The sequence below is a fragment of the Streptomyces sp. NPDC045956 genome (assembly GCF_056430705.1).
The window spans coordinates 504,696-619,001 of the sequence record NZ_JBWKKZ010000001.1 but is presented as its reverse complement, the minus strand read 5'-3'; the positions used below and the strand labels follow the sequence as shown (position 1 = coordinate 619,001).

Below are 114,306 nucleotides of genomic sequence, written 5' to 3'. Positions count from 1 at the left end.
TGACGAGCCGGTACGTACGCTCCTCGGCCGGCGCGCCGTCGACGTAGGCGGCCGAGGACGGCCCCTGGTCGACCAGCTCGCCGTCCAGGTACACCGAGGTGGTCTGCGTCATCCCGCTGCCCTCGCTCCACACGTCGCCGAAGCCGGTGTGGTCGGGGCCGGAGTCGCCCCAGCCGGGGGCGTTGAACTGGAGCCGGTCGCCCGCGCGCTGCTGACCCCAGCCCAGCCCGGTGCCCAGGTAGGGGTGCCAGACGGGCTTGAACCAGTTCAGCTCCTCGCGCGAGCCGCCCTCGTACCGGACGGTCCCGGACCGCTGCTCCAGCGCGTCGCCGCCGGCCGTCACGGACTCGTGCCACAGCTGGCCGGGCCCGGCCGACACGTACTCGGTGCGCTCGGCCGGGTAGTCGATCCGCTCCCGGAAGCCCAGCCCGACGGGGAAGGCGTCGGTGATCGAGTAACGGAACTCACCGCCGCTCGCCGGCTCGGCCGCGTGGTACCGGGTCCGCAGCTCGGCGAGGTCCCGGCGGCCGGGCTCGTAGGTGAGGTCCCGGTCGGGCACGGCGCCGCGGTGCCCCTCGGAGAGGTCGTACGTGTAGGGCGTGTTGCGCGTGCCGGTCATGTCGACGCGCCCGGCGTCCCGCAGCCGCTCCGCGTCGGCCGCGCCGACGGTGGCGATCTGGAGCGGCCGGTCGGCGTTGTCGTCCGTGCCCCACCACTGCATCAGCCGGCCGGGCGCGTCGTCGGTCACGAAGAGCGCCTTGACGCCCGCGTCCTGGGCGGCCCGGGCGAGTTCGGCCGGTGCGGTGCCCTCGCCGAGCCGGGCGAGGACCGCCTTGCCCCGGACACCGGCGGGGAAGGGACCGTCCCCGACGTCGACCAGCGGCAGCCGGCTGCGGCCCTCGATCAGGGTGCCGCCCGACTGGACGGTGGCCTCGCCGACGCCCTTCACCTCCAGCAGCGGCTTGCCCAGCCGCCACACGGTCCGGTACTCGAAGTCGCCCTCGGTCACCTTCCGGCCGGTGGGCGCCGCGAAGACGCTGTCGTACGTCAGGGGCACCTGGACCGCGCCGAACAGGTCGGAGCCGCCGCCGCTGCGGTCGTACTCCATGAGGAGCTGCCGCGTCTCGGTGCGCCGGTCGACGTCGGCACGGACCTCGCGCAGCTTCCGGCCGTCCAGGGTGACCTCGCGGTCCCGGTCGACGACGACCTCGGGCGCCGCGAGGAAGCCGAGCCCGAGCGAGTCGGCGCCGCGGCTGCCGCGCACGTCCAGGAAGGAGGTGAGGCTGTACGTCCCCGGTGTCAGCCGCAGCTCCAGGGTGCCCGAGTCGCCGACGTACGCGGGCACGGCGTCGACGCCCTCGGCGAGCTTCTGGACCACCAGGTCGGCCGGCGTGGCCGCACCGGCACGGTCCTTGACGTGCACGGTGAGCGTGTACCGCTCCTCCTCCTTGACCATGCCGAACGCGGTGTGCGCGACGACCGTGCCGTCCGCGCCGGTCGCGACGATCCGGCCGCTGGTCGTCCCGACCGGGGCCTTGGCGCCGTCCCCGGTGACGGTCGTGGAAGCGGTGCCGTGCGCGGGCACGGTGAGGGCGGTGTCGGCGAGGGTGGCGACGCCCTCGGGCGCGCCCTGCACGGACAGCGCCAACTCGACCGCGGTGTCGGAGTCGTTGGTGTAGGTGACGGTCCGCGTGACCGGCTCGTTGCCCTCGTACGGCCAGGCGAAGAAGCCGAGGTCCGCACTGCCGGTGGCGGTGAGGCCGGCGCCGATCGCGTCCGGCACGCTGACCCGGCCCGCGCCCAGCTGATAGGCGGAGGCGTCGAGCCGCTTCGACGTGGACATCAGCGCGTCCTTGAGCCGCGCGCCGGACCAGTCGGGGTGCTCCTCGGCGAGCAGGGCGGCGACCCCGGCGACGTGCGGCGTCGCCATCGACGTACCGCTCATCGAGGTGTAGTCGCCGCTGCCCTCGCTGAGCCGGGAGCGGGCGGCGAGGATGTCGACGCCGGGGGCGGACAGGTCGGGCTTGAGGGCGTTGTCGCCGTGTCGGGGGCCGGCGCTGGTGAAGTAGGCCGCCTCGTCGGCGGAGTCGACGGCGCCCACGGTCAGCGCGGCGTCCGCGGCGCCGGGCGAGCCGATGGAGGACGGGGCGCCGGTGTTCCCGGCCGCGATGACGAACAGGGCGCCGGTCTCGCGGGACAGGGTGTTCACGGCCTCGGCCATCGGGTCGGTGCCGTCGCTGGCCTCGGTCGAGCCGAGGCTCATGGAGACGATGTCCGCGTCCACGTCCCGGGCGGCCCACTCCATACCGGCGATGATCTCGGACTCGCTGCCCGAGCCGGAGTCGTCGAGGACCTTGCCGACCGCGAGCGTGGCGCCCGGGGCGACGCCCCGCTCCGCGCCGTCGGAGGCCGCGCCGCTGCCGCCGACGGTGGAGGCGACGTGCGTGCCGTGGCCGTGCCGGTCGGCGACCTCCTCCCCGGCTATGAAGCTCCGGCTCTGCGCCACCCGCCCGGCGAGGTCGGGGTGTTCCGCGTCGACGCCGCTGTCCAGCACGGCCACGGTGACGCCCTTGCCGGTCAGCCCGGCCTCCCAGGCCTCGGGGGTGCCGATCTGCGCGTTGGACTCGGCCATCGCGGCGGTGACCCGTCCGTCGAGCCACACGCCGTCGATACCGGCGCCCCGACGGGTGAATTCCCGCCAGAAGTTCCGCCCCTTGTCGGCCTCGACGGCCGCCCCCCGCACGCTGGGCAGCGCCCGGGTCAGCTCGGTGCCGCGCGGGGTGGCCGCCCGGGTGCCCTTGTCGTAGGTCACGATCAGCGGCAGCTCACCGGTCGCCGAGTCGCCGAGCCCCTGCTCGATCAGCTCACCGACGTCGAAGAGCCGCTCGTCGAGGCTGCCGTCGCGCAGGTACGGCAGCGCCTCGTCGGGGACGACCGTGGTCCGGCCGCCGGAACTGCGGGTCTGCACCGCCCCGGTGGCGCCCTCGGGCCGCTCCACCGTGACGGCCTTCCGGCCGCCGCCCAGCTCGGTCACGGTCACCCGGTCGCCGGTGACGAGGGTGACGGTGTCGGCGGCGGCGGTGGCCGGGGTGCGTGCCGTACCCGTGGGCGGGTCCTGCGCCGCCGCCGTCCCGGCCGGCAGCAGCGCGATCACGAGCCCCGCCGACAGGAGGGTCGCCCCGCGTCTGACTGGTCCTCTGCTCATCCACGTCTCTCTTCGTGTCGTCGTAGAGTGCTGCGAGCAGTCTCAGGGGGCCCGCGGAGCAGGCGAGTTGATCAGAGCTGGCGGATTGGCGCCCTGGCGGGTTTCCGCCAGTCCGGGTCCGGACCGGCCGGGGAACGCGGGACACGCCCAAGTACCGTCCGTCACAATGGCATTCCGCACGGGTACGACGGACACGGGGAGCGAACGGCGCCATGGACGGGTTGGTCGAGTTCAGGACCGAGGACGGCGTGCACGTGGTCGTCGAGGGCGTCGAGGACGAGGACGGCGCACGCCTGGTCTCCCGCGGCGACGGACCGGCTCGGGCGGCGCGGACCTTCGAGGGTGCCCTGGAGGGCGTGCGGTCGGCGGCCGGGTCGGCGCTGCGGGTCTTCCGGGACGGGTCGCTCGGTCCCGACTCGGTGGAGCTGGAGTTCGGGGTGAAGCTGACCGCGGAGACCGGCGCCGTCATCGCGAAAGGCTCGGCCGAGGGCCACCTGATCGTGAAACTGAGCTGGTCGTCCCGGCCCGGGGAGCGCCCGCAGGGCCCGGCCGCCGAGGACCCGGACGCCGCCGGCCGGTCATGACGAGCGCGGCCTGGCACGCCCGCGTCGAGTGCGGGGGCCGGATCGCCGGAGCGGGCTTCCTGGTCACCCCCGACAAGGTGCTGACCTGCGCCCACGTCGTACAGGACGGTGACCGGGCCCCGCTGACGGTGACGTTCACCGAGCGTCCCTCGCTGCCGGCCGTGCCCGCGCGGATCGTCGCCCACGGCGGCTGGGGCGGCAACGTCACCGACCTGGGCGACCTGGCCGTACTGGAGCTGGACCGCGAGGTCGCCATCACGCCCGCGGCGCTGGCCCCCGCCGAGGCCGCGCACGGGGAGCCGCCGCGACGACTGGTCGTGTACGGCTTCCCGACCGGCTTCGACGAGGGCACGCTGGCCGAGTACCGCACCACCGGACCGCAGTTGATCAAGGGCGAGTGGAACCAGCTGGAGGCCTGGCAGACCGACGGGCAGCCACTGGCCCGCGGTTACAGCGGCGCCGCGGTCGCGCTGGCCGACACCGGCGAGGTGGTCGGGATGGTCACGGCGGCGGCCGGCGCCAAGGGGGTGCGCAACGGACGGATGATGCCGACCCAGGTCATGGCCCGCTACTGGCCGGACCTGGCCGGTCTGGTTCCCGTCACCGCGTACGCGGCGGCCCAGCGGGCCCGGCTGCGCGACCTGGTGGAGAAGGCGGTGCGCGCCGGCGTGGACTGCGACCCGGTACGGCTGTACACGGCCGCGATGGACCCGTTCGATCCGCTGCCGCCGCCGGACGGTTTCGACTCGCTCCGGTCGGCCGCCCTGTTCGTCCTGTGCGAACTCGACGGTGCGCGGGCCGCGGCCACCGTCGCCCGGTTCGCCGACCGTCTGGAGGCCCTGCTGCGCCTTCCCGACGAGACCCCGGCGCCCGACTGGTCCCCGGTCCTGGTGGAACTGGCGCCCAGCGGCGCGGGGCAGGGCTTGGTCCGGGTGGAGGTGTCGGCGTACAGCGGCGGCCGGCGCCACCCGGTCGACTCCGACACGGTGCCCGAGGCGCGTCTGCGCGCCCACGTCCAGGACCGGATCGAGGCCGCCTTCCGTCACCTGACCCCCGGCACCGATGAGCTGATCGCCTTCTCGCTGCCCCGCGACTGGCTCGACTGGCCCGTGGCCGGCTGGCCGGTCTCCGCCGACGACGACACCCCGCTCGGCTGTGTCCACCCGGTGGTGGTGACCGACCACGCCCGGCGCAGGGCCACCACCCGGCACCTGCTGGCCCGGGCCTGGAACCGGCTCGACGCCCGCGGGGACGTCCGGCTGCACCGGGTGGAGTGCGGGTGCCCCCAGGACCCGCGCAAGCTGCGACTCGCCCTGCGGCGTACCGATGCCTGTCTCGCCGGATTCGCCGCCACCCCGCACGCGGCACCCACCCGGGCGCACTTCGAGATGTCGCTCACCGCCCCCGCCCCGGCGATCGTCTGGCCTCGCGGCGGCTGCGCCGACGGACACCGCCGCCCCGACGCGCCCGGCACACCCGGCCTGCGCGACCTGACCGACGCCGACGGCTGTCCGGGGACGGCGTTCCTGGACGCGGTCGACACCCACGTACGCCACGTGCCGCCCGCCGAACTGCCGCGCGCCGTGCTGGCCCTGCGGGAGGAGGCCGACGTGGAGGACGGCCACTGGGCGCGCGACATCCAGTTGCTGTGGGACGACCCGCGCTGCTTCACCGATCCGCACGGCGCGGGCGTCCATCTCCGATGCCCCGTGGCCTGACCGCCGACCGACCGACCGCCCGACCCGAGACCCGGAGACCGCAGATGCCCCACTGGTCCGTCTACACCGGTGACAGTGAACCGCACGACGGCATCGACCGGTTGCCGGCGCCGCCGCCGTGGCGGGCGTTCGACGGCGGGCCGCCGCTGGAGGTACCCCGCGAGACCGATGACGAGTCGGCCGTCTCCCCGGACCGGGTGCACCGCGCCCGGACCTACGTGGCCACCCCGGAGAGTGTCCAGCTCGTCAACGCCGCGCTGTGCTTGCGCCGGCCGCTGCTGGTGACCGGCCCGCCCGGCACGGGCAAGTCCTCGCTGGCGTACGCGGTGGCCCGCGAACTGCGGCTGGGACCGGTGCTGCGCTGGAACATCACCAGCCGCAGCAGCCTCGCGGACGGCCTGTACCAGTACGACCCGCTCTCCCGGCTGTACGCCGCCAAGCAGGCGGCACGGTACGGGGACGGGCGGCCCCTGCCCGGGCCCGGTCCGGACGGGCCGCCCGCGGGCGGGAGGGGTGCGGACGGCCCGGAGCCGGGCGGGGACGTCGCCGACCATCTGCGGCTCGGACCGCTCGGCACCGCGCTGCTGCCGTACGCCCGGCCCCGGGTGCTGCTGGTCGACGAGATCGACAAGAGCGACCTCGACCTGCCCAACGACCTGCTGAACGTTCTGGAGGAGGGTCAGTACGAGATCCCGGAACTGGCCCGCTCGGCCCGGTACTCGGCGGCGGAGCACGCCGCGGTACCGACGGACGGTGACGACCGGCCCGTCACCGTCCGGCGCGGGCGGGTGCGCTGTCGTGCCTTCCCGTTCGTCGTACTGACCAGCAACGGCGAGCGCGAGTTCCCGCCCGCGTTCCTGCGCCGCTGCGTCCGCCTGCGGCTGCGCCGGCCCGACCGCGCCCAGCTCACCGACATCGTCCGCGCCCACCTCGGCGAGCCGGACACGGAGGCCACCTCCCTGATCGACGGGTTCCTCGACCGGGCGAGCAGCGGCGAACTCGCCACCGACCAGTTGCTGAACGCCATCTACCTCACCGGCGTGGCCGGCCTGGACGCGGACTCCCGCGACGCCCTGGCCGAGCAGCTGATGCCCTACCTCAGCGCGACGGCCGACGGCGATGGCTTCTGACCCGGACGGCCCGCCGCGCCGTCACGGGGACGGGGACGAGGGGGCCAGGCACGACCCACCGCCTCGGGACGCGAACACGGAGGTGCCCCCGGAGTCCCGGCACGGCACACCGCCCCCGGACGCGACCGGAGCCGTGGACGCTTCGGGCGGGGGGCTGCGCGGGGGCGCGGACGACATGTCCCCCGGCGGCCCCTCCTCCGCTCTCGGCCGGCTGCGTGCCGTGCTCGCCGCCGCGACGGGGCCGGACGGCGAAGCCGACGTGACCCCGCGTGAGCTGGCGGAACTGCTGTGGCTCGCGACGCGTCTGGGGCCCGGAACCACCGCCGGGGAGCCGACGGCCCCGGCGAGCGAGCGCGCGCCCGCGAGGGCGCCGGACACCGGCGCCCCGCACTCCGCGGACCTCGCCCCCGCCGGCGAACCACCACCGTCTCCGTCCGCCCCACCCCCGCGCGAGCCACGCCCCCCGGCCGCCCGGGTGCCGCTGCATCTGCCGGAGCCGTCCCCTCCGCGCAGCGGGGCCGACCACGCGCTCCTGCTCGCCCCCGCGCCCCCGATGCTGCACCGCACGCTCGCCCTGCAACGGGCGCTGCGCCCCCTCCGGCGGAAGGTGCCCGACACCCGCGCCCGCGTCCTGGACGAGCGGGCCACCGCCGACCGCATCGCCCGCCTCGGCGCCCACCCCGACGTGTGGCTGCCCGTCCTGCGCCCCGCCCCCGACCGCTGGCTGCGCCTGAACCTGGTGTACGACGTGGGCCCCACCATGCCCGTCTGGCGGCCCCTGATGCGCGAACTGCACGCCGTGCTGGCCCAGTCGGGCGTCTTCCGGACGGTCACCGCACGGCAGGTCACGCCGGACGGACACGCCCGCGGCATCCCCGTACCGGCCGACGGCCGCACCGTGACCCTGGTCGTGACCGACTGCATGGGCCCGCAGTGGCGGCCCGGCCCGGCGGGCGACCGCTGGTACCGGCTGCTGCACCGCTGGGCCGGTCGCATGCCCGTGGCCGTCGTCCAACCGCTGCCGGAACACCTGTGGGACACCACGGCCCTGCCCGCCGAGGCCGGTCTGCTCACGCCTCCTTCGGCCGCGGCACCCTCGGCCGCGCTCGCGTTCCGGCCGTACGCCCCGGACGCCGCGCCGCACCCCCCGTCCGCCGTCCCCCTGCCGATACTGGAACCGGGCCCCGTCTGGTTCGCCAACTGGGCGGCGCTGCTCGCCGACCCGGGTGCCGGGCGGGTCCCCGGGGCGGTGGCCTGGCTGCCGCCCGTACCGGTGCGACCGGCCGAGCCCTCCCCCGACGTCGCCGCGCTCCGCGCCGAGGAACTGGTGCTGCGGTTCCGGTCGACCGCGTCCGAGGAGGCGTACCGGCTGGCCGGGCACCTGTCCCTGGCCGTCCGCCCCTCGCTGCCGGTGATGCGCCTGGTGCAGCGCACGCTGGGCCGCGGGCCGCGCCCCCAGCACCTCGCCGAGATCGTGCTCAGCGGCCTGCTCACGGCGGCCCCCGGGCCACCCGGCTCCTACGACTTCCGGCCGGGTGTACGCGACCTGCTCCAGCGCTCCCTGCCGCGCACGGCGCGCGGACGCACCCGCGAACTCCTGGACCGGGTCGGTGCGCTGATCGACGACCGCGCGGGTTACGCGGCCGGCGACTTCCGGGTGGAGGTCCGCGGGGACGGGGACGACACGTCCGGCACGGCGTTCGCACGGGTCGCCGGTGAGACGGTGCGGCGACTCGGCGGGAACCGGTCGGCGGGCCGGCTGGTCGGCGGTCGGTACCGGCTCGTCGAACGGCGGTCCCCGGGGCGCCGGGTATGGCAGGCCGTGGACGAGCGGACCGGTGACCGGGTGGTCGTCCAGCTCTGCCCCGGCCAGTCCGACCGCGAGCGGTTCGACCGGCAGGCCCGCGCCCTCGCGGAACTCGACGAACCGCACGTGGTCCGCGTCCTCGACCACGGCTGGGAGGGCGAGGAGCCCTATCTCGTCGTCGCGTTCGAGGACGGCGTGACGTTGCGCGAACTGGAGGACGGCAGCGGGCCCGGCGTGTCCTTCGGGGTGTTCGCCCGCCTGGCGGCACAGACGACGGCGGCGCTCCAGGCCCTGCACGCCGCGGGCCTGGTACGGGGGCAGCGCGACGCCGACGGGCTGCTGCTGCGGCCGGACGGCACCGTGGTGATCAGCAGGGTCGTCCTGGGCTGGGACTCGGCCGGCAGGGACCCCGCCCAGGACTTCACCGAACTCGGCCGTCTGGTGCAGCGGCTGGCCCGGCACGTCACCGCCCCCGACAGGTACGAGGAGCTGGTCCGGGAGATAGAGCACAGCCCGGCGTCCGGGGTCTCCCGGTCGGCGGTGGCGGAGCTGGCCCGGGTCTCCTGGCCTCGCCGGATGCGCTTCCAGTTGCTCGGCCGCCCCAGAGTGCACCGCGCCGACGGCTCCGAGGTGCGGCCGACCCCCGAGGCGCAGGCCCTCCTCTGCATGCTGCTGCTGCGCCAGGGGCGGCGAGTCTCCTTCGGCGAACTGGCGTCGGGCCTGTGGGACACCCGGCCCGACGGGCACCCGGACGGCGCGGTCCGCGCGCTGGCCGAGGAGCTGCGCACCCACCTCGGCCCGGGCTCCCTCGCCGCCCTCCCCGAGGGCTACGCCCTGCACACACCGGACGACTACGTCGACGTGTCGCACTGCGAGGAGCTGCTCGCCCGGTGCACGGCCGAACCCGGGCCGCACGCACGGCGTCGGACAGCGCAGGACGCGCTGAACCTCTGGTACGGCGAGCCCCTGGACCGCGTGCCCGGCCCGGCCGCGCGGGCGGCCCGCGACCGGCTGCTCGACCTGCGCCTGACCCTGTGCGCCACGCGGGCGGAACTCGACCTGGAACTCGACGACCCCGGCCGGGCCGCCGCCGACCTGGCGATCCTGGTCCGTGCGCATCCGGACCGGGCGGACCTGCGGCGCCTGCACACCCTGGCCGAGCGGGAGGCGGGTGGGACGGCGGCGACCGTCGAGTCACCCGCGGTCCCCGCCGAGCGGCCCCGCCCGACGATCGTCTTCGAAGCCGCCTCCCTGCTGGACGGGGAGGCCCGCGGCGTCCTGGGACGGACGGTGACCGGCCTGCTGTCCCGCACCCTGGACTCCCGCGCGTACGAGGTACTGGCCCGCGGCAACGGTTACATCGTCCTCACCGAAGCCGACGCGGACGTCCTGCCCGTGCTGGCCGGCGTGATCGGTGAGCTGCCGGACGCGCTCGCCGGGCTGCGGCACCCGCCACGGCTGCGGGTGACGTTCTGGCACACCGCCTGGTTCACCGAGGAGGACGGTCCGGTCGAGCCGCCGGACGTGCGGGACGCCCTCGACCGGGTCGAGGGGGACCTGCTGGTCCTGGTCTCGCCCACGCTGTACGAGGAGTTCGACGCCGGCCCGTGGGCCCGGGAGGCGGACGGCTTCCGGCCCCTGCTGCGCGACGTGCCGGACGACCCGCCCGTCGCCTGGTACCGCCCCCTGTCCGCGCCGGAACCGGCACCGCCGCCCGCGGAGCGGGACCTGGTGCGCGGCCCGGTCACCGTCTCGGACCCCGCCCTGCTCCCCTCGGGGCGACCGGGCCCCACGGCCGTCGTCCTGGCCCCGTCGAACGGAACGCTGGAGCTACTCGGCCCCGACGGGTGGCGCACCATGCCTTCGGGCCGGACGCGGACCTACTACGAGGTCGATCTCACCACCCATCGGGCGTTGCACGAGGTGTCGCTGCCCGCGGCCCGGGGCGGAGCCTTCACGGCAACGGTCGACCTGTCCTGGTACGTCGACGACCCGGTGGCCTTCGTCGCCGCCGAGACGCACCAGGTGGTGGACCGTCTGCTCCAGCACACGGTCGCCGAAGCTTCCCGTCTCACCCGCCGCTATCCACTCGGCCGCGCAAGTGCCGCCCAGCGAGCGGTGACCGCCGGCCTGCGCACCTGGCCGGTGCCGGGGCTCTCCGTGGCGTGCTCCGTTCGCCTGGCCGCACGGGCCACACCTGCGCCCCTCATGACGGCCCGCCCCGACAGCACTCTGACCGAGTGGCTGCGCGCCACCGACATGGTGCTGCTCGGCTTCGATGGACCGTTCACCCGTCCGTTCCCCCCGAGGGCGGCCCGCGAGGCGGCTCTGGAACTCCTGCGCATCGTCGCCGAGTACCGCCACCCCGACGAGGCGCTGGACGGCAGTCCACTCCTCGACGAGGACGAGGCACCGGCCCCGCGGCAGGGCGACCTGATCCATCCACTGGACGTGCTCCGCGCCTTCGCCGACCGCGATGTCGGTCGTCTGCTGGCAAAGCACCTCGACAAGCTGGAGCTCCGGGCGGTGGCCGACGCCCGGCCGACGCCGCACGCCACTGCGTTCGTCCACGCCCTCTACTCCTCCGGCCGCCGGGTCCGTGTGATCACGGACTACTGTCCGCAGGCCGCCTACCGCTACCTCGATCCCCGGGCCCTGCCCATCTCGGGCATTTATGGCCGCGAGCCGGACCCCGGGCGGCTGATGCCCGACCCGGACTGCCTGCTGCGCGCCCTGCGCTCCCCCGGTGTCCCCGCCCGCACCGCCGTGGTGATCGGCTCCTCCGCCGCCGAACACGACGCCGCCCGGCAACTCGGCCTGCGCTTCATCGGCCTCGCCGACACCCCCGCCGCCCTCCGCGCGCTGCGCGACGCCGGGTGCGAGGCCACCGTGCCCTCCTTGCGGCCCCTCCTCGACGCCGCCCGCGCCTTCTAGGCCACCCGCTCCCCCGTTCAGCGGCCCCCCGCCCGGCCCCCTCCGGAAGGCGCCCGCCCCGGGCCCCGCGGACGATGCCTAGGAGGCCGGCCGCCGGGCGGCCCGCCGGTCCGCGCTCTCGGGAGGATCTGCCATGACCGCCAGTACCGCCAGTCTGGAGCAGCTGCGCCGCTGCCACTTCGCCGTCGACCTGGGCGCGGCGCGGACCCGCGTGTACGTGAAGGGTGTGGGGCTGGTCGTGGACCAGCCGTCCGCCGCCGCGGTCAACACCCGCACCGGCGCGCTCATCGCGGTCGGCGAGTTCGCGGAGAAGATGACCGGACGCACTCCCGGCTACATCCGCGTGGTGCGGCCGGTGTCCGGGGGCACGGTCGTCGACATCGAGATGGCCCAGCGCATGCTGCGGCATTTGCTCGGTGACAAGATCCGCCGCGCCCTGCGCCGCAAGCCCCGGCTGCGCGCCGCCGCCTGCACCCCGCACGACGCGGATCCGCTGGCCCAGCGGGCGGCGATCGAGACCCTGGTGGGGCTCGGGGCCCGCCGGGTGGAACTCGTCGACACGCTGATCGCCGCGGCGGTCGGCTGCGGACTGCCGGTGGAGCAGCCCGAGGCGACCATGATCATGGTGTGCGGGGCGCACGCCACGCAGGTCGCGGTGCTCTCCCTCGGCTCGATCGTGACCGCCGCGCGCATCCCGGTCGGCGGTGAGGCCGTCGACCACGCGATCGTGCAGCTCCTGCGCCACCAGCACGAGCTGGTGCTGCCCAGTCAGTCCGTACGCCCGCTCCAGCTCGCCCTGTCCGGCAACGGGCTGACCCCGCAGGGGCCGGCGTCCACCGAGATCCACGGACGGGACGTGGCGACCGGGCTGGCGCGCAGTGTGCTGGTGGACACCGCCACCGTGCGCAACGCCATCCAGACGCCGCTGACGGGCGTGCTCGACGGGATCGGCAAGGTGCTGCGGGACTGCCCGCCGGACCTGGTCGCGGACCTCGCCGACCGCGGGATCATGATGGTCGGCGGCAGCGCCCTGCTCCCCGGCTTCGACCAGATGCTCCGACAGGCCACGGGCATGCCGGTGCACATCGCGGAGCGGCCGGACGTGTGCGCGGTGCAGGGCCTCGGCACCATGCTGGAGGGCCGCGTCGAGCCGCTGTCGCTGACCCCCGTGTCGACCGACTGACCCCCCCGTCGAATGGGCCGCGGCAGCCGGTGGTACCGGCGGGTCCGCGGCGGTCCGCGAGAGCGAGGAAGCCGGACGGCATGAACGCCCAGTCCGCGCCCCGGTCGATCCGCCTCCTGGAGGCGGTCCTGGGGATCGGCGCCGACCTCGATCTGCGCGGCACCCTCCAGCACCTCGTGGACGGCGCCGCCGAGCTGACCGGCACCTCCGCGACGCTGGTCACCACCGATCCGGGCCGGGACGGCCTCACCGCGACAAGCGCCCCGGGCCGGGACGCCGCACCGGAGCCGGCGCCGCCGCTGCGGGTCCCGATCCACGTGGGGGACGAGGAGTTCGGCGAGCTGCGCCTGGCCGGACGGGCCGGCGGCGAACCGTTCACCGCCGAGGACGAGCAGGTGCTGCGGGTCCTGGCCGCACAGGCCGGCATCGCGATCGGCAACGCCCGGCTGTACGAGACGGCCCGGCAGCGCGAGCGCTGGATCGAGGGCGCGGCGGCCGTCACCACCGCGCTGCTCACCGAGGAGAGCGCCGACGACGCGCTGACGACGGTCGCCGAACGGGCCCGGATGCTGGCCGGCGCCAGTGCGGGCGTGATCCTCCATCCGACCGCCGAGGGCGGCATGGAGATCGTGACGGCCTCCACGTCCGACGACCCGGACGGCATCGTCGGCGCGACCATCGCGCCGGGCAGTCCCGTCCTGGAGCAGCTGCTGGGCGGCGAACCGGTGTTCGTCACGGACTCGGCGACCGATCCCCGGATGACGACGCACGTACGGCACCGCTTCGGGCCGAGCATGATGCTGCCCCTGCGGGCGAGCGGCCGGCTGATCGGCACCCTCGCCCTGCCCCGCCGTCGCGGCGCGCGGCCGTACACGGCCGTCGAGCGGCTGCTCGCGACCCAGTTCGCCTCCCAGGCCGCGCTCGCCCTCGTCCTCGCCGACGCCCGGCGCGGCCGGGAGCGCCTCGCGGTGTACGAGGACCGGGACAGGATCGCCCGGGACCTGCACGACCTGGTGGTGCAGCGGCTGTTCGCCACCGGGATGATGCTGGAGTCCACCCGGCGGCGCCCCGGCGCCGAGGAGGTCGGCGACGTCCTCGACCGGGCGGTGGACGAGCTGCGGTCCACGGTCCAGGAAGTGCGTACGACGATCTTCGCGTTGCAGCAGCCCCCGGCCGACCCGCCGACCGGCCTGCGCGGCCGGGTCCTGCGCGAGACCGGGTACGCCGCCGCAGTCCTCGGTTTCCCGCCGTCCACGCACTTCGCGGGCGCCGTCGACACCCGCGTGCCGGACCCGGTCGCGGACCGCCTGCTCACGGCGCTGCGCCAGGCCCTGGCCGACGCGGCCGGCCGGCCGGGCGTCTCCCGGATCGAGGTCACCGTCGAGGCGACCGCCACCGGCGGGGACGGCCGGGGCGAAGTACGGCTGACCGTCTCGGGCGACGGCCGGGCCGGCGGCCACGGCGTGGAGGGGACGACGTTCCGGTGGGGGGCCTCGCTGTGAGCGCGGCGGGTGCCGGGCGCGTTCCGCGGTGGTGCCTTTGCCCGTCGCCCGGCCGCTCACGCCCCGGCGGGGGGGTGTAGCGCGCCGGACGGCGGGCAGGCGCACCGACAGCGCCGTCGGAACGGACGGCCCACGGGGGCTGCGTGACGTTGCGACGTCTGTCAGGAGATCGACGAGGACGGACAAGGCGGTGACATGACCCCAGCGGCACCACCACGTCTGGCGGGGCAGCCGGCCACCCTGGTCATCGACGGCCGGGTGGAGACCGGCCGGGCGGTGCTCCTGCCGAGGGGAGAACTCGTCCACGGGTGCGCGGACATCCTGGCCGAGGCCCTGGCGACCCTGCCGGCGGACATCGAGCGGGTCGAAGTGGACATGGCCGGCGTGGTGTTCATGGACACGGCGGGCCTGGAGTTCCTGGACGTCCTCGGCGGCCACGGCAGCCGGCAGGCGGTGCCGGTGACGACCGCGAACTGGCGCGGTCAGCCGCTGCGCATCCTGGAGCTGGCCGGACTCGACCCCGCCGACCCCCTGCGCCCGGCTCCCCGCCCGCCCGGGCCGACGGCCGAGCCGCCGCCCGGACCCGAGCCGCACCCGGCGCCCTCGGCGGTGGCGGCGGAGCGTGCGGAGCGGCTGCGCGTCCTCCAGGAGGAGGTGGCGCAACTGCGCCGGGCGATCGCCTCCCGCCCGGTCATCGACCAGGCACGGGGCGTGCTGATGGCGCTGCACGCCTGTACGTCGGACGAGGCGTGGCACATCCTGCGGGAGGCCTCCCAGCTCTCCAACACCAAGCTGCGCACGGTGGCCGCGGCGGTCACCGCCAGCGCCGAGAGCGACGGCCCGCCCCCGCCGGCGGAGGTGCGCTCGGCCCTGCGGACGGCCCTCGGCCGGCTCGGGCGCTGAGACCGCGCCCACGGGGGTACCCGGGGCCCGGCCGGACAGCCCGGCCCCGTACGGCACCAGGAGGCCCGTGATGAGCGAGGAGACCCCGTCCCAGGCGGAGGGCGAGCGCGACGACGAGCGGGACGCCCCGAACCCGCCGCACACCACTCCCTCCCAGGCGGAGGGCGAGCGCGACGACGAGAACGCCGAGGACGTCCAAGGCGACGACACCGTCGGCCCGGGCGAGGCGAAAGGCCGGTGAACCGGCGGCGCCACCGGCCGGAAGGTTTCAGCGGAGGTGGCGCGAAGTGGGGCGGGTGGGACTCGAACCCACGGCCGACGGATTATGAGTCCGCTGCTCTAACCGGCTGAGCTACCGCCCCATAACGGCGTGTCGCGTACAGGTGTGCGCGCCGTCTGCCGCAGCATAGCCGCTCATACGATCTCCTGCCTCGGATGGTCGGCTACCGCGACGCCTTCATGACCTTGAGGACTCCGCAGCGTGCCGCGCGGTTCCCGGACATGAAAAAGGACCCCGGAAGGGGTCCTCGTTCATCTGCTCCCCCGACTGGACTCGAACCAGTAACCTGCCGGTTAACAGCCGGCTGCTCTGCCAATTGAGCTACGGAGGACCGAGCTCCCCGGACTGGACTCGAACCAGTAACCTGCCGGTTAACAGCCGGCTGCTCTGCCAATTGAGCTACCGAGGAAGGTCTCGTATCGCATCGAACGCGTCTGTCTGGGTAGTCGCCAGAGGGCGCGCGCTCGCTGCGACACATACATTAGCGCAAGCAGGGGGGTGCTCCGCCAATCGGTACTCCCCGGCGCCTCGGAGCCAGTCAAAGGAAGGGTGGCCGCCATGCGTTACCGGCTCACGTTCGTCGTCGGACTCGCGGTGGGATACGTGCTGGGCACCAAGGCCGGACGGGAGCGTTACGAGCAGTTGCGCAAGTCCGCCCGCCAGGTCGCGCAGAACCCCGCCGTGCGCAACACCGCCGAGACCGCCGCCCAGCAGGGCAGGCACTTCGCCGACAAGGCGTACCACGTGGTCAGCGACAAGGTCGGGGACCGGATGCCCGACTCGGTGGCCCAGCGGGTCCGCTCGCTGCGGGACCGTAACTCCAACGGCAGCACCGCGGACGACTGGGGCACCAGCAACACCTGAGGCGGGTGCTCCCGGCGGGTCCCGTGCCCCCACCGGGTACGGGCGGCTCTCCCGGTGCGGCAGAATTTCGCACATGGGGATAGTCGCCGGGTTGGACAGTTCGCCCGATTTCACTCGTATCGTCGTCTGCGATTCGGACACGGGGGCCGTGCTGCGGCAGGGCTACGCCCCTCATCCGGTGGAGAGCCCCGAGGGCGGTGGCCGTCCCGCGGACGTCGATCCGCAGGCCTGGCTGTTGTCCCTCGGGGAGGCCGCCGGCGGCGGGCTGCTGGAGGGCGTGCAGGCCATCGGCGTCTCCGCGCAGGCGAACTCGGTCGTGCCGCTCGACTCGCAGGGCAACACCGTGCGCCCCGCCATGGTGGGCGGCGACAAGCGCTCCCAGGTGGCGGCGGCCGACCTGATCGACGCCCTCGGCGGGCGCGAGGCCTGGGCCCAGTCCGTGGGCTCCGTGCCGCAGGCCGCGCAGCCGGTGACCAAGCTGCGCTGGCTGGCCCGAACCGAGCCCGAGGCCGCCGCCCGCACCGCCGTACTGATGCAGGCCCACGACTGGCTCGTGTGGCAGCTGCTCGGCCGGCCGGCCCGCCGGACCACCGACCGGGGCGGGGCCTCCGGCACCGGGTACTGGTCGGCGGCGACCGGCGGGTACCGGCCGGACCTGGTCGAGCTGGCCCTCGGGCACCAGGCGATGCTGCCGGAGGTGATCGGCCCGGCCGACGCGGCCGGTACGACACCGGAGGGGCTGCTGATCTCCGCCGGGACCGGCGAGACGCAGGCCGCCGCCTTCGGGCTCGGGATCGGCCTCGGTGACGCGGTGGTGTCGCTGGGCGCGTCCGGGTCCGTGATGGCCGTGCACACCGAGCCGCTCGTCGACCAGTCCGGGATGATCACCGCCCTGGCCGACGCCACGGGCATGCACCTGCCGGTCGTCACCACCCTGAACGCCGTACGGACCCTGCGGGGCGCCGCCGAGCTGCTCGGCGTGCCGGACCTGGAGAGCCTGTCCGAGCTGGCGATGAAGTCGACACCGGGCGCGCACGGGCTGGTGCTGCTGCCCTACCTGGAGGGCGAGCGGACGCCGAACCTGCCGCACACCGCCGGCACGCTGGCCGGGCTCAGGCGCGAGTCGATGCGGCCGGAGCACCTGGCGCGGGCCGCGTTCGAGGGGATGCTGTGCGGTCTCGCCGACGCCCTCGACGTACTGCGCGGCCGGGGCGTGGACGTGCGCCGGGTCTTCCTGCTGGGCGCGGCGGCCGAGCTGCCGGCCGTGCAGGCGGCGGCGCCGGCGCTGTTCGGGACGCAGGTCGTGGTGCCGCAGCCGGCGGACTACGCGGCGATCGGCTCGGCCCGGCAGGCGGCGTGGGCCCTGGGCGTGTCCCGGGGCACGCTGGACCCGCGTACTCCGCCGGTCTGGCAGGGCGCGGTCGCGCAGGTGCTGGAGCCGGGCGAGGAGCTGGCGGTGGGACAGGCGGTGCGCCAGCAGTTCGTGTCCGTGCGCGAGCAGACGCATCCCGGCGCGCTGCGCGGCTGAGGCGCGGGGCGCGCACCGCCCGTAGGCCGGAACTTGGCGCGCTCTTGGGTTAATCGGTTGAGGTAACGCGGGTGGGGTGCCCGACGATAGGGGCCAGGGGCAACCACCGTCCCCGTCGCCGACCCCGAGAGACCCAGCGTGCTCATACGACTCCTGCGGACCTGTCTCAGGCCCTACCGGAAACCCATCGCCCTGCTGGTGGCGCTGCAGTTCCTGCAGACGTGCGCCTCCCTGTACCTGCCGACCCTGAACGCGGACATCATCGACGACGGCGTCGTCAAGGGTGACTCCGGCTACATCCTCAGCTACGGCGCCCTGATGATCGGCATCTCGCTGGCCCAGGTGGTGTGCAACGTCGGGGCGGTCTACTACGGCGCCCGCACCGCCGCCGCGCTCGGCCGGGACGTACGCGGCGCGGTCTTCGACCGGGTGCAGTCCTTCTCGGCCCGCGAGCTGGGCGACTTCGGCGCGCCCTCGCTGATCACCCGGACGACCAACGACGTGCAGCAGGTCCAGATGCTGGCCCTGATGACGTTCACGCTGATGGTGTCGGCGCCCATCATGTGCGTCGGCGGCATCGTGATGGCGCTCGGTCTGGACGTGCCGCTGTCCGGGGTGCTGGTGGCGGTCGTGCCGGTGCTGGCGGTCTGCGTCACGCTGATCGTGCGGCGGCTGCGGCCGCTGTTCCGTGCCATGCAGGAGCGGCTGGACACGGTGAACCGGGTGCTGCGCGAGCAGATCACCGGCAACCGCGTCATCCGCGCCTTCGTGCGGGACGAGTACGAGCAGCGGCGCTTCCGCAAGGCCAACACGGACCTCACGGACGTGGCGCTGGGCACCGGCAACCTGCTGGCGCTGATGTTCCCGGTGGTCATGACGGTGGTGAACCTGTCGTCCGTCGCGGTGGTGTGGTTCGGCGCCCACCGGATCGAGAGCGGCGGGATGCAGATCGGCGATCTGACCGCGTTCCTCGCCTACCTGATGCAGATCGTCATGTCCGTGATGATGGCCACCTTCATGTTCATGATGGTGCCGCGCGCGGAGGTGTGCGCCGAGCGCATCCAGGAGGTCCTGGAGACCGAGAGCAGCGTGGTCCCGCCGGTGGCGCCGGTCACCGAGCTGCGCCGGCACGGCCACCTGGAGCTGCGGGGCGCCGGCTTCCGCTACCCGGGGGCCGAGGAGCCGGTGCTCAGGAACATCGACCTGGTGGCCCGGCCGGGCGAGACGACCGCCGTCATCGGCTCGACCGGCAGCGGCAAGTCCACGCTGCTGGGGCTGGTCCCCCGGCTCTTCGACGCCACCGAGGGCGAGGTGCTGGTCGACGGGGTGGACGTGCGGACCGTCGACCCGAAGGTGCTGGCCGGGGTGGTGGGGCTGGTCCCGCAGAAGCCGTACCTCTTCGCGGGCACGGTCGCGAGCAATCTGCGCTACGGCAATCCGGACGCCACGGACGAGGAGCTGTGGCACGCGCTGGAGGTGGCGCAGGCCCGGGAGTTCGTCTCCGGTCTGGAGAGCGGGCTCGAGGCGCCGATCGCGCAGGGCGGCACGAACGTGTCGGGTGGCCAGCGGCAGCGGCTCGCCATCGCGCGGACCCTCGTGCAGCGTCCGGAGATCTACCTCTTCGACGACTCCTTCTCCGCCCTCGACTACGCCACGGACGCGGCGCTCCGTGCCGGGCTGGGCCGGGAGACGGCCGGGGCGACGGTGGTGATCGTGGCGCAGCGGGTGGCGACCATCCGGGATGCGGACCGGATCATCGTGCTGGACGAGGGACGGGTGGTCGGCACGGGCCGGCACCACGAGCTGATGGCGGACAACGAGACCTACCGGGAGATCGTGCTCTCCCAGCTGACGGAAGCGGAGGCTGCCTGATGGCGGGGCCTGCGGGGCGCATGATGGCTGGGGGCGGCCCGGACCAGCGGTCGATGGACTTCAAGGGATCCGGCAGACGGCTCGTCGCCCGGTTCCGGCCGGAGCGGGCGACGCTCTGGGCGCTGCTGGCCTGCCTGGTGGTGAGCGTCGGCCTCAGCGTGGCCGGGCCGAAGATCCTCGGCCGCGCCACCGACCTGGTCTTCGCGGGCGTCGTGGGGCGGGACATGCCGTCCGGGGCCACGAAGGAGCAGGTCCTGGCGTCGATGCGGGAGCGCGGGGACGGCAATGTCGCGGACATGCTCCGCAGCACGGACTTCCACCCGGGCCGGGGCATCGACTTCACCGCCGTGGGCGAGGTGCTGCTGCTGGCCCTCGCGGTGTTCGGCGTGGCGGGGCTGCTGATGGCGGTGGCCACCCGGCTGGTGAACCGGGCGGTCAACCGCACGGTGTTCCGGCTGCGCGAGGACGTGCAGACGAAGCTGTCCCGGCTGCCGCTGTCGTACTTCGACGAGCGGCAGCGCGGCGAGGTGCTCTCCCGCGCCACCAACGACATCGACAACGTCGGGCAGACGCTCCAGCAGTCGATGGGTCAGCTGATCAACTCGCTGCTGACCATCATCGGCGTGCTGGCGATGATGTTCTGGGTCTCCTGGATCCTGGCGCTGGTGGCGCTGGTGACCGTGCCGCTGTCCTTCGTGGTGGCCACCCGGGTGGGCAAGCGGTCGCAGCCGCAGTTCGTGCAGCAGTGGCGTACGACGGGGCAGCTCAACGCGCACATCGAGGAGATGTACACCGGGCACGCGCTGGTGAAGGTGTTCGGGCGCCAGGAGGAGTCGGCGCGGCAGTTCGCCGAGCAGAACGAGGCGCTGTACGAGGCCGGGTTCAAGGCGCAGTTCAACAGCGGGATCATGCAGCCCCTGATGGTGTTCCTGTCCAACCTGAACTACGTGCTCGTCGCGGTGGTCGGCGGTCTGCGGGTCGCCTCCGGCTCGCTGTCCATCGGTGACGTGCAGGCCTTCATCCAGTACTCCCGGCAGTTCTCCATGCCGCTGACGCAGGTCGCCTCGATGGCGAACCTGGTGCAGTCGGGCGTGGCGTCGGCGGAGCGGATCTTCGAGCTGCTGGACGCCGAGGAGCAGTCGGCGGACCCGGTCGCGGGCGCCCGGCCCGGGGAGCTGCGCGGGCGGGTGGAGCTGGAGCGGGTGTCGTTCCGCTACGACCCCGCGAAGCCGCTGATCGAGGACCTGTCGCTGAAGGTGGAGCCGGGGCGGACGGTGGCCATCGTCGGTCCCACGGGCGCCGGGAAGACGACCCTGGTGAACCTGCTGATGCGGTTCTACGAGGTGTCCGGCGGGCGGATCACCCTGGACGGGGTGGACATCGCGGCGATGTCCCGGGACGAGCTGCGGTCCGGGATCGGCATGGTGCTCCAGGACACCTGGCTGTTCGGCGGCACGATCGCCGAGAACATCGCCTACGGGGCGTCCCGGGAGGTCACCCGCGGGGAGATCGAGGAGGCGGCGCGGGCCGCGCACGCCGACCGGTTCGTACGGACGCTGCCCGACGGCTACGACACCGTCCTCGACGACGAGGGGACGGGGGTGAGCGCCGGCGAGAAGCAGCTGATCACCATCGCCCGGGCCTTCCTGTCCGACCCGGTGATCCTGGTCCTGGACGAGGCGACGTCGTCCGTGGACACCCGGACCGAGGTGCTGATCCAGAAGGCGATGGCCAAGCTGGCGCACGGGCGGACCTCGTTCGTGATCGCGCACCGGCTGTCGACCATCCGGGACGCGGACACGATCCTGGTGATGGAGGGCGGGGCGATCGTGGAGCAGGGGGCGCACGCCGACCTGCTGGCGACGGACGGGGCGTACGCGCGGCTGTACCGGGCGCAGTTCGCGCAGGCGGTGGCCGAGGTGGAGTAGTCCTCGGCCGTGCCTCCGGTGTCCGTGGGCGTCGTCCGGGATGTGATCTGCCGCCGACCGGCTCATATTGGTGGGGGCGGGGCGAGTCCCTCGTCCCGCCGACGCCCGGACACCGGAGCGAGGGGCCATGGCCACCACCACCGAGGGAGACGCCGGCCGCCCGGCCGGCCTCAAGGCCGACGCGATCGGATTCGTGGACGCGCTGGTCATCGGACTGAACGCGACCTCCCCGGCGTACTCGCTGGCGGCGGTCATCGGCCCGGTCGTGGCGCTCGTCGGGATCTACGCGCCCGGTGTGATGTTCGCGTCCTTCGTGCCCATGCTTCTGATCGCCTCGGCGTTCTACTACCTCAACCGCGTCGACCAGGACTGCGGGACGACCTTCTCCTGGGTCACCCGGGCGATGGGGCCGTGGGCCGGCTGGCTCGGTGGCTGGGCCATCGCCATGACCGGCGTCCTGGTCGTCGGGTCGCTCGCGGACGTCGCCGTCACCTTCGGTCTGCTCACCGTGGGGCTGGACGGCTGGGCGGAGAACGAGTTCGTGCGCCAGCTGCTGACCGTGCTGCTGATCCTCGTGATGACGGGACTGTGCGTGATCGGCACCGAGCTGTCGGCGCGGGTGCAGAACGTGCTGATCCTGGCGCAGGTCGCCTGTCTGCTCGCCTTCGCGGTGGTCGCCCTGTACCGCGTCTACGCCGACACCGGCACCCTCGCCTCCCTCCGCCCGTCGGCCGACTGGCTCAACCCCTTCGGGTCCGGCGGTGCGCCGCTGACCGCGGCCCTGCTGCTGGGGGTGTTCATCTACTGGGGCTGGGAGTCGGCGGTCAACCTCACCGAGGAGACCAGGGACTCGGCCTCCGCGCCCGGCCGGGCCGCCGTCTGGTCGACGATCGTGCTGCTGGTGACCTATGTGGCGGTCGGCTTCGCGGTGGTGGCCTACGCGGGGCCGCTGTTCCTCGCCGAGAACGCGGGCGAGGAGGAGTTCATCTTCGCCCTGCTGGCCGGGGAGGCGATGGGCGGCTGGGACTGGGTGGTGCTGCTGGCGGTGTCCACGTCCGCGCTGGCCTCCACCCAGACGACGATCATCCCCGCCTCGCGCACCGCGCTGTCCATGGCCCGGCGGCAGGCGCTGCCCGCCCGCTTCGGCCGGGTCCATCCCCGCTACCGGACGCCCGACGTCAGCACCTGGTGGGTGGCCGGCATCGCCGTCGTCTGGTACCTGGTCGTCCGGCAGATCAGCGAGAACGCCCTCTTCGACTCCCTCACGGCGCTGTCGCTGCTGATCGCGTTCTACTACGCCCTGACGGGCATCGCCTGCGCGGTGTACTACCGGCGCCGGCTCACCGAGAGCGTGCGCAACCTGCTGCTGATCGGGCTCGGGCCGCTGGTCGGGGCGGGGCTGCTGATCTGGCTGCTGGTGGAGTCCGTGATCGACATGGCCGACCCCGCCAACTCCTACAGCGGGGTGTCCTGGCTGGGGCTCGGTCCCCCGCTGGTCATCGGCATCGGCATCGCCCTGGTCGGAGTGGTCGTGATGGTCGTGTGGCGGTTCGTGTCACCGGCGTTCTGGTCGGAGCGCCCCGGGGTGGCGGGTCCGGAGCCCCTGAAGGACAGGGAGGCCTGAGATGTCGGTCGTCCTCGGGTACGACGAGTCCGCCGGCGCCGTCCGCGCCCTGCGCGTCGCGGTGGAGGTGTCGGCCGCCTTCGGCGAGCCGCTGGTGCTCGTCTACGGTGCCGCCGCGCCCGGCGCCATGGGTGAGGAGTACGGCTCCCACCACGACGCCCTCGTGGAGGCGGGCCGTACCGCGCTCCGGCACGCCGTGGAGGTGGCCGACGAGGCGGGGGTGCCGACCACCGTCGAGATCATCGACGAGAAGCCCGCGCAGGCCCTGATCAGCGCGGCCGCCCGGCACGCGGCCCGGGTCATCGTGGTGGGCAGCTGGGGCGAGAGCCCGATGCGCGGGGCGCTGCTGGGCTCCACCCCGCACAAGCTGCTGCACCTGTCCCCCGTGCCGGTGCTGTGCGTGCCGACCGAGGGCTGAGGCGTCCGCCGGCCGCCCGGCCGTTGCGGGGAGCGGCCGGTCAGGGCGGCGGTCAGTCCAGGTAGCCGCGCAGCTGGTCCGCGTAGGCGTGGTCGCGGAGCTTGTTGAGGGTCTTGGACTCGATCTGGCGTATCCGCTCCCGGGTGACGCCGAAGAGCCGGCCGATCTCCTCGAGGGTGCGGGGGCGGCCGTCGGCCAGGCCGTAGCGGAGCTGGACGACCTTGCGTTCGCGTTCGCCGAGGGTGGAGAGCACCGCGTCCAGGTGCTGGCGCAGCAGCAGGAACGCGGCCGACTCGACGGGGCTGGCGGCGTCGCCGTCCTCGATGAGGTCACCGAGGGCTACGTCGTCCTCCTCGCCGACGGGGGCGTGCAGGGAGACCGGTTCCTGGGCGAGGCGCAGCACCTCGCCGACCCGCTCGGGTGCCAGGTCCAGGTGGGCGGCGACCTCCTGCGGGGTCGGCTCGCAGCCGCGTTCCTGGAGCATGCGGCGTTGGACGCGCACGACCCGGTTGATGAGTTCCACGACGTGGACGGGGACGCGGATGGTGCGGGCCTGGTCGGCGAGGGCCCTGGACATGGCCTGGCGGATCCACCAGGTGGCGTAGGTGGAGAACTTGTAGCCGCGCGCGTAGTCGAACTTCTCCACGGCCCGGATCAGGCCCAGGTTCCCTTCCTGGACGAGGTCGAGCATGGTCAGGCCGCGACCGACGTACCGCTTGGCCACCGACACCACGAGCCGCAGGTTCGCCTCGATCAGGCGGCGTTTGGCGACGCGGCCCCGCACGACGAGCCGGTCGAGGTCCAGGGCGAGCCGGTTGTCGAGGTCGGTGGCGAGCCGCAGCTTCTCCTCGGCGAACAGCCCGGCCTCCACGCGCCGCGCGAGGTCGACCTCCTCGGCAGCGGTGAGCAGGGGAATCCGGCCGATCTCCCGCAGGTACTGGCGGAACAGGTCCGAGGAGGGCCCACCGGTCTCGGTGCGGGTCGGCGGGGGCGGCTCGGGGGCGTCGGCGGCCTCGGGGGTGTCGGCCGGCTCGCCGGGGTGCTCGGACGCCGTGGGGGCGTCCGCCGGGAGCGGGTCGTCGGACCCGTCGCCGGGGTCGTGCACGGCGCGGTGCAGCGGGGGCGTCGCGACGAGGACGCCGCTCTCCGCGTCCGGCTCCGCGCCGTCGGTACCGGTGTCGGTCTGGGTGAGCGTCTGGGTCTGCACGGGGGCGACCTCCAGGATGGACGCGGTCGGCGGGGGCCGGCAGCGGTACTTCGGGGGCGGAGCCGGCTCGCTCGCCGCGGTCCGCCCCGTACACGCTCGAAACGCGGGGATCGGGGACCGCCGGGACGGATCGGCCGCGCTCCGGGGACTCGGGCACCGCCCCCAGTGTGGGGTACGACACATCACCGCCACGAGGGGCGTGCGGTGACTTTTTGCTTCCGGTCGGTGACCGCGCGGTCACCCGGGGGTCGCCCTAGAGGGCTGCGGCGCCGTGTTCGCGCAGGCTCTGGTCGTACTGCTGGAGGACCCACAGCTCGTTCTGCACGGCGGCGACTTCGGCGGGGTCGCCGTGGCCGGTGAGCCGGGTGAGGCGGCCCGTGATGTCGCGGATGCGGCGCTCGACGGCGCGGCGGCGGACGGTGACCAGCTGGGCGCCCGCGTAGACCTCGTCGGCCCCCTTCACGCCCCGGTGCAGCATGATCGCCTCGACCGCCAGCTCGGTGACCATGGCGCGGACGGCGTCGTCCGGGGCGGCCTCGCGGACCCGGACCAGGTAGTCCTGGGGGTCGTGGACGCCCGGCTCGGCGCCGCCCGCCTCCATGATCGCCATGCGTACGGCGGCGTAGGGCGGGGCGGTGAACTCGTCGGCGCCGTACGCGTCGAAGGCCGGGGAGACCAGCTCGGGGCGCTGGAGGGCGAGCTTGAGCAGCTCGCGTTCGGTGGCGAAGACGGGGTTGCGCAGGTTCAGCGCGGGCCCGCGGGGGCCCGGACGGGCGGTCCCGGCGTACTGCTGCGGGTCGCCACCGCCGCCGCGCTGCTGCCGGTCGGGGGCGGGGCCCTTGCCGCCCCGGTCGCGGGCCCAGCGGGCGAGCTGGGCGATGCGCTTGACGACGAACTGGGTGTCGAGGATGCCGAGCATGCCCGCGAGCTGCACCGCGACCTCGTGCTGGGCGCCGCTGTTCTTGATGCGGGCGACCACCGGCGCGGCCTCGTCCAGCGCGGACGCGCGGCCGGCCGGGGTGTCCAGGTCGTAGCGGCTCACGATCTGGCGGAGCGCGAACTCGAAGAGCGGGGTGCGGGGCTCGACCAGGTCGGCGACCGCTTCGTCGCCCTTGGCGAGGCGCAGGTCGCAGGGGTCCATGCCGTCGGGGGCGATGGCGATGTAGGTCTCGGCGGCGAACTTCTGGTCGTCCTCGAAGGCGCGCAGGGCCGCCTTCTGGCCGGCCGCGTCGCCGTCGAAGGTGAAGATCACGCGGGCCGAGCCGTTGTCCATCAGGAGGCGGCGCAGGATCTTGATGTGGTCGCCGCCGAAGGCCGTGCCGCAGGTCGCGATGGCGGTCGTGACACCGGCCAGGTGGCAGGCCATGACGTCGGTGTAGCCCTCGACGACCACCGCGCGGGACGCCTTCGCGATGTCCTTCTTCGCGAGGTCGATGCCGTACAGCACCTGGGACTTCTTGTAGATCGCGGTGTCGGGGGTGTTCAGGTACTTCGGGCCGTTGTCCGCCTCGTAGAGCTTGCGGGCGCCGAAGCCGACGACATCGCCGCCGATGTCGCGGATGGGCCACATGAGCCGGCCCCGGAAGCGGTCGATGGGGCCGCGGCGGCCCTCCTGGGCGAGGCCGGAGAGGATCAGCTCCTTGTCGCTGAACCCCTTGCCGCGCAGGAAGCGGGTGAGGTGGTCCCAGCCCTGGGGGCTGTAGCCGACGCCGAAGTGCTCGGCGGCGGCCTGGTCGAAACCGCGGTCGGCGAGGAAGGCGCGGCCGGTGTCGGCCTCGGGGCCGGTCGCGAGCTGCTCCGCGTACCACTGCGCGGCGATCTTGTGGGCCTCGACCAGGCGGATGCGCTCGCCGCGCTGGTGGGAGGGGTTGTACCCGCCCTCCTCGTAGCGCAGGGTGATGCCGGCCTGGCCTGCCAGGCGCTCGACCGCCTCCGAGAAGGTGAGGTGGTCGATCTTCATCACGAACGTGATGGTGTCGCCGCCCTCCTGGCAGCCGAAGCAGTGGAAGAACCCCTTGCTCGGGCTGACCTGGAAGGACGGGGACTTCTCGTCGTGGAAGGGGCAGAGCCCCTTCAGGTTGCCGCCGCCCGCGTTCCTCAGCTGGAGGTACTCCGAGACGACGGCGTCGATCGGGACCGCGTCCCGTACCGCCTTCACGTCCTCGTCGTTGATCCGTCCTGCCACGCGTGAAGTCTACGGGGCGGCACCGACATGCTCCGGCACGGTGACCGGCTCCGGCCGAGGCCACGGCTCCCCGCGGAGCGGCTGTCGCGCACGAGGCCGGTGGGGCCCGGCCGGGGGCCCGGGGTCGTCCCCCGGGAATCGCGGCCGGCGGCGGTACGACGGCTATGCGACGAGGCCTTCCAGGGGGACGTGCGGGTTCGCCAGCGCCTCGGTGTCCACCGGGGTCCCGGAGCGGATCAGCCGCTGGATCGGCTCCGTGACGTCCCACACGTTCACGTTCATCCCGGCCAGGACCCGGCCCTCCTTCAGCCAGAAGGCGATGAACTCGCGCTTGGCGGCGTCCCCGCGGACGACCACCTGGTCGTAGGACCCGTGCGGTGCCCAGCCGGAGTACTCCATGCCCAGGTCGTACTGGTCGGTGAAGAAGTACGGCACGCGGTCGTGGGCGAGCCCCTTGCCGAGCATCGCGCGGGCCGCGGCCGGGCCGCCGTTCAGGGCGTTGGCCCAGTGCTCCACGCGCAGGTCGGTGTCGAAGAGGGCGTGGTGGAAGGAGGCCACGTCCCCGGCCGCGTAGATGTCCGGGTCGGAGGTGCGCAGCTGCGCGTCGACGACGATGCCGCCGCCGTGGGCGGGGTCGGCGATCTCCAGGCCCGCGGCCTGGGCGAGCGCGGTGCGCGGGGCGGCGCCGATCGCGGCGAGCACGTCGTGGGCGGGGTGCTCCTCGCCGTCGTCGGTGCGGGCGGCCAGCACCATGCCGTCCTGGCCGATGATCTCGGTGAGCCGCACGCCGAAGCGGAAGCGGACGCCGTGCGCCTCGTGCAGCTCGGCGAAGACGGCGCCCAGTTCGGGGCCGAGGACCCCGTGCAGCGGCGTCGGGCCGGGCTCGACGACGGTGACCTCCGCCCCGTACTCGCGGGCCGCCGCCGCGACCTCCAGGCCGATCCAGCCGGCGCCGGCGATCACGAGGTGGCCGTTGTCCCGGCCGAGGGAGGCGAGGACGCCCTTGAGGCGCTCGGCGTGGGCGAGGCGGCGCAGGTGGTGGACGCCCGCCAGGCCGGTGCCGGGGACGTCGAGGCGGCGGGGCTCGGCGCCGGTGGCGAGGAGCAGCTTGTCGTACCCGACGCGGGTGCCGTCGTCGCCGTAGTGGACGGTCCTGGCGGCGGGGTCGATCGCGACGACGGTCTGGCCGAGGTGCAGCTCGATGTCGTGCCGCGCGTACCAGGCGGGCTCGTGGACGAAGACGCTGTCGCGCTCCTCCTTGCCGAGGAGGTAGCCCTTGGACAGCGGCGGACGCTCGTAGGGGTGGTCGCGTTCGTCACAGACGAGGATCACCCGGCCGGTGAAGCCCTCCGCGCGGAGCGTCTCGGCCGCCTTCGCTCCGGCCAGGCCGCCTCCGACGATGACGAATGTCTGATCCGCGTCGACCACTTGTTTGCCTCCTCGTCAGGGTGCCGCCACATGCGAGCGTCCCGCACACGGCGTGGTGCGGGAAGGGGGAGCGGCCCGATCAGGCCACCCGGCGCCCCGTCCGGGCGCTCTCGGGCCCGTCGGGACACCGTCCGTCCCGCCAGTCTCATGGATGCCCCGTCAGGCGGGCGTGAAGCGATCGGGCCGAGGCGTCGGTGAGGGACGCGATCTGGTCGACGATCACCCGTTTGCGGGCCCGGTCGTCGCCGGCCCGGTCGAACAGGGCGCGGAACTGGGGGTCGAGGCCGTCCGGGGCGCGGGCGGTGAGCGCCTCGGCCAGCTCCGCGACGACGACGCGCTGGTCGGCGCGGAGCCGCTCCTGCTCGGTGCGCTGCATGACGTAGCGGACGGCGACCGCCTTGAGGACGGCGCACTCCAGGCGGGTCTCGCGCGGGACGACCAGTTCGGCCGTGTACCGGGTGAGCCGGCCGCTCCCGTACGCGGCCCGGGTGGCGGTCTCGGCGGCGAGGCAGAAGCGGCCGATGAGCTGGCTGGTGGCGTCCTTCAGCCGGGCCTGGGCGACGGCCGAGCCGTCGTAGCCGTGCGGCCACCAGTCCTGGGCGAGGAGGCGGTCGAGGGCGGCGGCCAGCTCGGCGTGGTCGGTGCCGTCGGGGACGTAGCGGCCGACCGCGACCTCGAAGACCGCCTCGCGCTCGGGGTCGGCGAGCAGGCAGTTGGGGTCGATGTGGCCGGCGTGCAGGCCGTCCTCGACGTCGTGCACGGAGTACGCCACGTCGTCGGCCCAGTCCATGACCTGGGCCTCGAAGCAGGTGCGGGCGCCGGGCGCGTCCTTGCGGAGCCATTCGAAGACGGGCCGGTCGTCGTCGTACACGCCGAACTTGGGCGAGCCGGGGTCGCTGGGGTGGGCGCCGCGGGGCCAGGGGTACTTGGTGGCGGCGTCCAGGGCGGCCCGGGTGAGGTTGAGGCCGACGGAGCCGTCCTCGGTGAACCGCTTGGGTTCGAGGCGGGTGAGCAGCCGCAGGGACTGGGCGTTGCCCTCGAAGCCGCCGCAGTCCTCCGCGAACGCGTTCAGCGCCTGTTCGCCGTTGTGCCCGAAGGGCGGGTGGCCCAGGTCGTGGGAGAGGCAGGCCGCCTCCACGAGGTCGGGGTCGCAGCCGAGGGCGGCGCCCAGCTCGCGGCCGACCTGGGCGCACTCCAGGGAGTGCGTGAGGCGGGTGCGGGGGCTGGCGTCCCACACCGGGCTGCCCTCCCCCGGCGTGACGACCTGCGTCTTGCCGGCGAGGCGGCGCAGGGCGCCGGAGTGCAGGATGCGGGCGCGGTCGCGTTGGAAGGCGGTGCGGCCGGGGCGTTTGTCCGGCTCCGGGGCATAACGGGCGACGGACGTCGGATCGTACGGGGGTGGGGGTGCGATGCCTTCCATGTCATGAACAGTAAGCGGAAGGTGTGACAGCCGGAGGCCCCCGCCCCCACCCCGTCAGGCGTGCGCCGGTGAGGTGGCCCCGTGCGCCCTCGTCGCGGACGTCCGCGCCTCGTCGTAGCGGTGCAGGAGCAGACGGGCCAGCGCCGGGTGGGTGCCCAGGGGGGCCGAGGCGATCCACGGGGCCGCCGCCGCGCACTCCGTCGCGAAGCGGCCCGGGGCCGTGAAGCAGGAGGCGACGGCCACCCGGGAGTGGCCGCGGGCGGTCAGGGCGCGGACGGCGTCCGGCACCGTCGGGGAGGCCGCCGAGGCGTACGCGGGGCGTACCGGGACGCCGAGGCGGGCGGCGAGGAGGGCCGCGATGCGGTCGGTGTCGGCCCGCGAGTCGGGGGCGCGGGAGCCCGCGGAGGCGAGGACGACGGCGTGGCCGGGTCCCGCGGCGGCGGGCCAGCCGGCCTCCGTGAGGCGGTCGTGCAGGGCGTCCACGAGGAGGGTGTGCGGGCCCAGCGGGGCGGCCACCCGGGTGCGGGCCGGGGAGGCGGCGGCGGACTCTGGGATGTCGCGTCCGACGTGGTGGCCGCGGCTGAACAGCAGCGGGACGAGGACCGCCGCGCCGTCGCCGAGGGCGGCCAGCGTGTCGGGGAGGAGGGGGGCGTTCAGTTCGATGTGGCCGAGGCGCACCGGCAGGCCGGGGCGCAGCGCCCGCACCCGGTCGAGGAGGGCCCGTACGGTGCTCAGCGCGCGCGGGTCGCGGCTGCCGTGGGCGACGACGACCAGGGCGGGGGTGCCGCCCCGGTCCGCCCGGGCGGGGGCGGTGCCCCGGTCCGCCGTGCTCGCCGTGCTCGCCGTGCGCATCACTGTCGTCGCCGTCATGCGCCGATGGTGGCCGCCGGACGTTGCCTTCCCGTTGCGTGGGTGTCACGGGAATTTTCCGTCGGTCCGCCCGGCGCCGGGCACCTCCTGTGAGACGCGCGGTGAACCGGACGGCGCTCCGGTACGTCCCTACGGGTCGGGAGACGACCGGGGAGGGGACCGACCGATGCGCCGCTGGAGACCCGGCAGACCGCGCCTGCCGCACACCCGCAAGGGGTGGCGGCGGCTGACCCGGGCGGTGGCCGCCGGGTGCGTGCTGGCGCTGCTGCCGGCGACGTGGCTGCACCTGACGACCGGGGACCGGTTGCGCAGCGCGGCCGACGTGCCGCCTGCCGAGGTCGCGGTCGTCTTCGGCGCCGGGCTGTGGGACGGTGAGCCGTCCCCGTACCTGGCGCACCGGCTGGACGCGGCGGCCGGGCTCCACCGCGCGGGGCGGATCGAGGTGATCCTGGTCACCGGCGACAACAGCCGCGAGGAGTACGACGAACCGGACGCCATGCGCGCCTACCTGGTGCGGCACGGGGTGCCGGACCGGCGGATCGTCAGCGACTACGCGGGCTTCGACACCTGGGACTCGTGCGTGCGCGCGAAGAAGATCTTCGGGGTCGACCGGGCCGTGCTGATCAGCCAGGGCTTCCACATCCGGCGCGCGGTGGCGCTGTGCCGGGAGGCGGGGGTGGTGTCGTACGGCGTCGGGGTCGACGAGGCGCACGACACGACCTGGTACTACGGGGCGGTCCGCGAGGTCGTCGCGGCGGGCAAGGCCGCGGTGGACGCGGTGTTCGAGCCGGACCCGCGCTTCCTCGGACCGCGGGAGCCGGGGGTGGAGCGCGCCCTGGCCGACGCGGGGTGACGCGGGGGCCGGGGCGGCGGCGGGGGCGCCTCACCGCCCGGGGCCGGCCGCGGGGAGGTCGCCGTCCCGGCGGCGTAACAAAGCGCCGCCCGGTCGCGTAACACGGGCGTCGCAGGCTGGGCGGCATGCAGAACACCGCCACGCCCACGCACTGCCCGTACTGCGCCCTGCAGTGCGGGATGAATCTGACGACCGCCGCCGACGGGACCGTCGAGGTGAGCGAGCGCGCCGACTTCCCGGTGAACCGGGGTGCGCTGTGCGGCAAGGGGCGCACGGCGCCGGCGGTGCTCGCGGCGGGCGCCCGGCTGACCTCGCCGCTGGTGCGGGACGCGGCCGGGACGCTGGCGCCGGCGAGCTGGGACGAGGCGCTGGACCGGATCGCCGGGAACCTGGCCCGCACGCGCGCGGAGCACGGCGCGGACGCGCTCGGGGTGTTCGGCGGGGGCGGGCTGACCAACGAGAAGGCGTACACGCTGGGCAAGTTCGCACGGGTGGCGCTGGGCACCTCGCAGATCGACTACAACGGCCGGTTCTGCATGTCGTCGGCCGCGGCGGCCGGCACGAAGGCCTTCGGGCTCGACCGGGGGCTGCCCTTCCCGCTGGAGGACATCCCCAGGACGGGCTGTGTGATCCTCGTCGGCTCGAACCCGGCCGAGACGATGCCGCCGTCCCTGCGGTACTTCACCGAGCTGCGCGAGAACGGCGGCACGCTGATCGTCGTCGACCCGCGCCGCACGCGGACCGCCGAGCAGGCCGACCTGCACCTGGCGCCGCGGCCCGGCACGGATCTGGCGCTGGCGCTGGGGATGCTGCACCTGGTGGTCGCCGAGGGGCGGGTGGACGAGGAGTACGTCGAGGCGCGCACGGCGGGCTGGGAGGACGCGCGGGCCGCGGCGATGGCGCACTGGCCGGAGTACGTGGAGCGGATCACGGGAGTGTCCGTTCCCGAGCTGCGGGAGGCGGTGCGGCTGTTCTGCGCGCCGGAGGCGGCCATGGTGCTGACCGCGCGGGGGCCCGAGCAGCAGGCCAAGGGCACGGACACGGTGGGGGCGTGGATCAACCTGTGCCTGGCGACCGGACGGGCCGGGCGGCCCCTGTCGGGGTACGGCTGCCTGACCGGGCAGGGCAACGGGCAGGGCGGGCGCGAACACGGGCAGAAGGCGGACCAGCTGCCGGGCTACCGCAAGCTGACGGACCCGGCGGCGCGGCGCCATGTGGCCGAGGTGTGGGGGGTGGACCCGGACTCGCTGCCGGGGCCCGGGCGCAGCGCCTACGAGCTGCTGGACGCGCTGGGGTCCGACATCAGGTCACTGCTGGTCATGGGCTCCAACCCGGTGGTGTCGGCGCCCCGCGCGGCCCATGTCGAGGAGCGGCTGCGGTCGCTGGACTTCCTGGCCGTGTGCGACGTGGTGCTCTCCGAGACGGCGGCGCTGGCGGACGTGGTCCTGCCGGTGACGCAGTGGGCGGAGGAGTCCGGGACCACGACCAGTCTGGAAGGGCGGGTGCTGCTGCGGCGGCAGGCGCTCACCCCGCCGGACGGGGTCCGCAGCGACCTGGAGGTGCTGCACGGGCTGGCCGGCCGGCTCGGCGTCGAGAAGGGCTTCCCGACCGAGCCGGAGGAGGTCTTCGAGGAGCTGCGCCGGGCGAGCGCCGGGGGCCCGGCGGACTACTCCGGGATCAGCTACCGGCGGCTGGCGGAGGAGAACGGGGTGTTCTGGCCGTGCCCGGCACCGGCCGGGGCCCCCGCACCCGAGCGGCACCCGGACCCGGACCCGCACCCCGGCACGCCCCGTCTCTTCCTGGACCGCTTCGCCACCGACGACGGCCGGGCCCGCTTCGCCCCCGTCTCGCACCGGCCGAGCGCCGAGGAGCCGGACGACGAGTACCCGGTGCTGCTGACCACGGGGCGGGTCGTGGCCCAGTACCAGTCCGGCGCGCAGACCCGGCGCGTGGCGGAGCTGAACGCCGCCGCGCCCGGCCCCTTCGTGGAGCTGCACCCGCGGCTGGCGGCGCGGCTCGGGGCGGCCGAGGGCGACCCGCTGGCCGTCGTCTCGCGGCGCGGGCGGGCGGTGGCACCGGCCCGCATCACCACCGGCATCCGTCCGGACACGGTGTTCATGCCCTTCCACTGGCCGGGCGAGGGCCGTGCCAACACCCTGACCAACCCGGCGCTGGACCCGACCTCCCGGATGCCCGAGTTCAAGGTGTGCGCGGTGCGGATCGAGGCGGTGGGGACGGCGGCGGCCACGGCTCAGGGGTGACCGTGCGAGGGCGCCACCCCCGGGGCGGTCATCGCCCGGGCGGCCAGCTGCCGCCCTCGACCGGCGTGCCCCGGGCCCGCAGGCGGGCGGCGACGGCCGGGGCGGCGACGTACACCCAGGCGCGGACGGGGGCCCCGTCCGCGTCCCGCACGACCGTCCTGGCCACGCGGTCGTACAGGTTGCGCGGGTCGCCCGGCACGTACTCCTCCAACCGGTCCAGGGCGGCCAGGAGTTCGCCGTACGCCTCCGGGCGGGCGGTGACCAGCTCCCCGCCGACGACTCCCGCCGCGTCCTCCACGGCGTACGGGTATCCGGGGCCGGCGTAGAGCAGGGCGCCGTGCAGGCGGGCCGGTTCCTCGGCGAGGGTGCGTCCGCGCAGGAAGAGGCCGTGGTTGCGGCCGCCGGGGCGCAGCGTGCCGTAGACGAAGAACGGAAGTCGCGCGGTGTCCACGGAGGGTCATTCTCTCCCCTCATGCCTCCCACGATCTCCACCTGACGGCTATGGACATGACATGTCGGCCGCCCGCAATCTTGGTCGACACCGGCGCGCCCCCACTCTCCGCGCCCCGCTCCCCGCGCCCCCACGCGCTCCCCCACGCAAGGAGTCCGATGAGCCGAATACGGCACGTCCGAGGTGCCCGCATCGCCACGGCGGGCATCGCCGCCACCACCGCCGCCCTCCTGACGGCCGCCCTCGTCCCCGCCGCGCAGGCGGCCGGCCGGCCGACCTCCGCCGAGGCGCGCGAGAACGCGGCGGCGGCCCTCGCGGACCACGCCGAGGACCTCGGTCCGACCGACACGCAGGACACGCGGGTCCGCGACGTCGTCGTCGACGACGACGGCAGCCGGCATGTGCGCTACGACCGCACCTACCGCGGACTGCCCGTTATGGGCGGCGACTTCGTCGTCCACCTCGCCCCGGACGGCGCCTGGCGCGGCGCGGACCGCGCGACGCGGGCCCCGATCGCGCTCCCCACCGTCACGCCGCGGCTGGCGGCCCCCGAGGCGGCCGACCTGGCCGCGGGCGTGCTGCGCGCCGCGAAGCCGGGCGAGCTGCTGAAGAAGCTCACCGCCCGGCCCCGGCTGGTCGTCGACGCCCTGCACGGCGCCCCGAGGCTGGCCTGGCGCACGGACGCGGCCGCGCTGGACGCCGCCGGCCACCCGGTCGCGCGCACGGTCCTGACCGACGCGGGCACGGGCGCCCGGATCGACGCCTGGGACTCCGTCGAGTCGGTGTCGGGCGACGGGAAGTCGCTGTACGGCGGCACGGTGCCGCTGGAGACGACGCGGTCGGGGTCGTCGTACCGGCTCGCGGACGTGACGCGCGGGGGCACGTACACCGGTGACGCGGCGCAGGCGACCGACCTGTGCCTGCTCACCCTCTGCCTGGTCCGGGCGCCCTCGACGGTGTTCACCGACGCCGACAACCACTGGGGCACGGGGACGGCGGAGGACCGCGCCTCCACCGCGGTGGACGCCCAGTACGGCACGGACGTCACCTGGGACTACTACGAGGACGTCCACGGGCGCAGGGGCATCGCGGGGGACGGCAGGGGCTCGTTCAACCGCGTGCACTACGGCACCCGGTACAACAACGCCTTCTGGGACGACGGCTGCTTCTGCATGACGTACGGCGACGGGGACGGGACGACCCTCGGCCCGCTGGTCTCGCTGGACGTCACCGGGCACGAGATGGCGCACGGCGTGACGTCGTCGACGGCGGCGCTGACGTACTCGGGCGAGTCGGGCGGGCTGAACGAGGCGACCTCCGACGTCTTCGGCACGCTGGTGGAGTTCCACGCGGACAACCCCGCCGACGCCGGGGACTACCTGATCGGCGAGAAGGTCGTCCGCCCCGGCCTCGGCCGGGACGCCCTGCGCTTCATGGACCGGCCGAGCAGGGACGGCAGTTCGGCCGACTGCTGGAGCAGCGGGCTGGCGGACCTCGACGTCCACTACTCCTCCGGAGTCGGCAACCACTTCGCCTACCTGCTGGCCGAGGGCAGCGGCGCGAAGACGCTGGGCGGTGTGCGCCACACCTCCGCCACCTGCGACGGCTCCACCGTCCGCGGGATCGGCAGGGACAAGCTGGGCGCCATCTGGTACCGCGCGCTGACGGTCTACATGACCTCGTCCACGGACTACGCGGGCGCCCGTACGGCCACCCTCCGCGCGGCCGGGGACCTCTACGGCGCCGACAGCGCCGAGCGGGCCGCGGTGGGCGCGGCGTGGAGCGCGGTGAACGTGGGCTGAGCCCGGCGAGCACGCGCGGCGGCCGCCCCGGACGACGGACCGGGGCGGCCGCCGCCCGTAGTCCTCCCCCGATCCGTCCGGGCTCACGCGACTCCGTAGGGCCGCTTCTCCCGCGCCTCCCGCAGCGTCCTGCCCCACCACACCAGTTGGTCGAGCATCGTCTTCGCCGCCGCGTCGGGTCCCGAGGGGTCCACGAGGGCGCCCCGGGCGTCGAAGGAGGCGCCCGCGTTGTGGAAGGAGACGGTGTCGCGGACCGTGACGGCGTGCAGTTCGGCGAAGACCTGGCGCAGGTGCTCCACGGCGCGCAGACCGCCGGCCAGACCGCCGTAGGAGACCAGGCCGACGGGCTTGGCCCGCCATTCGCCGTAGTGCCAGTCGATGAGGTTCTTCAGGCCCGCCGGGAACGAGTGGTTGTACTCGGGCGTGAGCACCACGAACGCGTCGGCGTCCGCCAGTCCCGGCGTGATCTCCGCCAGCGCGGCGGTCGCCCGCGGGGTCGGGGCGAGCGTGGTGGGAAGGTCGGTCGCGGCGACGTCCACGACCTCGGGGAGCAGGCCGTCGTGGGCCCGGAGGTGGTCCAGGAGCCAGTCGGCGACGACGGGGCCGAAGCGGCCGTGCCGGTTGCTGCCGATGATCAGGGTCACCCGGAGCGGGTCGGTCGTTGTGTTCATGGGCGACAGCCTGATACCTCGACATTGCTTGAGGTCAAGCGGGGCGGCGGACCCGTTCGGAGGCGCCGGTCACCCGTTCACACGCGCGCCCCGCGCCCTTCGGGATCTTTTCCGCCACGCCCCGGCCTCCCCCCGGTGACCTGCCCGAACGGCGTCCCGCGCGGGCCGCGTGGACGTGCGGGCGACACCCGTTCATCCCATTCCCGGCGCGCCCTCGGGGAGCGGGTCGCGTCCGGTGCCACTTTCCTCGGTAGGGCAGGGGCCACCGAGAAGCTCAAAGGAGCACCGATGCGACGTACCGCCCGCCTGCTGACCGGTACCGCGCTCGCCGTCGCGGCCCTCGGCCTCGCCGCCGAGGCGCACGCGCAGACCGGACCGGCCGCGGCGACCGGGGGACTGGAGGTGCACCCGGTCTCCGTCGTGCCGGGTGAGTGGGCCGCGGTGCGCACGGCGGCGTGCGGCGCGGACGGATCGGCGGCGGGTGACGCCGGCGCGGTGGGCGCGGGGGCGTTCCCGCTGGCTCCGGAGGCCGGGGAGGGCGCGACGACCGGTCGTTTCGAGGTGCCGCCGAGCGCGCAGCCGGGGACGTACGAGATCGTCGCCACCTGTGCGGGCAGCGACCTGCGGGTGACGGGCGACCTGGTGGTCACCCTGACCCCGGCCCGTGAGCAGGTCCACCCCAGAGGAAGCGTGAAGACGGGGGTCGGTGGCGCTCTGGGCCCCGATCCCGTGCAGACCGCGGCCGGTGTGACGGCTCTGGCCGTCGCCGCCGCGGGCGGTACCTGGCTCCTGCATCGCCGGGCGAGAGGCGACGGGATCTGACGGGCACCCTCCGCTGCCCGTCCGCCGGTACCGCACTTCCCCGCCCCCTCCGGGTCCGACGCCCCTCGCGGCCCGGAGGGGGCAGGGACCCGTGCGGACCCGAGGACCGAGGACCTGGACCAGAGGAGAAGAGGGGACGTCATGCGCCGGGTGGGCAACTCCGCGATAGCGGCCGTGACCGCGGTCGCCCTGTGCTCCGGGGCCTGGCTGCTGGCCGGCGGCGGCGGCACCGGGCTCCCGCCCCAGCCGTCGGCCGCGCAGGCCCGCACCGGCGCCGGGCAGGCCGTTCGGGCGCCCGCCGCACCGGCGCTGCCGCCCTCGCCGCCGGACCGGGTCCGCATCCCGGCGATCGGCGTGGACGCCCCCCTGACCGGCCTCGGGCTGACCCCGGCCGGCAGCCTCGACGTGCCGCCCGCCGAGCGGAAGAACCTCGCCGGCTGGTACGAGGCCGGCACCACGCCCGGCGAGCGGGGCACCGCGATCCTCGCCGGGCACGTGGACAACGCCGAGGGCCCGGCCGTCTTCTACCGCCTCGGTTCGCTCAGGAAGGGCGCCGCGATCGAGGTCGACCGGCGCGACGGCGGTGTCGCGGTGTTCACCGTGGACGCGGTGGAGGTGTACGCCGCCGAGGACTTCCCCGACGAGAAGGTGTACGGGCCGGCGCGCCGGCCCGAGCTGCGCGTCATCACCTGCGGCGGCGGCTGGTCACGCGGGACCGGATACCAGGGGAACGTGGTCGTCTTCGCGCACCTCACCGGCAGCCGCTGAGGGGTCCAGGACGTTCGCCCTCCCCCACGCGCCCAGCGGCGCCAGCGCCTCGTTGAGGGCGACGCCCCGGGCGGTCAGCGAGTACTCGACGCGCGGCGGCACCTCGCGGTACTCCTCGCGGTGCACGATGCCGTCGGCCTCCAGCTCCCGCAGATGCCCGGCGAGCACCTTCTCGGTCACGCCGGGCAGCTCACGGCGCAGGGCGCCGAACCGGAGCGCCCCCTCACCGAGGGCCCACAGGATCAGCACCTTCCACTTGCCGCCGATCACGTCCATCGCCGCGTCGACCCCGCACACGTACGCCCCCGGCCGCCGTGCCGTCCCCATGCCCGTCCCCCGTCCCTCCGCGCCCGCCTGGATGCTTTCCTGAGGGTAACCGCCCACTTCGAAGTGGGTACTTGAGCGGCCCGGTGCCCCGGCGGAGTCTTCTCCCATGACTGACTCTCCCAAGACCGACATTGCCTCCACCTCCCGTGTTCCGCTCACCGTCCTGGGCACCGGCGCCATGGGCACCGCCCTGGTCCGCGCCTGGCTCGCCGCCGGCCATCCCGTCACCGTCTGGAACCGCACCCCGGCCCGCGCCCAGGCCCTCGCCGCCGAGGGCGCCGTTGTCGCCGCGAGCGCGGCCGAGGCGGTCGCCGCGAGCCGCCTGGTGATCGTCTGCCTGCTGGACGACGCCTCGGTCGGCGAGGCCCTCGACGGGGCCGCCCTCGACGGACGGGACCTGGTGAACCTGACCACCGGGACGCCCGCCGAGGGGCGGTCCCGCGCGGCCTGGGCGACGGCGCGCGGAGCCCGCTTCCTGGACGGCGGGATCATGGCCGTACCGCCGATGATCGGGGACGCCGGCTCCGGCGGCTACGTCTTCTACAGCGGCTCCGCGGAGCTGTTCGAGGAGCACCGCGAGACGCTCGCCGTCCCGGCCGGGACGCGTTACGTCGGCGCGGACCCGGGCTTCGCCGCGCTGCACGACGTGGCGCTGCTGAGCGCGATGAGCGGCATGTTCGCCGGGGTCACGCACGCCTTCGCGCTGATCGGACGCGAGGACGTCCGGCCCACGGACTTCGCGCCCCTGCTCGCCGACTGGCTCACCGCGATGGCGCCCGCCGTGCACCTGGCCGCCGACCAGCTGGAGAGCGGCGACTACGGAAAGGGCGTCGTGTCCAATCTCGCCATGCAGGTGGCGGGCAACGCGACGCTGCTGCGCACCGCCGAGGAGCAGGAGGTGAGCGCGGAGCTGCTGACGCCGTACATGAGCGTGATGGAGCGGTGGCTGGCCGAGGGGCACGGGGAGGAGGACTCGACCGGGATGGTGGAGCTGCTGGATCTGCGGCGCGGCAGGGACACCTGAGCGGGGCTCGTCGGCGTCCGTCCGGCGCGCTGGGGCGATGGACGGGGCGGACCGGGGTAAACGGTGCTGGCAGGTGTCTTCAGGAGAAGAACCGGAAGCACGAGAGCACGAGAAAGCGGTGTCTTGCCATGACCGAATCCGGGGACGTCGTCGAACTCATCCTCCGGGACCACCGGAAGATGGAGGACCTCTTCCGTCTGATGCGCAGCGTGGAAGCCGACCGCGCGGCCGCCCTGCGCGAGTTCGCCGACCTGCTGATCGCGCACGCCGAGGCCGAGGAGGCGGAGGTCTACCCCGCCCTCAAGCGCTACAAGAACATCGACGACGAAGAGGTCGAGCACGGCGAGCACGAGCACGACGAGGGCAACGAGGCCCTCCTCGCCCTCCTGGAGGTCGAGGAGGTCGGTTCCGAGGAGTGGGACACGAAGCTGGAGGAGCTGGTGGAGGCCGTCACCCACCACGCCGACGAGGAGGAGCGGACCATCCTCAACGGAGCCCGCGAGAACGTCGCCATGGAGCGGCGCGAGGAGCTGGGCGCGGCCTTCCGCGAGGTGCGCGCGCGTCTGCTGAAGGAGGGCTGCGGCGACGTGGAGAAGGTGCGTCGCCTCGTCCGTTCCTGACCTCCCGCCCCGGTCCCCGGCCGGCCCGCCCGGCGCGGCCGGGGGTCGCGGTCAGGCCAGCCACTGCTCGTAGGCCAGGTTCGCGACCAGCGCGAAGACGACGGTGAGCAGGACGACCCGGACGAAGCCGCTGCCCTTCTTGAGGGCGGTGTGCGCGCCGAACATGCCGCCGGCGAGGTTGAAGACGGCCATCAGGGCGGCCAGCTGCCACAGGACGGCGCCCTGCCAGGCGAAGGTGGCGAGGGCGCCGGCGTTGGTGCAGCAGTTGACGATCTTGGCGGTGGCGGAGGCGGTCACCAGGTCGAGGTGGAGCAGGGCGGTGAGCGCCAGGACGAGGAAGGTGCCGGTGCCGGGGCCGATGAGCCCGTCGTAGAAGCCGATACCGAGGCCACCGAGACCGATGGCGGCGAGGATCTGGCGCCGGGTGGCCGGGCCGGTGGCGGGTGCGGTGCCGAAGGCGGGGCGCAGGATCACGAAGGCCGCCACCGCGAGCAGCACCACCATGATCACCGGCTTGAGCACCTCGGTGCTCATCCCGGCCGCGAAGAAGGCCCCGCCGGACGAGCCGGCCAGTGCCGCCAGCCCGATGCGTACGGCGGTCCGCACGTCCACCGGGGCCTTGCGCGCGTAGGTCACCGCCGCGCCCGTGGTGCCGACGATGGCGACCGCCTTGTTGGTGCCGAGGGCGTGCGCGGCCGGGGTGCCGGCGGGCAGGCCCAGCAGCAGCGCCGGCAGCAGCAGGAGCCCGCCGCCCCCGACCACGGCGTCGATCCAGCCGGCCGCGAGGGCCGCGAGACACAGGAGGACGACCGTGGTCAGCGATATGTCGGGCACGACCGCGACCCTACGGACGAGATGGATGTGCCGTCCATCGAGATGAGGGTCTTCTGAGGTTGCGCACGGCCGCCCGCCGGTGGTCGCGCCGATCCCGCCCGCGGTCGGCCGCCGGCGACGTGCCCGTCACCGGTGCCGTGCCCCTCACACCCGCCCCCGGCCCCCGCTGAGGGCAGCGTTCCCGGTGGGAAACAGACGCGATGCCACCGGGTAACACCCGCACCGCAGGCTCGGTGCCATGACCTCGAATACGCGTGTGGTGGTGATCGGCGCCGGACTGGCGGGCGTGACGCTCGCCCGGCGGCTCGGTGAGCTCGGCACGCCCGCGCTGGTCGTCGGCGACGAGGAGCACCGCCCGTACAACCGGGTACTGCTCGCGGAGGTGCTGGCCGGGCGGTACAGCCCCGAGGTGGTCGCGCTGCCCGCGCCGGCCGGACTGCTGCGCGGCCGGGTCACCGGCATCGACCGGACCGGGCGGACCGTGCGGTGCGCCGACGGCTCGGTGATCGCCTACGACACGCTGGTGCTCGCCACCGGCTCCAACGCGGTCCTGCCGCCGCTGCGCGGCCTGTTCACCCCGGACCACCAGCTGCCCGAGGGCGTGCACGCCTTCCGCACCATGGACGACTGCCTGGGCCTGTCCAAGGCGGTACGGCCGGGGGTGCGGGCCGTCGTCATCGGGGGCGGGCTGCTCGGGGTCTCGGCCGCCCGCGCGCTGGCCGTGCGGGGCGCGCAGGTCGTCCTCGCCCAGCAGTCCGAGCGGCTCATGGAACGCCAGCTGGACCCGGCCGCCTCCGCGCTCGTGCGGCGGCACCTGGAGGACCTCGGCGTCGAGGTGCACACCGAGTGCCGGGTACGGGACGTGCGCAGCGTCGGCGGGGCGGTGCGGTCGGTGGAGATGGCCGACGGGTACGCCCTCGGCGCCGACCTGGTGGTCCTCGCCTGCGGTGTCCGGCCCCGGGTGGGCCTCGCGCAGGCGGCGGGCCTGGAGGTCGGCAAGGGCGTCCTCGTCGACGACGAGCTGCGCACCTCCGACCCGTACGTCCGGGCCGTCGGCGACTGCGCCGAGCACGCGGGACGCGTGTACGGGCTGGCCGCGCCCGCACTGGAACAGGCCGGCGTGCTGGCCGGGCTGCTCGCCGGGGGCGGCACCGCCCGCTACACCGGCACCCGGTCCCTGACCCGGCTCACCCTCACCGGGCCGGACAGCCCCTTCGACCTCGCCGCGTTCGGCGAGACCGACCCCCGCCCCGGCGACGACGTCGTGCAGCTCGCCGACGCCACCCGGGGCACCTACCGCAAGGTCGTCGTGCGCGACGACCGCCTGGTCGGCGGGGTCCTGGTCGGCGAACTCGGCACCGTCGGCGCGCTGGCGCGCGCCTGGGAGGGAGCAGAGCCGCTCCCCTCCGACGGCGGCCCCCTGCTCCACCTGCTCACCACTGACGGAGGCTCCTGATGACCGCCACCCCGGGGCCCATCCCCACCATCGTGCTCGTCGGCCACGGCATGGTCGGCCAGCGCTTCCTCGAGGCACTCGCCGAGCGCGGCCTGACCGCGACCCACCGCGTGGTCGTGCTCTGCGAGGAGCCCCGCCCCGCCTACGACCGCGTCGGGCTCACCTCGTACTTCTCCGGGAAGACCCCGGAGGACCTGTCGATGACGGACATGGCCTTCCTCGCCGAGCACGGCATCGAACTGCGCGTCGGGGACGCGGCGGAGACCGTCGACCGGGACGCGCGCAGGGTGACCGCCCGCTCCGGCCTGGTCCTCGACTACGACGTCCTGGTGCTGGCCACCGGCTCCTACCCCTTCGTCCCGCCGGTCCCCGGCAAGGACGCCGAGGGCTGCTTCGTCTACCGGACGATCGAGGACCTCCTCGCGATCGAGGCGTACGCGAAGACCGCGACGACCGGCGCGGTGGTCGGCGGCGGACTGCTCGGGCTGGAGGCCGCCGGCGCCCTGAAGGGGCTCGGACTGACCTCGCACATCGTGGAGTTCGCGCCGCGCCTGATGCCGATGCAGGTCGACGAGGGCGGCGGCGCGGCGCTGCTGCGCACCATCGAGGACATGGGCCTGTCCGTCCACACGGGCGTGGGCACGCAGGAGATCCTGGTCGGCGAGGACGGCGCCGTCAGCGGCATGAAGCTGTCCGACGGCTCCGAACTCGCCACCGACCTGGTGGTGTTCAGCGCCGGTGTCCGCCCCCGCGACCAGCTGGCCCGCGACTGCGGACTCGCGGTGGGCGAGCGCGGCGGCATCAGCGTCGACGAGCAGTGCCGGACGGTGTCCGACCCGCACGTGTTCGCGATCGGCGAGTGCGCGCTCGCGGCCGACGGCCGGGTGTACGGCCTGGTGGCGCCCGGGTACGAGCAGGCCGAGACGGCCGCCGCGACCATCGCCGCCGACGAGGCGGCGTTCACCGGCGCCGACCTGTCCACCAAGCTGAAGCTGCTCGGCGTGGACGTGGCGTCCTTCGGCGACGCGCACGGCACCGCCGAGGACTGCCTGGACGTCGTCTACTCCGACTCCCGGGCCGGCCTCTACAAGAAGCTGGTCGTGGCCCGCGACGGCACGCTGCTCGGCGGCATCCTGATCGGCGACGCGGACGCGTACGGCACGCTGCGCGCCTTCACCGGCTCGGTCCCGCCGGTCTCCCCCGAGTCCCTCGTGCTGCCCGCCGGCGTCGGCGGCCCGGTCCAGCTGGGCCCCTCCGCGCTGCCCGACGAGGCGGTGATCTGCTCCTGCCACAACGTCAGCAAGGGCGCGGTCCGCGGCGCGGTGACCGACCACCAGTGCACCACCGTGCCCGAGGTGAAGAAGTGCACCAAGGCCGGCACCGGCTGCGGCTCCTGCCTCAAGGTGCTCGGCCAGCTGCTCACCGCCGAGCTGGAGGCGAGCGGCGTCGAGGTCGACAAGGGCCTGTGCGGCTGCTTCGCGCAGACCCGCGAGGAGCTGTACGAGATCGTCCTCACCCTGCGGATCACCTCCTTCCGGGAGCTGCTGGACCGGCACGGCCGTGAGGGTGCCCGGGGCGGCGACGGCTGCGAGGTCTGCAAGCCGACGGTGGGCTCGATCATCGCCTCCCTCGCCCCGGCGATCGGTGCGAGCGGCTACGTCCTCGACGGGGAGCAGGCGGCCCTCCAGGACACCAACGACCACTTCCTGGCCAACCTCCAGCGCAACGGCTCGTACTCGGTCGTGCCGCGCATCCCGGGCGGGGAGATCGCCCCGGAGAAGCTGATCGTCATCGGTGAGATCGCCCGCGACTTCGGGCTCTACACGAAGATCACCGGCGGCCAGCGCATCGACATGTTCGGCGCCCGCGTCGAGCAGCTCCCGGTGATCTGGGCCCGGCTGGTGGACGCCGGCTTCGAGTCCGGGCACGCCTACGGGAAGTCGCTGCGCACGGTGAAGTCCTGCGTGGGGCAGACCTGGTGCCGCTACGGCGTCCAGGACTCCGTGCGCTTGGCGATCGACCTGGAGCTGCGCTACCGGGGGCTCAGGTCGCCGCACAAGCTGAAGTCGGCGGTGTCGGGGTGCGCCCGCGAGTGCGCCGAGGCCCAGTCGAAGGACTTCGGCGTGATCGCCACCGCCAACGGCTGGAACCTCTACGTCGGCGGCAACGGCGGCGCCACCCCGCGCCACGCCGACCTGCTCGCGCAGGACCTCTCCGACGCCGAACTGGTCCGCCTGATCGACCGGTTCCTGATGTTCTACATCCGCACCGCCGACAAGCTGGAGCGCACCTCCACCTGGCTGGAGCGCATCCCGGGCGGCCTGGACCACGTGCGGGACGTGGTCGTGCACGACTCCCTCGGCATCTGCGACGAGCTGGAGTCCCTGATGTCCGCCCACGTCTCGCACTACCGGGACGAGTGGGCCGAGACCATCAACGACCCCGAGAAGCTGGCCCGGTTCGTGTCCTTCGTGAACGCACCCGACACCCCCGACCCGGTCGTGGGCTTCGTGCCCGAGCGCGACCAGATGAAGCCCGACCTGCCGCTGCTGGACATCGGCCTGCGGCGCACCGAGGAAGACCTCCTGGAAGGAAGCACCCGGCGATGACCCTGGCACCCGAGACGACCGACCTGAAGGTCCGGCTGCGGCTGACCGACGACTGGTTCACGGCCTGTGACCTCGGCGATCTGCTGCCGGGCCGGGGCGTCGCGGCCCTGCTGCCGGACGGCGGGCAGGTGGCCCTCTTCCGCGACCGGGGCGGCGAGCTGTACGCCATCGACAACCGGGACCCGTTCACCGGGGCGGCGGTCCTCTCCCGCGGCCTCACCGGCACCCACCAGGGCCGCCCGTTCGTCGCCTCCCCGCTGCTCAAGCAGCGCTTCGACCTGGCGACCGGGGTGTGCCTGGACGACGAGGCGGTCCGGGTGGAGACGTACGAGGTGAAGGCCGCCTGAGCGGCTTTCTTGACCGGTCGTTACAGAAAGGTCTAGGCTGCACCGCGTGGCCAGGACCAAGGAGTTCGATCCGGACGCCGCGCTGCGGGCAGCCCTGGAGCTGTTCTGGCAGCGCGGCTACGAGGCGACGTCGATGTCCGACCTCGTGGAGCACACCGGCGTCGGACGCGCCAGCCTCTACGCGACGTTCGGCCCCAAGCGCGAGCTGTACCTGAAGGCGCTGGAGCGCTACGAACAGGGGCTGCTCCCGGACCTGATGACGGACCTGGCCCGGCCCGGTCCGGCCCTGGCGGGCGTGCGGGCCCTGGTGCGGCGCTACGCGGCCGAGTCGGCCGCCGGGGGCACCCGGGAACGCGGCTGCTTCGTCACCAACACGGCCGCCGAGCTGGCCCCGCACGACCCGGCCGCCGCCCGGCGGGTCGAGCGCAACTGGGACCAGCTCGAGACGGCGCTGCACACCGCGCTCGTCCGGGCCCGCGCCCAGGGCGAACTGCCCGCCGGCCGCGACCCGCTCACCCTGGCCCGCCTGCTGCTCGTCCTGCTCCAGGGGATGCGCGTGGTCGGCAAGGCCTCGCCGGACCCGGCGCGGGTGCGGGACGCGGCGGACCAGGTCCTGGCGCTGCTCGACTGAGACGGACGCGCAGGACGCGCCCCTCCGCGGAGGGGCGTTTTTCCCGCCCTCATACTGAACCGATCGGTCAAGAAAAAGGGGAGATTCATGACCACCACCCAGCGCTTCGCCGGCAGGACCGCCCTCGTCACGGGAGCCGGCTCCGGCATCGGTCGGGCCGTCGCCCTCGCCTTCGCCCGCGAGGGCGCGCAGGTCGTCGTCGCCGGGCGCCGGCGGGAGCCGCTCGACGAGACGGTGTCCCTGATCGAGGAGGCGGGCGGCAAGGCGCTGGCCGTCACCGCCGACGTGTCCCGGGCCGCCGGCGTGCGGGACGTCGTGGACGCGACCGTGGACCGCTTCGGCTCCCTCGACGTGGCCGTCAACAACGCGGGCGTCTTCCGCGGCGGGACCCCCGTGGCCGACCTGGCCGAGGAGGACTGGCACGCACAGCTCGACATCAACGTCACCGGCGTCTTCCTCGCCCTGCGGGAGGAGGTGCGGCGGATGCGCGCCCAGCCGGCCGGCGGTGTCATCGTGAACATCGCCTCGACCTTCGGCGTGCACAAGCGCAGCCCGGGCGCCACCGCCTACGCCGCCACCAAGGCGGCCGTCTCGGTGCTCACGCGGGGCGCCGCCCTGGACCACATCGCCGACGGCGTCCGCATCAACGCCGTCAGCCCGGGCGCCACGGCGACCTCCATGTCCCTGCTGCCGGGCGAGACGGAGGCGGAGCGGACGGAGCGGATGCGGGGCGGGACACCGCTCGGCCGGGTCTCGTCGGTGGAGGAGGTCACCGCGGCCGTGCTGTACCTGGCGTCCGAGGACGCGTCCTCGGTGGTGGGCACCGACCTGGTCGTGGACGGCGGCCAGACGGCCTGAGCCCCCGGCCCGGCACGGGAGGGGGGCGACGCGCCGCCCGGCCGTCACGAGTTGTCCATGGACCGTCAACCCGGCCCGCCTAGGGTCCGTGACCGCACGCCTCCGTCGCCGGCCGGTGACGGGGGCCGGACATGACCCACGGAGGCAGCAGTGGATCGTCGTACCCTCCTGCGCACGGCCGTCGTCGGCGGCTCGGCCGTCCTCGGCGGAACCCTGTGGCGCGGTGCCGCGTACGCCGCGCCCGCCCAGCCCGGCAGCGGGCCGTACGGGGCGCTCAGCGCGCCCGACGGCAACGGCGTCCGCCTGCCCGCGGGTTTCACCAGCAGGGTGATCGCCCGCTCCGGCCAGAAGGTGTCGGGCACCTCGTACACCTGGCACAACGCACCGGACGGCGGCGCCTGTTACGCGGACGGATCCGGCTGGATCTACGTCTCCAACTCGGAGATCAACCCCTCCGGCGGCGCGAGCGCGGTGCGGTTCTCGTCCACCGGCGCGGTCACCTCCGCCTACCGGGTGCTCTCCGGCACCCGGCAGAACTGCGCGGGCGGCAGGACCCCCTGGAACACCTGGCTGTCCTGCGAGGAGGTGGACCGCGGCTACGTCTACGAGACCGACCCGTGGGGTGTGAAGGCAGCGGTGCGGCGGGACGCCATGGGCCGCTTCAAGCACGAGGCGGCGGCGGCCGACCCGGTCCGCCGGGTCGTGTACCTCACCGAGGACGTGACCGACGGCTGCTTCTACCGCTTCCGCCCGACGACCTGGGGCGACCTGTCCGCCGGCACCCTGGAGGTGCTGGTCGCGGGCTCTGCCACCAGCGGCCCGGTGACCTGGGCGCGGGTCCCCGACCCGTCCGGCGCCACGGCCACCCGGAACCAGGTGTCCGGCGCCAAGCGCTTCAACGGCGGCGAGGGCTGCTACTACGCGGACGACACCTGCTGGTTCACCACCAAGGGCGACAACCGCGTCTGGCAGTACGACGCCGCCGCGCAGACCATCGAACTGGCCTACGACGACTCCTTGGTGACGTCCGGCACGGCCCCGCTGACCGGCGTCGACAACGTCACCGGCAGCTCCTCGGGCGACCTCTTCGTCGCGGAGGACGGCGGCAACATGGAGATCTGCGTGATCACGCCCGCCGACGTGATCGCCCCGTTCCTGCGGATCGACGGGCAGTCCGGCTCGGAGATCACCGGCCCGGCGTTCTCGCCCGACGGCACGCGGCTGTACTTCTCCAGCCAGCGCGGCACGAGCGGCAGCTCCTCCGGCGGCATCACCTACGAGGTGCGCGGGCCGTTCCGCGCCTGACCGCGCACGCCGTCAGCGCTTCAACGCCTCGTAGGTGACGCCCGTCAGCCGCTCGGAGGCGGCCCACAGCCGCTCCCCCATCGCGTCGTCGGTGGTCCAGGGCGCCCGCCAGGACGGTGCGGGCGCCCCGCGCCACATCGCGAAGGACGGGCCGGTGAAGGAGTCGGAGGGCAGGTCGGGCGCGGTCGCCGCGTACAGGACGGGCAGCGCGCCGCCCTCGGGGGACTGCGCGACGACCCGGTTGGCGAGCAGCATCAGCCCTTCGGCGATCCGGCGCCCCTCGGCCCGGGGTCCGGCGGTCTGGAGGCCGGTCTCCGCGTAGCCGGGGTGGGCGGCGACCGCGCGCAGGCCGGCGGCGCCGTCCCGGGCCGCGAGCCGCCGGGCCAGCTCGTGCGTGAAGAGCAGGTTGGCGGACTTGGAGCGGGCGTAGGCGGTCCAGCGCCCGTAGCGGCGTACGTTGTTGAGGTCGCGCGGATCGACCCTGGCCAGCGCGTGCAGCATGCTGGAGACGGTCACGATCCGGGCGCCGGGCGTGGCGAGCAGGGTGGGCAGCAGCAGCCCGGTGAGGGCGAAGTGGCCCAGGTGGTTGACGCCGAACTGCGTCTCGAAGCCGTCCGCGGTCGTCCCGTAGGGCAGGGCCATCACCCCGGCGTTGTTGACGAGCAGATCGACCCGCTCGTACGGCAGTCCGTGCGCGAACTCCCGTACCGACGCCAGGTCCCCGAGGTCCAGGCGCGCCAGTTCCACCGCGGCGTCCGGCACCTCGCCGCGCAGCCGCTCGACGGCCGCGCTCCCCCGCCCCTCGTCGCGGCAGGCGAGCACCACGGACGCTCCCTTGCGGGCCAGCTCCCGGGCCACCGCGAGACCGAGGCCGCCGTTGCCCCCGGTGACGACGGCGACGCGCCCGTCCTGGCCGGGGATGTCGCCCACGTTCCAGCCGGTCATCAGCGGCTCCTTCCCAGGTCCGGACCCTGCTCACCGTACGCGCCCCACACCCGGGAGCGGAGAGTTACCGTCCGGTCACGTCACGTTCGCATCACGAGTCCTTCATATCGCCACCACACCCAGTGCCCCTCAATAGCTTCGTCACCTCATATCCACTCATCCACACCATTCCCGGGACTCCTGATGAAGCTGCTCCGCAAGCCCGCCGCCGTGGCCCTCGCCGCGCTGGCCCTGGCCGCCCTGCCGACCGCCGCCCAGGCGCACGAGGGCACCCACCCGTTCGAGAACTGCACCGAGGCGTACGAGAACGGCTACGCGAACATCGCCGAGGGCGACCCGCACTACGGCGAGCACCTGGACCGCGACCGGGACGGCGTCGGCTGCGACAAGCCGCCCGCGGACTTCGAGCCCGCGGACGACGAGAAGACGGACGAGAAGACCGACGAAGGCGCGGGCTCCGGGGCGGCCGAGGACGGCTCCGGCGGCGGCGAGGAGGCGGCCGGGCAGCAGGGTGCCGACCTGGCCGAGACCGGCGGCGACGACAGCACGCCGTACCTGGCGGCGGGCGGTGCCGTCGTCGTCCTGGCCGGCGGCGGGCTGCTGCTGGCCGTGCGCCGGCGCCGGGGCGACGGGACCGCCTGACCCGGCGGGGCCGAGCCGGCCGCCCTCGGCGTCCCGTCCGCCGCTCAGCGGCGGGGCGCCGGCGCCTTCAGGCTGAAGGCGGCGCTGCTCAGCCAGCGCTTGGCGACCCGGGCCACCGGACGCTCGACGAACCGCTGCACCACCCAGGAGAGCGCGACCAGGGCCGCGACGGTGATCCCTACCACGACCCAGGGGTCGGCGCGGTCGCCGAAGCGGTGCAGGACGTTCACGCCGATGGCGTCGTGCAGCAGGTACAGCGGGAAGGTCAGCGTGCCGGCCACGGTCAGCCCCCGCCAGCGGATCCAGCGGGTCCAGCCGAGGGCGACGGCGGCGATGAGCAGGAAGAAGACCGTGATCACCAGGACCAGCCAGCCGCGCCCCGGCGACCAGGAGTCCCAGTTGAGGCGGCCCCCGTCGGGCGTCAGCAGGTAGTGCAGCGCCACCAGCCACGACATGGCGACGATGCCCCAGAGCAGCGGCGTCGGCCGGTAGCGGTACATGAGGTAGAAGGCCATGCCGGCGATGAAGTACGGGGCCGACGGCGGATTCACCAGCAGGGTGAGCAGCCGGATGTCGGCGCTGGGCGCCAGGACCGCGGCGACCGTCCACAGTCCGCAGTAGATCACCACGCGCTGGTAGGTCAGGCCCTTCCACACCACGACCGCGAAGGTGAGGTAGAAGCACATCTCGGGCCAGAGGGTCCAGTAGACGGAGTCCAGGTGCTCCACCCCGAGCGGGGTCTGGAGCATCGTCAGATTGGCGAACAGCACGCGCGGGTGCGGATGCCCGAAGGGGTTGTCGGCGAAGAAGATCACGCACCCGCTGATCACGATCGCCGCCCAGTACATCGGGTACAGCCGGGTGACGCGGGAGATGAAGAAGTCGCGCGGGGTGCGTCCCCACGCGCTCATGCAGATGACGAAGCCGCTGATCAGGAAGAAGAGTTCGACGCCGAGCCGGCCGAACGCGAAGTAGCCGTGCGCCTGCGGGAAGACCTCGCCGACGGGCCGGCCCCAGATGGTCTGCATCGTGGAGGGCGCCTGGCCGACGAAGTGGAAGAAGACCACGGCCAGCGCCGCCAGGAACCGCAGCCCGTCGAGCGCCGCGAGCCGGTCCCTGCGGACGGGGGGACCGGCCTCGGGCACTCTCGCCTCGGCGGCGGTCCGGGGTCCCGGCACGCCGGAGGCGGTCTCGCCCCCACCGCGGTGCGAGGCGGTCGTGCCGGCCGGTTCCCTGTGATCCGTCGAGGTCATCCAACCACCGTTCCGGTGTGGGCCGCTGTCCGCTGCCGGGGATCTCAAACTTCGCTGACAGCTTGCTGCTGCTCAACCCACAGGGATTCACACCATGGAACGCGTCACAAACACCGGGTGAACGCGGAGAGGCGGCACCCCCGCACAGGGTGCCGCCTTCTCCCGTGGGCCGGAGCCGCCGCCGATCGGTGAGGGTGGTCGGGTGACAGACGACGGCTCCGGGGTCCTCGGGCCGTGAAGGCCGATGCGGTGAGTCCGTGCCCCGATGGGGGCGCGGGGAACTGCGCGACCGGCCACAGCGGTCCCGCGGCGACGCACCGGCCTCCCGGCGGAGCGATCAGCGGTGGTCGCTGCCCTTCGACCGGGACGCCGCGCGGCCGGCCTCCAGCCGGGCCACCGGAATCCGGAACGGGGAGCATGAGACGTAGTCCAGGCCCACCTCGTGGAAGAAGTGCACCGACTCCGGGTCGCCGCCGTGCTCACCGCAGACGCCCAGCTTCAGGTCGGGGCGGGTGGCGCGGCCGGCCTGCGCGGCGGCGGCGACCAGGGAGCCGACGCCGTCCTTGTCGATGGTCTCGAACGGGGAGACGCCGAAGATGCCCTTCTCCAGGTAGGCCGTGAAGAAGCTGGCCTCGACGTCGTCGCGGCTGAAGCCCCACACGGTCTGGGTCAGGTCGTTGGTGCCGAAGGAGAAGAACTCCGCGGCCTCGGCGATCTGCCCGGCGGTCAGCGCGGCGCGCGGCAGCTCGATCATCGTGCCGATGGCCAGCCTGAGCCGCGCGCCGGTGGCCGCCTCGACCTCGGCGACGACCTGGTCGGCCTCGTCGCGGACGATCTCCAGCTCCTGCACGGTGCCGACCAGCGGGATCATGATCTCGGCCCGCGGGTCGCCCTTGGCCGCCTTGCGCTCGGCCGCGGCCTCGGCGATGGCCCGTACCTGCATGGTGAACAGGCCGGGGATGACCAGGCCGAGGCGCACGCCGCGCAGGCCCAGCATCGGGTTCTGCTCGTGCAGGCGGTGCACGGCCTGGAGCAGGCGCAGCTCGTTCTCGTGCGGCTCCTGCCGGGACTCGGCGAGCGCGACGCGCACCGACAGCTCGGTGATGTCGGGCAGGAACTCGTGCAGCGGCGGGTCGAGCAGCCGGATGGTGACCGGCAGGCCGTCCATCGCCTCGAACAGCTCGACGAAGTCCTGCTTCTGGAGCGGGAGCAGCTCCTTCAGGGACTCCTCGCGCTCGGTCTCGGTGTCGGCCAGGATCAGCCGCTCCACCAGCTCGCGCCGGTCGCCGAGGAACATGTGCTCGGTGCGGCACAGGCCGATGCCCTGGGCGCCGAAGCGGCGGGCGCGCAGCGCGTCCTCGGCGTTGTCGGCGTTGGCCCGCACCCGCAGCCGGCGCTTGCGGTCGGCGAAGGCCATGATCCGGTGCACGGCCTCGACCAGCTCGTCGGCGTCCTCGGCGCCCGCGTGCATGCGGCCCTCGAAGTACTCGACGACCGGCGACGGCACGACGGGGACCTCACCGAGGTAGACCTTGCCGGACGAGCCGTCGATGGAGATGACGTCGCCCTCCTCGACGACGTGCCCGCCGGGCACGGTCATCCGGCGGCGCTTGGTGTCGACCTCCAGCTCCTCGGCGCCGCAGACACAGGTCTTGCCCATGCCGCGCGCCACGACGGCCGCGTGGGAGGTCTTGCCGCCGCGCGAGGTCAGGATGCCCTCGGCGGCGATCATGCCGTCCAGGTCGTCGGGGTTGGTCTCGCGGCGCACCAGGATGACCTTCTCGCCCGACCGGGACCACTTCACGGCGGTGTACGAGTCGAAGACCGCCTTGCCGACCGCCGCGCCGGGCGAGGCGGCGATGCCCCGGCCGACCTTCTCGACCTTCGCGTCGTCGTCGAAGCGCGGGAACATCAGCTGGGCCAGCTGGGCGCCGTTGACGCGCTGGAGCGCCTCGGCCTCGTCGATCAGGCCCTGGTCGACGAGCTGGGTGGCGATGCGGAAGGCGGCGCCCGCGGTGCGCTTGCCGACGCGGGTCTGGAGCATCCACAGCTGGCCGCGCTCGATGGTGAACTCGATGTCGCAGAGGTCCAGGTAGTGGTTCTCCAGCGTCTCCATGATCTGCATCAGCTGGTCGTACGACTTCTTGTCGATCCGCTCCAGCTCCGCCAGCGCGACGGTGTTGCGGATACCCGCGACGACGTCCTCGCCCTGGGCGTTCTGGAGGTAGTCGCCGTAGACGCCCTGGTGGCCGGAGGCGGGGTCGCGGGTGAAGGCGACGCCGGTGCCGGAGTCGGGGCCCAGGTTGCCGAAGACCATGGAGCAGACGTTGACGGCGGTGCCGAGGTCGTGCGGGATGCGCTCCTGGCGGCGGTAGAGCTTGGCGCGCTCGCCGTTCCAGGAGTCGAAGACGGCCTTGATGGCGAGGTCCATCTGCTCGCGCGGGTCCTGCGGGAAGTCCCGGCCGGCCTCGGTCTTGACGATCTTCTTGAACTTGGTGACGAGCTTCTTGAGGTCGGCCGCCTCCAGCTCGGTGTCCACCGTGACCTTCTTGGCCGCCTTCGCCGCCTCCAGCGCCTCCTCGAAGAGGTCGCCGTCGACGCCGAGGACGGTCTTGCCGAACATCTGGATCAGGCGACGGTAGGAGTCCCACGCGAAGCGGTCGTCACCGGCCTGTTGGGCGAGGCCCTGCACCGACTTGTCGGAGAGGCCGATGTTGAGGACCGTGTCCATCATGCCGGGCATGGAGAACTTGGCTCCGGAGCGCACCGACACGAGCAGCGGGTCGTCGGCCTGGCCGAGCTTCTTGCCCATCTTCGCCTCGAGGGCGTCGAGGTGCGCACTCACCTCGTCACGCAGTGCCGCCGGCTCCTCGCCGCTGTCGAGGTAGGTCTTGCAGGCCTCGGTGGTGATGGTGAAGCCCGGGGGGACCGGAAGACCCAGGTTGGTCATCTCGGCGAGGTTCGCGCCCTTGCCGCCGAGGAGGTCCTTGAGGTCCTTGTTGCCCTCGGTGAAGTCGTAAACGAACTTCGGTGCGTTCGTTACCTGGAGATCTTTGTTTTCCGACACGGGTCTCGACTCCTCGAGGACGCGGTGGCTGCCCTGACGGCGAGGAATCTACCCAGATCAAAGGCACCTGGGTACGTCCACTTGCGCGTCATACGCCTGTAACCACCCGTCCGCCAGCGGATCGAAAGTCAAGGCTTGGCAAGCGACCTGCCACCAGTGTTTTCACTTCTTGAACGAACGGCCCCTCAAAAGCGCTGCGCGACGCTCACCTGAGCGAGCTTGTCCACGTTTGAGTTCGATCGATGAACGATCAAGGTGTGGCACTCAGTGCCACACCTTCCAGAAGTGGAATCGCTCAAGATCCGCTCATCTGAGCGCTACCTCTATCAGAGGTGGCGAGAATCACGCTGCCACAGGCCGTCGGATTTCACCATGCGGACCGGTGAACGGACCGCTCGCGGCGGACGTACGAGTGGTCGGCGGACCCGGCCCCCTCGCCGGGTCCGCCGACCACCGCGTTCGCACGGAAGGACCTCCGGGTGCCTGTCTCCACACGCTTCGGCCAGTCCCCGCCCCCGGCCGACGAACCGCCCGCCCCGGACACCCGGCCGGAGAACCCGGGCGGGCCCACCGGGGCGAGGGAGGCTGACGGGACCGGGGGACCCGACCGGCCTGGGGGACCCGACGGATCTGGGGAGCCCGCCGGACCTGGGGAATCCGACCGGTCTGGGGAGCCCGCCGGATCTGGGGAACCCGACCGGCCTGGGGAGCCCGACGAATCTGGGAAGCCCTCCGGATCTGGGGAGCCCGACCGGCCTGCGGAACCCGACGCGTCAGGCGGCCCTGAGCCGGACGAGCCGGACGAGCCCGACCTCGTCGAGCCCGAGGACCCGGGAGAGCCCATCGGCGTACCGGAGAGGCCGGCACCGGAGCGCCCCCCGGTGCCGGACGAGGTCTCGGCTCCGGACGACGACGCCCCGGCACCGGTCTCCGCTCCCCCCGGCGACCGGCCGGAGCCACCCGCCCCCGCCCCGCGCACCCCGCACACCCCCCGCGCCCGCCTCACCCGTGAGCGCGTCCGGCGCGTCCGGCGCTCCCGGCACCCGCGTGTCGCACGGGCCGTCCGCCGGGGCACGACCGTCCTGGCCGCCGTCCTCGTGCTCGGCGCGCTGCTGCTGCCGAACAGCGTCGTCGCCCTGGAGCCGAACCGGTTCGCGCGGATACCGGCGGAGGCGGTCATCGGGGCGGTGCTGCTGCTCTGCCTGCCGCGCGTGCCGCGGCTGGTGCTGGCGGCGCTCTTCGGCACCGGCCTGGGCGCGCTGACCGTGCTGAACCTGCTCGACATGGGTTTCACCGAGTACCTGGGCCGGGGCTTCAACCTCGTCCTGGACTGGGGCCTGCTGGACGATGCCCGGTCGTACGTGGCGGACTCGATGGGCGGGGCGGCGGCGACCTGGGCCGCCGTGGGCGCGGTGGGGGGCGCCACGCTGCTGCCGGTACTGATGGCGCTGGCGGTGGTCCGGCTCGGCGAGCTGCTCGCCGCGCACCGGGAGCGGGCGGCCCGGGGCGCGCTGCTGGCGGCCACCGTGTGGATGACGTGCGCGGCGCTGGGCGTGCAGACCTTCGGCGTGCCGGTCGCCACCAGGAGTGCGTCCGGGGCCCTGGAGGCGCAGGCCCACCGGGTGGTCGACACACTGCGGGACGAGGCGGCGTTCGCGAAGGAGGCGCAGGCGGACCGGTTCGGCGGCACGCCCGCCGAGCAGCTGGTGCCGGACCTGCGCGGGAAGGACGTCCTCTTCACCTTCATCGAGAGCTACGGCCGCAGCGCCATCGAGGACCCGGTGACGGCACCCGGTGTCGGACGGACGCTGGACAGCGGCACGCGGGCGCTGGCCGACGCCGGTTTCCGGGCCCGCAGCGGCTGGCTGACCTCGGCGACGTACGGCGGCAGCAGCTGGCTCGGCCACTCCACCTTCCTGTCGGGCCTGTGGGTGGACAACCAGCAGCGCTACCGCACCGTGACCGCGGGCGACCACCTCACCCTCACCAAGGCGTTCGCGAAGACCGGCGACTGGGACACGGTCGGCGTCATGCCGGGCGTCCAGAAGGCCTGGCCGGAGGCCGAGTGGTACGGCCTCGACAAGGTCTACGACGCCTTCGACGTCGGCTACCGGGGCCCGAAGTTCAGCTGGTCGACCATGCCCGACCAGTACGCGCTGGAGGCCTTCCAGCGCCTGGAACACGGCAGGAAGCGCGACCGGCCGCTGATGGCGGAGATCATCCTGACCTCCAGCCACCAGCCGTGGGCGCCGGTCCCCCGGATGGTCGGCTGGGACGAGGTCGGCGACGGTTCGGTCTTCGAGGGCATCGAGGCCTCGGGCGAGAAGGCCGCGGACGTCATCGCCGACTCCACCCGCTCCAAGGAGGGGTACGGCAGGTCGGTGGAGTACTCGGTCACCAGCCTCACCCAGTGGCTGGAGCGCTACGGCACCGACGACACGGTCCTCGTCTTCCTCGGCGACCACCAGCCGCTCGCCCGCGTCAGTGGGAACGGGGCGAGCCGGGACGTCCCGGTGTCGGTCGTCGCCAGGGACCCGAAGGTGCTCGACGCGATCGACGACTGGAACTGGACGGAAGGGCTGAAGCCCGCCGCGGACGCCCCGGTGTGGCGGATGAGTTCCTTCCGCGACCGCTTCCTGACGGCGTACGGCTCCACCCCGCACCCCACCGGGGGCTGACCGGAGCCACACCCACCGGCCCGGTCAGCCGCCGGAGGTGTCCAGCTCCGCGTCCTCGCCGACGCCCGCGCAGTCGTACGGGTCCTTCAGCCAGCCGTCCGGCAGGACCACCCGGTTGTTGCCGGAGGTGCGGCCGCGCGGGCCGTCGGCGCCGGTGGGCCAGGGCTGGTCGAGGTCGAGTTCGTCCAGGCCGGCGCGGAGCGCCTCCAGCGAGGAGGTGATCGCGAGCCGCTTGCGCATCTCGGAGCCGACGGCGAACCCCTTGAGGTACCAGGCGACGTGCTTGCGGAAGTCGATGACGCCCCGCGCCTCGTCGCCGATCCACTCGCCGAGCAGCGTGGCGTGCCGGACCATCACGTCGGCGACCTCGCGCAGGGTGGGCCGCACGTAGGTGTCGGTGCGGCCCTCGAAGGCGGCGACCAGGTCGGCGAAGAGCCACGGCCGCCCGAGGCACCCGCGCCCGACCACGACCCCGTCGCAGCCGGTCTCCCGGACCATCCGCAGCGCGTCCTCGGCGGTCCAGATGTCGCCGTTGCCCAGCACGGGGATCTCCGGGACGTGCTCCTTCAGGCGGGCGATGGCGTCCCAGTCGGCGGTGCCGCCGTAGTGCTGGGCCGTGGTGCGGCCGTGCAGGGCGATGGCGGTCACGCCCTCCTCGACGGCGATGCGGCCGGCGTCGAGGAAGGTGAGGTGGTCGTCGTCGATGCCCTTGCGCATCTTCATGGTGACGGGCAGGTCGCCGGCGCCGGTCACGGCCTCGCGGACGATGGCCCGCAGCAGGTTCCGCTTGTAGGGCAGGGCGGAGCCGCCGCCCTTGCGGGTCACCTTGGGGACCGGGCAGCCGAAGTTCAGGTCGATGTGGTCGGCGAGGCCCTCCTCCGCGATCATGCGGACGGCCTTGCCGACGGTCACCGGGTCGACGCCGTAGAGCTGGATCGAGCGAGGCGTCTCGGTCGCGTCGAAGTGGATCAGCTGCATGGTCTTCTCGTTGCGCTCGACCAGCGCCCGCGTCGTGATCATCTCGCTGACGAACAGGCCCTTGCCGCCGCTGAACTCCCGGCACAGCGTGCGGAAGGGCGCGTTGGTGATCCCCGCCATCGGCGCCAGCACCACGGGCGGCGCGACGGTGTGCGGGCCGACCTGCAACGGCCGGGCGACGGTGCTGGGGGCGGGCGCGGTGGGCGTGGACATTCCTCCATTGTCACGTATGCGAGGCGGTGCTCGTCGCGCCTGTGGACAGAGACCGTGTATCGGTCATTAGTTAGCCGCACTATTGAAATGCGCGTACGATGGAGGCCATGCCCGAGCTGTCCCACCGCCGCCGCCTGCTCGTGCTCGCCATCTGCTGCATGAGCCTGCTGATCGTGAGCATCGACAACACGATCCTCAACGTGGCCCTCCCCTCCATGCAGCGCGATCTCGACGCGAGCACGTCGGGCCTCCAGTGGGCGATCGACGCGTACACGTTGGTGCTGGCGGCGCTGCTGATGCTCGCCGGTTCCACGGCCGACCGGATCGGCCGCAAGAGGGTCTTCATGACGGGTCTGGTCGTCTTCACCGTCGGCTCGGTGCTCTGCTCGCTGGCCCCGGACCTGTCCTGGCTGGTCGTCTTCCGGATGGTGCAGGCGGTGGGCGGTTCGATGCTCAACCCGGTCGCCATGTCGATCATCACCAACACCTTCACCGACCCGCGCGAGCGCGCCCGCGCCATCGGCGTCTGGGGCGCGGTCGTCGGCATCTCCATGGCCGCCGGTCCGCTGGTGGGCGGGGTGCTCGTGGAGTCGGTCGGCTGGCGCTCGATCTTCTGGGTCAACCTGCCGGTGGGCCTGGCGGCCCTGCTGCTCACCCTGCGCTTCGTCCCCGAGTCCCGCGCGCCGAAGGCCCGCCGACCGGACCCGCTGGGCCAGCTCATGGTGATCGTGCTGTTCGGCTCGCTGACGTACGCGATCATCGAGGCGCCGAACGCCGGGTTCGCGCGGGTCCTGCCCTTCGCCGCGCTGGCGACGGCCGCGCTGCTCGGCCTGCTCTGCTACGAACCCCGCCGCGCCGAGCCCCTGATCGACCTGCGCTTCTTCCGGTCGGTGCCCTTCAGCGGGGCCACCGTGACGGCGGTCACCGCCTTCGCCGCGCTGGGCGGGTTCCTGTTCCTGTCCACGCTGTACCTGCAGAACGTGCGCGGGCTGAGCGCCCTGCACGCCGGGCTGTGGATGCTGCCGATGGCCGTGCCGACCTTCCTGTGCGCCCCGCTGTCCGGACGCCTGGTCGGCAGCCGGGGGCCACGGCTGCCCCTGCTGATCGCGGGCGGTGCGCTGACCGTGAGCGGGGTGCTGTTCGCCGCCTTCGAGGCCGAGACCTCGAACGTCACCCTCTTCATCGGCTACGCGCTGTTCGGCGTGGGCTTCGGCTTCGTCAACGCGCCCATCACCAACACCGCGGTCTCCGGCATGCCGCGCGCCCAGGCCGGGGTCGCCGCCGCCGTCGCCTCCACCAGCCGCCAGCTGGGCCAGACGCTGGGCGTGGCGGTGATCGGCGCGGTGCTGGCGGCGGGCGTGGGCGCGTCGTCGTACGGCGACACCTTCGTCGCCGCGGCCCGCCCCGCCTGGTGGATCCTGGCCGCCTGCGGCCTGTCGGTCCTCATCCTCGGCGCCGTGGCGAACGGCCGCTGGGCCCGCCACACGGCGGAACGCACCGCAGAACGCCTGAAAACCCCACCCCCCAAGAAAACCCCCCACGCGACCACCCCCTAGGAGCACGGGGAACTACGCACCCAGCCCCCACCCACCCGCACCCCACACACGACCCCGACCCCCACCCCCCCAGGGGCGCGAGAAACCGCGCACCCAGCCCTCACCCACCCGCACCCCACACACGACCCCAACCACCCACCCCCCCCAGGGGCGCGAGGAACCGCGCACCCAGCCCTCACCCACCCGCACCCGACAACACCCCCACACCACCCACCCCCCAGGGGCGCGGGGAACTGCGCAAACCCCCCACCCACCCGCACCCCACACACGACCCCAACCACCGAACAAAGGGGCGCGGGGAACTGCGCAACCCCGCACCGCACAACCCCGCACAACCCCCACCACCCCGCTCACACCAAGCCCCGCACCACCCCCGGCACCCGCTCCGACACCGCGGGCCAGTACCGCCCGATCACCCCCTCCACCCGCGGCAGCACCCGCTGCCCCGCCAGCGCCAGCGCGATCGCCGCGGCCACGCCCGCCCAGGCGACGGGCCCGAGCGGCGTGCAGCCGAAGAGCTGACTGGCGCCCGGCGTCTGCACCAGGGCGACCAGCGCGGCGGCGGAGCCCAGCGACGTGACCTGGACCAGACGGCTGCCACGCCGGTCGGCCAGGGTCTGGGCGAGCTGGGTGCCGACCACGGCGCACAGGGCCATCGTCGTGGAGCGACGCCCCGTGCCCGGCGTGAACCGGCCGAGGAGCCAGGCGGCGGTCGCGCCGAGCGCCGTGGTGAGGGCCCGGTGCCGGATCTGCCGGATCAGCGGCTCGCCCAGCACCGCCGCACCGAGCGGCGCGCCCGCGTCGTCCTCCTCCTGCTCGGTGTCCCCCGTCTCCGTGACCGCCACGGCCATCGCGGGGAACAGGTCCGTGAACAGGTTGACCAGCAGCATCTGCCGGGTGGACAGCGGAGCGGCACCGCCGAGGACGGTACCGAGGATGCCGAAGCCGACCTCGCCCGCGTTGCCGCCGATGAGGATGGCGATGGCGTCGGCGACGCTGTGCCACAGGGCCCGGCCCTCCCGCACCGCCTCCACCAGGACCAGCAGGTCGTCACCGGTGACGACCAGGTCGGCGGCGTTGCGGGCGGCGGCCGAGCCGCGGGCGCTGATCCCGACGCCGATGTCGGCCGCGCGGATCGCGGCGGCGTCGTTGGCACCGTCGCCGACCATGCCGACGACCCGTCCGGCGTCCCGCAGCGATTCGACGACCTGGAGCTTCTGCTCCGGCGCCACCCTGGCCACGACGTCCGCGTCCCGCAGCATCCGGGAACGTGCCGTGCGGTCCGCGGCGGCCAGCTCGTCGCCGGTGACCACGACGGCGTCCTCGGGCCAGCCCAGTTCCACGGCGATGGCGTGGGCGGTCTGCGGATGGTCGCCGGTCAGCACCACGGGCCGTACGCCCGCCTCGCGCAGCCCGTGCACCAGCGCCGGGGACGTCTCGCGCGGGACGTCGGACAGCCCGAGCATCCCCGTGAACTCCAGCCCCTCCGGTTCCTGTTCGAGGACGTCGGCGGCCTTCTCGCCCCTGCGCAGCGGCCGGCCGGCCACCGCGATGATGCGCAGTCCGTCGCGGGCCATCCCGTGCGCCACCTCCGTGACGTGGGAGGGCAGGCCGGCGCAGGCGGGCAGCACGGTCTCCGGGGCGCCCTTGACCACGAGCACCGGCGCTCCCCTGCCGTCCCGTCCGACGGCGGCGGCGTAGCCGCGGGAGGTCTCGAAGGGCAGGCCCTCCTCCTGCGTCCAGCGCGGGTCGTCGCCGGCGGCGTCGAGGACGGCCTCGTCGGTGGCGTGCGTGGGGCGGGCGCCGTCGCCGTTCAGGCGGGGGCAGGCGCGCGCGGCGACCCGTACGGCGTCGGCGGCGTCCGGGTCGCCCGCCTTGCGGACCGTGCCGTCGGCGCCCGCGACCCGGGTCAGCCGCAGCTTGTTCTCGGTGAGCGTGCCCGTCTTGTCGAAGCAGACGGTGTCCATCCGGCCCAGCGCCTCCAGCGTGCGCGGGGTCCGCACGAGGACGCCGTGGCGGCTGAGCCGGCGGGCCGCCGCCAGCTGCGCCACCGTCGCCACCAGCGGCAGCCCCTCGGGCACCGCGGCCACCGCCACCGACACGCCACCGGCGACGGCCTGCCGGATCGGCGTGCCGCGCAGCAGCGAGAGGCCGGTCACCGCGGCGCCGCCCGCCAGGGTCAGCGGCAGCGCCTTGCGGGTCAGCTCCTGGAGCCGGGCCTGCACCCCGGCCGCCGACGGCGTGCGGGCGGCCAGCGAGACCGCCCGGGACGCCTCGGTGTGCTCCCCCGTGTCCACGACGACGGCCTGGGCGCGGCCGGCCACCACCGTCGTGCCCTCGAAGACCATGCAGTGCCGCTCGGCCACGGGGGCGTTCGTCACCGGGTCGACGCGCTTGTCGACGGGCAGGGACTCACCGGTGAGGGACGACTCGTCGATCTCCAGGCCGTCCTCCCACAGCAGCCGGGCGTCGGCGGGCACGACGTCGTCGGCCTTCAGCTCGATGATGTGTCCCGGACGGAGTTTCGCGGCGTCCACCACCCGGGGCTCGGCCGCCGGGTCGTGGGTCTCCTCCTCGGCGACGCGGGCCTTCTGCTTCTGCTGCGCGAGCAGTCCGGACAGCGCCCGCTCGGCGCGCAGCCGCTGGAAGCCGCCGACCAGCGCGTTCAGGTCCAGCGCGCCGACGACCAGCAGGGCGTCCATCACGGAGCCGAGGATCGCCTCGGCCGCCGAGCCGACCGCGAGCACCGGGGTGAGCGGGTCGTCCAGCTCGCCCCTTACGGCCTGGCCCAGTTGCCACGTCCACTTCACCGGCGCGAGGACCGGGACACGGCCGGCCCGGTCGGCCGCCGTGTGCATCCGGGCCGTCAGCTGTTCGGCCAGGGACGCCGGCGGCTCCTTCTCCCGGTCCAGGCGTTCCCGTACGGCCGCGGGGTCCAGCGTGTGCCACGCGACCCGCGCACGGGGGTGCGGGGCGCGGGCCGTGGCCACACCGAGCGCGGAGCGGGTGCCGGACAGCAGGGCCACCGCCGCGCTCACGTCGACCGGAGCGTGCCGCAGTCCGGGCAGCAGCGAGCCGGTGAGTCCCTGCTTGCCCCTGCGCGCCTCGCCGACCGCCACCAGCAGTCCGGACAGCGCGGCCCCGGACCGGGCCAGCGTCTGCGACCGGCGCCCGATCGCCCGGGCCGCCGGCACCGCCCGCAGCAGCCGCCAGACGTCGGCGAGGCCCTGCGGGGCGATCACGTCCGCGCCCCAGGCCACCGGCGCGTCCGCGTCGGCCAGCGCGACGGCCACGTCACCGGCGAGCAGCCCGGCCACCGCCTCGTCGTCGTCGGACCGGGGCCGTACGACGGTGACGACGCCGCCCTCGGCGCGCAGTTCGCCCACGACGTCCCGGAGCGGGCGGCCGGCGCCGACGACCTGGTCCGCGAGGCCGGTGAAGTCGGCCAGCGCCGGGTCCTCGACCATCACGACGCGCAGGCCCGCGCGCCGGGCGGCGTCCAGCACGTCCTCGGTCCACGGGTCCGCGCTCGCCCCCGGCGCCCGCAGCGCGCTGGGGTGCAGGACGACCGTGGCGGCCATCTCCAGCTGCCGCAGCCGTTCCGGGTCGCGCACGAGCACGCCGTCGCGGGACAGCGCGGTGCTCAGTACGGCGTGGAAGGCGGCGGGTCCGTAGCGCGCGGCCTTGGGCGAACCGGCCAGCACCGCCTCGGCGGCCTCGGCCACGTCGTGCTTGACCAGCAGGGTCGCCAGCGCGCCGACCACGCTGCCGGTGGAGGCGTGGGCCGCGTACTCCTGGGCGGGGGACGTCCGCAGCGGGGGGCGCACGGCGGGGTCGGCGGGCAGACTCCCCCGGCCCGGCGCGCACAGGCCGTCGTGCACCGCCTCGAAGGTCGCCGTCCGGGTCACCGCCTCCGCCAGCTGGCAGGCGCGCAGGGCGCCGTCCAGTACCAGCGAGGCGGGGCTCTGTCCGGCGCCGTGCACGGCCGCGTTGGCGGCGGCCAGCGCCACGTCCATGCCGTGGGCGCCGAGCCGTTCACGGAGCCAGGCGCGGAAGGCCGGGTTCTCGCGCAGCAGCGTCCCCACGGCCGTCACCAGGCGGGGCGAGGGCGGCAACCGCAGGCGCGCCCCGGTCAGGGCGGCGGCGATGCCCAGGAGGTCGGCGCCGAGGGCGGTGGCGGCGACGCGCACCGAGGCGGGGTCGCCGGGGTGGGTCAGCTCCTCCACCGGATCGTCCGGCCCCTGTTGCTCCGCCCGGGTCAGTCCGTGCTGTTCGGCGAGTTCGGTGGCCCGGTCGACCACGCGGTCGGTGAGCGCCTCCTCGGTCGCGGTCACCACCAGCCGGGCGAGGCCGGTGTCCCAGTAGGCGAGCGCCACGTCCGGGTGCTCGGCCAGGGCCGCCGCCACCCGACGCGCCACGCGCTGCGTGCCGCCCGCCCGGCGCACCTCCTCCGCCGCGGCCGGCCGCAGCGCCAGGTGCGCCCGGGGCCCGGCACGCCAGTCCCGGGTGGAGCCGCCGCCCGGCAGCGCGGCGCGCGCGACCCGTGCCGCCCGCGCGGCGAAGTCGGCGCCGCGCACGGAGGCCCGGGCGGTGCCCGCGACGGCGCCGGCCGCGGCGCCCACCGCGGGTGCGGTGCCCCGCGCGAGCAGCCGGGGTCCGGCCAGCACGACCCCGGTCACGGCGCCCTGGGAGCGCGTCAGAAGTCCACCGACCATCGCCGTGTCTCAGCCCGTCTTCCGCGAGGACGCGGCCGTCTTCTTGGCGGCGGTCTTCTTGGCGGCGGTCTTCTTGGCGGCGGCCGTCTTCGCGCTCCGGCCGCGCCCGGAGGCGGCCGGCCGGCTGGCGGACGCCTTCTTCGCGGCGCCGCTCCGCGCTGCGCTGCTCTTGGCGGCACTCTTCTTCGCCGTGCTCTTATTCGCCGTGCTCGTCGTGGCGGTGCTCTTCTTCGCCGCGCTCGTCGTGGCGGTGCTCTTCTTGGCCGCGCTCTTCTTCGCCGTGCTCTTCTTCGCCGTGCTCTTGGGGGTGGTGCTCTTCGTGGCGGCCCTCTTGGCGGTGCTCGCGCCCGCGGAACCTGACCTCGCGCCCGCGGAACCGGACCTCGCGCCCGGGGAGCCGGACCTGGTGGCCGTCTTCTTCGCCGAGCCGCTCCCCGCCGTGCCGGTCTTCGCGGCCCTCTTCGCGGCGCTGATCTTGGTGGCCGTCTGCCGGGCGGCACCCGACTCGGCCGCACCCGACTCGGCCGCACCCGACCCGGCCGCCCCCGTCTTCGCCCCACCCGCCTGCGTCTCACCCGCCTTCGCCGCACCGCCCTTCGCGGCCTGGCTCTTGCGGCCCGCGGCCTGTGTCCCCGACGTCTTCGCCGCGGCACCCCGGCGCGCCGTTCCCCCGGCGGCGGTACCGGCTCCGCCCGTCCCCGACCCGGCCGTACGTGACCGCCCCGCGGCCGCCGTACCGGACGTGCCCGCGCCGCGGCCCTCCGTTCCACCGCCCGAGGCCCCCGCACCGTCCCGCAGCACCCGCGCGGCCTCCGCCTCGGGCGACTCCTGCGGTCGCGGACGCGTCAGCCACGCCACCGCCGCCCCGGTCGCCGCCACCGGCCACTCCACCAGCCCGACGACGCCCAGCACCCCGGCCCCCGTGTACACGAGGGCGCGGCGTCCACGCGGCGACACGGCCCCGACCTTGTCCAGCGCGCCCTCGGCGACCCTGCCGACCGTCCCGGCACCCGGAACCTTCCGCAGCGCCGACGCGGCCGCGTGCAACGGCCTCGGGAGCGTCTGCGCCGACTTCTGCTCAGCCATGACTGTTTCGTCCTCGCCCTGTGCATGCGGTGGAAATCCTGGAATATCACCATCCGCACAACTCGGGGTTCCCGCACCTCGGGCGCCGCCCCCGGGCGACACCCGAACGCACCCGCGCTCTAGCGCGCCGTGAAGGCCAGCTTCGCCCCCAGCGCCACGAAGGACCCCGCGAAGCTCCGCCGCAGCCACGCCATCACCCGCGGCCGGGAGACGACATGGCTGCGCACGGACGCGGCCAGGACTCCGTAGGCGGCGAAGACGACGAAGGTCACCGCCATGAACACGCCGCCCAGCAGCAGCATCCGCGGCAGGGCACCGGCCTGGCCCGGGTCCACGAACTGCGGCAGGAAGGCGAAGAAGAACAACGTCAGTTTCGGGTTGAGGATGTTGATCAGCACGCCCCGCAGGATCACCCGTCCCGCCGGGACGGGCTTCCCCCGTTCGGCGGCCACCGTGAGCGTCTCCCTGTCCCGGAGCGTGGCCCACGCCATGTACAGCAGGTAGGCCACACCGGCGTACTTGAGGACCTGGAAGGCGGTGGCGCTGGCGTGCAGCACCGCCGCGACGCCGGTCACGGTGGCCAGCAGGTGCGGCACGATGCCGAGCGCGCAGCCGAGAGCGGCGACGACGCTCGCGCGGCGGCCGCGCGAGAGGGCGGCGGCGAGGGTGTAGACGACCCCGGTGCCGGGGGTCGCGACGACGACGAAGGTGGTCAGCAGGAAGGCGAGGCTCATGGGCACCACCCTGCGACGCGGCGCCCCGGCCCTCCAGGTCCAATGGCCCACCGGCATCGGGGACCACCGACCGCCGGTCACCACCGGGAGGGGACCACTCGCCCCCGCCCCCCGCGGCCCCAGCCCCGGCCCCCCGCACAACGGCGCCCACCCTCCGCCCGAACGAGCCGGGGGAGGGTGGGCGAAGGCGGGGGCGAGGTCCCCGGTACGAAGGTCAGCAGCCGACCAGGCGCGAGGCCAGGTACCCCTCGATCTGGTCCAGCGACACCCGCTCCTGCTTCATGGTGTCCCGCTCCCGGACGGTCACCGCGTTGTCGTCGAGGGTGTCGAAGTCGACGGTGACGCAGAACGGCGTGCCGATCTCGTCCTGGCGGCGGTAGCGCCGACCGATCGCACCGGCGTCGTCGAAGTCGATGTTCCAGTTCTGCCGCAGCGCCTGGGCGAGGCCCTTGGCCTTGGGCGACAGCTCCGGGTTGCGGGACAGCGGCAGCACCGCGACCTTCACCGGCGCCAGGCGCGGGTCGAGACGCAGCACGGTGCGCTTCTCCAGCTTGCCCTTGGCGTTCGGCGCCTCGTCCTCCACGTACGCGTCGAGGAGGAAGGCCAGCATCGCCCGGCCGACACCGGCCGCCGGCTCGATGACGTACGGCGTCCAGCGCTCCTGGGCCTCCTGGTCGTAGTAGGAGAGGTCCTGGCCGGAGGCCTTCGCGTGCGAGGAGAGGTCGTAGTCCGTCCGGTTGGCGACACCCTCCAGCTCGCCCCACTCGCTGCCGCCGAAGGAGAAGCGGTACTCGATGTCGGCGGTGCGCTTGGAGTAGTGGGAGAGCTTCTCGGCCGGGTGCTCGTACCAGCGCATGTTCTCCTCACGCAGGCCCAGGCCGGTGTACCAGTTCCAGCGCTGCTCCATCCAGTACTCCTGCCACTTCTCGTCCTCGCCCGGCTTGACGAAGAACTCCATCTCCATCTGCTCGAACTCGCGGGTGCGGAAGATGAAGTTGCCGGGCGTGATCTCGTTGCGGAAGGACTTGCCCATCTGGGCGATACCGAACGGCGGCTTGCGGCGCGAAGTGGTCTGCACCTGGGCGAAGTTGGTGAAGATGCCCTGGGCGGTCTCGGGCCGCAGGTAGGCGACGGAGCCGCTGTCCTGGGTCGGGCCGAGGTGGGTGGAGAGCAGACCGGAGAACTGCTTGGGCTCGGTGAAGGTGCCCTTGTTGCCGCAGTTGGGGCAGTTGAGGTCGGCAAGGCCGTTCTCCGGGGCCTTGCCCTTCTTCTCCTCGTAGGCCTCTTCCAGGTGGTCCGCGCGGTACCGCTTGTGGCAGGAGGTGCACTCGGTCAGCGGGTCCGTGAAGGTGGCGACGTGTCCGGAGGCCACCCAGACCTCCGGGGCCAGGATGACGGAGGAGTCGAGACCGACGACGTCCTCGCGCGAGGTGACCATGTAGCGCCACCACTGGCGCTTGAGGTTCTCCTTGAGCTCGACACCCAGCGGTCCGTAGTCCCAGGCGGCACGCTGACCGCCGTAGATCTCACTGCACGGGAAAACGAAGCCACGGCGCTTGCTCAGGCTGACGATGGTGTCGATCTTGTCGGCGGCCACGGTGCTCTCTTCATTACGACGACGGTGACTGACTGGTGCGGCGCGAAGCGCCTCGGTGGGGGGTGTTGGTCGGGAGACGGGCGGGCGAAGCGAGATGCTTCGAGAGAATGATTCAGGTTACCGGCGGGGGCCGCCCCCCGGCCAAATCGGGGGGCCGGAGACGCTTTGTTGACAACGGTTTCCATATTTGTTGAAAATGAGTGTCATGAACGTACGACGACGCCGCATATCCGGCATAGCAGTCACCGCGGCCGCCGCGCTCGGTCTCGGGACCCTCTCCGCCTGCTCCAGCGACGGCTCGGCGGCGGGCAAGCCCGGCAACACCGACAAGTTCGACGTCGTCGCGTCGTTCTACCCCATGGCCTTCCTCGCCGAGCAGATCGGCGGCGACCACGTCAGCGTGACCAGTCTGACCCAGCCCGGCCAGGAGCCGCACGACCTGGAGATCAGCGCCAAGCAGCGCGCCCAGCTCGAGGAGACGGACGCCGCGCTCTTCCTCAAGGGCCTCCAGCCCTCCGCCGACGAGGCCATCGCCCAGTCCGGCGCCAGGACGAAGATCGACGCGGCGACGCTGACCTCCCTGGAGGAGCACGGCGCCGAGGTCGGCGGCCACGCGGACGAGCACGGGCACGAGCACGCCGAGGGCGAGCACGCCGAGGAGGAGCACGCCGAGGAGGAACACGGCCACGACCACGGCGAGGGCGGCAAGGACCCCCACATCTGGCTCGACCCGGTCAAGTACGCCGAGGTCGCCGAGGGGGTCGGCAAGGCCTTCGAGAAGGCCGACCCGGACCACGCCGCGGACTACAAGAAGAACACCGCGGCCCTGGTCGCGAAGCTCGGCGACCTGAACACGACGTTCGAGACCGGGCTGAAGGACACGAAGACCAAGACCTTCATCACCACGCACGCCGCCTTCGGCTACCTCGCCGAGCGCTACGGCCTCACCGAGGAGGCCATCAGCGGCCTCAGCCCCGAGGCCGAGCCCAGCGCCGCCCGGGTCAGGGAACTGGCGAAGACGGCCAAGGCCGACGGCGTCTCCACGATCTTCTACGAGACGCTGGTCAGCGACGAGACCGCGAAGACGGTCGCCCGGGACGCCGGGCTGAAGACGGACGTCCTCGACCCGGTCGAGGGCATCACCGACAAGTCCCGCGGCGACGACTACTTCCAGGTCATGGAAGCCAACCTCAAGGCCCTCCAGGCGGCCCTGGGCACCAAGTGACCGACCAGACGGTCCAGAGCGATCAACCGGAGGGTGGCATGACCGAGCCCGTCATCTCGCTGCGCGGCGTCCGCGCCGAACTCGGCTCGCGCCCCGTCCTGCGCGGCATCGACCTCACCGTGCGCCGCGGCGAGGTCGTCGCCCTGCTCGGCGCCAACGGCTCGGGCAAGTCCACGGCCGTGCGCACCGTCATCGGCCAGGTGCCGGTCACGGCCGGGGAGGTCGAGCTGTTCGGCACCCCGCGGCGCCGCTTCCGCGCCTGGGCGCGCGTGGGCTACGTCCCGCAGCGCACCACGGCCGCGGGCGGCGTCCCCGCGACGGTGACCGAGGTCGTCTCCTCGGGCCGCCTCTCCCGGGCCCGCTTCGGCATCCTGCGCAAGGCCGACCACGAGGCCGTACGCCGGGCGCTCGACCTGGTCGGCATGGCGGACCGCGCCAAGGACTCCGTGGACGCCCTCTCCGGCGGCCAGCACCAGCGGGTCCTGATCGCCCGCGCGCTCGCCGCCGAACCCGAGCTGCTGATCATGGACGAGCCGATGGCCGGCGTCGACCTGGCCAGCCAGCAGGTCCTGGCCGACACCCTGCGCGAGCAGGTCGCCGCCGGCACCACCGTCCTGCTGGTCCTGCACGAACTGGGCCCCCTGGAGCCGCTGATCGACCGCGCGGTGGTGCTCCGCGACGGCTGCGTGCTGCACGACGGCCCGCCGCCGAAGGCGGTCGGCCAGCACGCGCTGCCCGGCCACGACCACGTCCACCCGCACGCACCGGCGGGCGCCGAACCGATCCGCACGGGACTGCTGAGCTGATGGAAATCCTGAACTACGCCTTCATGCAGCGGGCGCTGCTGGCGGCCGTCCTGGTCGGCATCACCGCCCCCGCCGTCGGCATCTACCTGGTCCAGCGCCGCCAGGCCCTCATGGGCGACGGCATCGGCCACGTGGCCATGACCGGCGTCGGCCTCGGCTTCCTGCTCACCTGGTCCCCGGTGTGGATGGCCACCCTGGTGTCCGTGCTCGGCGCGGTCCTCATGGAGCTGATCCGCTGGTACGGCAGGACCCGCGGCGACATCGCCCTCGCCATGCTCTTCTACGGCGGCATGGCGGGCGGCGTGATGTTCATCAACCTCGCGCCGACGGGTTCCAACGCCAACCTCACCTCGTACCTCTTCGGCTCCCTCTCCACGGTCTCCGAGTCGGACGTCACGGCGATCTGCCTGCTGGCCGCCTTCGTGGTCCTCGTCACCGTCGGCCTGCGCCGCCAGCTCTTCGCGGTCAGCCAGGACGAGGAGTTCGCCCGGGTCACCGGCCTGCCGGTGCGGGCGCTGAACCTGCTCACCGCCGTCACCGCCGCCGTGACCGTGACGGTGGCGATGCGCGTGGTCGGGCTGCTGCTCGTGTCGGCGCTGATGGTGGTCCCGGTGGCCGCCGCCCAGCAGCTCACCCGCAGCTTCGCCGCCACCTTCGCCGTCGCCGTGGCCATCGGCGTCAGCGTGACCATCGGCGGCACGGTCACCTCGTACTACCAGGACGTGCCGCCCGGCGCGACCATCGTGCTGCTCACCATCGGAGCGTTCGTGCTGCTGACCGCGCTGGCCGTGCCACTGGCCCGGCGACGCGCGCGGGCGGCCGCCGCGGCGGAGCCGTCCGGCGATCCGACGGAATGCAAGATTCCAGCCACCCGGGGGGCCGGCGACGGGTTCGGCGTCTGACTGCCGCCCGGCCGGGCTGGCACAATGGCCCGGCAAGCCGCAGACGTGAGGAGGAACCGGTGACGACCGCTGGACCGCCCGTGAAGGGACGTGCCACCCGGCAGCGGGCCGCCGTGTCGGCGGCTCTCCAGGAGGTCGAGGAGTTCCGCAGCGCTCAGGAGCTCCACGACATGCTCAAGCACAAGGGCGACTCCGTCGGGCTCACCACGGTCTACCGCACCCTTCAGTCCCTCGCCGACGCCGGCGAGGTCGACGTCCTGCGCACCGCCGACGGCGAGTCCGTCTACCGCCGCTGCTCCAGCGACGACCACCACCACCACCTGGTCTGCCGCACCTGCGGCAAGGCGGTCGAGGTCGAGGGCCCCGCCGTGGAGAAGTGGGCGGAGGCCATCGCCGCCGAGCACGGCTACGTCAACGTGGCGCACACGGTGGAGATCTTCGGCACGTGCGCCGACTGCGCGGGTGCCGCCGGCGGCTGAGCCGGCGGGGCCGGGGCCGCGCCCCGGGCCCCCTCATCGGCCTGACGGCCTCGTCCTCAGAGGCCGGACGGGCTGGGGCTGTCCGTCCCCTCCATGGCCAGCAGCTCCTCGTTCGGGATCGCGCCGCCGAAGCGGCGGTCCCGGGAGGCGAACTCCAGGCAGGCCCGCCACAGGTCCCGCCGGTCGAAGTCGGGCCACAGCACGTCCTGGAACACCATCTCGGCGTACGCGCTCTGCCAGAGCAGGTAGTTGGACGTGCGCTGCTCACCGCTCGGCCGCAGGAACAGGTCCACGTCCGGCATGTCCGGGTAGTACAGGTACTTCGCGAGCGTCTTCTCGTTCACCTTCGACGGGTCGAGCCGTCCGGCCCGCACGTCCTCGGCGAGGGCCTGCGCCGCGTCGGCGATCTCGGCGCGCCCGCCGTAGTTCATGCAGAAGTACAGGGTCAGCCGGTCGTTGCCCTTGGTCTGCTCCTGGGCGACCTGCAGTTCCTTGGCGACCGACTTCCACAGCTTGGGCATCCGGCCCACCCAGCGGACGCGGATGCCCAGCTCGTCGAGCTGGTCGCGGGTCTTGCGGATGAAGTCCCGGTTGAAGTTCATCAGGAAGCGCACCTCGTCCGGCGACCGCTTCCAGTTCTCGGTGGAGAAGGCGTACAGGGAGATGTTCCGCACGCCCATCTCGATGCCGCCCTGGAGGACGTCCAGCACCCGCTCGGCACCGACCTTGTGGCCCTCGGTGCGCGGCAGCCCGCGCTCCTTGGCCCAGCGCCCGTTGCCGTCCATGACGATCGCCACATGCTCCGGTACCAGCTCACCGAGTTTCGGGGGCCGTGCGCCGGACGGGTGCGGCTCCGGCGTCCTGTAGTCCCGGCGCTGACGCCCCAGGAACCCGCGTACGGCCATGTGTCTCTCGTCTCCTCGTGCTGTCTGCTCTTCTGGTCTTCTAGGACTTCTCGACGTAGCGCAGGGAGCGCAGGCCGCGCTCCAGATGCCAGTGCAGGTACGCGGACACCAGCCCGCTCCCCTCCCGGACGTACCGCGACTCGCACGCGTCCGCGGTCCCCCAGTCTCCCGCGAGCAGCGCTCCGAGCAGTTCCAGGGCCTGCGGCGAGGGTACGACGCTGCCGGGTACCCGGCAGTCCGCGCAGACGGTGCCGCCCGAGCCGACCGAGAAGAACCGGTTCGGGCCGGGCATGCCGCACTTCGCGCAGTCCCCGAAGGTGGGGGCGTACCCGTTGACCGCGAGGGAGCGCAGCAGGAACGCGTCGAGGACCAGGTTCGGCGCGTGCTCGCCCCGGGCGAGGGTCCGCAGGGCACCGACCAGCAGCAGGTACTGCTGCACCGCCGGCTCCCCCTCGTGGTCGGTGAACCGCTCGGCAGTCTCCAGCATGGCGGTCCCCGCCGTGTACCGCGCGTAGTCGGTGACGATCCCGCCGCCGTACGGCGCGATGGTCTCGCTCTGCGTGCACAGCGGCAGCCCGCGCCCGACCAGCTCGCTGCCCCTGGCGAAGAACTGCACGTCCACATGGGAGAACGGCTCCAGCCGCGCCCCGAACTTCGACTTCGTCCGCCGCACCCCGCGCGCCACGGCGCGTACGCGTCCGTGACCGCGTGTGAGCAAGGTGATGATCCGGTCCGCCTCACCCAGCTTCTGGGTGCGCAGCACGATGCCGTCGTCGCGGAACAGACTCATGCGGACCATTCTCGCGCATGCTTCAAGGCACCTCGCCACGGCTTCGGGCGTTGGTGTACGCCGTCGCCGCGCTGAGCCGCTCGGACGGGGTGGCGTGGCGTACGTCACCCGGCTCGGCGTCCCACTCACGGCCCCCGCCGTACGGGCGCATCTGGACGTACGGGCCCTCGTACCCCATGACGACGCCGACCCGTCCGCTGCGGGTGTCGACGGCATAGGTCCCCACGGGCGGCGTCGTCATCGGAGGGCCGCCGCGAGTCGCCTGGCGGTCTCGACGGAGCACCGGCCCAATTCGACGAGCGGACAGGGTGCCTCGCGCGCAAGACTCACCGGGTCGAGCCCGAGCGACGGGAGAGTAATTCCGGCCTTCGCGAGCGCCGCGCGCAATTCTTTCACCGTGTCCTCCGCTTCTTCGACGCAGGGCGCCGAGTGTGGTGCCTTCACCGTGTTCCCCTTCCCTTTACGGTTTCAGTCTTCACATCCCCAGAATGCCGTGCCGTGACTACACTCGATGGGAGTCAGTGCACTACAAGTGGGGTTCAGTGGCGGGGGGTTGGTTATGGCCAACGGTTCACGGCAAGCGGCGTGGGAGTTCTTCGGCGCGGAACTGAAACGGCGGCGAGAGGACGCGGGAATCACCCAAGTCGAGCTGGGTACAAGGGTATTCGTGTCGGGTGGTTACATCGGCCAGTTCGAACAGGCAATTCGCAAGCCGCAGCTGGATGTGGCCCAGCGGATTGACGGGGTACTGCAAACCGACGGTATTTTCGAGCGGCTGTGCAGGAAGTTGATTGATGAACCGGGTTACGCGGATTACTTCGCGGGTGTTGTGGAGCTGGAACGACTGGCAACGCGGATCTGCGAGTTCGCGCCGACGGTCGTACCGGGGCTGCTACAGACGAGGGAGTACGCGCGCGCGGTCACCATCGCCGCCAACCCGTTCCGGTCCGACGCTTACGTCGACGAGATGGTCACCGCCCGGCTGGAGCGGTCGGTGATCCTGGGCGACGCTGCACGGCCCGAGTATTGGGTGGTTCTGCACGAGAGCGTGTTGCGGCTCCCCGTAGGCGGCCCGCTGACGATGGCGGCGCAACTGGGACACGTCGCTCGGTCGTTGCGTGAGCGCACGGCGGTGGTGGCGGTGCTTCCGAACGAGGCTGGGGCGCATGCGGCCATGGGCGGGATGCTGAAGCTCATGGACTTCGAAGACGCCCCACCGGTGGCCTATACAGAGACGGAGTATTCGGGGACGCTCATCGACGCTCCAGCCGTGGTGGTGCATGCTCAGCGCACATACGATCTGCTCAGGGTCGCCGCGCTGTCGCCGGAGGTGTCCCTGGCCCTGATCGAGTCGGCGGCGGAGGACCTCAGACGATGCGCGAGTACGACCTGACCCACGCCCGCTGGACGAAAAGCAGCTACAGCAACGGCGAGGGCGGCAGCTGCGTCGAGGTCGCCTGCGACTTCCCCGGCGCCGCCCGCTGGCGCAAGAGCAGCCACAGCAACGGCCAAGGCGGCGACTGCGTCGAGGTCGCCGACGGAGTCGTGGGCCTCGTGCCCGTGCGGGACAGCAAGGTGCCCGGCGGGCCGGTGCTCGTCGTCGGGGCGGTCGCCTGGGCGGAGTTCGTCCGCACCGTGGGGGCCGTCCCTCGGGCCTGAGCCCCACGGCCCGCCCCTTCGATCTTGCGGACGATGCCCGAAGTGCCCTCCGTCGGGGAGAGTTGCCCCGACACTCACGGAGAGAGGGGCACCCATGTCGTACCCGGAGCCGCGCTACCTCGGCGAGAAGGGCGAGATCAACGCCGTGTTCAGAGGTGCCGACACCCCGCCGGACATCGTCTCCCCCGGCGGCACCAAGACCCACTACCTCGCGAGCCACGCCTCCACGGGCGGGGAGTTCGGGCTGTACAAGGTGGACATGGGCCCCAAGGCGCCGGGCGCCAGGACGCACTTCCACCGGAGCATCTCGGAGTCCTTCTACGTCCTGTCGGGTGAGCTGAAGCTGTACGACGGCGAGCGCTGGGTCACCAGCCGCCAGGGCGACTTCCTGTACGTGCCGGTCGGCGGACTGCACGCCTTCAAGAACGACAGCGACGACCCGGTCTCCATGCTGATGCTCTTCTCGCCGGGCGCCCCGCGCGAGGAGTACTTCGAGCACGTGGCCGAGTTCGCGCAGCGCGGCGGCGAGGAGCTGCGGGAGTTCCAGGTGAAGCACGACAGCTTCTTCCTGTGACGGGTCGGGGAGAACCCCGAGGGCCCTCCCTGGGGTAATCCCCCCTGTTTTTCAGGCTGTTGCCCGGATGGGGAGGGCCCCGGACATCCGCGAGGCTCGTCGCATGACGCAGCGCACCCGCACCATCCGCAACGCCGCCGTCGTCGGCGTGTCCACGGCCCTCCTCGGGATCACCGCGCCGGTGACGGCCTCCGCCGCCTCGCGCCCCGCCGAGCCCCTCGTCTGGACCGCCTGCCAGGGCACCGGACTCGATCCCCGCCAGCAGTGCGCCACCCTCCGGGTCCCCATGGACCACGCCGACCCGGACGGCCCGCGCATCGACATCGCCGTCTCGCGCATCCCGAGCGAGGACCCGGACACCCGGCGCGGAGTGCTCCTGCTCATCGCGGGCGGCCCCGGCGGCTCCAGCCTGAACGACCCCTCGGGAAAGGGACAGAAGCTGCCCCAGGACGTCCGTGACACCTACGACCTCGTCGGGTTCGCGCCGCGCGGACTCGCCCCGTCCACCTCCGTCGACTGCGGCCTGGAACACGCCGACCTCGCCACGTCCAGACTCCGCCCGTGGCCGGCGCCCGACGGTTCGGTGGACGGGAACATGGCCACCGCCCGCCGCACGGCCGACGCCTGCGTCCGCAACGGCGGCGAGCTGATCAAGCACCTCAGCACGGCCAACGAGGCCCGCGACATCGACCTCCTGCGGGCCGCGCTCGGCGAGCGGCGGATCTCCGCGTGGGGGACGTCGTACGGGACGTACGTGGGGGCGGTGTACGCGCAGAAGTTCCCGCACCGCACCGACCGCGTCCTGCTGGACAGCGTCGACGACCCGGACCCGGCCCGCGTCAACCGCGCCTGGCTGGCCGCGCACGAGGAGGGCGTCGAGGACACCTTCCCGCACTTCGCCGCCTGGGCGTCGGACCCGGACAACCCCGACCGGCTGGCCGTGCGGGCCGCCGACGTACGGCCGATGTTCCTGCGGCTCGCCGCCCGGCTCGACCGCGAGCCGATCCCCTGGCCCGGCGCCAACCCCGAGGAGCTGAACGGCAACGTGCTGCGCCAGACCATGCTGGACAGCCTCTACTCCCCCAGCCGCTACCCGACGCTCGCCCGGCTGATGCGGGCCGCCCAGGAGGGCACGGTGCCGCCCGCGCCCCAGGCACCGCCCGAGGCCGTGCTCCAGAACGTCACCGCCGTGGGGGCCGGGACGCTCTGCAACGACGTGGCCTGGCCCACGTCGCAGGCCGTCTACGAGAAGGGCGTCGCCGAGAGCCGCGCCAAGTACCCGCTCACCGCCGGGATGCCCCGCAACGCCATGCTGTGCGCCGCCTGGCCGTACCCGCCGCGCGAGGCGCCGGTGCGGATCACCGACGAGGGACCGTCCAACATCATGCTGCTCTCCAACGAGCGGGACGTCGCCACCCCGCTCGCCGGCGCCCTGAAGATGCGGGAGGCGCTCGGCCGGCGCGCGGTCCTGGTCACCGTGGACTCCACCGGCCACAACCCCTACCTCGCCAACGGCAACGCCTGCGGCGACGGGACCGCCTCCCGCTTCCTGGCGACCGGGCAGCGGCCGGGCACGGACGCCTACTGCCGCTGACCGGTACCCGGCGTCACCAGCCCCGACTCGTAGCCCACGATGACCAGTTGCGCCCGGTCCCGCGCCCCGAGCTTGCCCATGATGCGGCTGACATGGGTCTTCGCCGTCAGCGGGCTCAGTCCGAGGGAGTCGGCGATCTCCGTGTTGGTGAGGCCGCGGGCGACCAGGGTGAGCACCTGGCGCTCGCGGTCCGACAGGCAGTCGGGGCCCGCTCCGCCCGCCGCGGGCGTGGCGGGGCTGCGCAGGAAGCGTTCGATCAGCCGGGCCGTCGGGCCCGGGGACAGGAGCGCGTCGCCGGCCGTCACCGTGCGGATGGCGTCCAGGAGTTCGGCGGGCCGCGTGTCCTTCACCAGGAAGCCGGAGGCGCCCGCACGGAGCGCCTCCACGATGTTGTCGTCGGTGTCGTAGGTGGTGAGGACCAGCACCTTCACACCCGCGAGGTCCTCGTCCGCCGCGATGAGCCGGGTCGCCTCGATGCCGTCCAGGTCGGGCATGCGGATGTCCATGACGACGAGGTCGGCGCGGTCGGAGCGGGCCCGTTCCACGGCCTGGCGGCCGGTGCCCGCCTCGCCGACGACCTCCATGTCGGGGGCCGACGCGACGAGCAGGGCGAACGCGGCGCGGACGAGGTTCTGGTCGTCCGCGAGCAGCACGCGTATGGTCATCCGTCTCTCTCCGGGGTCGCGGGCGTCAGGGGTGTGGCGGGCGCCGAGGGAGCCGTGGGGGTCGGCAGGAGCGCCGTCACCGCGAAGCCGCGGGCGCCCTGGGCCCTCGGCCCGGCGTCGAGTGTGCCACCCACGCTGCGGGCCCGTTCGCGCATGCCGACGAGGCCGAAACCGGGGGTGCCGTCGAGGCCGGTGGCCGCGGGGGCCGCGGGGTTGCCGGGGCCGGTGCCGTCGTCCGTGACGGACAGGCGCAGGGCGCCCCGCTCGCCGCGCACCTCGACGCGGACGGACGGTTCGGGTCCCGCGTGGCGTACGGCGTTGGTCAGCGCCTCCTGCACGATGCGGTAGGCGGCGGCGCCGACCGCGGGCGGCACGGTGCCGGCGTCCACCGACAGTTCCGCCCGGGCTCCGGCGAGCCGCGCGGCCTCCACCAGGTCGGGCAGTCCGTGCAGTCCGGGCAGGGGGCCGCGCGCGTCGGGCGCGTCCTGCTCCCGCAGGACCTCCAGCGTGGTCCGCAGCTCACCGCGCGCCGAGCGGCAGGTCTCGGCGATGTCGTCGAGGGCCTTGGCGACCGCGGCCCGGTCCAGGCGGTCGGGGTCGGCGGTCAGGACGTGGGCGGCGACCGAGGTCTGCACGCCGATGAGGGTGATGCTGTGCGCCAGCAGGTCGTGCAGGTCCCGGGCGACACGCAGGCGTTCCTCGGCGACGCGGCGCCGGGCCTCCTCCTCGCGGGTGCGTTCGGCGCGCTCGGCACGCTCGACGATGGCGGCGACGTACTGGCGGTAGTAGCGGACGTCGACGCCGGCGAAGAGGATGGCGACCACCCAGCCGGAGATCCGGAGCAGTTCGACGGCCTGGTGGGTGTCGACGGTGAGCATGATGCTCACGGAGAACGTGAGGACGGCGACGCCGGTCAGGATCGTGCGCAGCGGCCGGCCGGTGACGGCGAGCGTGTAGAGCGCGACGTAGGAGGCGGGGCCGGGCGCGGCGTGGTTGTTGTCCAGGGCGTGGTACGGCCCGACCAGGACCACCACCGCCGCGAGCACCAGCAGCGGGTGCCGGCGCCGCCACACGATCGGGACGTGCGCGGCGACCAGCAGCGTCCAGCCCGCCGCGTCCGGGCGGCGGCCCTCGTCCGTGAAGAGCGCCAGGCAGGCCGCCACGGCGAGCAGGGCCGCGGCGAGCATCGCGTCGTTGCGGGTGCCGTGCGGGGAGGTGCGGGGATCGCGGTTGATCACGGCCATGATCCGCTCGCCGAGGCGGGGTCCGGGCGCGTTCGCGGGGGGTGCGTGCACGGGCCCATCCTCCGCGACGGACACGCCCCTGCGCCGCCCCCCGCCCGCCGGCCCTGCCTCACCGCTTGTTCCCACGGCCCCCATCTGACGGGCTCCCTGCACTGGATGTCCGGTTCGCTGTCCAGACTTCCGGCGGCGGGGTGCCGTCGCGTCGGGCGTGAGGGCGAGTGTGCGGTTACTGCCCGGGGTGACGCCCGGCCGCCCCTACTCCCCCGGGAGTACCGGGTCGGCGCGCGGTCAGGCCCGGTCGACCATCCAGTTGCCGTCCTCCTCGGCGTCGACCCGCACCTCCAGCTCGCGCAGGCCCATGCCGGCGTCCCACAGCTCCTTGAAGCGCTTCAGCCGGTCCCGCACGTAGTCCTGGCGCGCGGTGAGCCGGGTCCGGACGTTGACGTCGCGCAGGTCCTGCTCGATCTCGAACGACACCTCCTCGTCGTAGAGGATGAAGTCGTTGGTGGTGCCGCGCTGGAGATGCGGGGGCAGTTCGGGCAGGACGGCCACCCGGACGTCGATGCGCCGCAGTTCCTGCTCCTCGCACAGTCTCAGCAGCCGGTCGTCCAGCTCCCGGGCGCTCTCCAGCAGGAACAGCCGGCGCACCGAGACGCCCTGCTCGTCGATCGCCTCCTGCTGCGCGTCCAGGTAGCGTCCGGCGGGTTCGCTGTTCCAGAACTCCCGGTCGACGGAGGTGCTGGTGGCGCAGATGGAGTGCTCGGCGGCCCGGGTGAGGGTGAGCATCCAGTCGTGGTTCTCGCCGGGGCACTCGGCGCTCTGGTTGGTGAGGTCCGCCATGTGGCCGACCACCCGCGTCATCTCCAGGTGGACGAAGGTGTGCAGGATCGACGGGTCGGGCAGCAGCACGTCGGCGAAGCCCTTGGCGAGGTCGGGCACGCTGTCGATGCGGGCCCGGTCCAGCGGCGGGTAGGAGTCCGCCGACCGGTGGTCCGCCTGCGTGACGTGGCTCTCGACCAGCTGCTTCACGTCCTCGGTGTGCCGGGTCAGGCCGGTCCGTAACTCGTCGTCGTACCGGGTCAGGCCCTCCCGGACGGCGGCGGTGTTCTCGGCCAGGGCGCTCTCCACCCGGCGGGTGTGCTCCTCCAGCCGCACGCCGTCCGGGAGGGGCGCCGGGCCGAGGAGGTACTGGACGGCCAGGGCGGCGCCGGCGCAGAGCACGGCGGCCGCGAACTGCCGCAGCGTGCCGTCCTCCGGGCTCAGCAGCGCCGTGACGCTCCAGAACAGGGCGCCGACGACCAGGGCGACCAGCAGCATGCGGGCCCATGGCGACTCCCCTCTCGGGTCCGCCGGGTCCCGGGTGCGGGCCGTGTCGTCGGGGCGGGGTGACTGTGCCGTGCTCATCTCGCTTCTCCCCCCGTTGGGATGTGCGTCGGATCGGGGCGGGGATGTGCGTGGGAGGCGCCGGCGCCGGTCAGGGGACCGACTCCACCTCCCGGTGGGCTGAGGGAATGGCGTGCAGGGTGAGCTGGTCGCGGATGCGCTGCACCAGGGCCCGCCACTGCCGGCTGAAGCCGGGCCGCTCCTCGAGCGGGTCCCACAGCGGGGCCAGGTCCCCGGCCACCCGGGCCGCGGGCATCCACAGGTGCAGCAGGTGGTCGACGGCCGGGCGCAGCGCCCGGACGACGGCGCCCGCGTCCTCGGCGGCTCCCTGGCCCAGCCGGAGGCCGTCGAACATGCGGACCACGGTGGTGAGCAGCCAGTCGTGCAGGGCGAGGTCGTCGCAGAGCACCGCGAGGTCGGCGCCGTCGGTGCCCTCGGGCACCCGGAGCCGTACGGTGCGCAGTTCGACCTCGGCGAGGGTGAAGCGCTCGATGGTGGGGCCCTCGCCCGGACCGGCGGGCAGCGCCACCCAGCGCAGCCGGGTCTGGCGGGACCGGAAGGGCGGGCGCTGGTCGAGGAGCGGGTGGCGCAGCAGCCGGGTGAGCAGCCCGTCGGCTATCACTCCGACGTCCAGGTCGCCGTGGAGCGCGCCGTCGAGCACGCCCTGCGCGACCGCCTCCAGGGGGAGTTTCCCCAGCGGTTCGACCTCGCCGGGCCGCACCAGGTACTCGCCCCACGGCCGCCGCTGGTCCGGGCCGGACGCGGGCGCCCGGAAGCGGGCGGAGGTCTGCAACAGGCGCCCCTCGGTGAGCGCGGCGCGGGCGGCGACGGTGCCGACCGCGCGGACGCGGGCGCCGTTGGCGCTGGGCAGCGGGCAGTCGACGCCGGTCAGGGTGTCGGGGGAACGCGCGTAGAGGCCCGGACGCTCGGAGAGCAGGACCCGTTCGTCGGCGCGCAGGGCCAGGAGCTGGGCGGCGGACCGGATGTCCAGGGCCTGCCGGGCGGGGAGCAGGCAGGTGCGGACCTCGCCGCAGAGGAGGTCCCCGCCCGGAGTGCGCTGCCGCGGCGCCACGTCACGGCCCCGCGTAGTAGACGTAGGAGACGCGGTCGGCGACCGGGTCGGGCACGGGCACACGCTCCCGGCCGGAGCGGTCGGCGACCTGGGCGAGGGCTCCGGGGTCGACCTCGATCTGGTCGAGGATCACGCGGACGGCGTGCTCGACGGGGAGGAACCGGGTGGGCAGCACCGAGCAGGTCCGGTAGGCGGCGAAGGGGTCCGCGCGGTCGTCGAGCCGGAGCAGGGCGGGCAGCTCGTCCCAGTCGTCCGGGAAGCCGGTGCCGGTGTGCGGCCGGGGGACGAGGACGGCGTCGCCCTCGTTGCGCAGCAGTCCGAGGCGGGCGAGCTGCCACACGGCCGCGAGGAAGGGGCAGGACCAGGTGCGGTGCCCGTCGGCGTCGTCGCTCCACAGCTCGACGTCGAGGAAGACGGAGTGGCGGCGGGCGGCGGTCTCCCGGGGCGGCTGCCAGGGGACGGCGCGCTTCATCGCCTGCGGAGCGCGGGCGACGGGGCTGCGCTCGCCGTTGGCCAGCCAGCCGGTCTGCGCGGCGGGCGGACGCGTGCCGTGGCTGCCGGGGGGCGGCGACTCGACGATGCGCCCGGCCACCGCCTCGGCGACGGGCACCTTGCCGGTGACGGCGCAGCCGGACTCGCGGGCCAGGTAGTCGACGCGCAGCCCGGCCCGCTCGGCCTCCGCGAGCAGCATGGGCACGACGTCGGCGGGGGTGGAGAAGCGGGTGAAGTAGTCGTCGATGAGGAAGCAGGTGCTGATCCGGGCGCGCTTGCCGCCGGCCCGCGCGGTGGCGGCGGTACGCGCCGCCTCCACCCAGGGGCGCACCTCCGCGAAGTGCCGGCGCAGACGGGCGGGCCCGGCCTCGAAGTCCTCCATGTACAGGTGGCCCAGCTCCAGCGAGAGGTGCGCGAGCGGCACCGACTGGGTGCGCGGCTCGGCCGCGGTCTCCCGGAACACCCCGCCCGTCACGGCCGCCCCCAGTGCGAGTCGTCGGTGAGCCGCCGGGCGATCTCCTCCAGCGCTTCCAGGGTCTCCTTGTTGGCGATCTGGGTGGAGAGCACGTCCTCCTCGGTGATCAGCTGTTCGCGCCACTGGAGTATCGGCTCCAGCGGTACGACGCCGAGGACCACGCTGTCGCCGATGCGATGCTCCGCGGCGAGCCGGCGCAGCGCCTCGTCGCAGGCCTGCATCCAGGCGGCCTGGGCGGGCGAGCCCTGGGACCACAGCGGCGACTCGGGGTCGGGTACGGCGGCGCGGACGAAGCGGATCGCGGCGCGCAGGGCGTCCTCGTCGTGGCCCCGGTCGACGCCACCGCCGATGATGCCGTGGGCCGCGTGGACGAGGCCGGAGGCGGCGATCACGTGCTGGCGCGTCCAGCGGTGGAAGACGAGCCAGCGGAAGGGGACGTGGCGCATCCGGGGGTGGGCGGTGGCCGCGAGGGCCATGTCGACGGCGTAGCTGCGGCCCGCGCTGAGGTCGACGACGGTGATGTCGAACTCGCCGTTGAGCCGCAGCAGCAGGTCGACGCACCGCTCCAGGGTCTCCTCGCCGGTGGCGAACTCGCCGCCGCCGATGTCGCCGGGGAACAGGACGAGCCGGCCGGACTGGTTGGGCCGGGCCCGCAGCAGGGGGTGTTCGGTCTGGCGCCAGACGTCGATCCTGGCCGGCTCGGCGGTCTCGCCCTCCAGGTAGGAGTGCAGGCCGCGTTCCTCGGTGCCGCGCACGGCGCCGGGCACGTCGAAGACGGCGGCGGCGGTGGGCGAGCCGAAGTCGAAGTCCACGTAGGCCACGTGATCGCCGGTGAGGGCACGCTGGTAGGCCAGGTTGGCGCTGGTCACCGACCGCCCGGTGCCTCCTTTGTCGGAGGCGGCGAAGACGAGCACGCTCACACCTCCTGCGCGGCGGCGCCCCTGGCCTGGGCCAGGGTGTCGAGTTCCTGCAGGACGGGGAGGGCCAGCGCGAAGGCCGTGGCGGGGCGTTCGTCGACCAGGCCGCGGGCGTGGTCGAGGCGGCTCTCGATGCTGCGCATGGCCCGGGCCCGGCTGCCGTCGACGGCGGCGGACGCCTCCAGCTGTTCCTTGCCGAACAGATGGGTGGCCTCGCTGAGCAGTTCGCGGGCCAGCTCGGCCAGTTCCGGGCTGCGGATGGGCTGCTGCTCGTAGAGGTTGCGGGCGGCGACGAGGCATTCGGTGACGCGCTCGGTGATGCTCCAGGACATGCGCAGGCCGGCGGTGCGCGCGTCGGGGTAGACGGACCGGACGTCGTCCCAGAGGCCGGCGCCGTCCTCGTCGTCGATGCGCCGGGCCCACAGGTGCTCGAAGGCCTGCTCGGCCAGGCGCAGCAGCCGGTCCTGCGCGCCGATGTTCCGGGAGAGCGTGGCCAGTTGGATGATCCGCTTGAGGAGCTGGGCCGAGTAGTCGGTCATCCGCCACAGGAGGACCCCGCCGGAGTGCTCGGACCCGGCGAGCGGCATGGTGACGCCGGGGGTGTGCAGCCTGATGGTGGGGTCGTCCTTGGTCATCCGGCTGGTGACCCGGCCCCGGTCGGCGAGGCGTTCCATGACGGCGACGGTACGGGTGAGGTCGTCGTCGGTGGCCTTCCGGCGGATCAGGTCGTGGACGAGGATGGCCGCGACGGTCAGGGAGAAGTACTCGGACTCCAGGCGCAGGCCGGTGGTCTGCCAGGGCAGGTCCTCCAGGGGCCAGCGCTCGGCGCCGAAGCGGGCGATCGCGGACCAGTACTGCTGGCTGAGTTCCCAGCGCAGGCGCAGCGCCTCGGCCAGCTTCTGCTGGTCGGCGTCGAGCAGCCCGAGGGTGAGGGTGCGGTCGGAGAACAGGTCCTGGATGCCGTCGAGGGCGACGACCGTGAAGTACACGTAGGGCAGCCGGTCGGCGATGCCGTCGGGCTGCCCGTGGACCTGGACGTCGAGGTCGGTGACGGTCGGCGCGTCCCTGACGATGCCCCAGGCCCAGCCGCACTCGAAGAGCTGGCTCTCGTCGCGGATGCCCTCGTCGACCTGGATGCCCCGGGTCAGGCTCTCGATGATGGTGGCGCGCAGCGGGCGTAACTTGCGGGAGAACTGCTGGAGGACGGCCCGGTCGGACTGTCTGCCCTGTCCGACGACCTGGATGAGGCGCTTGCCCTGCTCGGACTCGGCGTCGAAGACGTTGACGGTGAAGGAGCGCAGGAGGCTGACCATGGCGGCGGTCAGCCGGGCGTTGGTGGCGTCCCTCAGCTCGGCGATCGCCCGGAGCACCTCGGGGCGGGTCGTGGTGCCCTCGTAGACCTTGAGGAATCCGAGGGTGGCGAGGCAGAGGGTGACGGACATGGAGTAGGAGTCGACCACGCCCAACTGGCTCTGCTCGTGGGTGATCTCGCCGTCGGGTTCGGCGGGCCGGAAGTAGTGTCCGCCCGCGAAGGTGGGGCTGTCGTCCGTGCCGGTGTGCGTGCGCATGAACTGGGTCAGCGCGGTGATGAGGTTGGGCGGGATCTCCAGCCGGCTGCCGATCCGGTCCAGGGCGCGCAGCACGTCGCGTTCGGTGGTGTCGGGCTGGTCCAGGCGGAAGGCGGGGACCTCGGTGGCCGGGTACAGCAGGCAGAGCAGGCGCTCGGCGTCCGCGACGCTGCTCAGCCCGTCGGTGTCCCCCCGGACGAGTTTCCCGTCCTCGAACGCATGACGGGCCATGGCCTGCCAGATCTCCAGCATGTGCTGGCGTGGCTTGATCTGCATTCCCCGCACCCCTCGTACAGATCCCGTTGCCCTGTGTTCAGCATGGTCCCCTTTCCTAGGGGACGGCAACCTCCGAATTGCGCCGCCCGAGGGCGAGAAGGATTCCCTCGTGTCCCGGCCGCACCACGTGGTGCAGATCGTGGATCTCCAGCTCCGTGGTGAAGGGTTCGAGGCTTTCCCTGGCCCGGTCCTCGTTCACCCGGTAGGCCGGGAAGTCGTGCTCGCCGACGCGGTAGCCGACCGACTCCTTCATGAAGGCGGCGGCGAACGGCGCGCCCTCGCCGAGGGCGTTCATGAAGCAGCGCACGCCCCGCTTGAACTCGTCGGGGCACTCGGACATGGAGTCGGCGACGAAGAACATGGTCCCCATGTCCCAGCGCCGGTGTCCGTCGAGGTCGAACAGGTTGCCCCGCTCCACCCGGACGATCTCGCCGAACCGGCTCCTCGGGTCGACGGCGGCGTAGGCGGGTGCCTCGCTCAGTACGTCCCAGAACGCGTCCCACGCCGTGTCGAAACCCCCGGAGGAGACCTGCCGCTCCAGGTATTCGACATTCGGACGCGCGAATTCCAGCAGCAGGATCTTCTCGCACCACGGGAGCATGGAGAGGGCGGGATAGAGATTCGCCCCGGCACCCACGTCGACGCCCCGCACCGAATCGGGTACGCCCCGGGAGAAACAGCGGCCGAAGTGCTCGCGCATCAACCGGACGATCAGCCGGTCCACTTCGAGCGGCGTCCGGTAGTTGTTGTCGACGTACACCTCGGGATCGAACTTCGACCAAGGTGCGTCGGCGTTGCGATCCATAGTCACCCTGCCGCGTTCCAATTGAATTCCGGACAAGCCCCAGTGCCGTGCACGGTAGGCCACCAGGACAGGCCGAGACAGCCGGGAACACGCCAGACCTCGTCCGCCGGGCGCACGTCGGGCGCACAGACGCACACCCTAACTCGCCCTTGCACGAGGCAAGTTGGAAGCTCACTCTAGCCAGAAGGGATCGCCGGCCGCCATACGGAGCCGCGTCCCCCTGGCGAATGAACATCGCGTCCGTCGAGTTGACCTCGCACGTCCTGACTGGGGGTTGCATGACCGCCGAACCGCTGGAACGTTCCCTGGACCGCCTCGATCGGCTCACGGATCCCAGCCCTCGTCGCCGCGACGACCCGCCGCTGGTCCTGCGCACGGCCCGGGAGCCCGACCTGCCCGAACTGCGGCGGCTCGACGAGGAGGTCTTCCAGGAGTTCGCCTACCCCGGCTTCCTCCTGCGCCAGCTCTTCGACATGTACGAGGAACACTTCCTGGTGCTGGACGACGGCACGGGCCGACTGCGCGGCTACGTACTCGCCGCCACCCGCGCGCTGGGCGCCGACAGCTGGATACTCGGCCTGTGCGTGACGCAGGACCGCCGGCGCCACGGGCTCGGCCGGGAGCTGATGACGGAGGTGCTGGACCGGCTGCGCCGGGACGGCATACGGGTGGTGCGCCTGACCGTGGAGCCCGCCAACCTCGCCGCCATCTTCCTCTACCGGGGGCTCGGCTTCCGCCCGGAGGAGCCCGACGGCGGTCTGCGCCCGGACTACTTCGGCCCGGGCATGCACCGCCAGATCATGCGCCTGGACCTGACGGACTAGGCCCTCCCGCTCCGCACCGCTCCGGCACCGGGGCCGCCGGCCCGTCGAGGGGTGCGGTCAGGACGGCGTGCCCGCCGACTCCAGCAGGCGGGTCACGTCGTCCGAGCAGAGGGTCAGCGCCGCGCCCACCGTGGCCAGCGCGTCGCGTTCGGCGGGGGTGTAGGGGCCGTCGGCCAGGGCGATGCGGGCGCCCTGGAGGAGGATGGACTCGCGGCCGACGGTGGCCAGGTGGGGGGCGAGGGGGTCCAGGGCCTCGTGGAGTTCTATGGCGAGGCCGGGCACGCAGGGCTCGCCGTGGACCCGGCCGGTGTCCGCCTCCAGCGCCTCCACGAGCGCGCCGAGCTGGTCCTCGGTGCAGTCCTCGAAGCCGGCCGCGCGCACCGCGACGGCGGCCGTCTCCAGCGACGTGCGCGAGCAGGCGCCGCCCGCGGCCAGGACGGCGAGGGCGACGGTGTGCACGGCGTCGCGGAGCATCGCGGAGAAGCGGGTGGTGGTCGGATGGTCGAGGACGTCGGTGCCGTAGTGGCGGCGGCAGGCCGCGCACTCGACGGTGGGCGCGGACTCGCCGCGCGGCAGCACGGGCACGCCGAGCAGGGTGAAGCGGCGGCGGCCGGTGAGCCGCTGGTAGTTGCGGTCGCCACCGCAGCCCGGGCAGAAGAACTCGCCGTCCCCGACGGGCGTCCACGCGGTGCGCGTGCCCAGGATGCGCGGCAGCCGGACAGCTCGGCCGTGTCGTTCCCGTCCAGGCAGCACGTCGCACCTCCGTAACCGCGCGACAGCATCGTCGCGCTGGCGTGATGTTAGCCACATCACCGACGTGGAGTCAGTACCCCGGAGGAGACCTTTCCGTGACCTGCACACGGAGTTGGCCGGTATCCGACCCGGCCCCGCCCGCCGGAGAACGGCGGGCGGGGTCGGTGATCACCGATTCGGCTGGTCAGCGGGTGGCGCGGTTGACGGCGGAGACGACCGCCTTCAGCGAGGCGCGCGTGGTGTTCGCGTCGATTCCGATGCCCCACAGCACCTTGTCGCCGATGGCGCACTCGATGTAGGAGGCGGCCTGCGCGGAGGCGCCCTCGCTCATCGTGTGCTCCTGGTAGTCCAGCAGGCGTACGTCGATGCCGACGCCCTGCAGGGCGTGGAAGAACGCCGAGATCGGGCCGTTGCCGGTGCCGACCAGCGTGGTCTCCTGGCCGTCGACCGTGGCCTCGACGGTGAGGGTGTCGATGCCGTCGCGGTCGGTGGTGGTCTGGCCGTTGGCGACCTGGACGCGGCCCCAGGGGTTGTCCGGGTTGGGCAGGTACTCGTCCTGGAAGACGTCCCAGATGGCGGTGGGCGTGATCTCGCCCCCCTCGGCGTCCGTCTTGGCCTGGATCAGCTTGGAGAACTCGATCTGCATCCGGCGGGGCAGGTCCAGCTTGTGGTCGTTCTTCAGGACGTACGCGATGCCGCCCTTGCCGGACTGCGAGTTGACGCGGATGACGGCCTCGTAGGAGCGGCCGACGTCCTTCGGGTCGATCGGCAGGTAGGGCACGGCCCACTCGATGTCGTCGACGGTGACGCCCTTCGCGGCCGCGTCGGCCTCCATGGCGTCGAAGCCCTTCTTGATGGCGTCCTGGTGGGAGCCGGAGAAGGACGTGTAGACCAGGTCGCCCACGTACGGGTGGCGCGGGTGGACCTCCATCTGGTTGCAGTACTCCCACGTGCGACGGATCTCGTCGATGTCGGAGAAGTCGATCTGCGGATCGACGCCCTGCGAGAACAGGTTCATGCCCAGGGTGACCAGGTCGACGTTGCCGGTGCGCTCGCCCTGCCCGAACAGGCAGCCCTCGACGCGGTCGGCGCCGGCCATCAGCGCCAGTTCGGCCGCCGCCACCGCCGTACCGCGGTCGTTGTGCGGGTGGACGGACAGGCAGACGTACTCGCGGCGGGACAGCTTGCGGCCCATCCACTCGAAGCGGTCCGCGTGCGTGGACGGCGTGGAACGCTCCACGGTGGCCGGCAGGTTGAGGATGATCTCGCGGCCGGGGCCGGGCTGGTAGGTGTCCATCACCGCCTCGCAGACCTCCAGGGCGAAGTCCAGCTCGGTGTCGGTGAAGATCTCGGGGCTGTACTGGTACCCGAACTCCGTCTCGGGGCCCAGCAGCTTCTCGGCGTACTCCATGACCAGCCGGGTGCCGTCCACGGCGATCTGCTTGATGTCGTCCCGGGAGCCGCGGAAGACGACCCTGCGGAAGACCGGGGCGGTCGCGTTGTACAGGTGGACGGTGGCCCGCCTGGCGCCCTTCAGGGACTCCACCGTGCGCTCGATCAGGTCCTCACGGGCCTGCGTCAGCACGGAGATCGTCACGTCGTCCGGAATGGCGCCCGGGTCCTCGATGATCGAGCGTACGAAATCGAAGTCGGTCTGGCCGGAGGCGGGGAAGCCGACCTCGATCTCCTTGTAGCCCATCTTGACCAGCAGGTCGAACATCGCGCGCTTGCGGGAGGGCGACATCGGGTCGATCAGCGCCTGGTTGCCGTCGCGCAGATCGGTGGAGAGCCAGCGGGGGGCGGTGGTGACGCGCTGCTGGGGCCAGGTGCGGTCGGGGATGTCGACCTGCTCGTAGCCGCGGTACTTGGTGATCGGCATGGAACTGGGCTGCTGGCGGTTGGCCATGTTGGCGTGGGCTCCTCGTGATGTCCGCGGTGTCCGCGTGTCCAGAGAGACGGCCGACGCGCACCACCAAGCTCCGCGGGGAGGGAGTCGGCCTCTACAGGCCCTCGCCGCGGCAGCTAAGGAGAAGCAGCCCGAAACGCATGATGCCCAGCACCCTAGCCGAGCCACGCCGGTCACGCGGGTGCGTATCAGTATGCGGGACCACGGAGGGGAACCGTGAGGGAATAGGGACAAAAAGTGCCGTATACCACTCACCGCCGACCGGAGGGGCGCATTGGTCCCGGTTTTCACCAATCATGGTTGCGGGTGGTGACAGGTGCGTCACTCAGTGCGAAGGTGCCGGTCATGACGACCCACGGGGGCTTCGAGCCCGTCTTCTGCACCATCGTGCCGCCCCACGTCCTCGACAAGCTCGCCCAGCACGAGGACCCGGTGCTCGCCGGACCCGCTCGCCGCACGCTCCAGCGCGACGCCTTCGAGCGCACCCACCGCCGGCTGACCACGGTCATCGGCGCCCCCACGGTCACCGCGCGCGCCGGCGCCGAACCCGGGAAGCCGCACCGCACGGTCTTCGACGCCCGGCACGGCACCGAGCTGCCGGGCAGGAAGGTCCGCGGCGAGGGCGAGGAGCCCGGCAAGGACGCCACCGTCAACCGCGCCTACGCGGGCCTCGGCGCCACCTTCGAGCACTTCCTGAAGGCCTACGGGCGCGACTCCATCGACGGCGGCGGACTGCCGCTGGACGCGACGGTGCACTACGACCGCGAGTACAACAACGCCTTCTGGAACGGCGAGCAGATGGTCTTCGGCGACGGGGACGGGGAGATCTTCCTCGACTTCACCATCTCCCTGGACATCATCGGCCACGAGCTGGCCCACGGCGTCACCCAGCACACCGCCAACCTGACCTACTACGGGCAGCCCGGCGCCCTCAACGAGTCGGTGTCCGACGTCTTCGGCTCCCTCGTCAAGCAGTACTCGCTCGGCCAGACCGCCGCCGAGGGCGACTGGCTGATCGGCGCCGGGCTGCTCGCCCCGCGCGTGACGGGGGTGGCGCTGCGCTCCATGAAGGCGCCGGGCACCGCGTACGACGACGACGTGCTCGGCAAGGACCCGCAGCCCGCGACGATGGACGACTTCGTGCGCACCGGCCGCGACAACGGCGGCGTCCACATCAACTCCGGCATCCCCAACCACGCCTTCTACCTGGCGGCCACCGCGCTCGGCGGGCACGCCTGGGAGCGGGCCGGACAGGTCTGGTACGACGTGCTGACCGGCGGGGAACTGGCGCAGGACGCGCTGTTCACGGACTTCGCGACGCTCACGGTGAAGGCCGCCCGGGAGCGCTACGGCGACGCCGAGGAGCTGGAGGCGGTCCGCAAGGGCTGGGAGCAGGTCGGGGTGCGCGCCCTGTAGTTCCGTACTAGACACGGACCCATGCGGATTCAGGTGAGGCGCACAGGAGGCTTCGCGGGCATCGAACGCCACGCGGAGGTCGACACCGCGGAGCGGGCCGACGCGGACGAGTGGCACGCCCTGGCGGAGCGGGCCGCGGCCGACGGGCGGAGCACGCCGCCCGTCGGGGTGCCGGACGGGTTCAGCTACCAGATCACCGTGGACGGCAGGACGGTGTACGCCGCCGATCCCCGGCTGACGGACGAGCAGCGCCGGCTGATCTCGCGGGTGCTGAAGGAAGGGGCGTGAGCACGGCCGTTGACTTCGCTCAGCGGCGCTGCGGATGATCCGCGCATGGCGACGCAACCGATACCCCGGTTCCCGGACGGCTTCCTGTGGGGCGTGTCGACCTCGGCGCACCAGATCGAGGGCGCGGCCCGGCTGCGGGAGCCGTCCGTGTGGGACGTCTTCACCGCCGAGCCCGGACGGGTGAAGGACGGCTCCACCGCGGCGGTGGCCTGCGACCACTACCACCGCTACCGCGAGGACGTGGCGCTCCTGGCGGACCTGGGCGTGGACGCGTACCGCTTCTCGGTCTCCTGGCCGCGGGTGAACTCCCCCGGCGGCCTCGACTTCTACGACCGCCTCGTCGACGAGCTGTGCGCGGCGGGCGTCCGGCCGGTGCCGACCCTCTTCCACTGGGACCTGCCGGCGGGGCTGGACTGGCTGGAGCGGGACACGGCGTCCCGGTTCGCCCGGTACGTGACGCGGGTCGCGGAACGGCTCGGCGACCGCGTCGGCAGGTGGATCACGCTCAACGAGCCGGCCGAGCACACCCTGCTGGGCCACGCCCTGGGCACCCACGCCCCCGGCAGGGCGCTGCTGTTCGACGCCCTCCCGGCGGCCCACCACCAGCTGCTCGCGCACGGCCTGGCGGTACGGGCCCTGCGCGCGGCGGGCGCCGCGGAGATCGGCATCGCCAACTCCCACGGGCCGACCTGGCCGGCGTCGGACGACCCGGCCGACCGGGAGGCCGCGGACTTCTACGACCTCCTCCTGAACCGCCTGTTCAGCGACCCGCTGCTGACCGGGCGGTACCCGGAGGGCATCGCGGAGCTGATGCCGGGCGACGCGCGCCGCATCGACGCCGACCTGGAGATCATCGCCGAGCCGCTGGACTGGTACGGCGTGAACTACTACGCGCCCGCCCGGGTGGGCGCCCCGCAGGGCGCGGACACCGGGTTCGGGGGCCTGACGCTCCCCGCGGAGCTGCCCTTCTCGGTGCGCGCGATCGAGGGCCGGCCGGTGACCGACTTCGGCTGGCCCGTCGTGCCCGAGGGGCTGACGGAGCTGCTCACCGGCTTGCGCGACCGCTACGGCGACCGCCTCCCGCCGGTCGTGATCACCGAGAACGGCTGCTCCTACGAAGGGCTCGACGACCGGGACCGCATCGCCTACCTGGACGGGCACGTCCGCGCGCTGCACCGGGCGGTGGCGGCCGGCGTGGACGTGCGCGGCTACTTCGTGTGGTCGCTGCTCGACAACTTCGAGTGGGCGGAGGGGTACGCGCGCCGGTTCGGCCTGGTGCACGTCGACTTCGCGACGCTGGAGCGCACGCCCAAGGCCTCGTACGCCTGGTTCCGCGAGGTGCTGCGGGCGCAGCGGGCGCCGGTCGGATAAAACACCTCGGCGCTGTCGGCGGGGAGTCGTACGCTGGAAGCATCAGACCCGCCCGTCACGCGGCGCACGCCGCAGAGGAGGACTTGCAGGCCTCGAGCGCCGGCCCATGACTCAGACACCCTCAGCTCACTCTCCCGCGCAGGGGAAGGCGAGAGCACAGTTCACCGTCCCCGCCCAGCACCCCATGGTGACCGTGCTGGGGTCCGGCGACTCCCTCCTGCGCGTGATCGAGAAGGCCTTCCCGGCGGCCGACATCCACGTCCGGGGAAACGAGATCAGCGCGGTCGGCGACACCCATGACGTCGCCCTGATCCAGCGCGTTTTCGACGAGATGATGCTGGTGCTCCGCACGGGGCAGCCGATGACGGAGGACGCAGTGGAACGCTCGATCGCCATGCTCAAGGCGAGCGAGAACGGGGAGAGCGACGGCCAGGAGACCCCGGCCGAGGTGCTCACGCAGAACATCCTGTCCTCGCGAGGCCGCACGATCCGCCCCAAGACGCTGAACCAGAAGCGGTACGTCGACGCGATCGACAAGCACACCATCGTCTTCGGCATCGGCCCCGCGGGCACCGGCAAGACCTACCTGGCGATGGCCAAGGCGGTGCAGGCCCTGCAGTCCAAGCAGGTCAACCGCATCATCCTGACCCGCCCGGCGGTCGAGGCCGGCGAGCGGCTCGGCTTCCTGCCGGGCACGCTCTACGAGAAGATCGACCCGTACCTGCGCCCGCTGTACGACGCACTGCACGACATGCTCGACCCCGACTCGATCCCGCGCCTGATGGCGGCGGGCACGATCGAGGTCGCGCCGCTGGCGTACATGCGGGGTCGCGCGCAACCGGTCTTCACGAACGTCCTGACACCCGACGGCTGGCGTCCCATCGGTGACCTCCAGGTCGGTGACCTGGTCGTGGGCTCCGACGGGGAGCCGACTCCGGTCCTGGGCGTCTACCCGCAGGGGGAGAAGGACATCTACCGCGTCACGGCCCAGGACGGCTCCTGGACGCTGTGCTGCGGCGAGCACCTGTGGACGGTCCGTACCGCGTCCGACAAGCGCCGTGACAAGCCCTGGCGGGTTCTGGAGACCCAGGACATGATCGGCGACCTACGCGCGGCTCACGCTCGCCGGTACGAGCTGCCCCTGCTCACGGCACCGGTGCAGCTTCCCGAACGCGAAGTCCCGATGGACCCGTACGCGCTGGGCCTGCTGCTCGGTGACGGGTGCCTGACGGGCTCCACCACCCCTTCCTTCGCCACGGAGGACGAGGAGCTGGCAGGCGCTCTGGAGGCCGCGCTGCCAGGCGTCAGGGTCCGTCACCGCGGTGGCCCGGACTACGTACTCAACCGGGTCACGGCTCCCGGGGACGTGATCACCCTGGAGAACCCGGTCACGCGAGTCCTGCGTGAACTGGACCTGCTGCGTACCCGTTCGCACAGCAAGTTCATCCCGGACGATTACTTGAGCAATTCCGCCGATGTCCGGCTGGCCGTGCTCCAAGGCCTGCTCGACGCCGACGGGGGCCCGGTCGTCCAGAAGGACAGGACCTGCCGCATCCAGTACACGACGACCTCGATCCTGCTGCGTGACGACGTGATCTCGCTGGTCAGGTCGCTGGGCGGAGTGGCGTACACGCGTCGCCGCGCTGCCGAGGGCCGCAAGCCTGGTCTCGCGAAGGGCCGCGAGGTCGCTCATCGCCACGACGCCCACATCATCGACATCCGCCTCCCGGAAGGCATCGAACCCTTCCGGCTGGCCCGCAAGCGCGACACGTACCACGGGGCCGGAGGCGGCGGACGCCCCATGCGGTTCATCGACAGCATCGAGCCCGCGGGGCGGGAGGAAACCGTCTGCATCCAGGTGGCGGCCGAGGACTCGTTGTACGTCACCCAGGACTACCTGCTGACGCACAACACGCTCAACGACGCTTTCATCATTCTCGACGAGGCGCAGAACACCAGCCCCGAGCAGATGAAGATGTTCCTCACGCGGCTCGGCTTCGAGTCGAAGATCGTGATCACGGGTGACGTGACGCAGGTCGACCTGCCGGGCGGGACGAAGTCCGGTCTCAAGCAGGTGCAGGACATCCTGGAGGGCGTGGAGGACGTCCACTTCTCCCGGCTGTCGTCCCAGGACGTCGTCCGGCACAAGCTGGTGGGCCGTATCGTCGACGCGTACGAGCAGTACGACAGCAGGAACGGCACCGAGAACGGCGGCCACAACGGCGGCCGGACACCGAGAAGCGGTGCCAAGGCCAAGGGGAAGTAGACCAGCACGACCATGTCGATCGACGTCAACAACGAGTCCGGAACCGAGGTCGACGAGCAGGCGATCCTCGACATCGCCCGCTACGCGCTCGCGCGGATGCGCATCCACCCGCTCTCCGAGCTCTCGGTGATCGTCGTGGACGCCGACGCCATGGAGCAGCTCCACATCCAGTGGATGGACCTGCCGGGGCCGACGGATGTCATGTCCTTCCCGATGGACGAGCTGCGTCCGCCGGCCAAGGACGAGGACGAGCCGCCGCAGGGGCTGCTCGGCGACATCGTGCTCTGCCCCGAGGTCGCGGAGAAGCAGGGCACGGAGGCGGCGACGCAGCACTCCATGGACGAGGAGCTCCAGCTCCTCACCGTCCACGGGGTGCTGCACCTGCTCGGCTACGACCACGAGGAGCCGGACGAGAAGGCCGAGATGTTCGGTCTCCAGGCGGCCATCGTGGACGGCTGGCGTGCGGAGAAGGGCCTGACCGGCCCGTCCCCGGCCCCGACCGTCTCATGAGCCTCCCCCTGATCGCGGGCGCGGTCGCCCTGGTCGTGGTCGCCTGGCTCGCCGCGTGCGCGGAGGCGGGGCTCGCCCGGGTCTCCAGCTTCCGCGCCGAGGAGGCCGTGCGGTCCGGGCGGCGCGGCAGCGCGAAGCTCGCCAAGGTCGCCGCCGACCCGACGCGCTATCTGAACGTGGCGCTGCTGGTCCGCGTCGCCTGCGAGATGGCGGCCGCGGCGCTGGTCACGTACGCCTGCCTGAAGCAGTTCGACGGCACCGGCGAGGCGCTGGTGATCGCCATCGCGGTGATGGTGCTCGTCTCGTACGTCGCCGTCGGGGTCTCCCCGCGCACCATCGGCCGGCAGCACCCGATGAACACGGCGACGGCGGCGGCGTACGTCCTGGTGCCGCTGGCCCGGATCATGGGCCCGATCCCGTCGCTGCTCATCCTCATCGGCAACGCGCTCACCCCCGGCAAGGGCTTCCGCCGCGGTCCCTTCGCCTCCGAGGCGGAGCTGCGCGCGCTGGTCGACTACGCCGAGAAGGAGTCGCTGATCGAGGCCGAGGAGCGCCGCATGGTGCACTCGGTGTTCGAGCTGGGCGACACCCTGGTGCGGGAGGTCATGGTCCCGCGGACCGACCTCGTCGTCATCGAGCGCTACAAGACCATCCGCCAGGCCCTCACCCTCGCCCTGCGCTCGGGCTTCTCGCGGATACCGGTGACCGGTGACAGCGAGGACGACATCGTCGGCATCGTGTACCTGAAGGACCTGGTCCGCCGGACGCACATCAGCCGGGACGCGGAGAGCGACCTGGTGTCCACGGCGATGCGGCCGGCCTTCTTCGTGCCCGACACCAAGAACGCCGGTGACCTGCTGCGCGAGATGCAGAAGGAGCGCAACCACGTCGCCGTGGTGATCGACGAGTACGGCGGCACGGCCGGCATCGTCACCATCGAGGACATCCTGGAGGAGATCGTCGGCGAGATCACCGACGAGTACGACCGGGAGCTGCCGCCCGTCGAGGAGCTGGGCGAGGACCGCTTCCGGGTCACCGCCCGCCTCGACATCGGCGACCTGGGCGAGCTGTACGGCCTGGAGGAGTTCGACGACGAGGACGTGGAGACGGTGGGCGGCCTGCTGGCCAAGGCGCTCGGCCGGGTGCCGATCGCCGGCGCCTCCTCCATGGTGGAGCTGCCCGACGGCCGTGAGCTGCGGCTGACGGCGGAGGCCGCGGCGGGCCGCCGGAACAAGATCGTGACGGTGCTGGTGGAGCCGGTGAACGCGGCGAGGCCCGTCCCGGAGGGTGCCTCGGAATGACCCCCGCCCGGCTGCGCGCGCTCTGCCTGTCCTTCAACGCGGCGGTGGAGGACTTCCCCTTCGACGCGGAGATCTCGGTCTTCAAGGTGCGGGGCAAGATGTTCGCGCTGTCCTCGCTGGACGCGCGCCCGCTCACGGTCAACCTCAAGTGCGACCCGGACGACGCGCTGCGGCTGCGCGCCGACCATCCGGGGCTGATCGTCCCGGGCTGGCACATGAACAAGCGGCACTGGAACACGGTGACCGTGGGCGGGGTGACCGACGGCGGGCTCCCGGACCGTCTCGTCCGGGAGCTGGTGGAGGACTCCTACGACCTGGTCGTCGCCGGACTACCGCGCGCCGACCGTCTCCGCCTCGACCGTCCCTGAGCCCGCCGTCCGGCGGCCGCGCAGTCCGGCCGCGACCGCCGCGGCGGCCGCCAGCACGATCGCCGCGTCCAGGACCAGCACCGTGTGCACGCCGGTCGTCAGGTCGGTCGAGGTGGTGGCCAGGACGCCGAGCAGCGGGATGCCCACGGTGATGCCGAGCTGCTGGGTCGAGGTGACCAGGCCGGTCGCCAGGCCCTGCTCCTCGTCGGGGACGCCGGAGGTGACGGTCAGCCCGTAGGAGATGATCGCGCCCAGGTGGCACATGCTGGCCAGCGACACGGCCGCCGTGGCGAGCAGCACCGACCAGCCGCCCTCCCCCAGTGCCAGCAGGGACAGGCCGAGGGCGCCCTGCCCGGCGAGCGAGCCGGCCAGGGTGCGGCGGGCGCCGAAGCGGCCGATGACGCGCGGGGCGTACGTACCGGCCACCACCGACAGCACCCCCTGCACGCCGAAGACCAGGCCGGTCTGGAAGGCGGTCAGGCCCAGCACCTCCTGGAGGTACAGGGTGAGGACGAAGACCACCGTCGACATCATCGAGAAGGTGACCAGGCCGCCCAGGTTGCCCCACGCCACCGTGCGGCGGCGCAGCATCGGCAGGGAGACGAGCGGGGTGGCGGCACGGTACTCGACGGCCACGAAGGCGGCCAGGAGCAGCAGGCCGGCGACGAGGGTGAGGAGGACGTCGGTGCGGCCGAAGCCGTGTTCGGCGGCCGTCGTCAGGGCGTAGATCACCAGGAGCAGGCCGCCGGTGACGGTGACCGCGCCGGGGACGTCCAGGCGGGGGCGGTCGGGAGTGCGGGACTCGGGGAGCAGACGGGGGGCGAGGGGCAGCACGACCAGGGCGAAGAGCGCCAGCAGGCCCATGGTGGACCGCCAGCCCAGCAGGTCGGTGAGGACTCCGCCGGCGACCATGCCGACGGTGAAGCCGAGCGAGAGCAGCGTGCCGGAGATGCCGAGGGCGCGGTCGCGGGCCGGGCCCTCCGGGAAGGTCGTCGTCAGCAGGGACATGCCGGTCGGCACGATGGCCGCCGCACCGAGCCCCTGGAGGGCGCGTCCGGCGAGGAAGGAGGCCGGGTCCCAGGCGAAGGTGGCCAGCAGGGACGCCACGCCGAAGACCGCGAGGCCGGTGAGGAACAGCCGGCGGCGCCCGTACAGGTCGCCCATCCGCCCGAACAGCAGCAGGAAACCGCCGGACGGCAGGGCGAAGGCCGTGACCGCCCACTGGAGGGCGGAGGGGCTCATGCCCAGGTCCGCGCCGAGGACGGGCAGGGCGACGTTCAGGACGGAGAAGTCGAGCGCGACCATGAACTGGGCCGCGCAGAGCACGAACAGGACGAGCCGGTCGCGGGGTGAGAGCCGGGGAGCGGCCGGCGCCGCTGCGGAGGTCGGGGTGGTGTCGATCGCCATGGACATGAGCCTGCGGGCTGTGGAATAGCCGTGGGGAGCGGCCAGTTGTCCTGGTGGTGGCACCACCAGCCACCGCCAGCAGACGTTACGGGGGGTACGTACGTGCCGGATGTGATCGCGAGGTCCCGGGCCGCTGCGGGCCGGGACCGGCGCCGCAGTGAGCTGCGGGAGTTCCTGATGAGCCGGCGGGCCCGCGTCTCGCCGGCGGAGGCCGGTCTGCCGGACGGCGGGGGACGGCGCCGGACGCCGGGGCTGCGCCGCGAGGAGGTCGCCGTGCTCGCGGGCGTGGGCGCCTCCTGGTACCAGTGGCTGGAGCAGGGCCGTGACATCTCCGTCTCGCCGCAGGTGCTGGACTCCGTGGCCCGGGTGCTGCGGCTCAGCAACGCCGAGCGCCGCCACCTGTACGTGCTGGCCGGGCTGAACCCGCCCGCGCCCGAGGTGGAGCCGGCGAAGCGGGACATGTGCGAGGGGCTGCGGCGGCTGATCGACACGTGGATGCCGTACCCGGCGCACATCATGGACCGGTACTACAACTGCGTGATGTACAACGACGCGGCGGCGACGGTGCTGGGCATGCGGCCCGGGACGACGTGGAACTGCATCGTCGACTTCTTCACCGACCCGCTGTACCGCTCCCGTTCCCGCAGCTGGGAGGAGAACGCCCGCACGGTCGTCGCCCAGTTCCGCGCCGCCTGCGCGGACCACCCCGACGACGAGGGTTTCCAGCAGGTGCTGGCGGAGCTGCGGAAGGCCAGTTCCGAGTTCGCGGGGCTGTGGGCGCAGCGGGACATCGAGGACGCCGGGCAGATCCGCAAGGAGCTCGACCATCCGCTGGTCGGGCTGCTCAGCCTGGAGTCCACGGCCCTGAAGGTGCCGGCGCGGCCCGACCTCACCATCGTGCTGCACACGCCGCTGGACGAGGCGAACAGCGCGGCGAAGCTGGAGTGGCTGGCCTCGCCGGAGGGCCGGCGCGGGGCGATGTACCCGGTGGCGGGGTGACCGGGCGGGCGCCCGGCGGCGCTACGTATGCTCGCCTCATGACCGAGACTCCCGCCCTCGACCCCGAGGACCGCAAGATCGTCACCCTGGCCCGTTCCGCGCGGGCCCGCAACGGTGTGCCCGAGGGGGCCGCCGTACGGGACGAGACCGGCCGTACGTACGTCGCCGGCACCGTCGCGCTCGACTCGCTGCGGCTCAGCGCGCTGCGCACGGCGGTGGCGATGGCGGTGGCGTCCGGCGCGAAGTCGCTGGAGGCGGCGGCCGTGGTGACCGCGGCGGAGTCCGTGCCGGACGAGGACCGGGCGGCCGTCTCGGACCTGGGCGGCCCCGGGACGCCGGTCCTGGTCGCCGCTCCGGACGGCACGGTCCGTGACACGGTGAGCGCGGGCTGACCGTCGCCGGCCCCGCGGGCGACCGTGGTGCGGCGGGGCTCCGGGGATCAGGGACAATGGGCGCCATGAGCGTTCGTACCCAGTCATCCGAAGAACCGGCCGAGGCTGTTCACCGGGCCGGCTTCGCCTGCTTCGTGGGCCGCCCCAACGCGGGCAAGTCCACCCTCACGAACGCTCTGGTCGGGCAGAAGGTGGCGATCACCTCGAACCGTCCGCAGACCACCCGGCACACCGTGCGGGGCATCGTGCACCGGGAGGACGCCCAGCTCATCCTGGTGGACACCCCGGGCCTGCACAAGCCGCGCACGCTGCTGGGCGAGCGGCTCAACGACGTCGTGCGGACGACGTGGGCCGAGGTGGACGTCATCGGTTTCTGCCTGCCGGCGAACGAGAAGCTGGGCCCCGGTGACCGCTTCATCGCCAAGGAGCTGGCGGCGATCAGGAAGACCCCGAAGGTCGCGATCGTCACGAAGACGGACCTGGTGGACTCCAAGACCCTGGCCGAGCAGCTGATCGCCATCGATCAGCTGGGCCAGGAGCTGGGCATCACCTGGACGGAGATCGTCCCGGTGTCGGCCACCGCGAACCAGCAGGTGGACCTGCTGGCGGACCTGCTGACCCCGCTGATGCCCGAGGGCCCCGCGCTCTACCCCGAGGGCGACCTGACCGACGAGCCCGAGCAGGTCATGGTGGCCGAGCTGATCCGGGAGGCGGCGCTGGAGGGCGTCCGGGACGAGCTGCCGCACTCCATCGCGGTGGTCGTCGAGGAGATGCTCCCGCGTGAGGACCGCCCCGCCGACAAGCCGCTCCTGGACATCCACGCCAACGTCTACATCGAGCGCCCCAGCCAGAAGGGCATCATCATCGGCCCCAAGGGCAAGCGCCTGAAGGACGTCGGCATCAAGTCCCGCCAGCAGATCGAGGCGCTGCTCGGCACCCCCGTCTTCCTGGACCTGCACGTCAAGGTCGCCAAGGACTGGCAGCGCGACCCGAAGCAGCTGCGCCGCCTCGGCTTCTGAACCGGACCGGCGGCGCGGTGCGTCAGGCCGGGCGGCGGAAGCCGATGGTCGGTACGGCGCGGCGCAGGGGCCAGGGTGCCACCAGGTCCTCCGGGACCAGGTCCGCGAGGAAGGCGTAGCGGCGCAGGGCCGCCGGGTCCTGGCCCGCCACGGACTGGACCTTGCGCCACCAGGTCGCGATCTCGCACCAGCCGGGCGCCGAGAGGGAGCCGCCGAACTCCTGGACGGAGAGGGCGGCGGTGAGGCCGGCGAAGGCCAGCCGGTCGGCCAGCGGCCAGCCGGCCAGCGTTCCGGTGACGAACCCGGCGACGAAGACGTCCCCCGCGCCGGTGGGGTCCAGGGCCTCCACCTCGATGGCCGGGACCTCGGCGCTCTCCCCCGTCCGCCGGTCCACCGCGTAGGCGCCGTCCGCGCCGAGGGTGACCACGGCGAGCGGCACGTGCTCGGTCAGGGCGTGCGCGGCCTCGCGGGGGCAGTCGGTGCCGGTGTAGCGCATGGCCTCCTCCGCGTTCGGCAGGAAGGCCTCGCAGTGCGCGAGGTCCGGCAGCTTGGCCAGGTCCCAGGCGTCGGTGTCGTCCCAGCCGACGTCGGCGAAGACGCGGGTGCCGCGCGCGGCGGCCTGGGCGATCCAGGGGGCGCGGACACCGGGCGTCAGGGAGGCGACGGCGGCACGGGCGCGCGGCGGGCACTCGGGGGACGGCTCCTCGGGGGGCGGCTCGTGGCCGTGGGAGACCATCGTGCGTTCGCCCTCGTAGGCCATCGAGACCGTCACCGGCGAGTGCCAGCCGGGCACGGTGCGCGAGGGGCTCAGGTCGATGCCCTCGCCCTGCGCGAGGGCGTCCCAGCAGTAGTCGCCGTAGTGGTCGTCGCCGAAGGCCGCGGCCAGCGAGGTGCGCAGGCCGAGGCGGGCCAGCGCGGTCGCCATGTTGGCGATGCCGCCCGGGCTCGATCCCATGCCCCGCGCCCAGGACTCGGTGCCGCGCACCGGGGCGGAGTCGAGCCCGGTGAACACGACGTCGAGGAAGACGGTGCCGGTCAGGTACACGTCCCAGGGCGGGTCCTGCGGGGTGCGCAGGGCGGCGAGGGGGTCGACCTGGGGGTGGTGGTGCCCCTCGGCGGGGACGTGGCGGTGCGTTCTCCCGTCGGCCGGCACGGCGGGTGCGGCGGGCATGGCGGGCACGTCGGACGACGTGGTGGACACGGCTGACACGGTGGACGCTGTCACGGTGCGCTCCCTGGCATGGTGCGGACCCCGCCAGTGTGCACCACACCGCCGACAACCCCGCGGCGTCCGGGCCGGTGCCGCGGGAGGCACGGCTGACGGCGGGTCACGAGGGGCCGGGCCGTCGCGGTGACGCGCGGTCAGGCCCGGTACGGGGGCGGTGGATCCGCCCGATGAGCGGATGGCGCACCGACTGCGGCGCGCGCTCCTACCCGGCCCTGATGACCGTAAACGCATATGTGATCCAGAACACACCCCCTCGCCTGTTTCACGCCTCCTCGCGCTTGATACAAATTGCCCGCGCGCACTGTCCGTCGACGGGCGTCGCCCCCCCTCTCCCGAGTCCCTTTCGCACGCCCTGGGAACGCCCGTGTTCGCCCCCCGCACCGCCCCCTGGCCCCTCGTCGCCCTTTTCACGGCCGGGTACCTGCCTCCGTATCTGCTGCCCACCACCGTCGGCAGACTCGACACCGCTCTGCCGCTCACCGCCACACAGGCGGGTGCCGTCGGCAGTGCCCTGCTGCTGAGTTCGGCGTCCGCCGGCTTCCTGCTCGCCTCCCGGATGCAGCGGCTCGGCGCCCGGACACCGGCCCGTTTCGGACTCGCGCTCGCCTTCCTCGGCTACGGCGCCGCCTCGCTCACCACCGCCGTCCCCGCCGTCGTCGCCGGCGCGGTGCTGGGCGGCCTCGGCTCCGGTACGGCCATGACCGTCGCCGCGACCCGGATCGCCGCCGAGCGGGACCCGCACCGGGCCTCCACGCTGGGCCTGCTGACCGTCTCCGCGCTGGCCGGCGCGGTGTACCTGACGGTCCCCCACCTCGGCCGGGCGCACGGCCTGCCGCTGGCCGCGATCGCCCTGACCGCGCTCGTGGTGTGGCCGCTGACCGGCCGGCTGCCGGGACCGGAGGCCGCGTCCCCGGCCGCCCAGGACACCGGGTCCACCACCCCGCTCCCGGGTCGCCGCTCGGGGCTGGTCCTCGCCGCGGCGGTGCTGTGCTGGTCCCTGGCGCAGAACTCCCTGTGGGGCGTCAGCGGCCGGATCGGCCTCACGCAGGCCGGGCTCGGTGACGCCACCCTCGGCGTCGTGTTCGCCGTCGCCCTCGGCGCGGGGCTGCTCGGGGTGCTGGCGGCCGGCGCGCTCGGGCCGCGGCTGGGACGCGCGATGCCCGTCGGGGCGGGGACGGTGGTCATCGCCGGGTGCATCGCCCTGACCGCGTCCGCGACCACTCCCACGACCTTCGCGGCCGGGGAGATCGCCTGGAACACGCTGTACCCGGTCGTGCTGTCGTACCTGATCGGCCTGGCCGCCTCGCTCGACCCGCGGGGCCGCTGGGCGGTGCTCGTCGGCTCGGCGTCCTCGCTGGGCACGGCGGCCGGGCCGCTGACCGGCAGTGTGCTGTCCGCGCAGGCCGGATACCCGGTGATGGGCCTGGTCCTCGCCGCCCTGCTGCTCGTGGTGGCCGCGCCGATGACCGCCGTCGCCCTGCACACCGGCGGGCGCCCGCTGCTGCCCGGCGCGGTCCGCCGCCGCGGTGGCACCCCGGCCGCCCTGGTCGCCGCCGCCACCGGCACGCCGAGCGGCGCCGTGCCCGAGGTCGGTGCGGCGGAGCAGGCGGTCGTGGAGATCACCGTGGACGCGCCGGCCGTCGCGGTCCGGCGTGCCTACGACACGGCGGGACCCCGGCAGGCGGCGTCCGCACCGGGGCCCGGGGCGGGCTGAGCCCTACGCCGGCGGGAAGGCGTACGCGTCGACCTCGGCGAGGTAGCGCGCCCGCAGTTCCTCGTCGTCCTCCAGGAAGGAGGCGAGGAAGGAGTTGCGGGCCAGCTCCCGCAGCCGGTCCTCGGTGAGGCCGAGCGCCTGGCGCACGGCGTCGAAGTTGTCGCCCGCGTAGCCGCCGAAGTAGGCCGGGTCGTCGGAGTTGACGGTGCACATCAGCCCGGCGTCCAGCATGGCGGGCAGCGGGTGGTCGGCGAGGGTGTCGACCGTCCGCAGCCGCACGTTGGACAGCGGGCACAGGGTCAGCGGGACGCGGTCGCGCACCAGCCGCTCGACCAGCGCCGGGTCCTCCACGCAGCGCAGGCCGTGGTCGATCCGCTCGACACCGAGGACGTCCAGGGCCTCGGTGACGTACTCCGGCGGCCCCTCCTCGCCGGCGTGCGCGACCCGGCGCAGCCCGAGGGCGGCGGCGGCCTCGTACACCTCGCGGAACTTCACCGGCGGGTGGCCCACCTCGGCCGAGTCCAGGCCGACGCCGGTGATCCGGTCGAGGTACGGCTTCGCGGCGTCGAGGGTCCGCAGGGCCGACTCGGCGGACTCGTCGCGCAGGAAGCACATGATCAGGCGGGTGGAGACGCCGTGCCGCTCCCGGCTGCGGCCCAGTGCCCGCCACAGCCCCTCCACGACCGTGCCCATCTCCACGCCCCGGACCAGGTGCGCCTGCGGGTCGAAGAAGATCTCCGCGTGCCGCACGCCCTGCGCGGCCGCGCGGGCGAGGTAGGCGTCCGCGAGGTCCTCGAAGTCCCGCTCGGTGCGCAGGACGGCCATGAGTTCGTAGTACAGGTTCAGGAAGGACTGGAGGTCCTCGAAGCGGTACGCCTCGCGCAGGGCGTCCGTGTCCGCGTACGGGAGGGACACGCCGTTGCGGGCGGCCAGCTCGAAAGCCAGCTCGGGCTCCAGGGTGCCTTCGATGTGGAGGTGCAGTTCAGCTTTGGGCAGAGGCATCAGAGCATCGTACGGCGGTTTCACCGACGTTTCGGAACCGGGACGCGGAGCAGGTCGTGGGCCACGGTCAGCTCGCCCTCGTAGCCGGCCGCCCGCGCCTGCCGCTCGAACTCCCCGGGGTCCGCGTAGCGCTGGCTGAAGTGGGTCAGGACCAGGTGCCGTACGCCCGCGTCCCGGGCGGCCCGCGCCGCCTGGCCGGCGGTCAGGTGGCCGTGGTCGCCGGCGAGGGTCTCGTCCTCGTCGAGGAAGGTCGACTCGATGACCAGCAGGTCGCAGTCCTCGGCGAGCGCGTGCACGCCCGGGCAGAGCCGGGTGTCCATCACGAAGGCGAACCGCTGGCCGCGGCGGACCTCGCTGACCTCGTCGAGCGATACGCCGTTCAGCGAGCCTTCGCGCTGGATGCGGCCCACGTCGGGGCCCTTGATGCCGTGCGCGGCCAGGCGGTCCGGGAGCATGCGCAGGCCGTCGGGCTCGGTGAGGCGGTAGCCGTACGACTCGACGGGGTGGGAGAGCCTGCGGGCGTCCAGGGTGTAGGCGGGGGTGACCGCGAGGGGGCCGTCGGTGTCGACCGGGGACTCGGTGAGGGCGACCGTCTCGCGGTAGGCGGTGGCGTACCGCAGGCGGTCGAAGAAGCGCTGCCCGGAGCGGGGGTAGTGGGCGGTGACCTCGTGCGGCACCCGGTCGAGGTTGACGCGCTGGATGACGCCGGCGAGGCCGAGGCTGTGGTCCCCGTGGAAGTGCGTGACGCAGATCCGGTTCAGGTCGTGGGCGGCGACCCCGGCGCGCAGCATCTGGCGCTGCGTGCCCTCGCCGGGGTCGAACAGGATGCCCTCGCCGTCCCAGCGCAGCAGGTAACCGTTGTGGTTGCGGTGGCGGGTGGGGACCTGGCTGGCGGTGCCGAGGACCACCAGTTCACGTACGGACACGGCTGCCTATCCGGGGGGCCATTCGAGGCCTCGGCCGCCGAGGACGTGGGCGTGGGTGTGCCAGACGGTCTGGCCGGCTCCGCTGCCGGTGTTGAAGATGGTGCGGTGGCTGTCCAGCTTCTCCTGGTCCGCGACGGCCTGGGTCTCGCGCAGGACGTCCGCCGCCAGTTCCGGGGCGCCGGCGGCGAGCGCGCCCGCGTCCCGGTAGTGGGCCTTGGGGATCACCAGGACGTGCGTGGGCGCCTGGGGGTTGATGTCCCGGAAGGCGACGGTCGTGTCCGTCTCGCGGACGATCGTCGCGGGGGTCTGGCCTGCGACGATCTTGCAGAACAGGCAGTCGTCCTGTGGTTCGCCCGCCATGCGCGTGCGCTCCTTTTCGCTGGTGGGATGGTACGGGGCATGCTAGTCGTTCGGGTGCGGCCGCGTGGGGGGCGATCGCGCGGTACCCCGCGCCCCTCGGGTCGCGCCCCTCAGGCCGCGCCCCTCAGGCCACGCCCCTCAGGCCGGCAGTTCCGGCGGCGTCTTCGCCGGTGTCGACTCCAGTGCCTCCAGCGCCAGTCCGATCGCCTCGTCCAGCTGGGGGTCGCGGCCCGCCGCGTGGTCCTGGGGGCGCTGCGGGACCTCGACGTCGGGGTCGACGCCGTGGTTCTCCACGCCCCAGCCGTAGCCCTCCAGCCAGAAGGCGTACTTGGGCTGGGTGATAAGCGTGCCGTCGACCAGCCGGTAGCGGCTGTCGATGCCGATGACGCCGCCCCAGGTGCGGGTGCCGACGACCGGGCCGATGCCGAGGGCCTTGATCGCGGCGTTGACGATGTCGCCGTCGGAGCCGGAGAACTCGTTGGCGACGGCGACGACCGGTCCGCGGGGCGCGTCCAGCGGGTAGCTCGACGGACGCATGCCGCGCGGCAGGTCCCAGCCGACGATCCGTCGGGCCAGCTTCTCGACGACGAGCTGGGAGGTGTGCCCGCCGCGGTTCTCCCGGACGTCGACGACCAGGCCCTCCCGGACCACCTCGACGCGCAGGTCGCGGTGGAGCTGGGCCCAGCCGGCGCCGACCATGTCGGGCACGTGGAGGTAGCCGAGCCGGCCGCCGGAGCGCTCGTGGACGTAGGCGCGGCGGTCGGCTACCCAGGCGTGGTAGCGCAGGGGCTCCTCGTCCGCGAGGGGGACGACGACGGCGTGCCGCGGTTCGCCGCCGCCGGAGGGGGAGACGGTCAGCTCGACCGGCTTGCCCGCGGTGCCGACGAGCAGCGGGTTCGGCCCGGTGACCGGGTCCACGGGCTGTCCGGCGACCGCGACGATCGCGTCCCCGGCGCGCACGGCGACACCGGGCGCGGCGAGCGGGGAGCGGGCCTCGGGGTCGGAGGTCTCCGAGGGCAGCACGCGGTCGATGCGCCAGGTGCCGTCCTCGTGGCGGGAGAGGTCGGCGCCGAGCAGTCCCTGCCGGGCGCCGGAGCCGTGGCCGCCGCGCGGGGTGACGTAGGCGTGCGAGGTGCCGAGTTCGCCGTGCACCTCCCACAGGAGGTCGACCAGGTCGTCGTGGGTGGCGAGGCGGTCCAGGACGGGCCGGTAGCGGTCCAGGACGCCGTCCCAGTCGACGCCGTTCATGTCGGGCCGCCAGAAGTGGTCCCGCATGATGCGGCCGGTCTCGTCGAACATCTGCCGCCACTCGGCGGCCGGGTCGACGGTCTGCCGGACGCGGCCGAGGTCGACGGTGATGTTGGTGTCGCTGTCCTCGTCGCCGGAGGCCCGCCGGTCGCTCGGCACGACCTTGAGGCGTCCGTCGGTCCACAGCAGCACCCGCTTGCCGTCGCCGCTCACCTCGAAGTGGTCGGCGTCCCCGGCCAGGTGCTCGACGCGCTGCTGGACCAGGTCGTAGCGCTCCAGCTCGGTGTGCGGGTCGGGGTCGTCCGGGGTGGCGCGGGAGGCGCCGAGGACGCCGGTGACCGGGTGGCGCAGCCACAGCACGCCGTCCTTGGCGGCGCGCAGCCCGGAGTAGCGGGCGGCCTCGACCGGGAAGGGCACGATGCGGTCGGCGAGGCCCTCGATGTCGATCCGGGTGGTCGGGGTGCCCTCGCTGTCGGGGGTCTCGTCCGGGTTCTCGAAGGCGCGGCCGTGGCGCTGCGGGCCGAAGGGCGAGGGGGTGGTCGCGGCGAGGGTGATCAGGTACGGGCGGGCGCCCTCGACGAAGGCCAGGTCGAAGACGTGCTCGTCGTAGACCGGGTCGAAGGAGCGGGTGGAGAGGAAGGCGAGGTGCTTGCCGTCCAGGGTGAAGGCCGGCGCGTAGTCCTTGAAGCGCAGCGGGGTCGCCTCGGAGACCGACAGGTCGGTGGTGTTGGCGAGCTTGAGCTGGCGCAGCGGGTCGGGGCCGGGGTGGGACCAGGCGAGCCAGGCGGAGTCGGGCGAGAAGACCAGCCCCGAGGCGTCGCCGTCGTCGCTGCGGTCGACCTCGCGGACCTCGCCGGTCTCCCGTTCGACGAGCAGGACCCGTCCGTCGTGCGAGGCGACGGCGGCCCGGCTGCCGTCGGGCGCCATGGCGAGGGCGAGCACCCGGCCGAGCTGCCCGGCGGCGATGCGCCGCGCGGTGGCGCCCGGCGCGAGCCCGGTGGCGGGCGCGAACTCCAGGGCGTCCTCGCCCTCGGCGTCCGTCACCCACACCACCCATTCCTCGCCGTCGGCGCGGAAGGCGCGCGGCAGCCGGGTCCGTACGCCGGGCTGCGCGGCCAGTGCGCGGGCGGGCCCCGAGCGGTGGGTGACCCAGTGGACTCCCCCGCGGACGGCGACGGCGCTGCCGCGCGCGGTGTGGTCGGGGGACGCGGAGCCGAACCAGCGGGCCGCGTTCACCGGGTGGGCCCGCAGGTCGACGCGCGCACCGCCGAGCCGGATCTCCAGCCGGCGCGGCTCGGCCCCGTCCAGGTCGTCCAGCGTCCACAGCTCGCCGGCGCCGGCCCAGACGACACGGGCGCCGTCGGTGGCCGCGTGCCGGGCGTAGAAGCCTCCGAGCGGGGTGTGGCGGCGCAGGTCGGAGCCGTCGGCGAGGGAGGAATAGAGGGCGCCGGTGCCCTCGTGGTCGGAGAGGAAGGCGAGGCGCTCGCCGACCCAGAAGGGGTACTCGATGTTTCCGTCGAGTTCGCTGTGGAGCCGTACGAACTCGCCGTCGTCCTCGGCGTCGATCCACAGCTTGCCCGCCGTGCCGCCCCGGTAGCGCTTCCACCAGGCGGCCTCGCGGCCCATCGTCGCGGACAGCAGCACGGTGTGCGGGCCGTGCGCGACGTCGCCGACGGGCCCGTACGGCAGGACGGTGGCCGGTCCGCCGTCGAGCGGGACGGCGCGGGCCCAGGAGCGACGCAGGCTGGCCTGCCCGTGGCTGCTGAGGGCGAGGACCTCCCCGTCCGGGGTCCAGCCGCGGACCTGGGTCCTGGCGCTGCCCCAGTGGGTGATGCGCCGGGCGGGGCCGCCGTCGACGGGGGCGATGTGCACCTCGGGGGCGCCGTCGCGGGTGGAGGTCCAGGCGACCGTGGTGCCGTCGGGCGAGACGCGCGGGTGGTTCACCGGCACGTTGTCGGCGCTGACCCGCCAGGCCCGGCCGCCGTCGAGCGGCGCGAGCCACACGTCGTCCTCGGCGGTGAAGGCGACCAACTCGCCGTGCGGGTGCGGAAAACGGAGGTAGGCAGACGCTGCGGGCTGTGTCACCCCCTCACCCTATGCAGGGGTGCCGTCCGCCGACAGAGGTTCGGATCACTTGCCGGGCGCCGCCGACCGGGACTACTTGCCCTGCACCGGACGGCAGTGCGGGTCGTCCGGGCACCAGATGGTCCGGGTGACGGTGACCGTGGGCCCGGGCCGCTGCGGGTCGGGCCGGCCCGCGGGCGGGGCGCTGGTGGCGTCGCAGTCGCCGAGCCCCTCGACCCGGAACCACTCCTTGCCGCCCACCTTCGCGGTCAGGTCGCCGCGCACGCAGGCGCCGTTGACGACCCGGGTGACCTCGCCGTCGACGGTGATGTCCTTCCCGTCGTCGGTCTTGCCCTTGCAGTCGACCGAGGCGACGGTGTCCTCTCCCGCCGACGCGGTGGAGCCGTCGTCCCCGTAGGAGGCGGTGCAGGTGAGCCACCGCACCTGTGCCTTCTGCCGCTGCAGTTCGCGTGTCACGGTCTGGTCGGTCGTGTACGCCACGGACGCGGAACTGAGCCCGCCCGGGTCGCACGCGCCCACGCCGGCGACGGCGACGACCGCGCCGACGACCACCGGAGCCACGCGCCGGATCCGCCTCGATGCCCCCATGGAAGGCAGGGTGCCACCGCGGCGGGCCCGAACGGTAGGGCGCATACGGCCACTCGGCACTACCGTGGGGCGGATGGGCGGTGGTGGTCGGATCCGGAGGCTCGTCGTGGACGGGACGGTCCCCTACGTGTGGTCGGTGCGGCACCGGCACAGCGTCACGGGCCCCTGTCAGGAGACGCTCACCCTCTCCCGCGACGGGACGTGCACCCGCCTGCTGTTCCGGGGCGGCGCGGACCGGTTCGTCCCCGACGGGTTCCTGCCCTCGGGCTGCGTGGCCCTGGGCGACGAGGCGCTCAACCTGCACGAACCGGGGGTCGTACGGGCCTTCGTCGACGAGGCGGCCCGGCGCGGGCTGCTCGGCCGCTCCGCGGACCTGGACGGCTGGGACCTGTTCCCGGCGGTCGCCGCCGCCCGCGCGGCGGCCGGCTGACGGGGACCGCACGGCGGCGGCCGGCGGAGACCGGCGGCCGTCAGGACCAGCGGCCGGTGCGGGCCAGCAGGACGGCGGTCGCCGCGGTACCGGCGGTGGAGGTGCGCAGGACGCTGCGGCCCAGGCGGTAGGGCTTGGCGCCCGCTTCGGCGAAGAGCGCCAACTCCTCGGGGGACACGCCTCCTTCGGGACCGACGACCAGCACGATGTCCCCGGAGGCGGGGAGTTCGGCCGCCGCCAGGGGCTCGTCGCCGCTCTCGTGGAGTACGGCGGCGAAGTCGGCGTCGGCCAGAAGTGACGCAACCTGCTTGCTCGTCGCCGCGTCCGCGACCTCGGGGAAGCGGACCCGGCGGGACTGCTTGCCGGCCTCCCGGGCCGTCGCCCGCCACTTGCCGAGCGCCTTCAGGCCGCGCTCGCCCTTCCACTGGGTGATGCAGCGGGACGCCGCCCACGGCACGATCGCGTCGACACCGACCTCCGTCATCGTCTCGACGGCCAGCTCGCCGCGGTCGCCCTTGGGCAGGGCCTGCACGACGGTGAGGCGGGGCCGCTCCTCGGGCTCCTCGTGGACGGGTTCCAGTCCGCCGACGACGAGGCGGTCCTTGCCCTCGGCGGCCTTCACCACGCCCTCGGCCCAGCGTCCGCGTCCGTCGGTGAGGACGACGTCCTCGCCGGTCCGCAGCCGCTTCACGGAGACGGCGTGCCGTCCCTCGGGGCCGTCCAGGACGTACTCCCCGCCCGGCAGGTCCCTGGGCCCGAGCGAGTCGACCACGAACACCGGTGCCGTCATCGGCCCGTACCTCCCGACGTGAAGCCCGACCAGCCTGACAACGCTGTCCCGGCGGCGGCGAGTTCGGCCACCAGCACCTCCACCAGCTGCCCGGCGGGCAGTTCCCGGGCCATCCGGTGGCCCTGTCCGGCCCACAGCGCCATGCCCTGCGCGTCGCCCGCCTTCGCCGCGGCCTTGCGCAGCGGCGCGGTGAGGTGGTGGACGTCCGGGTAGGCGGCGGGGGCGTAGGCCCCGTGCTCGCGCAGGAAGCGGTTGACCAGGCCGCGGGCGGGGCGGCCGGAGAAGGCCCGGGTCAGTTCGGTGCGGACGAACAGGGGGTTGGTCAGGGCCTGCTTGTGCAGGGCGTGCGCGCCGGACTCGGGGGTGGCGAGGAAGGCGGTGCCCAGCTGGGCCGCGCTCGCGCCCGCCGCGAGGACCGCGGCGATCTGGCCGCCGCGCATGATGCCGCCGGCGGCGACGACGGGCAGGCTCACCGCCTCCCGGACCTGGGCGACCAGGGACAGCAGCCCGGTGCCGGTGCCGCCCGTCTCCGGGTTGTCGCGGTGGGTGCCCTGGTGTCCGCCGGCTTCGGCGCCCTGCGCGATCACCGCGTCGGCGCCGGACCGCTCGACGGCCCTGGCCTCCTCCGCGGTGGTCGCCGCGACCAGGGCGAAGGTGCCGACGCGGTGCAGGGAGTCGACGACCTCGCGGCTCGGGACGCCGAAGTGGAACGACACCACCGGCACGGGGTTGTCCAGCAGCACCGCGAGCTTGGTCTCGTAGCCGTCGTCGCGGCCGCTGTCGGGGTCGCCCAGCTCCGTCTCGTACCAGGCGGCCTCGCCGGCCAGCTGGTGGGCGTAGACGCCGACGGCGGCGGGGTCGGCCGTCTCCGGCTGCGGCATGAAGAGGTTGACGCCGAAGGGGCGGCCGGTCAGTCCCCGCAGCTGCTTGATCTCCTCGTACATCCCGTCCGCGGTCTTGTACCCGGCGGCCAGGAAGCCCAGCCCTCCCGCCTCGCAGACCGCGGCGGCGAGCTGCGGCACGGAGACGCCGCCCGCCATGGGCGCCTGCACGATCGGGTAGGGGAAGAGATCGGTCAGTGCGGAGGACATGACGGCATGTTGTCACGTCCTCCGAACAAGTCCGAATCCGGGCGTCCGTCGGCATACGCCAGGAGCATCCGCACCACGGAGCCCCTGGCGAGCCTCGCGTCACCGCCCGTTGAAGGCGTCCTTCAGACGGGAGAACAGCCCCTGCTGACCCGGCTGGAACTGCCCCTGCGGGCGCTCCTCGCCCCGCAGCTTGGCCAGCTCGCGCAGGACGCGCTCCTGCTCGGTGTCGAGCTTGGTGGGCGTGGTGACCTCGACGTGGACGATGAGGTCGCCCCGGCCGCCGCCGCGCAGGTGGGTGACGCCGCGGCCGTGCAGCGGGATCGACTGGCCGGACTGGGTGCCCGGGCGGATGTCGACCTCCTCCATGCCGTCGAGGGTCTCCAGCGGCACCTTGGTGCCGAGGGCCGCCGCCGTCATCGGGATGGTGACCGTGCAGTGCAGGTCGTCGCCGCGGCGCTGGAAGGTGGAGTGCGGCAGCTCGTGGATCTCGACGTACAGGTCGCCGGCGGGGCCGCCGCCGGGGCCGACCTCGCCCTCGCCCGCGAGCTGGATCCGCGTGCCGTTGTCGACGCCGGCCGGGATCTTCACGGTCAGCGTGCGCCGGGAGCGCACCCGGCCGTCGCCCGCGCACTCCGGGCACGGGGTCGGGACCACGGTGCCGAAGCCCTGGCACTGGGGGCAGGGCCGGGAGGTCATGACCTGGCCCAGGAAGGACCGGGTGACCTGCGAGACCTCACCGCGGCCACGGCACATGTCACAGGTCTGGGCCGAGGTGCCGGGGGCCGCGCCCTCGCCGTTGCAGGTGTTGCAGACGACGGCCGTGTCGACCTGGATGTCCTTGGTCGTGCCGAAGGCGGCCTCGTCCAGCTCGATCTCGATGCGGATCATCGCGTCCTGGCCCCGGCGGGTGCGCGAGCGCGGTCCGCGCTGCGACGCCGTGCCGAAGAACGCGTCCATGATGTCCGAGAAGTTCCCGAAGCCACCCGCGCCGAAGCCGCCCGCACCGCCGGCGGCCTGCGAGAGGGGGTCGCCCCCGAGGTCGTAGACCTGCTTCTTCTGCGGGTCCGAGAGCACCTCGTAGGCGGCGTTGATCTCCTTGAACCGCTCCTGGGTCTTCGGATCGGGGTTGACGTCCGGGTGCAGCTCGCGGGCGAGCCTCCGGAACGCCTTCTTGATCTCGTCCTGGGAAGCGTCGCGGCGCACGCCGAGTACGGCGTAGTAGTCCGTGGCCACCTAAGACTCCGCCAGGATCTGTCCGACGTACCGTGCCACTGCGCGTACCGCTCCCATCGTTCCCGGGTAGTCCATGCGGGTCGGTCCGACCACGCCGAGCTTGGCAACCGCCTCGCCGCCCGAACCGTAGCCCACCGACACGACGGACGTGGAGTTGAGTCCCTCGTGGGCGTTCTCGTGACCGATACGGACGGTCACACCCGGATCCTTCGCCTCGCCGAGCAGCTTGAGGAGCACGACCTGCTCCTCCAGCGCCTCGAGGACGGGTCGGATCACCAAGGGGAAGTCGTGCCCGAAGCGGGTCAGATTGGCGGTGCCGCCGATCATGAGCCGCTCCTCGTTCTCCTCGACCAGCGTCTCCAGCAGGGTGGAGAGCACCGTGGAGACCGTACCGCGATCCTCGGCCTCGAAGGCCTCGGGGAGATCCTCGACCAGACTCGGCACGTCCGTGAAACGGCGGCCCGCGACCCGGCTGTTGAGCCGCGCGCGCAGGTCCGCCAGGGACGACTCCCCGAACGGCGCCGGGCAGTCGACCATCCGCTGCTCGACCCGCCCGGTGTCCGTGATCAGCACCAGCATCAGGCGCGCGGGCGCCAGCGCCAGCAGCTCCACGTGCCGCACGGTCGAGCGGGTCAGCGAGGGGTACTGCACGACGGCGACCTGCCGGGTCAGCTGCGCGAGCAGCCGCACCGTACGGGCCACCACGTCGTCGAGGTCGACGGCGCCCTCCAGGAAGTTCTGGATGGCACGCCGCTCGGGCGCGGTCATCGGCTTGACGCCGGCCAGCTTGTCGACGAAGAGCCGGTAGCCCTTGTCGGTGGGGATGCGCCCGGCGCTGGTGTGCGGCTGGGCGATGAACCCCTCGTCCTCCAGGGCCGCCATGTCATTGCGCACGGTGGCCGGGGAGACGCCGAGGTTGTGCCGCTCGGTGAGGGCCTTGGAACCGACCGGCTCCTCGGTGCCGACGTAGTCCTGGACGATGGCGCGCAGCACCTTCAGCCTGCGTTCACTGAGCATCGCGCACACCTCCAGAAGTCGTCCGCCCGGTGTTCCTCCTGGCACTCACCGTGGACGAGTGCCAGACTTCCCCGGCCCAGTGTACGGCCGTGGGGTACGCCCCCGGCAAGGCCGGGCCGCGCCGCCGTGCGCGCGGGTGCCGCACCGCTAGGGCCTCTCTGACGCGAGAGTGCGTGCGTGGCGTCACGAGGCAGGCGGGAATCGTCAGACAGGCCCTAGCGTCGCCGTCGTGACAGTGACTTGGGAAGAC

Annotated in this window: 95 protein-coding genes and 3 tRNA genes (2 of these 98 running past the window's edge); 52 read left to right on the top strand and 46 right to left on the bottom strand. The window is 73.5% G+C overall.

The genetic code is table 11. The annotated features are described in order from the left end of the window. On the bottom strand, window positions 1-3,205 hold the 5' portion of the coding sequence (locus AC07FV_RS02645) for a S8 family serine peptidase (protein ID WP_479084110.1). Its footprint begins 431 nt before the window's first position; 3,205 of the gene's 3,636 nt are visible here — the first part of the coding sequence; it begins with the start codon at window positions 3,203-3,205; its stop codon lies off the left edge, out of view. A 212-nt stretch (window positions 3,206-3,417) separates the two neighbouring features. Here AC07FV_RS02645 and AC07FV_RS02640 point away from each other — a divergent pair, with 212 nt between their 5' ends. The 8 genes from AC07FV_RS02640 (at window position 3,418) to AC07FV_RS02605 (ending at window position 15,207) form a co-directional block, all read left to right on the top strand. Beyond that, window positions 3,418-3,789: a CU044_2847 family protein gene (locus AC07FV_RS02640; protein WP_479084109.1), complete on the top strand. Its 372-nt coding sequence runs from the start codon at window positions 3,418-3,420 to the stop codon at window positions 3,787-3,789. Beyond that, complete coding sequence (locus AC07FV_RS02635; protein ID WP_479084107.1) at window positions 3,786-5,507, top strand: VMAP-C domain-containing protein; 1,722 nt, start codon at window positions 3,786-3,788, stop codon at window positions 5,505-5,507. Before AC07FV_RS02640 ends, AC07FV_RS02635 begins: the two co-directional genes overlap by 4 nt. A gap of 44 nt (window positions 5,508-5,551) precedes the next feature. Next, window positions 5,552-6,637: an AAA family ATPase gene (locus AC07FV_RS02630; protein WP_479084106.1), complete on the top strand. Its 1,086-nt coding sequence runs from the start codon at window positions 5,552-5,554 to the stop codon at window positions 6,635-6,637. 133 nt (window positions 6,638-6,770) lie between these two features. Next, complete coding sequence (locus AC07FV_RS02625; RefSeq protein WP_479084104.1) at window positions 6,771-11,378, top strand: SAV_2336 N-terminal domain-related protein; 4,608 nt, start codon at window positions 6,771-6,773, stop codon at window positions 11,376-11,378. 133 nt (window positions 11,379-11,511) lie between these two features. Continuing rightward, window positions 11,512-12,561, top strand: a complete 1,050-nt coding sequence (locus tag AC07FV_RS02620; RefSeq protein ID WP_356603137.1) for a rod shape-determining protein — start codon at window positions 11,512-11,514, stop codon at window positions 12,559-12,561. 80 nt (window positions 12,562-12,641) lie between these two features. Next, entirely contained in the window at window positions 12,642-14,063 is a 1,422-nt protein-coding gene (locus AC07FV_RS02615; RefSeq protein WP_479084102.1) for a GAF domain-containing sensor histidine kinase, read from the top strand. 195 nt (window positions 14,064-14,258) lie between these two features. Further along, a complete protein-coding gene (locus AC07FV_RS02610; RefSeq protein ID WP_479084101.1) occupies window positions 14,259-14,966 on the top strand; it encodes an STAS domain-containing protein in 708 nt (235 codons plus the stop codon). A 70-nt stretch (window positions 14,967-15,036) separates the two neighbouring features. After that, window positions 15,037-15,207 (top strand): hypothetical protein, encoded by a 171-nt coding sequence (locus tag AC07FV_RS02605; RefSeq protein WP_479084100.1) that lies wholly within the window; start codon window positions 15,037-15,039, stop codon window positions 15,205-15,207. Window positions 15,208-15,254: 47 nt separating this feature from the next. Here AC07FV_RS02605 and AC07FV_RS02600 read toward each other — a convergent pair. From AC07FV_RS02600 to AC07FV_RS02590, 3 genes are all read right to left on the bottom strand, one after another. Continuing rightward, window positions 15,255-15,328 (bottom strand) — tRNA-Ile (locus AC07FV_RS02600). Between the two features lie 176 nt (window positions 15,329-15,504). Beyond that, window positions 15,505-15,577 (bottom strand) — tRNA-Asn (locus tag AC07FV_RS02595). A gap of 5 nt (window positions 15,578-15,582) precedes the next feature. Beyond that, window positions 15,583-15,655, bottom strand: a tRNA-Asn gene (locus AC07FV_RS02590). A 149-nt stretch (window positions 15,656-15,804) separates the two neighbouring features. On the opposite strand from AC07FV_RS02590, the gene AC07FV_RS02585 reads away from it, so the two are divergent. From AC07FV_RS02585 to AC07FV_RS02560, 6 genes are all read left to right on the top strand, one after another. Then, window positions 15,805-16,110: a YtxH domain-containing protein gene (locus AC07FV_RS02585; RefSeq protein WP_479084098.1), complete on the top strand. Its 306-nt coding sequence runs from the start codon at window positions 15,805-15,807 to the stop codon at window positions 16,108-16,110. A gap of 73 nt (window positions 16,111-16,183) precedes the next feature. Then, window positions 16,184-17,638 carry a xylulokinase gene (locus AC07FV_RS02580; RefSeq protein WP_356603147.1) on the top strand — a complete coding sequence of 485 codons (1,455 nt, stop codon included), beginning with the start codon at window positions 16,184-16,186 and terminating at the stop codon, window positions 17,636-17,638. A 138-nt stretch (window positions 17,639-17,776) separates the two neighbouring features. Then, window positions 17,777-19,510, top strand: a complete 1,734-nt coding sequence (locus AC07FV_RS02575; RefSeq protein ID WP_479084096.1) for an ABC transporter ATP-binding protein — start codon at window positions 17,777-17,779, stop codon at window positions 19,508-19,510. Continuing rightward, complete coding sequence (locus tag AC07FV_RS02570) at window positions 19,510-21,438, top strand: ABC transporter ATP-binding protein (protein ID WP_479084095.1); 1,929 nt, start codon at window positions 19,510-19,512, stop codon at window positions 21,436-21,438. The genes AC07FV_RS02575 and AC07FV_RS02570 overlap by 1 nt, the downstream gene beginning before the upstream one ends. A 127-nt stretch (window positions 21,439-21,565) precedes the next feature. Beyond that, window positions 21,566-23,062, top strand: coding sequence for an APC family permease (locus tag AC07FV_RS02565; protein WP_479084094.1), 1,497 nt, complete (start codon window positions 21,566-21,568; stop codon window positions 23,060-23,062). Window position 23,063: 1 nt separating this feature from the next. Then, window positions 23,064-23,480 carry a universal stress protein gene (locus tag AC07FV_RS02560; RefSeq protein ID WP_479084092.1) on the top strand — a complete coding sequence of 139 codons (417 nt, stop codon included), beginning with the start codon at window positions 23,064-23,066 and terminating at the stop codon, window positions 23,478-23,480. 52 nt (window positions 23,481-23,532) lie between these two features. Here the strand turns inward: AC07FV_RS02560 and AC07FV_RS02555 are convergent, their stop codons facing one another. The 5 genes from AC07FV_RS02555 to AC07FV_RS02535 all read right to left on the bottom strand — a co-directional run bounded on the left by AC07FV_RS02555 (window position 23,533) and on the right by AC07FV_RS02535 (window position 30,590). Next, complete coding sequence (locus AC07FV_RS02555; protein ID WP_479084091.1) at window positions 23,533-24,687, bottom strand: RNA polymerase sigma factor; 1,155 nt, start codon at window positions 24,685-24,687, stop codon at window positions 23,533-23,535. Window positions 24,688-24,940: 253 nt separating this feature from the next. Next, window positions 24,941-26,872, bottom strand: a complete 1,932-nt coding sequence (gene dnaG / locus AC07FV_RS02550; RefSeq protein ID WP_479084090.1) for a DNA primase — start codon at window positions 26,870-26,872, stop codon at window positions 24,941-24,943. 162 nt (window positions 26,873-27,034) lie between these two features. Next, complete coding sequence (locus AC07FV_RS02545) at window positions 27,035-28,300, bottom strand: NAD(P)/FAD-dependent oxidoreductase (protein ID WP_479084089.1); 1,266 nt, start codon at window positions 28,298-28,300, stop codon at window positions 27,035-27,037. A 145-nt stretch (window positions 28,301-28,445) separates the two neighbouring features. Then, complete coding sequence (locus tag AC07FV_RS02540) at window positions 28,446-29,720, bottom strand: deoxyguanosinetriphosphate triphosphohydrolase (RefSeq protein WP_479084088.1); 1,275 nt, start codon at window positions 29,718-29,720, stop codon at window positions 28,446-28,448. A 54-nt stretch (window positions 29,721-29,774) separates the two neighbouring features. Beyond that, on the bottom strand, window positions 29,775-30,590 hold the full coding sequence (locus tag AC07FV_RS02535; RefSeq protein ID WP_479084087.1) for a sirohydrochlorin chelatase: 816 nt from the start codon (window positions 30,588-30,590) through the stop codon (window positions 29,775-29,777). Window positions 30,591-30,756: 166 nt separating this feature from the next. Here AC07FV_RS02535 and AC07FV_RS02530 point away from each other — a divergent pair, with 166 nt between their 5' ends. After that, window positions 30,757-31,443, top strand: coding sequence for a SanA/YdcF family protein (locus AC07FV_RS02530; RefSeq protein WP_479084085.1), 687 nt, complete (start codon window positions 30,757-30,759; stop codon window positions 31,441-31,443). A 125-nt stretch (window positions 31,444-31,568) separates the two neighbouring features. Further along, window positions 31,569-33,704 carry a molybdopterin oxidoreductase family protein gene (locus AC07FV_RS02525; protein WP_479084083.1) on the top strand — a complete coding sequence of 712 codons (2,136 nt, stop codon included), beginning with the start codon at window positions 31,569-31,571 and terminating at the stop codon, window positions 33,702-33,704. 28 nt (window positions 33,705-33,732) lie between these two features. On the opposite strand, the gene AC07FV_RS02520 is transcribed toward AC07FV_RS02525, so the two are convergent. Continuing rightward, complete coding sequence (locus AC07FV_RS02520) at window positions 33,733-34,155, bottom strand: gamma-glutamylcyclotransferase family protein (RefSeq protein WP_479084081.1); 423 nt, start codon at window positions 34,153-34,155, stop codon at window positions 33,733-33,735. A gap of 158 nt (window positions 34,156-34,313) precedes the next feature. On the opposite strand from AC07FV_RS02520, the gene AC07FV_RS02515 reads away from it, so the two are divergent. Beyond that, window positions 34,314-35,957 (top strand): M4 family metallopeptidase, encoded by a 1,644-nt coding sequence (locus tag AC07FV_RS02515; RefSeq protein ID WP_479084080.1) that lies wholly within the window; start codon window positions 34,314-34,316, stop codon window positions 35,955-35,957. An 83-nt stretch (window positions 35,958-36,040) separates the two neighbouring features. On the opposite strand, the gene AC07FV_RS02510 is transcribed toward AC07FV_RS02515, so the two are convergent. After that, window positions 36,041-36,628: an NADPH-dependent FMN reductase gene (locus tag AC07FV_RS02510; protein WP_479084078.1), complete on the bottom strand. Its 588-nt coding sequence runs from the start codon at window positions 36,626-36,628 to the stop codon at window positions 36,041-36,043. Window positions 36,629-36,916: 288 nt separating this feature from the next. Here AC07FV_RS02510 and AC07FV_RS02505 point away from each other — a divergent pair, with 288 nt between their 5' ends. Beyond that, window positions 36,917-37,450 (top strand): hypothetical protein, encoded by a 534-nt coding sequence (locus AC07FV_RS02505; RefSeq protein ID WP_479084076.1) that lies wholly within the window; start codon window positions 36,917-36,919, stop codon window positions 37,448-37,450. Window positions 37,451-37,591: 141 nt separating this feature from the next. Then, window positions 37,592-38,218 carry a class F sortase gene (locus tag AC07FV_RS02500; RefSeq protein ID WP_479084075.1) on the top strand — a complete coding sequence of 209 codons (627 nt, stop codon included), beginning with the start codon at window positions 37,592-37,594 and terminating at the stop codon, window positions 38,216-38,218. Here AC07FV_RS02500 and AC07FV_RS02495 read toward each other — a convergent pair. Next, on the bottom strand, window positions 38,156-38,545 hold the full coding sequence (locus AC07FV_RS02495) for a winged helix-turn-helix transcriptional regulator (protein WP_479084074.1): 390 nt from the start codon (window positions 38,543-38,545) through the stop codon (window positions 38,156-38,158). The genes AC07FV_RS02500 and AC07FV_RS02495 overlap by 63 nt on opposite strands. Before the next feature lie 106 nt (window positions 38,546-38,651). Between AC07FV_RS02495 and AC07FV_RS02490 the strand changes: the two genes are divergently transcribed. Together AC07FV_RS02490 and AC07FV_RS02485 are read left to right on the top strand one after the other, a co-directional pair. Beyond that, window positions 38,652-39,569: an NAD(P)-dependent oxidoreductase gene (locus tag AC07FV_RS02490; protein ID WP_479084073.1), complete on the top strand. Its 918-nt coding sequence runs from the start codon at window positions 38,652-38,654 to the stop codon at window positions 39,567-39,569. A 128-nt stretch (window positions 39,570-39,697) separates the two neighbouring features. Next, window positions 39,698-40,189 (top strand): hemerythrin domain-containing protein, encoded by a 492-nt coding sequence (locus tag AC07FV_RS02485; RefSeq protein ID WP_479084072.1) that lies wholly within the window; start codon window positions 39,698-39,700, stop codon window positions 40,187-40,189. Window positions 40,190-40,240: 51 nt separating this feature from the next. On the opposite strand, the gene AC07FV_RS02480 is transcribed toward AC07FV_RS02485, so the two are convergent. Next, on the bottom strand, window positions 40,241-41,023 hold the full coding sequence (locus AC07FV_RS02480; protein ID WP_361014532.1) for a sulfite exporter TauE/SafE family protein: 783 nt from the start codon (window positions 41,021-41,023) through the stop codon (window positions 40,241-40,243). Window positions 41,024-41,261: 238 nt separating this feature from the next. On the opposite strand from AC07FV_RS02480, the gene AC07FV_RS02475 reads away from it, so the two are divergent. The 6 genes from AC07FV_RS02475 (at window position 41,262) to AC07FV_RS02450 (ending at window position 48,229) form a co-directional block, all read left to right on the top strand. Next, window positions 41,262-42,479, top strand: a complete 1,218-nt coding sequence (locus AC07FV_RS02475; RefSeq protein ID WP_479084070.1) for an NAD(P)/FAD-dependent oxidoreductase — start codon at window positions 41,262-41,264, stop codon at window positions 42,477-42,479. Beyond that, window positions 42,479-45,088: a nitrite reductase large subunit NirB gene (gene nirB, locus AC07FV_RS02470; RefSeq protein WP_479084068.1), complete on the top strand. Its 2,610-nt coding sequence runs from the start codon at window positions 42,479-42,481 to the stop codon at window positions 45,086-45,088. The genes AC07FV_RS02475 and nirB overlap by 1 nt, the downstream gene beginning before the upstream one ends. Continuing rightward, a complete protein-coding gene (gene nirD / locus AC07FV_RS02465; RefSeq protein WP_383642256.1) occupies window positions 45,085-45,435 on the top strand; it encodes a nitrite reductase small subunit NirD in 351 nt (116 codons plus the stop codon). The genes nirB and nirD overlap by 4 nt, the downstream gene beginning before the upstream one ends. A gap of 46 nt (window positions 45,436-45,481) precedes the next feature. After that, entirely contained in the window at window positions 45,482-46,066 is a 585-nt protein-coding gene (locus AC07FV_RS02460; RefSeq protein ID WP_479084067.1) for a TetR/AcrR family transcriptional regulator, read from the top strand. Between the two features lie 87 nt (window positions 46,067-46,153). After that, window positions 46,154-46,924, top strand: a complete 771-nt coding sequence (locus AC07FV_RS02455; RefSeq protein WP_479084065.1) for an SDR family NAD(P)-dependent oxidoreductase — start codon at window positions 46,154-46,156, stop codon at window positions 46,922-46,924. Between the two features lie 150 nt (window positions 46,925-47,074). After that, window positions 47,075-48,229, top strand: a complete 1,155-nt coding sequence (locus AC07FV_RS02450; RefSeq protein WP_479084064.1) for an alkaline phosphatase PhoX — start codon at window positions 47,075-47,077, stop codon at window positions 48,227-48,229. A gap of 12 nt (window positions 48,230-48,241) precedes the next feature. Here AC07FV_RS02450 and AC07FV_RS02445 read toward each other — a convergent pair whose 3' ends face one another. Next, window positions 48,242-49,174 (bottom strand): oxidoreductase, encoded by a 933-nt coding sequence (locus tag AC07FV_RS02445; protein WP_479084063.1) that lies wholly within the window; start codon window positions 49,172-49,174, stop codon window positions 48,242-48,244. Window positions 49,175-49,357: 183 nt separating this feature from the next. On the opposite strand from AC07FV_RS02445, the gene AC07FV_RS02440 reads away from it, so the two are divergent. Next, window positions 49,358-49,816, top strand: a complete 459-nt coding sequence (locus AC07FV_RS02440; protein WP_479084062.1) for an excalibur calcium-binding domain-containing protein — start codon at window positions 49,358-49,360, stop codon at window positions 49,814-49,816. Between the two features lie 44 nt (window positions 49,817-49,860). On the opposite strand, the gene AC07FV_RS02435 is transcribed toward AC07FV_RS02440, so the two are convergent. Beyond that, a complete protein-coding gene (locus tag AC07FV_RS02435) occupies window positions 49,861-51,069 on the bottom strand; it encodes an acyltransferase family protein (RefSeq protein WP_479084061.1) in 1,209 nt (402 codons plus the stop codon). 337 nt (window positions 51,070-51,406) lie between these two features. Continuing rightward, entirely contained in the window at window positions 51,407-54,136 is a 2,730-nt protein-coding gene (ppdK, locus tag AC07FV_RS02430) for a pyruvate, phosphate dikinase (protein WP_383642277.1), read from the bottom strand. Window positions 54,137-55,017: 881 nt separating this feature from the next. Here ppdK and AC07FV_RS02425 point away from each other — a divergent pair. Beyond that, complete coding sequence (locus AC07FV_RS02425; protein ID WP_479084059.1) at window positions 55,018-56,814, top strand: alkaline phosphatase family protein; 1,797 nt, start codon at window positions 55,018-55,020, stop codon at window positions 56,812-56,814. A 24-nt stretch (window positions 56,815-56,838) separates the two neighbouring features. Here the strand turns inward: AC07FV_RS02425 and dusB are convergent, their stop codons facing one another. Then, on the bottom strand, window positions 56,839-58,005 hold the full coding sequence (gene dusB / locus AC07FV_RS02420; protein WP_479084058.1) for a tRNA dihydrouridine synthase DusB: 1,167 nt from the start codon (window positions 58,003-58,005) through the stop codon (window positions 56,839-56,841). Window positions 58,006-58,112: 107 nt separating this feature from the next. Between dusB and AC07FV_RS02415 the strand changes: the two genes are divergently transcribed. After that, on the top strand, window positions 58,113-59,561 hold the full coding sequence (locus tag AC07FV_RS02415; RefSeq protein WP_479084056.1) for an MFS transporter: 1,449 nt from the start codon (window positions 58,113-58,115) through the stop codon (window positions 59,559-59,561). A gap of 350 nt (window positions 59,562-59,911) precedes the next feature. Here the strand turns inward: AC07FV_RS02415 and AC07FV_RS02410 are convergent, their stop codons facing one another. From AC07FV_RS02410 to AC07FV_RS02395, 4 genes are all read right to left on the bottom strand, one after another. After that, window positions 59,912-64,276: an HAD-IC family P-type ATPase gene (locus tag AC07FV_RS02410; RefSeq protein ID WP_479084054.1), complete on the bottom strand. Its 4,365-nt coding sequence runs from the start codon at window positions 64,274-64,276 to the stop codon at window positions 59,912-59,914. 9 nt (window positions 64,277-64,285) lie between these two features. Continuing rightward, entirely contained in the window at window positions 64,286-65,362 is a 1,077-nt protein-coding gene (locus AC07FV_RS02405) for a hypothetical protein (protein WP_479084053.1), read from the bottom strand. Window positions 65,363-65,481: 119 nt separating this feature from the next. After that, window positions 65,482-66,096, bottom strand: coding sequence for a LysE family translocator (locus tag AC07FV_RS02400; RefSeq protein WP_479084051.1), 615 nt, complete (start codon window positions 66,094-66,096; stop codon window positions 65,482-65,484). Between the two features lie 214 nt (window positions 66,097-66,310). Beyond that, window positions 66,311-67,693, bottom strand: coding sequence for a glycine--tRNA ligase (locus tag AC07FV_RS02395; RefSeq protein ID WP_479084050.1), 1,383 nt, complete (start codon window positions 67,691-67,693; stop codon window positions 66,311-66,313). Between the two features lie 205 nt (window positions 67,694-67,898). On the opposite strand from AC07FV_RS02395, the gene AC07FV_RS02390 reads away from it, so the two are divergent. Genes AC07FV_RS02390 through AC07FV_RS02375 form a run of 4 tightly spaced genes read left to right on the top strand, consistent with a single transcriptional unit; the run spans window position 67,899 to window position 71,105 of the window. Further along, window positions 67,899-68,918 carry a metal ABC transporter substrate-binding protein gene (locus AC07FV_RS02390; protein ID WP_479084049.1) on the top strand — a complete coding sequence of 340 codons (1,020 nt, stop codon included), beginning with the start codon at window positions 67,899-67,901 and terminating at the stop codon, window positions 68,916-68,918. A 38-nt stretch (window positions 68,919-68,956) separates the two neighbouring features. Next, complete coding sequence (locus AC07FV_RS02385) at window positions 68,957-69,724, top strand: metal ABC transporter ATP-binding protein (protein WP_356603216.1); 768 nt, start codon at window positions 68,957-68,959, stop codon at window positions 69,722-69,724. Next, window positions 69,724-70,626 carry a metal ABC transporter permease gene (locus AC07FV_RS02380; protein WP_383642303.1) on the top strand — a complete coding sequence of 301 codons (903 nt, stop codon included), beginning with the start codon at window positions 69,724-69,726 and terminating at the stop codon, window positions 70,624-70,626. The genes AC07FV_RS02385 and AC07FV_RS02380 overlap by 1 nt, the downstream gene beginning before the upstream one ends. A gap of 59 nt (window positions 70,627-70,685) precedes the next feature. Further along, window positions 70,686-71,105 carry a Fur family transcriptional regulator gene (locus AC07FV_RS02375; protein ID WP_383642306.1) on the top strand — a complete coding sequence of 140 codons (420 nt, stop codon included), beginning with the start codon at window positions 70,686-70,688 and terminating at the stop codon, window positions 71,103-71,105. 56 nt (window positions 71,106-71,161) lie between these two features. Here AC07FV_RS02375 and AC07FV_RS02370 read toward each other — a convergent pair whose 3' ends face one another. Genes AC07FV_RS02370 through AC07FV_RS02355 form a run of 4 tightly spaced genes read right to left on the bottom strand, consistent with a single transcriptional unit; the run spans window position 71,162 to window position 73,244 of the window. Then, window positions 71,162-72,010: an isoprenyl transferase gene (locus AC07FV_RS02370; protein WP_479084047.1), complete on the bottom strand. Its 849-nt coding sequence runs from the start codon at window positions 72,008-72,010 to the stop codon at window positions 71,162-71,164. 40 nt (window positions 72,011-72,050) lie between these two features. Further along, window positions 72,051-72,800, bottom strand: coding sequence for a DNA repair protein RecO (gene recO, locus AC07FV_RS02365; protein WP_356603224.1), 750 nt, complete (start codon window positions 72,798-72,800; stop codon window positions 72,051-72,053). 22 nt (window positions 72,801-72,822) lie between these two features. Continuing rightward, window positions 72,823-73,041 carry a hypothetical protein gene (locus AC07FV_RS02360; protein ID WP_479084045.1) on the bottom strand — a complete coding sequence of 73 codons (219 nt, stop codon included), beginning with the start codon at window positions 73,039-73,041 and terminating at the stop codon, window positions 72,823-72,825. Continuing rightward, window positions 73,038-73,244 (bottom strand): hypothetical protein, encoded by a 207-nt coding sequence (locus AC07FV_RS02355; RefSeq protein ID WP_383642318.1) that lies wholly within the window; start codon window positions 73,242-73,244, stop codon window positions 73,038-73,040. The genes AC07FV_RS02360 and AC07FV_RS02355 overlap by 4 nt, the downstream gene beginning before the upstream one ends. Before the next feature lie 115 nt (window positions 73,245-73,359). On the opposite strand from AC07FV_RS02355, the gene AC07FV_RS02350 reads away from it, so the two are divergent. The 4 genes from AC07FV_RS02350 to AC07FV_RS02335 all read left to right on the top strand — a co-directional run bounded on the left by AC07FV_RS02350 (window position 73,360) and on the right by AC07FV_RS02335 (window position 76,627). Further along, entirely contained in the window at window positions 73,360-74,193 is an 834-nt protein-coding gene (locus tag AC07FV_RS02350) for a helix-turn-helix domain-containing protein (RefSeq protein ID WP_479084044.1), read from the top strand. Continuing rightward, window positions 74,175-74,459 carry a DUF397 domain-containing protein gene (locus tag AC07FV_RS02345; protein WP_479084042.1) on the top strand — a complete coding sequence of 95 codons (285 nt, stop codon included), beginning with the start codon at window positions 74,175-74,177 and terminating at the stop codon, window positions 74,457-74,459. Before AC07FV_RS02350 ends, AC07FV_RS02345 begins: the two co-directional genes overlap by 19 nt. Window positions 74,460-74,553: 94 nt before the next feature. Then, window positions 74,554-75,033, top strand: a complete 480-nt coding sequence (locus tag AC07FV_RS02340) for a cupin domain-containing protein (protein ID WP_479084040.1) — start codon at window positions 74,554-74,556, stop codon at window positions 75,031-75,033. 103 nt (window positions 75,034-75,136) lie between these two features. Next, a complete protein-coding gene (locus tag AC07FV_RS02335) occupies window positions 75,137-76,627 on the top strand; it encodes an alpha/beta hydrolase (RefSeq protein ID WP_479084038.1) in 1,491 nt (496 codons plus the stop codon). Here the strand turns inward: AC07FV_RS02335 and AC07FV_RS02330 are convergent. The 8 genes from AC07FV_RS02330 to AC07FV_RS02295 all read right to left on the bottom strand — a co-directional run bounded on the left by AC07FV_RS02330 (window position 76,615) and on the right by AC07FV_RS02295 (window position 85,524). Then, window positions 76,615-77,292, bottom strand: a complete 678-nt coding sequence (locus tag AC07FV_RS02330; RefSeq protein ID WP_479084036.1) for a response regulator transcription factor — start codon at window positions 77,290-77,292, stop codon at window positions 76,615-76,617. The genes AC07FV_RS02335 and AC07FV_RS02330 overlap by 13 nt on opposite strands. Then, entirely contained in the window at window positions 77,289-78,536 is a 1,248-nt protein-coding gene (locus AC07FV_RS02325; protein ID WP_479084872.1) for a sensor histidine kinase, read from the bottom strand. The genes AC07FV_RS02330 and AC07FV_RS02325 overlap by 4 nt, the downstream gene beginning before the upstream one ends. Window positions 78,537-78,824: 288 nt before the next feature. Next, on the bottom strand, window positions 78,825-79,940 hold the full coding sequence (locus AC07FV_RS02320) for a hypothetical protein (protein ID WP_479084035.1): 1,116 nt from the start codon (window positions 79,938-79,940) through the stop codon (window positions 78,825-78,827). Between the two features lie 70 nt (window positions 79,941-80,010). After that, window positions 80,011-80,991, bottom strand: coding sequence for an SCO2521 family protein (locus AC07FV_RS02315; RefSeq protein WP_479084034.1), 981 nt, complete (start codon window positions 80,989-80,991; stop codon window positions 80,011-80,013). 1 nt (window position 80,992) lies between these two features. Then, complete coding sequence (locus AC07FV_RS02310; protein ID WP_479084032.1) at window positions 80,993-81,958, bottom strand: SCO2522 family protein; 966 nt, start codon at window positions 81,956-81,958, stop codon at window positions 80,993-80,995. Continuing rightward, window positions 81,955-82,872 (bottom strand): SCO2523 family variant P-loop protein, encoded by a 918-nt coding sequence (locus tag AC07FV_RS02305; protein ID WP_383642520.1) that lies wholly within the window; start codon window positions 82,870-82,872, stop codon window positions 81,955-81,957. Before AC07FV_RS02305 ends, AC07FV_RS02310 begins: the two co-directional genes overlap by 4 nt. A gap of 2 nt (window positions 82,873-82,874) precedes the next feature. Further along, a complete protein-coding gene (locus AC07FV_RS02300; protein WP_479084030.1) occupies window positions 82,875-84,719 on the bottom strand; it encodes an SCO2524 family protein in 1,845 nt (614 codons plus the stop codon). A 55-nt stretch (window positions 84,720-84,774) separates the two neighbouring features. Next, a complete protein-coding gene (locus AC07FV_RS02295) occupies window positions 84,775-85,524 on the bottom strand; it encodes an SCO2525 family SAM-dependent methyltransferase (protein ID WP_479084029.1) in 750 nt (249 codons plus the stop codon). Between the two features lie 278 nt (window positions 85,525-85,802). Here AC07FV_RS02295 and AC07FV_RS02290 point away from each other — a divergent pair, with 278 nt between their 5' ends. Next, complete coding sequence (locus AC07FV_RS02290; protein ID WP_479084027.1) at window positions 85,803-86,348, top strand: GNAT family N-acetyltransferase; 546 nt, start codon at window positions 85,803-85,805, stop codon at window positions 86,346-86,348. Window positions 86,349-86,405: 57 nt separating this feature from the next. Here AC07FV_RS02290 and AC07FV_RS02285 read toward each other — a convergent pair whose 3' ends face one another. Both AC07FV_RS02285 and leuA read right to left on the bottom strand, forming a co-directional pair. After that, a complete protein-coding gene (locus tag AC07FV_RS02285; protein ID WP_479084025.1) occupies window positions 86,406-87,101 on the bottom strand; it encodes a TerB family tellurite resistance protein in 696 nt (231 codons plus the stop codon). Window positions 87,102-87,285: 184 nt separating this feature from the next. Continuing rightward, entirely contained in the window at window positions 87,286-89,007 is a 1,722-nt protein-coding gene (leuA, locus tag AC07FV_RS02280) for a 2-isopropylmalate synthase (protein WP_383642354.1), read from the bottom strand. Window positions 89,008-89,352: 345 nt separating this feature from the next. On the opposite strand from leuA, the gene AC07FV_RS02275 reads away from it, so the two are divergent. From AC07FV_RS02275 to AC07FV_RS02245, 7 genes are all read left to right on the top strand, one after another. Continuing rightward, the gene (locus tag AC07FV_RS02275; protein WP_479084023.1) at window positions 89,353-90,423 is read left to right on the top strand and encodes a M4 family metallopeptidase; all 1,071 of its coding nucleotides are present in this window, start codon (window positions 89,353-89,355) and stop codon (window positions 90,421-90,423) included. Between the two features lie 21 nt (window positions 90,424-90,444). Next, the gene (locus tag AC07FV_RS02270; protein ID WP_479084021.1) at window positions 90,445-90,711 is read left to right on the top strand and encodes a protealysin inhibitor emfourin; all 267 of its coding nucleotides are present in this window, start codon (window positions 90,445-90,447) and stop codon (window positions 90,709-90,711) included. A gap of 45 nt (window positions 90,712-90,756) precedes the next feature. After that, a complete protein-coding gene (locus AC07FV_RS02265) occupies window positions 90,757-92,082 on the top strand; it encodes a GH1 family beta-glucosidase (protein WP_479084020.1) in 1,326 nt (441 codons plus the stop codon). Between the two features lie 106 nt (window positions 92,083-92,188). Beyond that, a complete protein-coding gene (locus AC07FV_RS02260; RefSeq protein WP_479084019.1) occupies window positions 92,189-94,348 on the top strand; it encodes a PhoH family protein in 2,160 nt (719 codons plus the stop codon). 12 nt (window positions 94,349-94,360) lie between these two features. Then, window positions 94,361-94,858: an rRNA maturation RNase YbeY gene (ybeY, locus tag AC07FV_RS02255; RefSeq protein WP_356603262.1), complete on the top strand. Its 498-nt coding sequence runs from the start codon at window positions 94,361-94,363 to the stop codon at window positions 94,856-94,858. Next, window positions 94,855-96,159 (top strand): hemolysin family protein, encoded by a 1,305-nt coding sequence (locus AC07FV_RS02250; protein ID WP_356603264.1) that lies wholly within the window; start codon window positions 94,855-94,857, stop codon window positions 96,157-96,159. Before ybeY ends, AC07FV_RS02250 begins: the two co-directional genes overlap by 4 nt. Further along, complete coding sequence (locus tag AC07FV_RS02245; RefSeq protein WP_479084017.1) at window positions 96,156-96,527, top strand: MmcQ/YjbR family DNA-binding protein; 372 nt, start codon at window positions 96,156-96,158, stop codon at window positions 96,525-96,527. The genes AC07FV_RS02250 and AC07FV_RS02245 overlap by 4 nt, the downstream gene beginning before the upstream one ends. Here the strand turns inward: AC07FV_RS02245 and AC07FV_RS02240 are convergent. Continuing rightward, entirely contained in the window at window positions 96,489-97,934 is a 1,446-nt protein-coding gene (locus tag AC07FV_RS02240) for an MFS transporter (RefSeq protein ID WP_479084016.1), read from the bottom strand. The genes AC07FV_RS02245 and AC07FV_RS02240 overlap by 39 nt on opposite strands. 102 nt (window positions 97,935-98,036) lie before the next feature. Between AC07FV_RS02240 and AC07FV_RS02235 the strand changes: the two genes are divergently transcribed. From AC07FV_RS02235 to era, 3 genes are all read left to right on the top strand, one after another. After that, window positions 98,037-98,933: a helix-turn-helix transcriptional regulator gene (locus tag AC07FV_RS02235; protein ID WP_479084014.1), complete on the top strand. Its 897-nt coding sequence runs from the start codon at window positions 98,037-98,039 to the stop codon at window positions 98,931-98,933. Between the two features lie 38 nt (window positions 98,934-98,971). Further along, on the top strand, window positions 98,972-99,325 hold the full coding sequence (locus tag AC07FV_RS02230) for a cytidine deaminase (protein ID WP_479084012.1): 354 nt from the start codon (window positions 98,972-98,974) through the stop codon (window positions 99,323-99,325). A gap of 65 nt (window positions 99,326-99,390) precedes the next feature. Further along, a complete protein-coding gene (era, locus tag AC07FV_RS02225) occupies window positions 99,391-100,344 on the top strand; it encodes a GTPase Era (protein ID WP_383642380.1) in 954 nt (317 codons plus the stop codon). Between the two features lie 22 nt (window positions 100,345-100,366). On the opposite strand, the gene AC07FV_RS02220 is transcribed toward era, so the two are convergent. Then, window positions 100,367-101,515 carry a carbohydrate kinase family protein gene (locus tag AC07FV_RS02220; protein ID WP_479084871.1) on the bottom strand — a complete coding sequence of 383 codons (1,149 nt, stop codon included), beginning with the start codon at window positions 101,513-101,515 and terminating at the stop codon, window positions 100,367-100,369. Between the two features lie 421 nt (window positions 101,516-101,936). Here AC07FV_RS02220 and AC07FV_RS02215 point away from each other — a divergent pair, with 421 nt between their 5' ends. Continuing rightward, entirely contained in the window at window positions 101,937-103,286 is a 1,350-nt protein-coding gene (locus AC07FV_RS02215) for an MFS transporter (RefSeq protein ID WP_479084010.1), read from the top strand. Between the two features lie 3 nt (window positions 103,287-103,289). On the opposite strand, the gene AC07FV_RS02210 is transcribed toward AC07FV_RS02215, so the two are convergent. From AC07FV_RS02210 to AC07FV_RS02190, 5 genes are all read right to left on the bottom strand, one after another. Next, on the bottom strand, window positions 103,290-104,288 hold the full coding sequence (locus tag AC07FV_RS02210; protein ID WP_479084009.1) for an adenosine deaminase: 999 nt from the start codon (window positions 104,286-104,288) through the stop codon (window positions 103,290-103,292). A gap of 20 nt (window positions 104,289-104,308) precedes the next feature. Then, window positions 104,309-105,214: a ribonuclease Z gene (locus AC07FV_RS02205; protein ID WP_479084008.1), complete on the bottom strand. Its 906-nt coding sequence runs from the start codon at window positions 105,212-105,214 to the stop codon at window positions 104,309-104,311. 6 nt (window positions 105,215-105,220) lie between these two features. Further along, window positions 105,221-105,574, bottom strand: coding sequence for a histidine triad nucleotide-binding protein (locus tag AC07FV_RS02200; protein WP_479084006.1), 354 nt, complete (start codon window positions 105,572-105,574; stop codon window positions 105,221-105,223). Between the two features lie 138 nt (window positions 105,575-105,712). Beyond that, window positions 105,713-108,907 (bottom strand): S41 family peptidase, encoded by a 3,195-nt coding sequence (locus AC07FV_RS02195; RefSeq protein WP_479084004.1) that lies wholly within the window; start codon window positions 108,905-108,907, stop codon window positions 105,713-105,715. Between the two features lie 72 nt (window positions 108,908-108,979). Next, window positions 108,980-109,495: a hypothetical protein gene (locus AC07FV_RS02190; RefSeq protein ID WP_479084002.1), complete on the bottom strand. Its 516-nt coding sequence runs from the start codon at window positions 109,493-109,495 to the stop codon at window positions 108,980-108,982. 73 nt (window positions 109,496-109,568) lie between these two features. Here AC07FV_RS02190 and AC07FV_RS02185 point away from each other — a divergent pair, with 73 nt between their 5' ends. Then, a complete protein-coding gene (locus AC07FV_RS02185) occupies window positions 109,569-109,925 on the top strand; it encodes a hypothetical protein (RefSeq protein WP_479084000.1) in 357 nt (118 codons plus the stop codon). A gap of 40 nt (window positions 109,926-109,965) precedes the next feature. Here the strand turns inward: AC07FV_RS02185 and AC07FV_RS02180 are convergent, their stop codons facing one another. The 4 genes from AC07FV_RS02180 to hrcA form a co-directional block, all read right to left on the bottom strand. Further along, complete coding sequence (locus AC07FV_RS02180; protein ID WP_479083998.1) at window positions 109,966-110,715, bottom strand: 16S rRNA (uracil(1498)-N(3))-methyltransferase; 750 nt, start codon at window positions 110,713-110,715, stop codon at window positions 109,966-109,968. Beyond that, window positions 110,712-111,806 (bottom strand): nitronate monooxygenase, encoded by a 1,095-nt coding sequence (locus tag AC07FV_RS02175; RefSeq protein ID WP_384688402.1) that lies wholly within the window; start codon window positions 111,804-111,806, stop codon window positions 110,712-110,714. The genes AC07FV_RS02180 and AC07FV_RS02175 overlap by 4 nt, the downstream gene beginning before the upstream one ends. A 99-nt stretch (window positions 111,807-111,905) precedes the next feature. Beyond that, on the bottom strand, window positions 111,906-113,039 hold the full coding sequence (gene dnaJ, locus AC07FV_RS02170) for a molecular chaperone DnaJ (RefSeq protein ID WP_479083996.1): 1,134 nt from the start codon (window positions 113,037-113,039) through the stop codon (window positions 111,906-111,908). Then, window positions 113,040-114,056, bottom strand: a complete 1,017-nt coding sequence (hrcA, locus tag AC07FV_RS02165) for a heat-inducible transcriptional repressor HrcA (protein WP_356603291.1) — start codon at window positions 114,054-114,056, stop codon at window positions 113,040-113,042. It lies immediately after the preceding gene. 229 nt (window positions 114,057-114,285) lie between these two features. Between hrcA and AC07FV_RS02160 the strand changes: the two genes are divergently transcribed. After that, on the top strand, window positions 114,286-114,306 hold the 5' portion of the coding sequence (locus tag AC07FV_RS02160; RefSeq protein WP_479083994.1) for an MBL fold metallo-hydrolase. 714 nt of this gene lie beyond the right edge of the window; the window shows 21 of its 735 coding nt (coding positions 1-21); its start codon is at window positions 114,286-114,288; its stop codon lies off the right edge, out of view.

What these genes read in the sequence shown, in the direction of transcription:
- AC07FV_RS02490 (WP_479084073.1), top strand. Translation starts at nt 38,652, where the DNA reads ATGACTGACTCTCCCAAGACCGACATTGCCTCCACCTCCCGTGTTCCG.
- AC07FV_RS02270 (WP_479084021.1), top strand. Translation starts at nt 90,445, where the DNA reads ATGCGGATTCAGGTGAGGCGCACAGGAGGCTTCGCGGGCATCGAACGC.
- AC07FV_RS02560 (WP_479084092.1), top strand. Translation starts at nt 23,064, where the DNA reads ATGTCGGTCGTCCTCGGGTACGACGAGTCCGCCGGCGCCGTCCGCGCC.
- AC07FV_RS02630 (WP_479084106.1), top strand. Translation starts at nt 5,552, where the DNA reads ATGCCCCACTGGTCCGTCTACACCGGTGACAGTGAACCGCACGACGGC.
- AC07FV_RS02615 (WP_479084102.1), top strand. Translation starts at nt 12,642, where the DNA reads ATGAACGCCCAGTCCGCGCCCCGGTCGATCCGCCTCCTGGAGGCGGTC.
- AC07FV_RS02325 (WP_479084872.1), bottom strand. Translation starts at nt 78,536, where the DNA reads ATGGCCGTGATCAACCGCGATCCCCGCACCTCCCCGCACGGCACCCGC.
- ybeY (WP_356603262.1), top strand. Translation starts at nt 94,361, where the DNA reads ATGTCGATCGACGTCAACAACGAGTCCGGAACCGAGGTCGACGAGCAG.
- AC07FV_RS02605 (WP_479084100.1), top strand. Translation starts at nt 15,037, where the DNA reads ATGAGCGAGGAGACCCCGTCCCAGGCGGAGGGCGAGCGCGACGACGAG.
- hrcA (WP_356603291.1), bottom strand. Translation starts at nt 114,056, where the DNA reads ATGCTCAGTGAACGCAGGCTGAAGGTGCTGCGCGCCATCGTCCAGGAC.
- AC07FV_RS02435 (WP_479084061.1), bottom strand. Translation starts at nt 51,069, where the DNA reads ATGACCTCGACGGATCACAGGGAACCGGCCGGCACGACCGCCTCGCAC.
- AC07FV_RS02180 (WP_479083998.1), bottom strand. Translation starts at nt 110,715, where the DNA reads ATGACGGCACCGGTGTTCGTGGTCGACTCGCTCGGGCCCAGGGACCTG.
- AC07FV_RS02565 (WP_479084094.1), top strand. Translation starts at nt 21,566, where the DNA reads ATGGCCACCACCACCGAGGGAGACGCCGGCCGCCCGGCCGGCCTCAAG.
- AC07FV_RS02440 (WP_479084062.1), top strand. Translation starts at nt 49,358, where the DNA reads ATGAAGCTGCTCCGCAAGCCCGCCGCCGTGGCCCTCGCCGCGCTGGCC.
- AC07FV_RS02485 (WP_479084072.1), top strand. Translation starts at nt 39,698, where the DNA reads ATGACCGAATCCGGGGACGTCGTCGAACTCATCCTCCGGGACCACCGG.
- AC07FV_RS02260 (WP_479084019.1), top strand. Translation starts at nt 92,189, where the DNA reads ATGACTCAGACACCCTCAGCTCACTCTCCCGCGCAGGGGAAGGCGAGA.
- AC07FV_RS02415 (WP_479084056.1), top strand. Translation starts at nt 58,113, where the DNA reads ATGCCCGAGCTGTCCCACCGCCGCCGCCTGCTCGTGCTCGCCATCTGC.
- AC07FV_RS02350 (WP_479084044.1), top strand. Translation starts at nt 73,360, where the DNA reads ATGGCCAACGGTTCACGGCAAGCGGCGTGGGAGTTCTTCGGCGCGGAA.
- AC07FV_RS02570 (WP_479084095.1), top strand. Translation starts at nt 19,510, where the DNA reads ATGGCGGGGCCTGCGGGGCGCATGATGGCTGGGGGCGGCCCGGACCAG.
- AC07FV_RS02210 (WP_479084009.1), bottom strand. Translation starts at nt 104,288, where the DNA reads ATGCCTCTGCCCAAAGCTGAACTGCACCTCCACATCGAAGGCACCCTG.
- AC07FV_RS02515 (WP_479084080.1), top strand. Translation starts at nt 34,314, where the DNA reads ATGAGCCGAATACGGCACGTCCGAGGTGCCCGCATCGCCACGGCGGGC.
- AC07FV_RS02230 (WP_479084012.1), top strand. Translation starts at nt 98,972, where the DNA reads ATGACCGAGACTCCCGCCCTCGACCCCGAGGACCGCAAGATCGTCACC.
- nirD (WP_383642256.1), top strand. Translation starts at nt 45,085, where the DNA reads ATGACCCTGGCACCCGAGACGACCGACCTGAAGGTCCGGCTGCGGCTG.
- AC07FV_RS02190 (WP_479084002.1), bottom strand. Translation starts at nt 109,495, where the DNA reads ATGGGGGCATCGAGGCGGATCCGGCGCGTGGCTCCGGTGGTCGTCGGC.
- AC07FV_RS02580 (WP_356603147.1), top strand. Translation starts at nt 16,184, where the DNA reads ATGGGGATAGTCGCCGGGTTGGACAGTTCGCCCGATTTCACTCGTATC.
- AC07FV_RS02370 (WP_479084047.1), bottom strand. Translation starts at nt 72,010, where the DNA reads ATGGCCGTACGCGGGTTCCTGGGGCGTCAGCGCCGGGACTACAGGACG.
- AC07FV_RS02360 (WP_479084045.1), bottom strand. Translation starts at nt 73,041, where the DNA reads ATGACGACGCCGCCCGTGGGGACCTATGCCGTCGACACCCGCAGCGGA.
- AC07FV_RS02300 (WP_479084030.1), bottom strand. Translation starts at nt 84,719, where the DNA reads ATGCAGATCAAGCCACGCCAGCACATGCTGGAGATCTGGCAGGCCATG.
- AC07FV_RS02175 (WP_384688402.1), bottom strand. Translation starts at nt 111,806, where the DNA reads ATGTCCTCCGCACTGACCGATCTCTTCCCCTACCCGATCGTGCAGGCG.
- AC07FV_RS02620 (WP_356603137.1), top strand. Translation starts at nt 11,512, where the DNA reads ATGACCGCCAGTACCGCCAGTCTGGAGCAGCTGCGCCGCTGCCACTTC.
- AC07FV_RS02380 (WP_383642303.1), top strand. Translation starts at nt 69,724, where the DNA reads ATGGAAATCCTGAACTACGCCTTCATGCAGCGGGCGCTGCTGGCGGCC.
- era (WP_383642380.1), top strand. Translation starts at nt 99,391, where the DNA reads ATGAGCGTTCGTACCCAGTCATCCGAAGAACCGGCCGAGGCTGTTCAC.
- AC07FV_RS02345 (WP_479084042.1), top strand. Translation starts at nt 74,175, where the DNA reads ATGCGCGAGTACGACCTGACCCACGCCCGCTGGACGAAAAGCAGCTAC.
- AC07FV_RS02265 (WP_479084020.1), top strand. Translation starts at nt 90,757, where the DNA reads ATGGCGACGCAACCGATACCCCGGTTCCCGGACGGCTTCCTGTGGGGC.
- AC07FV_RS02385 (WP_356603216.1), top strand. Translation starts at nt 68,957, where the DNA reads ATGACCGAGCCCGTCATCTCGCTGCGCGGCGTCCGCGCCGAACTCGGC.
- recO (WP_356603224.1), bottom strand. Translation starts at nt 72,800, where the DNA reads ATGAGTCTGTTCCGCGACGACGGCATCGTGCTGCGCACCCAGAAGCTG.
- AC07FV_RS02445 (WP_479084063.1), bottom strand. Translation starts at nt 49,174, where the DNA reads ATGACCGGCTGGAACGTGGGCGACATCCCCGGCCAGGACGGGCGCGTC.
- AC07FV_RS02200 (WP_479084006.1), bottom strand. Translation starts at nt 105,574, where the DNA reads ATGGCGGGCGAACCACAGGACGACTGCCTGTTCTGCAAGATCGTCGCA.
- AC07FV_RS02275 (WP_479084023.1), top strand. Translation starts at nt 89,353, where the DNA reads ATGACGACCCACGGGGGCTTCGAGCCCGTCTTCTGCACCATCGTGCCG.
- AC07FV_RS02295 (WP_479084029.1), bottom strand. Translation starts at nt 85,524, where the DNA reads ATGGATCGCAACGCCGACGCACCTTGGTCGAAGTTCGATCCCGAGGTG.
- AC07FV_RS02500 (WP_479084075.1), top strand. Translation starts at nt 37,592, where the DNA reads ATGCGCCGGGTGGGCAACTCCGCGATAGCGGCCGTGACCGCGGTCGCC.
- AC07FV_RS02535 (WP_479084087.1), bottom strand. Translation starts at nt 30,590, where the DNA reads ATGACGGCGACGACAGTGATGCGCACGGCGAGCACGGCGAGCACGGCG.
- AC07FV_RS02245 (WP_479084017.1), top strand. Translation starts at nt 96,156, where the DNA reads ATGACCCCCGCCCGGCTGCGCGCGCTCTGCCTGTCCTTCAACGCGGCG.
- AC07FV_RS02635 (WP_479084107.1), top strand. Translation starts at nt 3,786, where the DNA reads ATGACGAGCGCGGCCTGGCACGCCCGCGTCGAGTGCGGGGGCCGGATC.
- AC07FV_RS02525 (WP_479084083.1), top strand. Translation starts at nt 31,569, where the DNA reads ATGCAGAACACCGCCACGCCCACGCACTGCCCGTACTGCGCCCTGCAG.
- AC07FV_RS02585 (WP_479084098.1), top strand. Translation starts at nt 15,805, where the DNA reads ATGCGTTACCGGCTCACGTTCGTCGTCGGACTCGCGGTGGGATACGTG.
- nirB (WP_479084068.1), top strand. Translation starts at nt 42,479, where the DNA reads ATGACCGCCACCCCGGGGCCCATCCCCACCATCGTGCTCGTCGGCCAC.
- leuA (WP_383642354.1), bottom strand. Translation starts at nt 89,007, where the DNA reads ATGGCCAACCGCCAGCAGCCCAGTTCCATGCCGATCACCAAGTACCGC.
- AC07FV_RS02240 (WP_479084016.1), bottom strand. Translation starts at nt 97,934, where the DNA reads ATGGCGATCGACACCACCCCGACCTCCGCAGCGGCGCCGGCCGCTCCC.
- AC07FV_RS02250 (WP_356603264.1), top strand. Translation starts at nt 94,855, where the DNA reads ATGAGCCTCCCCCTGATCGCGGGCGCGGTCGCCCTGGTCGTGGTCGCC.
- AC07FV_RS02185 (WP_479084000.1), top strand. Translation starts at nt 109,569, where the DNA reads ATGGGCGGTGGTGGTCGGATCCGGAGGCTCGTCGTGGACGGGACGGTC.
- AC07FV_RS02340 (WP_479084040.1), top strand. Translation starts at nt 74,554, where the DNA reads ATGTCGTACCCGGAGCCGCGCTACCTCGGCGAGAAGGGCGAGATCAAC.
- AC07FV_RS02220 (WP_479084871.1), bottom strand. Translation starts at nt 101,515, where the DNA reads ATGCCCGCCGCACCCGCCGTGCCGGCCGACGGGAGAACGCACCGCCAC.
- AC07FV_RS02455 (WP_479084065.1), top strand. Translation starts at nt 46,154, where the DNA reads ATGACCACCACCCAGCGCTTCGCCGGCAGGACCGCCCTCGTCACGGGA.
- AC07FV_RS02530 (WP_479084085.1), top strand. Translation starts at nt 30,757, where the DNA reads ATGCGCCGCTGGAGACCCGGCAGACCGCGCCTGCCGCACACCCGCAAG.
- AC07FV_RS02540 (WP_479084088.1), bottom strand. Translation starts at nt 29,720, where the DNA reads ATGGAAGGCATCGCACCCCCACCCCCGTACGATCCGACGTCCGTCGCC.
- AC07FV_RS02505 (WP_479084076.1), top strand. Translation starts at nt 36,917, where the DNA reads ATGCGACGTACCGCCCGCCTGCTGACCGGTACCGCGCTCGCCGTCGCG.
- AC07FV_RS02410 (WP_479084054.1), bottom strand. Translation starts at nt 64,276, where the DNA reads ATGGTCGGTGGACTTCTGACGCGCTCCCAGGGCGCCGTGACCGGGGTC.
- AC07FV_RS02495 (WP_479084074.1), bottom strand. Translation starts at nt 38,545, where the DNA reads ATGGGGACGGCACGGCGGCCGGGGGCGTACGTGTGCGGGGTCGACGCG.
- AC07FV_RS02335 (WP_479084038.1), top strand. Translation starts at nt 75,137, where the DNA reads ATGACGCAGCGCACCCGCACCATCCGCAACGCCGCCGTCGTCGGCGTG.
- AC07FV_RS02640 (WP_479084109.1), top strand. Translation starts at nt 3,418, where the DNA reads ATGGACGGGTTGGTCGAGTTCAGGACCGAGGACGGCGTGCACGTGGTC.
- AC07FV_RS02390 (WP_479084049.1), top strand. Translation starts at nt 67,899, where the DNA reads ATGAACGTACGACGACGCCGCATATCCGGCATAGCAGTCACCGCGGCC.
- AC07FV_RS02330 (WP_479084036.1), bottom strand. Translation starts at nt 77,292, where the DNA reads ATGACCATACGCGTGCTGCTCGCGGACGACCAGAACCTCGTCCGCGCC.
- AC07FV_RS02510 (WP_479084078.1), bottom strand. Translation starts at nt 36,628, where the DNA reads ATGAACACAACGACCGACCCGCTCCGGGTGACCCTGATCATCGGCAGC.
- AC07FV_RS02610 (WP_479084101.1), top strand. Translation starts at nt 14,259, where the DNA reads ATGACCCCAGCGGCACCACCACGTCTGGCGGGGCAGCCGGCCACCCTG.
- AC07FV_RS02405 (WP_479084053.1), bottom strand. Translation starts at nt 65,362, where the DNA reads ATGGCTGAGCAGAAGTCGGCGCAGACGCTCCCGAGGCCGTTGCACGCG.
- AC07FV_RS02290 (WP_479084027.1), top strand. Translation starts at nt 85,803, where the DNA reads ATGACCGCCGAACCGCTGGAACGTTCCCTGGACCGCCTCGATCGGCTC.
- AC07FV_RS02400 (WP_479084051.1), bottom strand. Translation starts at nt 66,096, where the DNA reads ATGAGCCTCGCCTTCCTGCTGACCACCTTCGTCGTCGTCGCGACCCCC.
- dusB (WP_479084058.1), bottom strand. Translation starts at nt 58,005, where the DNA reads ATGTCCACGCCCACCGCGCCCGCCCCCAGCACCGTCGCCCGGCCGTTG.
- AC07FV_RS02320 (WP_479084035.1), bottom strand. Translation starts at nt 79,940, where the DNA reads ATGAGCACGGCACAGTCACCCCGCCCCGACGACACGGCCCGCACCCGG.
- AC07FV_RS02475 (WP_479084070.1), top strand. Translation starts at nt 41,262, where the DNA reads ATGACCTCGAATACGCGTGTGGTGGTGATCGGCGCCGGACTGGCGGGC.